The 107,155-nt window shown below is 46.3% G+C and carries 93 protein-coding genes, 1 other RNA gene and 1 pseudogene (1 of these 95 only partly in view); 39 read left to right on the forward strand and 56 right to left on the reverse strand.

What is annotated here, in order from left to right; all coding sequences use genetic code 11:
• The 11 genes from ACHKAR_RS04385 to ACHKAR_RS04435 form a co-directional block, all read right to left on the reverse strand.
• Positions 1-65, reverse strand: partial view of a DUF3307 domain-containing protein gene (locus ACHKAR_RS04385; RefSeq protein ID WP_395416339.1) — the beginning only. It extends 655 nt beyond the left edge of the window; 65 of the gene's 720 nt are visible here — the first part of the coding sequence; its start codon is at positions 63-65; the stop codon falls past the left edge of the window.
• A complete protein-coding gene (locus ACHKAR_RS04390) occupies positions 62-664 on the reverse strand; it encodes a SatD family protein (protein WP_395416340.1) in 603 nt (200 codons plus the stop codon). The genes ACHKAR_RS04385 and ACHKAR_RS04390 overlap by 4 nt, the downstream gene beginning before the upstream one ends.
• A gap of 112 nt (positions 665-776) precedes the next feature.
• Positions 777-1,253 carry a YehS family protein gene (locus ACHKAR_RS04395; protein ID WP_159578881.1) on the reverse strand — a complete coding sequence of 159 codons (477 nt, stop codon included), beginning with the start codon at positions 1,251-1,253 and terminating at the stop codon, positions 777-779.
• A 37-nt stretch (positions 1,254-1,290) separates the two neighbouring features.
• On the reverse strand, positions 1,291-2,292 hold the full coding sequence (locus ACHKAR_RS04400) for an LLM class flavin-dependent oxidoreductase (protein ID WP_159578882.1): 1,002 nt from the start codon (positions 2,290-2,292) through the stop codon (positions 1,291-1,293).
• Between the two features lie 77 nt (positions 2,293-2,369).
• Positions 2,370-3,206: an acyl-CoA thioester hydrolase/BAAT C-terminal domain-containing protein gene (locus tag ACHKAR_RS04405; protein ID WP_395416341.1), complete on the reverse strand. Its 837-nt coding sequence runs from the start codon at positions 3,204-3,206 to the stop codon at positions 2,370-2,372.
• Between the two features lie 81 nt (positions 3,207-3,287).
• Positions 3,288-4,442 carry a helix-turn-helix domain-containing protein gene (locus tag ACHKAR_RS04410; protein WP_395416342.1) on the reverse strand — a complete coding sequence of 385 codons (1,155 nt, stop codon included), beginning with the start codon at positions 4,440-4,442 and terminating at the stop codon, positions 3,288-3,290.
• 143 nt (positions 4,443-4,585) lie between these two features.
• Positions 4,586-6,172 carry a ribosomal protection-like ABC-F family protein gene (abc-f, locus tag ACHKAR_RS04415; RefSeq protein WP_395416343.1) on the reverse strand — a complete coding sequence of 529 codons (1,587 nt, stop codon included), beginning with the start codon at positions 6,170-6,172 and terminating at the stop codon, positions 4,586-4,588.
• A gap of 169 nt (positions 6,173-6,341) precedes the next feature.
• Positions 6,342-7,394: a hypothetical protein gene (locus ACHKAR_RS04420; RefSeq protein WP_395416344.1), complete on the reverse strand. Its 1,053-nt coding sequence runs from the start codon at positions 7,392-7,394 to the stop codon at positions 6,342-6,344.
• Positions 7,395-7,532: 138 nt separating this feature from the next.
• Complete coding sequence (locus ACHKAR_RS04425; protein WP_395416345.1) at positions 7,533-8,573, reverse strand: agmatine deiminase family protein; 1,041 nt, start codon at positions 8,571-8,573, stop codon at positions 7,533-7,535.
• A complete protein-coding gene (locus tag ACHKAR_RS04430; RefSeq protein WP_159578896.1) occupies positions 8,570-9,445 on the reverse strand; it encodes a carbon-nitrogen hydrolase in 876 nt (291 codons plus the stop codon). Before ACHKAR_RS04430 ends, ACHKAR_RS04425 begins: the two co-directional genes overlap by 4 nt.
• Before the next feature lie 72 nt (positions 9,446-9,517).
• Entirely contained in the window at positions 9,518-10,063 is a 546-nt protein-coding gene (locus ACHKAR_RS04435; RefSeq protein WP_395416346.1) for a hypothetical protein, read from the reverse strand.
• A 175-nt stretch (positions 10,064-10,238) separates the two neighbouring features.
• Here ACHKAR_RS04435 and ACHKAR_RS04440 point away from each other — a divergent pair, with 175 nt between their 5' ends.
• Complete coding sequence (locus ACHKAR_RS04440) at positions 10,239-11,339, forward strand: glycoside hydrolase family 43 protein (protein ID WP_395416347.1); 1,101 nt, start codon at positions 10,239-10,241, stop codon at positions 11,337-11,339.
• A 58-nt stretch (positions 11,340-11,397) separates the two neighbouring features.
• Here the strand turns inward: ACHKAR_RS04440 and ACHKAR_RS04445 are convergent, their stop codons facing one another.
• The 3 genes from ACHKAR_RS04445 to ACHKAR_RS04455 form a co-directional block, all read right to left on the reverse strand.
• Positions 11,398-12,132, reverse strand: a complete 735-nt coding sequence (locus ACHKAR_RS04445; RefSeq protein WP_395416348.1) for a class I SAM-dependent methyltransferase — start codon at positions 12,130-12,132, stop codon at positions 11,398-11,400.
• Complete coding sequence (locus tag ACHKAR_RS04450; protein WP_159578904.1) at positions 12,132-12,512, reverse strand: DUF3703 domain-containing protein; 381 nt, start codon at positions 12,510-12,512, stop codon at positions 12,132-12,134. Before ACHKAR_RS04450 ends, ACHKAR_RS04445 begins: the two co-directional genes overlap by 1 nt.
• An 84-nt stretch (positions 12,513-12,596) precedes the next feature.
• Positions 12,597-13,814 carry a DEAD/DEAH box helicase gene (locus ACHKAR_RS04455; protein WP_159578906.1) on the reverse strand — a complete coding sequence of 406 codons (1,218 nt, stop codon included), beginning with the start codon at positions 13,812-13,814 and terminating at the stop codon, positions 12,597-12,599.
• Between the two features lie 249 nt (positions 13,815-14,063).
• Here ACHKAR_RS04455 and ACHKAR_RS04460 point away from each other — a divergent pair, with 249 nt between their 5' ends.
• Positions 14,064-14,216 carry a T9SS type A sorting domain-containing protein gene (locus ACHKAR_RS04460; RefSeq protein WP_395416349.1) on the forward strand — a complete coding sequence of 51 codons (153 nt, stop codon included), beginning with the start codon at positions 14,064-14,066 and terminating at the stop codon, positions 14,214-14,216.
• Positions 14,217-14,301: 85 nt separating this feature from the next.
• On the opposite strand, the gene ACHKAR_RS04465 is transcribed toward ACHKAR_RS04460, so the two are convergent.
• The 3 genes from ACHKAR_RS04465 to ACHKAR_RS04475 form a co-directional block, all read right to left on the reverse strand.
• Positions 14,302-15,945: a dipeptidyl-peptidase 3 family protein gene (locus ACHKAR_RS04465; protein WP_395416350.1), complete on the reverse strand. Its 1,644-nt coding sequence runs from the start codon at positions 15,943-15,945 to the stop codon at positions 14,302-14,304.
• Positions 15,946-16,142: 197 nt separating this feature from the next.
• Positions 16,143-16,985 (reverse strand): hypothetical protein, encoded by an 843-nt coding sequence (locus ACHKAR_RS04470; RefSeq protein WP_395416351.1) that lies wholly within the window; start codon positions 16,983-16,985, stop codon positions 16,143-16,145.
• A 237-nt stretch (positions 16,986-17,222) separates the two neighbouring features.
• Positions 17,223-17,615, reverse strand: coding sequence for a DUF3592 domain-containing protein (locus ACHKAR_RS04475; protein WP_395416352.1), 393 nt, complete (start codon positions 17,613-17,615; stop codon positions 17,223-17,225).
• Positions 17,616-17,960: 345 nt separating this feature from the next.
• Here ACHKAR_RS04475 and ACHKAR_RS04480 point away from each other — a divergent pair, with 345 nt between their 5' ends.
• The 6 genes from ACHKAR_RS04480 to ACHKAR_RS04505 all read left to right on the forward strand — a co-directional run bounded on the left by ACHKAR_RS04480 (position 17,961) and on the right by ACHKAR_RS04505 (position 23,299).
• Positions 17,961-18,863, forward strand: coding sequence for a sterol desaturase family protein (locus ACHKAR_RS04480; RefSeq protein WP_395416353.1), 903 nt, complete (start codon positions 17,961-17,963; stop codon positions 18,861-18,863).
• A gap of 40 nt (positions 18,864-18,903) precedes the next feature.
• Positions 18,904-19,065, forward strand: a complete 162-nt coding sequence (locus ACHKAR_RS04485; protein WP_159578930.1) for a hypothetical protein — start codon at positions 18,904-18,906, stop codon at positions 19,063-19,065.
• Positions 19,066-19,076: 11 nt separating this feature from the next.
• Positions 19,077-19,718, forward strand: a complete 642-nt coding sequence (locus tag ACHKAR_RS04490) for a Crp/Fnr family transcriptional regulator (RefSeq protein ID WP_395416354.1) — start codon at positions 19,077-19,079, stop codon at positions 19,716-19,718.
• 72 nt (positions 19,719-19,790) lie between these two features.
• Positions 19,791-21,518, forward strand: coding sequence for a SulP family inorganic anion transporter (locus ACHKAR_RS04495; RefSeq protein ID WP_395416355.1), 1,728 nt, complete (start codon positions 19,791-19,793; stop codon positions 21,516-21,518).
• Positions 21,519-21,522: 4 nt separating this feature from the next.
• Complete coding sequence (locus tag ACHKAR_RS04500) at positions 21,523-21,786, forward strand: YidH family protein (protein ID WP_395416356.1); 264 nt, start codon at positions 21,523-21,525, stop codon at positions 21,784-21,786.
• A gap of 103 nt (positions 21,787-21,889) precedes the next feature.
• Positions 21,890-23,299: an MBL fold metallo-hydrolase gene (locus tag ACHKAR_RS04505; RefSeq protein WP_395416357.1), complete on the forward strand. Its 1,410-nt coding sequence runs from the start codon at positions 21,890-21,892 to the stop codon at positions 23,297-23,299.
• 140 nt (positions 23,300-23,439) lie between these two features.
• Here ACHKAR_RS04505 and cydB read toward each other — a convergent pair whose 3' ends face one another.
• Both cydB and ACHKAR_RS04515 read right to left on the reverse strand, forming a co-directional pair.
• The gene (cydB, locus tag ACHKAR_RS04510) at positions 23,440-24,474 is read right to left on the reverse strand and encodes a cytochrome d ubiquinol oxidase subunit II (protein ID WP_395416358.1); all 1,035 of its coding nucleotides are present in this window, start codon (positions 24,472-24,474) and stop codon (positions 23,440-23,442) included.
• 11 nt (positions 24,475-24,485) lie between these two features.
• Entirely contained in the window at positions 24,486-25,862 is a 1,377-nt protein-coding gene (locus ACHKAR_RS04515; RefSeq protein ID WP_395416359.1) for a cytochrome ubiquinol oxidase subunit I, read from the reverse strand.
• Positions 25,863-26,043: 181 nt separating this feature from the next.
• Between ACHKAR_RS04515 and ACHKAR_RS04520 the strand changes: the two genes are divergently transcribed.
• The 5 genes from ACHKAR_RS04520 (at position 26,044) to ACHKAR_RS04540 (ending at position 28,994) form a co-directional block, all read left to right on the forward strand.
• Positions 26,044-26,619 (forward strand): YeeE/YedE family protein, encoded by a 576-nt coding sequence (locus ACHKAR_RS04520; protein ID WP_159578943.1) that lies wholly within the window; start codon positions 26,044-26,046, stop codon positions 26,617-26,619.
• Between the two features lie 9 nt (positions 26,620-26,628).
• Positions 26,629-27,042 carry a DUF6691 family protein gene (locus ACHKAR_RS04525; RefSeq protein ID WP_159578944.1) on the forward strand — a complete coding sequence of 138 codons (414 nt, stop codon included), beginning with the start codon at positions 26,629-26,631 and terminating at the stop codon, positions 27,040-27,042.
• A gap of 269 nt (positions 27,043-27,311) precedes the next feature.
• Complete coding sequence (locus ACHKAR_RS04530) at positions 27,312-27,749, forward strand: rhodanese-like domain-containing protein (protein ID WP_395416360.1); 438 nt, start codon at positions 27,312-27,314, stop codon at positions 27,747-27,749.
• 169 nt (positions 27,750-27,918) lie between these two features.
• Positions 27,919-28,728: a hypothetical protein gene (locus tag ACHKAR_RS04535; protein WP_395416361.1), complete on the forward strand. Its 810-nt coding sequence runs from the start codon at positions 27,919-27,921 to the stop codon at positions 28,726-28,728.
• A gap of 11 nt (positions 28,729-28,739) precedes the next feature.
• Complete coding sequence (locus tag ACHKAR_RS04540) at positions 28,740-28,994, forward strand: hypothetical protein (protein ID WP_159578949.1); 255 nt, start codon at positions 28,740-28,742, stop codon at positions 28,992-28,994.
• On the opposite strand, the gene ACHKAR_RS04545 is transcribed toward ACHKAR_RS04540, so the two are convergent.
• Complete coding sequence (locus ACHKAR_RS04545; RefSeq protein WP_159578951.1) at positions 28,991-29,479, reverse strand: DUF4494 domain-containing protein; 489 nt, start codon at positions 29,477-29,479, stop codon at positions 28,991-28,993. The two genes, ACHKAR_RS04540 and ACHKAR_RS04545, sit on opposite strands and share 4 nt — an antisense overlap.
• Positions 29,480-29,694: 215 nt before the next feature.
• On the opposite strand from ACHKAR_RS04545, the gene ACHKAR_RS04550 reads away from it, so the two are divergent.
• Together ACHKAR_RS04550 and ACHKAR_RS04555 are read left to right on the forward strand one after the other, a co-directional pair.
• The gene (locus ACHKAR_RS04550; protein WP_395416362.1) at positions 29,695-31,662 is read left to right on the forward strand and encodes an acetoacetate--CoA ligase; all 1,968 of its coding nucleotides are present in this window, start codon (positions 29,695-29,697) and stop codon (positions 31,660-31,662) included.
• Positions 31,663-31,811: 149 nt separating this feature from the next.
• A complete protein-coding gene (locus ACHKAR_RS04555) occupies positions 31,812-34,589 on the forward strand; it encodes a response regulator (RefSeq protein ID WP_395416363.1) in 2,778 nt (925 codons plus the stop codon).
• Between the two features lie 360 nt (positions 34,590-34,949).
• Here the strand turns inward: ACHKAR_RS04555 and ACHKAR_RS04560 are convergent, their stop codons facing one another.
• The 6 genes from ACHKAR_RS04560 to ACHKAR_RS04585 all read right to left on the reverse strand — a co-directional run bounded on the left by ACHKAR_RS04560 (position 34,950) and on the right by ACHKAR_RS04585 (position 41,667).
• Positions 34,950-35,777, reverse strand: coding sequence for a DUF4249 domain-containing protein (locus ACHKAR_RS04560; RefSeq protein WP_395416364.1), 828 nt, complete (start codon positions 35,775-35,777; stop codon positions 34,950-34,952).
• On the reverse strand, positions 35,774-38,353 hold the full coding sequence (locus ACHKAR_RS04565) for a TonB-dependent receptor (protein WP_395416365.1): 2,580 nt from the start codon (positions 38,351-38,353) through the stop codon (positions 35,774-35,776). The genes ACHKAR_RS04560 and ACHKAR_RS04565 overlap by 4 nt, the downstream gene beginning before the upstream one ends.
• 89 nt (positions 38,354-38,442) lie before the next feature.
• A complete protein-coding gene (locus ACHKAR_RS04570) occupies positions 38,443-39,333 on the reverse strand; it encodes a FecR family protein (protein WP_395416366.1) in 891 nt (296 codons plus the stop codon).
• Between the two features lie 52 nt (positions 39,334-39,385).
• Entirely contained in the window at positions 39,386-39,949 is a 564-nt protein-coding gene (locus ACHKAR_RS04575; RefSeq protein WP_395416367.1) for an RNA polymerase sigma-70 factor, read from the reverse strand.
• On the reverse strand, positions 39,950-41,059 hold the full coding sequence (locus tag ACHKAR_RS04580) for a serine hydrolase domain-containing protein (RefSeq protein ID WP_395416368.1): 1,110 nt from the start codon (positions 41,057-41,059) through the stop codon (positions 39,950-39,952).
• The gene (locus ACHKAR_RS04585; protein ID WP_395416369.1) at positions 41,056-41,667 is read right to left on the reverse strand and encodes a hypothetical protein; all 612 of its coding nucleotides are present in this window, start codon (positions 41,665-41,667) and stop codon (positions 41,056-41,058) included. Before ACHKAR_RS04585 ends, ACHKAR_RS04580 begins: the two co-directional genes overlap by 4 nt.
• Before the next feature lie 110 nt (positions 41,668-41,777).
• Here ACHKAR_RS04585 and ACHKAR_RS04590 point away from each other — a divergent pair, with 110 nt between their 5' ends.
• The 3 genes from ACHKAR_RS04590 to ACHKAR_RS04600 are packed head-to-tail and all read left to right on the forward strand — an operon-like array spanning position 41,778 to position 43,885.
• Positions 41,778-42,341: an RNA polymerase sigma factor gene (locus ACHKAR_RS04590; protein ID WP_395416370.1), complete on the forward strand. Its 564-nt coding sequence runs from the start codon at positions 41,778-41,780 to the stop codon at positions 42,339-42,341.
• Positions 42,334-42,858, forward strand: a complete 525-nt coding sequence (locus tag ACHKAR_RS04595) for a hypothetical protein (protein WP_159578972.1) — start codon at positions 42,334-42,336, stop codon at positions 42,856-42,858. Before ACHKAR_RS04590 ends, ACHKAR_RS04595 begins: the two co-directional genes overlap by 8 nt.
• Before the next feature lie 4 nt (positions 42,859-42,862).
• A complete protein-coding gene (locus ACHKAR_RS04600) occupies positions 42,863-43,885 on the forward strand; it encodes a DUF4097 family beta strand repeat-containing protein (RefSeq protein ID WP_159578974.1) in 1,023 nt (340 codons plus the stop codon).
• Positions 43,886-43,890: 5 nt separating this feature from the next.
• Here the strand turns inward: ACHKAR_RS04600 and ACHKAR_RS04605 are convergent, their stop codons facing one another.
• The 5 genes from ACHKAR_RS04605 to ACHKAR_RS04625 form a co-directional block, all read right to left on the reverse strand.
• Positions 43,891-44,601 (reverse strand): cell division ATP-binding protein FtsE, encoded by a 711-nt coding sequence (locus ACHKAR_RS04605; RefSeq protein WP_159578976.1) that lies wholly within the window; start codon positions 44,599-44,601, stop codon positions 43,891-43,893.
• Positions 44,602-44,605: 4 nt separating this feature from the next.
• Positions 44,606-44,809 (reverse strand): fructose-6-phosphate aldolase, encoded by a 204-nt coding sequence (locus ACHKAR_RS04610; RefSeq protein ID WP_159583551.1) that lies wholly within the window; start codon positions 44,807-44,809, stop codon positions 44,606-44,608.
• 41 nt (positions 44,810-44,850) lie between these two features.
• Positions 44,851-45,507, reverse strand: a complete 657-nt coding sequence (gene fsa, locus ACHKAR_RS04615) for a fructose-6-phosphate aldolase (RefSeq protein WP_395416371.1) — start codon at positions 45,505-45,507, stop codon at positions 44,851-44,853.
• 65 nt (positions 45,508-45,572) lie between these two features.
• An RNA gene (gene ffs, locus ACHKAR_RS04620) (signal recognition particle sRNA small type) lies at positions 45,573-45,666 on the reverse strand.
• Between the two features lie 39 nt (positions 45,667-45,705).
• Positions 45,706-45,876, reverse strand: a complete 171-nt coding sequence (locus tag ACHKAR_RS04625; protein WP_159578980.1) for a hypothetical protein — start codon at positions 45,874-45,876, stop codon at positions 45,706-45,708.
• 212 nt (positions 45,877-46,088) lie between these two features.
• Between ACHKAR_RS04625 and ACHKAR_RS04630 the strand changes: the two genes are divergently transcribed.
• The 4 genes from ACHKAR_RS04630 (at position 46,089) to ACHKAR_RS04645 (ending at position 48,431) form a co-directional block, all read left to right on the forward strand.
• Positions 46,089-46,208, forward strand: coding sequence for a 30S ribosomal protein THX (locus ACHKAR_RS04630; protein WP_159578982.1), 120 nt, complete (start codon positions 46,089-46,091; stop codon positions 46,206-46,208).
• A 93-nt stretch (positions 46,209-46,301) separates the two neighbouring features.
• A complete protein-coding gene (locus ACHKAR_RS04635; RefSeq protein ID WP_395416372.1) occupies positions 46,302-46,997 on the forward strand; it encodes an outer membrane beta-barrel protein in 696 nt (231 codons plus the stop codon).
• A gap of 34 nt (positions 46,998-47,031) precedes the next feature.
• A complete protein-coding gene (locus tag ACHKAR_RS04640; protein ID WP_395416373.1) occupies positions 47,032-48,072 on the forward strand; it encodes an alkane 1-monooxygenase in 1,041 nt (346 codons plus the stop codon).
• A gap of 107 nt (positions 48,073-48,179) precedes the next feature.
• Complete coding sequence (locus ACHKAR_RS04645) at positions 48,180-48,431, forward strand: hypothetical protein (protein ID WP_159578988.1); 252 nt, start codon at positions 48,180-48,182, stop codon at positions 48,429-48,431.
• An 88-nt stretch (positions 48,432-48,519) separates the two neighbouring features.
• On the opposite strand, the gene ACHKAR_RS04650 is transcribed toward ACHKAR_RS04645, so the two are convergent.
• The gene (locus ACHKAR_RS04650; protein ID WP_159578990.1) at positions 48,520-48,927 is read right to left on the reverse strand and encodes a tellurite resistance TerB family protein; all 408 of its coding nucleotides are present in this window, start codon (positions 48,925-48,927) and stop codon (positions 48,520-48,522) included.
• Positions 48,928-48,956: 29 nt separating this feature from the next.
• On the reverse strand, positions 48,957-50,837 hold the full coding sequence (locus ACHKAR_RS04655) for a lamin tail domain-containing protein (protein WP_395416374.1): 1,881 nt from the start codon (positions 50,835-50,837) through the stop codon (positions 48,957-48,959).
• A gap of 280 nt (positions 50,838-51,117) precedes the next feature.
• Here ACHKAR_RS04655 and ACHKAR_RS04660 point away from each other — a divergent pair, with 280 nt between their 5' ends.
• The 8 genes from ACHKAR_RS04660 to aroF are packed head-to-tail and all read left to right on the forward strand — an operon-like array spanning position 51,118 to position 58,534.
• Entirely contained in the window at positions 51,118-52,536 is a 1,419-nt protein-coding gene (locus tag ACHKAR_RS04660) for an anthranilate synthase component I family protein (protein WP_395416375.1), read from the forward strand.
• Entirely contained in the window at positions 52,536-53,117 is a 582-nt protein-coding gene (locus ACHKAR_RS04665) for an anthranilate synthase component II (protein ID WP_159578996.1), read from the forward strand. Before ACHKAR_RS04660 ends, ACHKAR_RS04665 begins: the two co-directional genes overlap by 1 nt.
• Positions 53,114-54,109, forward strand: coding sequence for an anthranilate phosphoribosyltransferase (gene trpD, locus ACHKAR_RS04670; RefSeq protein WP_395416376.1), 996 nt, complete (start codon positions 53,114-53,116; stop codon positions 54,107-54,109). The genes ACHKAR_RS04665 and trpD overlap by 4 nt, the downstream gene beginning before the upstream one ends.
• Entirely contained in the window at positions 54,106-54,903 is a 798-nt protein-coding gene (gene trpC, locus ACHKAR_RS04675) for an indole-3-glycerol phosphate synthase TrpC (RefSeq protein ID WP_395416377.1), read from the forward strand. The genes trpD and trpC overlap by 4 nt, the downstream gene beginning before the upstream one ends.
• Positions 54,904-54,906: 3 nt before the next feature.
• A complete protein-coding gene (locus tag ACHKAR_RS04680) occupies positions 54,907-55,509 on the forward strand; it encodes a phosphoribosylanthranilate isomerase (protein ID WP_395416378.1) in 603 nt (200 codons plus the stop codon).
• The gene (gene trpB / locus ACHKAR_RS04685; RefSeq protein WP_159579004.1) at positions 55,506-56,702 is read left to right on the forward strand and encodes a tryptophan synthase subunit beta; all 1,197 of its coding nucleotides are present in this window, start codon (positions 55,506-55,508) and stop codon (positions 56,700-56,702) included. The genes ACHKAR_RS04680 and trpB overlap by 4 nt, the downstream gene beginning before the upstream one ends.
• A 54-nt stretch (positions 56,703-56,756) precedes the next feature.
• Positions 56,757-57,536, forward strand: coding sequence for a tryptophan synthase subunit alpha (gene trpA / locus ACHKAR_RS04690; RefSeq protein ID WP_395416403.1), 780 nt, complete (start codon positions 56,757-56,759; stop codon positions 57,534-57,536).
• Positions 57,533-58,534, forward strand: coding sequence for a 3-deoxy-7-phosphoheptulonate synthase (gene aroF, locus ACHKAR_RS04695; protein ID WP_395416379.1), 1,002 nt, complete (start codon positions 57,533-57,535; stop codon positions 58,532-58,534). The genes trpA and aroF overlap by 4 nt, the downstream gene beginning before the upstream one ends.
• Positions 58,535-58,580: 46 nt before the next feature.
• On the opposite strand, the gene ACHKAR_RS04700 is transcribed toward aroF, so the two are convergent.
• Positions 58,581-63,368, reverse strand: a complete 4,788-nt coding sequence (locus ACHKAR_RS04700) for a PAS domain S-box protein (RefSeq protein WP_395416380.1) — start codon at positions 63,366-63,368, stop codon at positions 58,581-58,583.
• Between the two features lie 281 nt (positions 63,369-63,649).
• Here ACHKAR_RS04700 and phhA point away from each other — a divergent pair, with 281 nt between their 5' ends.
• From phhA to ACHKAR_RS04730, 6 genes are all read left to right on the forward strand, one after another.
• Positions 63,650-64,393 carry a phenylalanine 4-monooxygenase gene (gene phhA, locus ACHKAR_RS04705; RefSeq protein WP_159579010.1) on the forward strand — a complete coding sequence of 248 codons (744 nt, stop codon included), beginning with the start codon at positions 63,650-63,652 and terminating at the stop codon, positions 64,391-64,393.
• Between the two features lie 85 nt (positions 64,394-64,478).
• Positions 64,479-65,063, forward strand: a complete 585-nt coding sequence (hisH, locus tag ACHKAR_RS04710; RefSeq protein ID WP_395416381.1) for an imidazole glycerol phosphate synthase subunit HisH — start codon at positions 64,479-64,481, stop codon at positions 65,061-65,063.
• A 2-nt stretch (positions 65,064-65,065) separates the two neighbouring features.
• Complete coding sequence (hisA, locus tag ACHKAR_RS04715; RefSeq protein WP_395416382.1) at positions 65,066-65,779, forward strand: 1-(5-phosphoribosyl)-5-[(5-phosphoribosylamino)methylideneamino]imidazole-4-carboxamide isomerase; 714 nt, start codon at positions 65,066-65,068, stop codon at positions 65,777-65,779.
• On the forward strand, positions 65,779-66,534 hold the full coding sequence (gene hisF, locus ACHKAR_RS04720) for an imidazole glycerol phosphate synthase subunit HisF (RefSeq protein WP_395416383.1): 756 nt from the start codon (positions 65,779-65,781) through the stop codon (positions 66,532-66,534). Before hisA ends, hisF begins: the two co-directional genes overlap by 1 nt.
• Complete coding sequence (gene hisIE / locus ACHKAR_RS04725) at positions 66,534-67,133, forward strand: bifunctional phosphoribosyl-AMP cyclohydrolase/phosphoribosyl-ATP diphosphatase HisIE (protein ID WP_159579018.1); 600 nt, start codon at positions 66,534-66,536, stop codon at positions 67,131-67,133. Before hisF ends, hisIE begins: the two co-directional genes overlap by 1 nt.
• Before the next feature lie 45 nt (positions 67,134-67,178).
• Entirely contained in the window at positions 67,179-68,663 is a 1,485-nt protein-coding gene (locus tag ACHKAR_RS04730) for a dihydrolipoyl dehydrogenase family protein (protein ID WP_395416384.1), read from the forward strand.
• A 15-nt stretch (positions 68,664-68,678) separates the two neighbouring features.
• On the opposite strand, the gene ACHKAR_RS04735 is transcribed toward ACHKAR_RS04730, so the two are convergent.
• The 4 genes from ACHKAR_RS04735 to ACHKAR_RS04750 form a co-directional block, all read right to left on the reverse strand.
• A complete protein-coding gene (locus tag ACHKAR_RS04735) occupies positions 68,679-69,293 on the reverse strand; it encodes a LolA-like protein (protein WP_395416385.1) in 615 nt (204 codons plus the stop codon).
• A gap of 241 nt (positions 69,294-69,534) precedes the next feature.
• Entirely contained in the window at positions 69,535-70,215 is a 681-nt protein-coding gene (locus ACHKAR_RS04740; protein ID WP_395416386.1) for a nitroreductase family protein, read from the reverse strand.
• Between the two features lie 10 nt (positions 70,216-70,225).
• Positions 70,226-71,038 (reverse strand): purine-nucleoside phosphorylase, encoded by an 813-nt coding sequence (locus ACHKAR_RS04745; protein WP_395416387.1) that lies wholly within the window; start codon positions 71,036-71,038, stop codon positions 70,226-70,228.
• Positions 71,039-74,338: a VCBS repeat-containing protein gene (locus tag ACHKAR_RS04750; protein ID WP_395416388.1), complete on the reverse strand. Its 3,300-nt coding sequence runs from the start codon at positions 74,336-74,338 to the stop codon at positions 71,039-71,041.
• A 96-nt stretch (positions 74,339-74,434) separates the two neighbouring features.
• On the opposite strand from ACHKAR_RS04750, the gene ACHKAR_RS04755 reads away from it, so the two are divergent.
• Positions 74,435-75,613, forward strand: a complete 1,179-nt coding sequence (locus ACHKAR_RS04755) for an aspartyl protease family protein (protein WP_395416389.1) — start codon at positions 74,435-74,437, stop codon at positions 75,611-75,613.
• Between the two features lie 16 nt (positions 75,614-75,629).
• Here ACHKAR_RS04755 and ACHKAR_RS04760 read toward each other — a convergent pair whose 3' ends face one another.
• From ACHKAR_RS04760 to ACHKAR_RS04795, 8 genes are all read right to left on the reverse strand, one after another.
• Positions 75,630-76,811: an aspartate aminotransferase family protein gene (locus ACHKAR_RS04760; protein ID WP_395416404.1), complete on the reverse strand. Its 1,182-nt coding sequence runs from the start codon at positions 76,809-76,811 to the stop codon at positions 75,630-75,632.
• Positions 76,812-76,866: 55 nt separating this feature from the next.
• A complete protein-coding gene (locus ACHKAR_RS04765) occupies positions 76,867-79,110 on the reverse strand; it encodes a hypothetical protein (RefSeq protein WP_395416390.1) in 2,244 nt (747 codons plus the stop codon).
• Positions 79,111-79,166: 56 nt separating this feature from the next.
• Positions 79,167-80,222: a DUF4249 family protein gene (locus tag ACHKAR_RS04770; protein WP_395416391.1), complete on the reverse strand. Its 1,056-nt coding sequence runs from the start codon at positions 80,220-80,222 to the stop codon at positions 79,167-79,169.
• On the reverse strand, positions 80,219-81,154 hold the full coding sequence (locus tag ACHKAR_RS04775) for a DUF4249 family protein (RefSeq protein WP_395416392.1): 936 nt from the start codon (positions 81,152-81,154) through the stop codon (positions 80,219-80,221). The genes ACHKAR_RS04770 and ACHKAR_RS04775 overlap by 4 nt, the downstream gene beginning before the upstream one ends.
• 108 nt (positions 81,155-81,262) lie before the next feature.
• Positions 81,263-89,356, reverse strand: coding sequence for a LamG-like jellyroll fold domain-containing protein (locus ACHKAR_RS04780; RefSeq protein ID WP_395416393.1), 8,094 nt, complete (start codon positions 89,354-89,356; stop codon positions 81,263-81,265).
• A gap of 119 nt (positions 89,357-89,475) precedes the next feature.
• Positions 89,476-92,160 carry a TonB-dependent receptor gene (locus ACHKAR_RS04785; RefSeq protein WP_395416394.1) on the reverse strand — a complete coding sequence of 895 codons (2,685 nt, stop codon included), beginning with the start codon at positions 92,158-92,160 and terminating at the stop codon, positions 89,476-89,478.
• A 147-nt stretch (positions 92,161-92,307) separates the two neighbouring features.
• A complete protein-coding gene (gene bcp / locus ACHKAR_RS04790) occupies positions 92,308-92,757 on the reverse strand; it encodes a thioredoxin-dependent thiol peroxidase (RefSeq protein ID WP_159579042.1) in 450 nt (149 codons plus the stop codon).
• A 4-nt stretch (positions 92,758-92,761) separates the two neighbouring features.
• Positions 92,762-94,624 (reverse strand): M23 family metallopeptidase, encoded by a 1,863-nt coding sequence (locus ACHKAR_RS04795; protein WP_395416395.1) that lies wholly within the window; start codon positions 94,622-94,624, stop codon positions 92,762-92,764.
• 158 nt (positions 94,625-94,782) lie between these two features.
• Between ACHKAR_RS04795 and ACHKAR_RS04800 the strand changes: the two genes are divergently transcribed.
• A complete protein-coding gene (locus ACHKAR_RS04800) occupies positions 94,783-96,207 on the forward strand; it encodes a hypothetical protein (RefSeq protein WP_395416396.1) in 1,425 nt (474 codons plus the stop codon).
• Between the two features lie 57 nt (positions 96,208-96,264).
• On the opposite strand, the gene ACHKAR_RS04805 is transcribed toward ACHKAR_RS04800, so the two are convergent.
• From ACHKAR_RS04805 to ACHKAR_RS04825, 5 genes are all read right to left on the reverse strand, one after another.
• Entirely contained in the window at positions 96,265-97,680 is a 1,416-nt protein-coding gene (locus tag ACHKAR_RS04805; RefSeq protein WP_395416397.1) for a hypothetical protein, read from the reverse strand.
• Between the two features lie 74 nt (positions 97,681-97,754).
• The gene (locus ACHKAR_RS04810; protein WP_395416398.1) at positions 97,755-98,363 is read right to left on the reverse strand and encodes a fumarylacetoacetate hydrolase family protein; all 609 of its coding nucleotides are present in this window, start codon (positions 98,361-98,363) and stop codon (positions 97,755-97,757) included.
• 2 nt (positions 98,364-98,365) lie between these two features.
• On the reverse strand, positions 98,366-99,682 hold the full coding sequence (gene mtaB / locus ACHKAR_RS04815; protein ID WP_395416399.1) for a tRNA (N(6)-L-threonylcarbamoyladenosine(37)-C(2))-methylthiotransferase MtaB: 1,317 nt from the start codon (positions 99,680-99,682) through the stop codon (positions 98,366-98,368).
• A gap of 120 nt (positions 99,683-99,802) precedes the next feature.
• Entirely contained in the window at positions 99,803-102,487 is a 2,685-nt protein-coding gene (locus ACHKAR_RS04820; protein WP_395416400.1) for a CHAT domain-containing protein, read from the reverse strand.
• Positions 102,488-103,432, reverse strand: a complete 945-nt coding sequence (locus tag ACHKAR_RS04825; protein WP_159579055.1) for a hypothetical protein — start codon at positions 103,430-103,432, stop codon at positions 102,488-102,490. It lies immediately after the preceding gene.
• Positions 103,433-103,622: 190 nt separating this feature from the next.
• Here ACHKAR_RS04825 and ACHKAR_RS04830 point away from each other — a divergent pair, with 190 nt between their 5' ends.
• Entirely contained in the window at positions 103,623-104,492 is an 870-nt protein-coding gene (locus ACHKAR_RS04830) for a hypothetical protein (RefSeq protein WP_159579057.1), read from the forward strand.
• 55 nt (positions 104,493-104,547) lie between these two features.
• Here the strand turns inward: ACHKAR_RS04830 and ACHKAR_RS04835 are convergent, their stop codons facing one another.
• The 5 genes and pseudogenes from ACHKAR_RS04835 to ACHKAR_RS04855 all read right to left on the reverse strand — a co-directional run.
• Positions 104,548-104,976, reverse strand: a complete 429-nt coding sequence (locus ACHKAR_RS04835; protein WP_159579059.1) for a VOC family protein — start codon at positions 104,974-104,976, stop codon at positions 104,548-104,550.
• A gap of 185 nt (positions 104,977-105,161) precedes the next feature.
• The gene (locus ACHKAR_RS04840; RefSeq protein ID WP_159579061.1) at positions 105,162-105,602 is read right to left on the reverse strand and encodes a DinB family protein; all 441 of its coding nucleotides are present in this window, start codon (positions 105,600-105,602) and stop codon (positions 105,162-105,164) included.
• A 24-nt stretch (positions 105,603-105,626) separates the two neighbouring features.
• Positions 105,627-106,007, reverse strand: coding sequence for a VOC family protein (locus ACHKAR_RS04845; protein WP_159579063.1), 381 nt, complete (start codon positions 106,005-106,007; stop codon positions 105,627-105,629).
• A 101-nt stretch (positions 106,008-106,108) separates the two neighbouring features.
• A complete protein-coding gene (locus ACHKAR_RS04850) occupies positions 106,109-106,789 on the reverse strand; it encodes a hypothetical protein (RefSeq protein WP_395416401.1) in 681 nt (226 codons plus the stop codon).
• Between the two features lie 240 nt (positions 106,790-107,029).
• Positions 107,030-107,155, reverse strand: a pseudogene (locus tag ACHKAR_RS04855) (IS110 family transposase); the annotation flags it as partial.

Consider the following 107,155-nt stretch of genomic DNA (forward strand, 5'->3'; position numbering starts at 1 on the left):
GCTGGTTGGAGTAGAAAGTCCCCAATGATATGGGCAAGCAGGAGTTGTAGACTGAGTGTAATCATCGGTTGGCGATCATGTTTCGGTATTGCTTTTCCATTTGCATGATTTCATCAAACCCCGCTCTTTTGAGGCTTTCACTGATGGTGCTTTGGCTCTTGCCTAGCTTTTTGGCAAGCGCTGTTTGAGTGAGTTGCGGATTTTCCATGGCTATTTTGATGATGGAGGAGGCGTTGGCAGGCCATCGTTCTACAGTGAGGAGGGCCAGACTAAGGTAGGCATTCACTTCCTGATCAAGTTCCGGCCATTCACTTCTGAGGGCCAGTGTGCTTTTCTTCAATGAGTCAAAACACTCCCCTGAGTGACGGAAGGCACTGCCATTGGACTCTGAGAGTCTGCTGGCCGAATGTGTTTTTTCACCTAATCCGATCGCCATGCGGGCATCCAGGTCCTTGTATTGTCTGAGACATGCTTTGATGTACAGTGCGGCAAAGAGTGCTTCTTCGGCTGGCACTTCCAGCTGAAAACTGTCTCCTCTGTAGATTTCCCATGCTTTTGGCGTGGTGCCATATCGATTCAGGGCGCTTTTGAGGACCGTGAGCCATTCGGTGCTTTCGGCTTTGCGTGAGTTGATGATGTCCCCTGTAATAACTCCAGTGATCATGGCTAATGTGTTGAAGATGTAATATCGCTTATAAACCCGATATTTACAAATATCATATAATAACCCGATAGTGTAGGTTATGCAATGATTCTCCGATCAGCAACACTGGTAATCAGGAAGCTTTGGTGTCCTGCGGTCTGTGCTTGATCTGAAGGCCATGAAGAAAATTTCTAAGAAACTGATCCTTGCAGAGGCGGTACTGACTTTGCGTAGGTTTTCTGAAAATGGCACTGATTTCGTGCTTACTGACTTTAAGTTCTGCCAGCGAGAAGACCTCCAGGATGTCTTCATCTTTCATGTTGAGAGCGATCTTCAGTTTCCTGAAGATCATGTTGTTGTTCAGACTTTTCTCAGGTTTTGGTTGCTCGCCTTCTTTTTTGCCACGCTTTTTATTGATGAACCCATTCAGGAAAATGGCCAGTTCTTTATCATAAAGCTGCTTAAAATCGGGATCGTCCTCTTTTTTCAACCAATCACTGATCTGAGCACGGGTCACTTCCGTATCTGCAGCTGCAAAAATGGAGATCATCTGCGAATCACTAAAATCGAAAGTAAACCGGATCCGTCTTAAAATGTCGTTGTTGTTCATATAGGCTGACAAATTTAACCCATTATCAGCGTTTTACTCAATTTGCGGCCAGATGTAATTCCTTTAGGATTTCATAAGACCGAAGCCTGGCTTCCAGGTCATAGATATGTGAGACTACCATCAGCTCATCCACTTGTGTGTCGTCCACAAACTTGCTGATGCCAGTACGAATTTCTTCCGGGCCACCCACAAATGAATAAGTCAGAAACTGTTTCATCACCTGGGCGATTTCCTGGCTGAGCACAAAAGATGCATCCGGTGGCTGAAGGGGCTTTCGGTCGTTGGTGAGGATACCCAAAAAGATTTTCTGCATGGAGGTGGCAATCAGTTGGGCTTCTTTCAGGGTATCTGCGGCAGTCACATTCACACAGGCCATGGTGTAGGGTGCGCTGAGCTGAGCCGAAGGGGTAAACTCCTGATGATAAATTCTAAAAGCATCATGAAGTTGCTGAGGTGCAAAATGACTGGCAAAAGCATAAGGTAATCCGAGGTTGGCCGCAAGGTGGGCACTGTCTGTACTCGAGCCGAGAATCCAGATGGGGATGTCAATGCCTTCGCCGGGAATGGCTCTGACAGCAGCGTTTTTGTTGTCCGCAGAAAGGTACTGCTGCAACTCCTGTACGGTATCAGGAAACCGATAGGCGGCTGTGGGGTCTCGCTGCAACGCCCGGGCAGTGGCCTGATCTGAGCCAGGTGCTCTCCCCAGGCCCAGGTCTATTCTACCGGGATAAAGAGATGCCAGGGTGCCAAACTGCTCGGCAATAACGAGCGGTGAGTGATTGGGCAGCATGATTCCTCCGGACCCTACACGAATGGTAGAGGTACCTCCGGCAATATGACCGATGAGTACGGAGGTGGCCGCACTGGCTATACTGGCCATGTTGTGATGCTCTGCAAACCAATACCTGAGGTAGCCAAGGGCCTCGGTCTTTTGCGCCAGGCGCATACTGTATCTAAAAGAATCTGCCGGGGTATTTCCTTCCAAAATCACCGCTAAATCGAGTACCGAAAGGGGAATATTGCCAAACGTTTTTTTCATATCAGTGAAAACTACAAATAGCAGGTGCAGATAGTTCATTCAGGACGAAATAGCTTTAATCTTAAAAGGGGAGGGCCCTACAAGTCGGCTGGAAAATTCTGATCCAGAAAATGATAGACGCTATCAAAATGGTCGAACACCTCGAAGTGTCCACCATCAATGGCTACGTGATGGTAGGGGTAGGGAAAGTTGTTTTTGGCCAGTCGCTCCATAGCGGCAAGGCTCATCGGAGTAGAGGGCCACTGTTCATCGTTTTTGGCGGAGAGTAAGAAAATGGAGCCTTTGATATCCTCTACCCTGATCGCGGCTTTTTCAACGGCCTCCGTATCCTTCAGCATAATGCTGAAAGCAGATAAAAGGTCATGTTGTATCGCCGCTGGGACCGCTCCCCAGGTCATAGGGACAAAAGGAACTTCCTCGCCCTGATAGGTCCATGAAGAAGTGGACGCCATAAATGTATGTGCCGGAAATACACAGTGACTGGGAGCCATAGCCACCACACATGAGATATCCTCGAAATGGCTGGCCAAAAGCAGCGCCAATTCTGCACCTTTGGATACACCCAGCAGGGCAATTTTATTGCGGTCTATTTTGCGGTGGTTAGCAACTGAGAGGATGGCGTCATGGATGGCATCCAGGGAGATCCGATCCAGTGTACCGGGTGACTGGGCGGTGCCAAAGTAACCAACAGCCAAAAAGGCGTATCCTTTAGCAATGAGCTGCTCACGTTTATCCTTTACCCGGTCGCTCGTCCACCCGTTACCCCCATCACCACCACCAAAGGCAACAATCAGCGGTTGATGATCGCCATCACCTAAATAGAGTTGGGTGTCTACCCCGGAGCGATCGGTTGTGCCATCATTGCAAGCCATCAGGAGCACCAGGGAAAAGAAGATACTTACTACTTTCATCATTGTCATTTTTGAGTGAAAAATGATGCAAGCATAAGGAGTGAAGGGGTCGTCAGCGCCCCAACCTATAGGTTCGAACCTCTTTTACCCTTTTTCCTGAAGGCTGGAAGTGAGGGATTTGTAAAAGGCCGAAGGAGTTTGGTGGGTCATTTTTTTGAATACCGTATTGAATGAGGTCTTGGAGTTGAATCCTGAATCCAATGCCATAGCCAGTAAGGTGAGATGGCTGTTTTTGGGGGCTTCCATCTTTTTGATGACCTCTTTTATTCTGTAGCCATTCACAAAGTCGAAAAAGTTTTGCTGCTGAATGTTATTGAGCACCTGAGAAAGGTGATTAACAGAGATGTCCAGCATTTGTGCGAGTTCGGAAGCTTTCAATTCCCCATTCAGATAGGGCATCTTTTCTTCCATCAGCGTGAGGAGTTGAGCGTGGTAGATGGCAGCCTGAGCGTCAGATAACCCCGATCGTTGGTAAGAGCCGTTTTTCATTTGACCCTCAGTTGTCAGATCCAATGCCGGATTAGCAAAAACAGTAGTTTGTCGGAAGCCATAGTACCCTACTATGAACAGGAATAGCACCGTGGCACCTTGCATCATGATTGGGAGCAGATCAGTAGAGATCCACCCACCTCCGAGCGAAAGCATGCTGGCGGGAATGAGAAAGAGTGAAATGATCAGACAAAGGTAGAATAGAAGGTATAGCCACCTCAACCGAATGCGGCTCAGATCGGACTCCGTTTGCAGAAGCCTTTGTTTGTATTTTTTCAGTAAGAAGTAAAACCAGACAAGGAACACAGGCTCGATGAGCAGGAAAAGAATGACAAAGAACAGCCATGATATGGCGAGCTGCCCGTCGACGAACAATAGCCCACTTTTGATGGACAAGTCAGCCTGATCAAACACGAGGAAATAGAAATACATGAAGTGAATCACGTAAGCCGCAAATGGCGAAAAGAGTATAGCACTTAGTTTCGGCGTTAACCTCCTGGAGGTGGTAAGCACGTACACATAAGCAAAAAACAATGGGGCATTGAGCAGGTAGAGTCCTTTGCCTAGTAGCATGAAAGGGCTGGCCTGGAGAAAGCTTAGGGTCTCCAGATAAAAATATACCTGCCAGAAAGTAGCAAAACCAAGATAGAGAATCAGGTGCTTGTCAGGTGCCTGTTTGTTTTTCTTGCTAAGGGTTACGGCCAGGAGAAGTACCGAGAGCACTATGCCTGCTACAATGAGATACTCCACTCGATTAGGGTTTTGTCACGGCATGCAAGTTATGACAAAAGTGACCATAAAGCCAATGCGAAAATGTCCTGAAACTGAGCTTCAGGCCTGGCTGTTGCTATCATGGTAACCTCAGGCTACTGATACCAAAACCTTGATTGTTATCATAGATGGATTGTTCTCTCCACATTGATTTGGGTTAAGAAACTTTCATCATGAGACACTACGATCAGTGTCCCTTGATACACATTGATGGCAGCCGTTAATATTTCTATGTTTTGAATGTCCAGGTTGTTGGTGGGCTCATCCAGGATGATGAGATCTGGTGACTGACTGTTGATGGTCATGCAGCAAAGCATCAGTCGCATGCGTTCTCCGCCGCTGAGCGCCATGCACGGCTTGTCCCAGTCTTCACGGGTGAACAGAAACCTGTTGAGCCTGATCTTAATTTCATGCTCCAGTAGGGCCGAGGTGTTTGATTGCTGAGCTTGTTCGTACACACTCAGCGTATTGTTTATCAGCGAGTAGTCCTGATCAATGTAAACAGAATGATTTCTGGCTATTCGGATCGTTCCCTGCTGAGGGGCCAGCCATCCTAAAATGAGTTTGATTAAAGTGGTTTTCCCTGAGCCATTGGCACCTTTCAGTGCTATTCGTTCACCGCTGGTGATCTGAATGCTCAGGTTTTCATTCCAAAGCCATTGAGCTTGGTAACTAAAATTGATGTTTTCAGCCGTGAGTAAGACTTTTCCGATGTGCAGGGCCGAATCATTCAACCCGAATTTCATCTGACCTATGTCAAACTGCTGCGATCGCAATTCATGGAGTTGCTCAGCTATTCCACCAATTTTTTCTGCGTGGATACTCTTTGCCTTGGAAGTACTTTTCTCCGCATTATTTTTCATGGTATTCATCATGATGCGGGCAACTCCTGCCTTTTCCTGTTTCTTTTTTCCTCTGGCATCAGATTTCTCCTTTCGTTCCAGGGTTTCGCGCTCTTTCTCTTTGGCTTTGCGCAAAGCCTTTTCTTTCCCGTGAATGTCCTGATCGAGGGCATCACGTTCTATCTGTTTTTGCTTGGCATAGAAGTCATAATTTCCACCATAGACCATTATTCCACGTGCGTTGAGCTCGTAGGTAGCATCCAAAAGGTTCAATAACGTCCGGTCGTGACTCACCACCACCAGCGTGCAGTTAGTGAATTCAATGAATTCATAGAGCAATTTCCGCCCGGACATGTCCAGGTGATTGCTGGGCTCATCCAGGAGCACGAGTTCTGGTTGATGAATGGAGATTCCGGCCAGCAGGACTTTAGTTTTTTGTCCACCACTTAAAGTCTCCATCTTTTGCCTCAAATCCAGGTGTGGAAGTTGCCAATGACTGAGGGCTTCCATACATCGGTCTTCCAGGGTCCAGTCGTCGGCAAGTTTTTCAAAATGGGAATCTGCGGTGTTGCCATTCAGAATTTCATGTAGGGCCTTGAGCTTTTCATCTACCTGCAAGGCTTCGGCAATGGTTAGATGATTGTACTGGCCAAAAATCTGTGGAACATAGTAAGGAGGTGCTTCTGTTTTGAGCTGCCCTTCCGATGGCTCCAGTTCATGTGCGATGAGTTTCAGAAGGGTTGATTTTCCGGCACCATTGTTACCGATTAAAGCTACTTTTTCCTGTCGGTTAACGGCAAGATGGATGCCATCAAATAGCAGATCATTGTTGGGGTGTAAATAGGAGATGTTTTGTAAGACAAGCATGATTTCTTTCGATAAAAAATGGAAAAATCAGCCCGGTGCCACTTGGTGGCAGGCTGTTTTACAGTTGAAAGAAATTAGTTAATCACACTATTAAGGTCCAGATTTAGGATTATGTGGGCAAAGATAAGAATGTTCTCTTGAATATTGATTTACAGAAATGAAATTAAGATTATTCTACCGCAATTTGGTTTAGCTCATTTCTTATTGATTCGATAAGGGTGACCGGATGTGAAGTGTAAAACGGTGCCCAATCAGGCTGCTCACTTAACTGTTGATAGAGCAGAGAAAGTGCCAGGCCTTCATCTTGTGACCACCAGGTTTTCTGCCTTCTGGTGGCTTTGATGGCTATTTTAAGATCCACACTCCCTCCTTTACAGCGGGGATGTGTGAGCCAGCTCACAATCATGTATTGTCCTGTACCTTCCATGGTGAGAAAAATATCATCCAGCTCCACCAATGTGGAATCTAACGAACTCATGAACTTCTGGCGTTGGTCGTACATGTCCAATGCCTGCCTTGATAATTTCAGTCTATCTGTGGTATTTCTGGCAATTGCCGCTTGATAGAAAAGCTCCACTTCCTTTTTGAAGGCACTCACATACCTGGAGTCACCAGAAAAATACTCCTGAATGAGATCATCGCTGACCTCATATCGGAAGTTGCCATTTTGCTCCAGAAAGGAGACCCGTTCACCTAATCCATTCATTTGCCTGGCGTGAGAAAATTCATGAAGAAATACACCTGTCAGCATTTTTTCTAACCCAACCTCCTCACTGTCTATACCTGCAGTTTTCCAGAAATCGGGTGCGGCCATCACGAAAAAGGGTGCCGAGCCGGGGGAAGAAGATGGGGCGGCAAAAGTCATGAGTTGGACAGGTACGTGCTGGCCATCGGGAATGGTCAGGGTGTCATGGTGTTCCTGCATCCACCAATCCAACTTCGTCCCAAAAAAAGAGGGTCCATTAAATGATACTCCATCTGGAGCGCTTACCTGAGAGGTGGTGTAAACATACTTTTGATCGTAGAAAAGCATGGCGGGGGCGGCAGCCTCTGGTAATTGGAGTACCTCTGTGGAGATGAGCTCCCACGCAGATAGCCAGTCTTCGAGCCAGCTAATCGCCGGAGCGGCGGTGTCTGCTTTAGAGGTTTGAGGTCCTGCTTTCTTGGGATTGCTGCAGGCCACCAGTGTGTGAATGGCTAGGAAAAGGATAATTACTCTCATGGTCTTCTCGTTGGTAAAAGCAATTCACCTCCAGGTTTGGATAATGAATTTTCTGTTATACGCCCATGAAGGGTTGAAGGTCAAAAAAGGTGAAATACCCACCTGAAAAACTGACAAGCGGGTATTTACAGTGATTAGTTAAACCAAAGGCTCCTGCTGACTGAGACAATGGAAGCTTCCTAAGCCCCAAACGATATCAGTGGAGTCTATGCCGATCACTTCCCGATCGGTAAAGACGGTCTTCAGAATTTCAAGCGCCAAAGGATCATTCTTCTGATCGCGATAGGTGGGCACCACTACACAACTATTGGCAATGTAGAAGTTGGCGTAAGAGGCCGGCAAACGCTGATCTTCATAAACCACCGGTTTAGGCATGGGCAGTTCCACCACGTTGAGAGGGGAGCCATCCGGCATTTTGAAAGTTTTGAGTAGCTCCAGGTTTTCCTGAAGTGGTGCATGGTTCTCATCTGCGGTGTTGGGCTCTACCACAGTTACCACAGTGTTGTCATTGACAAACCGTGTGATATCGTCCACATGGCCATCGGTATCATCACCTACTATGCCGTCACCAATCCACCAGATTTCATGAGCTCCGTAGTAATCCTTCAGATAAGTCTCTATTTGACCTTGATTCAGGTGGGGGTTTCTGTTTTTGTTGAGCAGACAAGCAGTAGTGGTGAGGATGATGCCCTGATTGTTAAAATCTACAGAGCCACCTTCCATGACAATGCCCGGGTTAAAAGTTTCAAGTCCCAGCTTTCCGGCCACCAATCCGGGAATTTGATTGTCCAGATCATAAGGAGGGTATTTTTCGCCCCAGGCGTTGTACCCCCAGTTGATCACCGCTTTTTCACCTTCTTTGATGACGAAAGCCGGCCCATGATCACGACACCAGGCGTCATTGGTCGGATGGTGATAGAAAGCGATGTTGCTCAGGTCAGCGCCCACCTCAGTGAGGTATGTACGCGCTTGTTTTTCCATTTTATCATTTGCCACATTGATGCACACCTGTTCGCCAGTGGCTACTGCTTTAATAAATTCACAGTAAGGCTGGTAGATCGTTTTGATCTTGCCGGGCCATGAGTTTTCGTTGTGCGGCCAGCTCAGCCAGGTAGCTCGGTGTGGGTACCACTCTGCAGGAAAGCGGAATCCCTGTTCGCGGGGAGTTGATGCCATCATTCGTCTATAAATCGCTTTTCAATAGGAGAGTAAGCATCGATACGGCGATCCCTCAGGAATGGCCAATGAATGCGATAGCTATCGGAGCGATTCATGTCTATGGGAACCACTTCTGTGACTTCTTCCAGATGTGGGGCTTTGTATTCCAGCCAGCCAAAGGCGTTGGTCACATAAGATCCACCCCAAAACTGCATGTCGCCCTCCACACCGGTGCGGTTTACCCCGATCACCGGGATGCCATTGGCCACCGCATGCGACTGCTGGATGGTCTGCCAGGCATTGTGCTGCTCCTGATTGGTGCGCTCATCCTGGCTGTTATGCCAGCCGATAGCCGTAGGGTAGAAGAGCATCTCGGCGCCCATGAGCGCCGTAATTCTGGCGGCTTCCGGGTACCACTGGTCCCAGCAGATCAGTACGCCTATTTTGGCAAATTTGGTTTCAAACACCTTGAATCCCAGGTCGCCGGGGGTGAAATAGAATTTCTCAAAATAACCCGGATCATCAGGAATGTGCATTTTCCTGTACTTGCCCAGATAAGTGCCATCTGCGTCTATGACGGCAGCTGTGTTGTGATAAAGGCCTTGTGCTCTTTTCTCAAAAAGAGAGGCTACAATGACCACCCCCAGGCGTTTGGCGAGTGCACAAAAGATATCCGTGGTGGGGCCAGGTATGGCTTCTGCCAGGTTGAAGTTATCATAGTCTTCCACATCGCAGAAATAGAGTGACCCGAAGAGCTCCTGCAGGCACACGATCTGTGCTCCTTTGGCAGCCGCATCTTCTATTCCTTTGATGGCTTTTTGGAGATTTTGATCCCGATCTCCGCTACAGGCGTTTTGTACGAGCCCAATATTGACGATTCTTTCTTTTGGCATATTGAATGAACTGGTTAACCCGGGACGAAGTTCGGAAAATTTGCTCGTGACAAAAAACGATCGCTTCCCTTTTCATTCATTGATAACCTCCAGTGTCCATTTTTTTTGCAAAGAAAATTTTCTTTTGAGACCACCCACCAGGTATCCTGTTACACCCATGCCCATGCCCACGGCCATCATGGCGTAGGCTGAGGAAGGGGAAAGGTATTCCTGATAAGTGACGGCAAAAGGAAGGTAGATTAATCCGGCGGTAGCAGGTAGGGCTCCAGCGCCTGATATGAGTATCCCGGCGGCTTTCACAGGCCAGGGCCTTTTCACCGAGGCGGTAATAAAAAGTATTTCATGAATTAATATCGTATCCTTTTCTATGATCAGACTGCTGTCGCTGAGAATAACCGGGGAAACCTCCCGATACTTTTTCCCGGAAGTGAGGCCTACTTTCATTGACTTTGGAATCAACACCAGTCGTTGCTGCTTTCCATCGGTTCTGATCACAGCAAGTGATCTTGGGGCTGGTTCTTTTTTCTGGGCCGTTACCCACCAGGGAAAACAAAGAGCAGTAAGAAAGAGCAGTACAGGCAATTGATGCCTTTGAAAAATCGACGATACACGAGTCATAATGCAGTCGCTTAAAATTGCTCTAAGATAACGTTTAATTCATCTGCAACCACGCTGAAGGGGTACGTTTTGTTCAGGATAGGGGCCCTTTTGGCTATGAATGACGGGCGATGATAACAGGTATCGGGTTGATTACCTAAACTTACCGTCAACGTTAACGAGTAATTAAAAAATCATGTTGAACAGTACTTTGAATTCTGCCATTTATATCCTCGGAGGAACCCTTTTGGTGATGGGCTGTCAGCCGGTAAAGGAAAAAAATACCACCAGTGATGCTGCGCTTTCCGACACAACTGCTTTGCCAGTAGGTATTTCTGAGCCATTGGTCACCGACCTTTATACCGCTGACCCTTCGGCGCATGTATTTGATGGCAAAATCTATATTTACCCGTCGCACGATATCGAATCCGGAATTCCGGAAGACGACTTGGGAAGTCACTTTGATATGAAAGATTATCATGTGTACTCCATGGAGTCTGTGGATGGCCCTGTAATAGATAATGGTGTGGCGCTGGATATCAAGGATGTGCCCTGGGCTGGCAGGCAAATGTGGGCGCCGGATGCTGCCTCTAAGGATGGTAAGTATTATCTGTACTTTCCCGTGAAAGATAAGAATGATGTATTCGGGATTGGTGTTGCTGTGAGCGATACTCCTACAGGGCCATTTCAGGCAGAGCCTGCTCCAATTGAGGGTAGCTTTAGCATAGATCCTGCGGTATTTCAGGATGAAGATGGGACCTTTTACATGTACTTTGGAGGAATCTGGGGTGGTCAGCTTCAAAAATGGCGCACAGGCACTTACGATCCTGAGGGGGAACTTCCCGGCAAGGATGAGCCTGCGCTATTGCCAAAGATTGCCAGGCTGGCTGATGATATGAAGAGCTTTGCGGAAGCCCCACGGGATGTGCAAATTCTGGATGCAGAGGGAAATCTGTTTTTAGAAGGCAATAATGAGCAAAGGTTTTTTGAAGCTGCCTGGGTACACAAGTATAACGGTAAGTATTACTTTTCCTACTCCACCGGAGATACCCACAATATTGCATATGCCATTGGAGATAATCCCTATGGGCCGTTCACCTATCAGGGTTTGGTGCTCAAGCCTGTGCTGGGCTGGACTAACCACCATTCTATCGTGGAGTTTCAGGGTAAGTGGTACCTTTTTTATCATGATAGTAGCCTTTCAGGTGGCCGTACTTTCCTGAGAAGCATCAAAATGACCGAGCTTACTTACAACGAAGATGGTACTATTCAAACCATCGATGCCTACGTGCAGTAATGACATCAAGTGCTTTCCCTGAAGGATGGATCTTTTCGGGGAAGCGCTGTATTGAAAATCAAACCATCTTCCGACCCAGCCGCAGGAATATAGGGAAGGTGATCTTTTGCTCTGTTCCCCAGAGAGGCTCAATGGCCCTGTCCAGATCATTTACCGGATCAGATCCATTTTGATCAATGAATTTTTTCACTGCAGACCAGGTTCTGAGGTAGCCCAGAAAATGGGCTCGGGACCAGGTGAAGACACACTCGAAGGCTGGTGTGGCTATTTCTTTAAATGGAAATGGAATGGTCTGGTACTTTTCGTCGAGGTATTTCCGTTCCGGATCCCAGTAAGGTCCAATCACTTCATAGTAGAACTGGCGAATGATCGGGTCAATGTCCGGCGAAACGGAGTGTAGGCCATACCCAATTACGGCAATGATACCGTTGGTTTTTAAAGTCCTGTTCGCCTCCAGATAGAAACGATCAAAGTCAAACCAGTGAATGGCCTGGCCTATGGTGACTAGGTCAAAATGCTGATCGGGAAAGGTCGTTTGCTCTGCAGGCTGGGCGGAGTAGTAAATATTTGGGTGCGGATACGCTTCGGACAGCTGAGCAGCGCTGATGTCGGTAGCCTGTACTTCACCAAAGTGCCTCGACAGGTGTCGGGCCACCTGACCATTGCCGGTAGCACAGTCCCATGCACAGTTATGATGTGCCGCCTGAGTGCTGATGAATTCATACAGACTATCAGGATAAGTCGGGCGAAACTTTGCATAGCGATCTGAACCGGATGAAAAAAGGTCTTTCATCAGGAGGGGGTAGGAAGGCCACACTGAGCGAAGATATCCTGAATTTCCGGCTCAATAGGAAGGGAGCGAAGCGGAGGGATATTTGATCCTCCGGTGTTACCTACGGGAATTTTTCCAACAAAAGATTTGACTCCACCTATCAGCAGGCGTGGAATTTGCCCGATGACCTCTTTGGTGCTTTTGATCTGGATACCAAATAACAGCATTTTCCAGTGAACCAGACTATGTGCATAGGGGTAGGCCTGCCCAATGACATGAGCCCGTTCGAGGTGTCTCCAGGCACTCTGAAGGTTATTCATCTGGTGTTGCTGGCGATAAGCCTCGAGTTCCGCGGCAAAATAAGGCCTCAACGGCGTGGGCATGGACGTATTAAAGATCATTTCGGAGCGCTGTTAAGTTCAATGGAATTTCCAATTAAAAATAACAAAGCTCCGTTAGAATCCGCAATAAAGTGAAGTTGGAAATTATCTCTTTTTCCCGCCACCTTTTCGGCCGCCGCCTCCACGTCCACCACCGCCCCGGTAAGGTTTTGGGCTATAGGATGGTCCTTCGCCAATGTGCGGCGGGATTTTGGCCTTAGGCACAGGTTTGCCCAATAGCTGTTCGATGGATTGGAATTTGGACTGCTCTTTTTCATTCACAAAAGTGAATGCTGCACCCGTGGATGCAGCCCTGGCTGTCCGTCCTATGCGGTGGATGTAGTCCTCACCGTCGTTGGGCACGTCATAGTTGATCACTATGTCTATGTCCTCTACATCGATACCCCTTGAAAGGATGTCCGTGGCGACCAGTATTTTGAGTTTTCGGCTTTTGAACTGGTTGAGTACCTGCTCACGGGATTTCTGCTCCAGATCCGAGTGGATTTCCTCTACTGAAAGGTTGGCCTTTTTGAGTTCTTTGGTGAGTCTCTTGGTGTTGTCTTTGGTAGAGCAAAATACGATTACACTTCTGAGCCAGTCTGGTTTTAAGATGTGCTTGACCAATTCGATTTTCTGACCATCGTACACGATGAATGCCGCCTGCACAATCTTCTCATTAGGCTTCGAGATGGCAATGCTTATTTCTTCAGGGTCTTTGAGGATGTTTTTGGCCAGCTGTCTGATCTTCGTAGGCATGGTAGCAGAAAACAGCAGGGTCTGCCTTTCTTTAGGCAGGTAACCGATGATCTTGGTGATGTCCTCGTTGAACCCCATATCCAGCATCCGGTCGGCCTCATCCAGGATGAGGTAGTCCAGCTGTGATACCTTCACATAGTTCATGTTCAGGTGCGCAATGAGCCTTCCCGGTGTACCAATGATGATATCGGCACCCTCCGAAAGTGCTTTCTTTTCCCGATCAAAAGACTGACCGTCACCACCACCATATACAGCGAGTGAACTCACAGAAGTGTAGTAGGAGAGTCCTTCCAGTTGCTGATCTATCTGCACGGCAAGCTCACGCGTAGGAACGATCACGAGTGCTTTGATGTGCCCATCGTCTTTGGCCTCTGTAAGGATCTTGTGAATGATAGGCAGGAGGAAGGCAGCGGTTTTTCCGGTCCCGGTCTGCGCTGCGGCAATGAGGTCTTTTCCTTCTAATATTTTGGGGATGGTAGCCTCCTGAACAGGAGTGGTGTTTTCAAATCCAATGGCCTCAATTCCTTCGAGGAGTTTTGGATCCAGATTTAATTCTGAAAATTTCAAAATGATGTATTATTTAATTATTCGACGAAGATAAAGCAATTAAATGGTATTAACAGACTCCTGTTTGGCTGCATTTCCATTGGTTGTTTCACAGTGGGTGACTGATGTATATGAAATGGCATCTAAGCGACCCTGACCCAGATTGTGATGATGAATGTGAAGTTTATTTCCTACCCGATTGATGTGGTGATGTAGTATTGATGTGGTGATAAAATTTTAATAAACAAGCTCACATTTTTCGAGGGGTTGGTGTCGGCTACCATCACCGATATGGCCGGGCGCCAATTGATTTATCAGGCTTCTTTTGAGCATTCGATAGATATAAGTCAGCTATCTGGGGGCATATATCTTTTGGAGCTGAAGGCGAATGGCTTTTGGGCGAAACAAAAGTTTATGAAGTAGAAATCTTTACTATTACCAAATAAAAAGGGGTTGAAAAATGGAGGATTACCTCATTTTTCAACCCCTCATTTTTTTTACTGAATTTTTAGAGCCCTAATACCTCTACGCCCTGTTCAAAAACAATGTCTACGGGAATGTCCTGAGCTTCCAGTTTGGAGAGGTCGGTCTGCAACGCAGCACCGATGGTTCCTTTTTCTTTCACAAGGGCATCTACTCCTGCATAGTCTCCATTACCCTGCAGGGTGAGAATAAGCTCAGAGAGTGCGTCCATGGCTTCTTTCATTTTGGCGAAATCCACTCGATAGGTGCCGTCCTCATTTTGAGCGAATGCACCATATTCATTGAAGAAATTGAAACGGATCATGTTGGCTTTGCCATGCGCACTGGCCGCTCCAAATCTCACCGAACGGAAAATCCCGGCCATGAAAGTGGTGTAGTAATCTTCTATCTGTCCTTCCAGCTCGCCTTTCTCGTGAAGCTGGGTGATCATGTAAAGGCCGAGTATATCTGCTTTACCCTCTTCCAGTGCTGATCCGTGCTCCTGCAAAGCCGCGCGGACTGTACCTTTTCCATTGATGGTGTTTTTGATGCCCAGCCCGTGTGCCACTTCATGAAACATGGTGTTGGCAAAGAAGGCATCGAACGTGATGTATTGCTGCTGATCTGGTGTGATCAACACTTTAGAAATGGGTAGCAGAATCTCGTCGAATTTGGCACGCATGGCGTTTTTGAGTTGGAGCCTTCTGGAGCCTTTGGCCAGTTGTACCTGCTCATCGTTGGGGAGGTTGATGGCGATGGTCTTAGAGCCGGAGTTACAGTCACCGGCGTAGTAGACCACATCATAAGCATTGAGGTCTGCATCACTGCCTGGTTCTTCAGCTTTGTATGCATCCGGTACCGGAAGTCCGCGCTGAAGCTCCGGCAGAAAAGCCGCATATTTTGAGAGTCGGTCGCTCCACGTCCTGTCTTTGATGAGTACGTAAGCCTCGTGTGCAGCTTTATAATTGTACAGGGCATCCTCATAGTTTTCGATGGGGCCAATCACTATATCAATGCCGTTTGTTTTCATGTCCATCCAGGCCATATCAGACGGCTGATAGTCATCAGTAAGCAACGCTTCTGCTCGATGTTTGAGGTAGGCTTTAAGGCCGGAATCCTCCGCCAGGTCAGCACATTCCAGCAGCAGAGCAGATACTCGCTGTACTTCCTCGCTAAACATTTCGTAGTACGGAATGGCAATAAGTTGCCCGTTTTCATCCCGCCTGATAAAGGTGTAAAGGCTGGCTTTGCCTTCCAGGTCTGCGGCTTCAAACTCCTCTTTGGTCATGTCAGTAGGGTAGAAGTTGGCTCCCGGAGGTTTGGTGCCCACCCCGTCGATGAATGGCTTGTTGTTGTCCAGTCGATCCCAGGGGCCGTAGTTGATCTTTACATAAGCTCTAGTGGCTTCATCCTCAATGGTGCTGAGGAGAGAATCCTTCTGACCATAGGCTTCATACCAAAAGAGGCCATCCATGATCTGGGCCGCTTCTATGAGTTTGGGGATCATCTTTTTTTCCTTTTCGCTCAGCGATGTGAGGTCAGCCGTGAGCCGGACTTTCTTATAGTCCTCTAGTTTAGCTTTCATGATTTCATTGGGTGCTTCGTCGGTGCTTTGCGCTTGTTTTTGGGGTCCACAGCCGAACAGGCTGATCACCAAGGCAACGACTAAAAATCGGGATACTTGTTTCATATTTCTTCCAGGTTGTTTATCTGAAATGGAAAGTTATAAAACCTTGATCAAATGAAGGGTGATAAAGGTCAGGCAGGTATTTAGAAGATTTCTTTTGCGAATGACTGGGGTAATTTAGGGCCGTCATTCACGCAGGCGCGAATCACATTTTGAGAAAAAGTGCTATTGGATTTTGATCCATTCGGAGGTGTCAAATTTTAATTGCCATACAAGTTGAAGAAGTATTCAGTATCCCTGATGTCTTGCAGCCCCAAAATCCAACAGACCTCAGAGAGGTCGGAGAAGTCCAATCCACCAGCAGCAACTGCCTCATTATTGTATCTCCCTTCCTTTCCATTGTATTGATTTGACAAGTCTGTGGAAAGCTGCCATATTTCAAACAGGTCAGGATCTTTGATTTCTTCCTTCCAATTGGTGAAATCAGGATCACGAAACCCGGATGTGCCATTACCTACAGCATTACCATCCGGTATTTTCTGATAATGAGCGTTTTCCTTGACAAATTGAAGACGCTCTGGACTGGTGGAGTTTTCATTCCAATCGCTATGCTGAACCACATGGATACGCTGTGTTGTGTTTATTTGAGGTAAATCCTTTTGAATGGCTTTGATAAGTAGCGCGGTGAAATCCGATTGACCTGCCTCTGCAATCCATATATCACCTTGTCGATTGAGTGTTGCTTGCACGATGAGCTTCACTTTTTCTACCGCAGCTTCACTTTTATCGTGTGCGTCTGTCCAATTGTTTCCAAACGCCAGCTGAAATAAGTCATTTGGTGGGACATACAACCCTTCCTGAATACCATATGTGCCTGCGATGGCATGATAATTTAAGGTGGAGAAATTACTGTCTGTTAGTAAAGTGGCAAGGGCCGCCACCGTGTGAAGGTCATCTACATCCGTTTTGCAATCAAATTGAACTAAAAGCAGGTCATTTTTTGGATTGAATTCTCCCGACTGTGAGTTCTTTTGACCAAAGCTGGTTGTGAAGGACAAAAATGTGGCCGCTAATGCCAGGAATATGAGTGTTTTTGAATTCATTTTTTCGTGCAAGTTTTGAGATAACCTCTCTAGGTTTTTCTGGATTTGACTTCTGATACAAGCAGTGCTTCAAGATGATCCCCCAAAATAGGGGAATAAAGATAGAAGTCAAACTTCATTGAAATTTCCTGTGAAGATCTTTAGGTGGGTTATCAGTTCTTTTGAAGGCGTCATCCTCCGGAGGTTTGGGTTCATGAATTTTTCTTCTCTACATAACAGGTCAACAAAACAGCCCAACTACTCCCGCTTGGGCCACCCAAAATAGAGGCTCAGCAAGCCAAGGGGTAAAAAAAGGACCACCAGGTAACGAGCATGATTGACGAGCGCAAAGTTAGCCGGATCGGCAGGGTCGTAATAAAGGCGGGCATGGTCTGCATCGCGACCTTCGGTGATCGTGTTTTCCACATCCACCTCTACATGGTAGACAGTGCCTAGCGAGTCGGTATAGTCCATGAGGTAATAATTAATCGGAGTGGATGTGGTATCCAGCCGATAGCCAGTGATGACCGCCTCTGTCTCCACCCAATAAAGCTGTTGATAAATATAGCTAGCGGGTAGGTAGTAGCCCAACCAGACCAGCCCCAGACCCGGCACCAGAAACCAAAGCTGATACAAATGAAATTGCCTCATGTGATGAATTTAGATCAACCTGAGTGAATTAGCAATAGGTTCATTTCTGAGATGGGTCTTTTCTCCGAAATCGGTCAGTCTTATGAATCTCATTTCGAAAATGATTGCTGGGATCTTGAGCCGCCATTCCTGGGTAGTGTGATCTCATCTGCTTTGTCTTACCCTTCGACGGAGCTCAGGCTGACAAAGCACCAGTTCCTCCGAAACAACTGATTTTATCATCAGCCATTCCGGATTTGCGAAAAATACCCCAAATAGGGTAGACCTTTCTTTTGTAACTTTTGTTACCATCCTCGGGTGGGTTTGCGTATCTTTATCGATCAGTCAAAGAAGTCATAAGCATCAATGGAATCAATCATTACAGAAATACGAAACGGCTATGCGGGCTATGCGGGCTACCTCTGGCAAGAAATCACACACCCCACCTGGCACAATTACTTCTACTGGTTGCTCGGGGTGTCTGCATTTTTCTTTGCACTGGAACTCTTGAAGCCCTGGCGTGTAGATCAGGCAAAGTTTCGGAAGGATTTCTGGTTGGACTTCTTCTACATGTTTTTCAATTTCTTTCTGTTTTCCCTCATCATCTACAATGCCGCCTCCAATGTGGTGGTACACCTCTTCAATGACCTGCTGGGACTGCTGGGTATTACCAATCTGGTGGCTTTTGAAGTGATGAGCTGGCCCGTATGGGGCCATCTGCTGCTCGGCTTTGTGGTGCGCGATTTTGTGCAGTGGTGGATTCACCGCCTGCTGCATGCGAGTCCGCGGCTGTGGGAGTTTCACAAGGTGCACCATAGTGTGGCTGAGATGGGTTTTGCTGCCCACCTGAGATACCACTGGATGGAAAACGTGGTGTATCGCACCATTGAGTACATCCCGCTGGCACTCATCGGGATTGGTTTGCGCGATTTTTTTATCATCCATATTTTCACCCTGGCCGTTGGTCATTTCAATCATTCCAATTTCAAACTGAACCTCGGACCTTTGAAGTATATTTTCAATAACCCACAGATGCACATCTGGCATCATGCCTATCACTTGCCTGCAGAACGTCGATTAGGCGTTAATTTTGGATTGACGCTGAGTGTTTGGGATTATCTCTTTGGTACCGACTACATTCCCCACGATGGGCGCGATATCCAGCTGGGCTTTCCTGGTGTGGAGGAGTTTCCTGCCGACTTTATAGGGCAAAATACCCATGGATTTTCTGGTAAGGTGACCAGTCCGGGCGATAAAAAGCCTGACTGATCCCCGGTAGATTTTTTACCTTTAGGCAAACACAAAGACCATGGAGAACGAACTGATTCCGAAGGAGGCCTACGCCGAAATAGAGCAAATGATCACCAGCGCTGAGAGCGTGGTGGGTATAGATGCTAAAAAGACCCATATTATTATCATACACAAGCTGATGGAAATAGAGAAGCGATTGAAAGCCCTCGAGAATAAATAAGTGAAATCACAATGAGCAACGAGACAGAAGATCTGGTACATCAGATTCTTGGCAGATCAGAGATAGAGCCTCAATTGGCCGAAGAGATCTTATCCATCGGTCGATTGAAGAAAGTGAAGGCAGGTGGGGTAGTCATAAGCCCTGATAGTACGGGCAATGAAATGCCCATCGTACTGGAAGGTTTGCTGAAGGTAATGCGTCAGGATCAGACGGGCGGCGAAGTTTTTCTCTACTTCCTGGAGGGTGGGGAGACATGCGCCATGTCCATTACCTGCTGTATAGAAGGCAAAAAGAAGGCCTTTCATGTGGTGGCAGAGGAGGATTCTGTGCTTTGGATGATCCCTATGGCGTACATAGACAGCTGGGTGGTGAAGTACAAATCATTCAGGAAGTTTGTCTTTGATGCATATCAAACCCGTTTCGATGAGATGCTGAACACCATCGATAGTGTGGTCTTTCTAAAAATGGATCAAAGACTTTATAAATACCTACTTGACAAGAAACAGGCTTCAGGAACCTTCGTGATCAACAAGACGCATGAGCAAATCGCCAATGAGCTGAATACCTCCCGGGTGGTGGTCTCGCGGCTCCTGAAGCAGCTGGAGCGCGAAGGGAAGATAGAGCAATACCGCAACCGTATAGAAATCATGTAACTTGGAGTGTGACAATTGTTACACCGGAGGGTCAGGGAGTTTGATACTTTTGGGGCTTCAAAAAGGTAAGCAATGAAATTGATACACCAGATACTGCCCATCACGGCCTGGCTGCCTCAGTACAAAAAGACTCAGCTGAATGGCGACTTGTTTGCCGGTCTCACGGTTGGGATTATGCTGATTCCACAGGGGATGGCTTATGCGCTGATTGCGGGACTGCCCCCTGTTTATGGCTTGTATGCCTCCATCGTTCCGCAGCTCATCTATGCTTTGTTTGGTACTTCGCGGCAGCTTTCCGTGGCTCCTGTGGCCATGGACTCACTACTGGTAGCGGCCGGGGTATCAGTGCTGGCCACCGAGGGTACCGATTCCTACATTGGGTTTGCCATTCTTTTGGCGTTTTTTATGGGGGCCTTCCAGTTATTGCTGGGTGTACTGCGCCTGGGATTCATCACCAACCTGCTTTCAAAGCCAGTGATCAGCGGATTTACCTCCGCTGCGGCGCTCATTATCGGCCTCAATCAGTTGAAATACCTCATGGGGGTAGATCTGGTGAAAAGTAATAAGGTACATGAAATCCTCTGGGATGCTGTGCAAAGTATCAACCAGACACATTTGATGACGCTGGCCATAGGGATTGTGGGGATTGTCATCATCAAAGGAGTGAAGCGGATTCATTCCAGCATTCCCGGAGCCTTGATTGCGGTGATATTCGGTACGGCCTTGGTCTATTTTATGCAGCTGGAGTCTGCCGGTGTGAGCATAGTAAAAACCATACCCGATGGTTTGCCCTCTTTCAAATTGCCAGACCTCTCTTTGGGTCAGCTGGGTGAACTCATTCCGCTGGCACTCACCATCTCCGTGGTAGCCTTTATGGAGGCCTTTTCTGTGGCCAAGGCCATAGAAGCCAAGAAACGAAATTATAAAGTACAACCCAATCAGGAACTGGTGGCGCTTGGTGCGGCTAACTTAATAGGGTCGCTGTTTCAGTCTTTTCCGGTGACTGGTGGTTTTTCCCGATCGGCAGTCAACTACCAGTCCGGGGCACATACACCACTTTCGTCTGTGATCAGTGCAGTAGTGGTTTCTCTTACCCTCATCTTTCTCACACCACTGTTTTATTTCCTGCCCAAAGCCATTCTTGCTTCGGTGATTATGGTGGCGGTAGCCGGATTGATCGATTGGGCCTATGCCCGGCGACTGTGGAAAGACAGTCGGGTAGAATTCGCCCTCCTGATTGCTACCTTTTTGATCACCCTCAATTTTAGTATGGTGCCTGGCATCGTCAGCGGTATCGTATTGTCTATCCTGGTGCTTCTGTACAGGTCGGCATATCCGCATATCGCCAGACTGGGCAGGGTGCGGGGACATCACGAGTTTAGGAATATCAAACGATTCAAGGACCTGGAGCAGTGGGAGCACGTCCTCATTTTGCGCTTAGATGCGCCGCTTACTTTCATCAATATTCAGTACTTTAAGGAATATATTGAGAATGCCGTAGATGATGCCCAGGGTCGGATAGAAACGCTTATATTAGATGCTGGCCCGCTCAGCTATCTGGACGCCACGGCCACCAGCGGGCTGAAGGATTTGTTGGACTTTTTGCATGAAAAAAAGATAGAGTTTCTGATCTGTGACCTGATTGGCCCTGTGAGGGATACCATGAAAAGGACAGGCTTGAATGAGGTTCTACATAAGGAAAATGTGTTTTTTGATCTGAACGAGGCAGTGAAATTTGCCACTACCCACAAGCAGGGGGACTACAAAGATTATGCGCTGCAGTCGGACTTAAAAGACTAAAGACATGGAGGAACGGGAAATGATACTAAGAGATCACCTGGCCCTGGATCGCACCAAGCTGGCCAATCAACGGACGTTATTGGCTTTCGTAAGGACCAGCCTTTATCTGGTGGTATCGGGGATTGCCGTGATCAAGGTTGATTTTTTGGACAAAATCCGCTTTTTGGGCTTTATCCTTGTAGGGATTAGCCTGATTGTATTGATCCTGGGGATTTGGAATTATTTCCATTTCAGGAAAAAGATGATGAATCAATATCGGCAGGAATGAGTTGTATACAGAGCTACTTTGGGTGTGTAACCATTGTTACATCAGGATCGTGGAGTAGTTCGTAAGTTTGTAAAAGAATTCGCATTAAAACCTAAAAATAACAATGAAGGTAGAACAGATTTATACAGGATGTCTCGCTCAGGGAGCTTATTATATAGAAAGTAATGGAGAAGCGGCGATCATCGATCCGTTGAGAGAGTCAGAGCCTTATATCCTGAAAGCCGAGAAGGAAGGAGCTAAGATCAAATATATTTTTGAGACCCACTTTCATGCTGACTTTGTGTCGGGACATGTGGATCTGGCTGCTAAGACCGGTGCCACCATTGTATATGGGCCCAATGCCAAAACGGAGTATGACATTCACGAAGCTACTGACGGTGAGCTGTTTCAGATTGGAAAAATCGAGATAAAAGTATTGCACACTCCAGGACATACCATGGAGAGTACCACCTATCTACTGATAGATGAGGCCGGGATGGAACATGCTATTTTCAGTGGAGATACACTTTTCATTGGCGATGTGGGACGGCCCGATCTGGCTCAGAAAGGCACATTGACTCAGGATGACCTGGCGGGTTATTTATATGATAGCCTACGAACCAAGATCATAACCTTACCTGATGAGGTGATCGTGTACCCGGCACATGGAGCAGGCTCGGCCTGTGGCAAAAACATGAGCAAGGAAACGACCGACCTGCTGGGCAACCAGAAGAAAACCAACTATGCACTCAGGGCGGATATGACCAAAGAGGAATTTATCAAAGAAGTGACCGATGGTTTGCTGCCGCCACCACAGTACTTTGCGCAAAACGTGGCCATGAATAAGTCTGGTGCCAAAGGAATGGATGAGATCCTTGAAAAAGGAAATGTGCCTTTGGATGTAGAAACGTTTGAGGCAGTAGCTAATCACGAAGGAGCTTTGGTCTTGGATACCCGCTCTCCCGGAGAGTTTGCTGCTGACCATGTACCCAACTCCATCTTTATTGGTATTGATGGCAGTTTTGCGCCGTGGGTAGGAGCGTTGATCCCTGATTTGGAACAACCCATTGTATTCATAGCGCCCGAAGGCCGTGAGGAGGAGATCGTAACACGACTTTCCAGAGTGGGGTATGACAATACCCTGGGTTATCTGAGCGGAGGGATAGCCGCATGGAAAGCTGCTGGAAAAGATACCGAGCAGGTCACTACTATTCCAGCGCATCAATTCGCAGGTGCTTACAAGGAAGGTGGCCTGAATGTGATGGATGTGCGAAAACCATCAGAATTTGAAGCTGAGCATGTGGAAGACGCGATGAACTTGCCACTGGATTTTATCAGTGAAAACATGGATCAGGTGGACAAGAAGAAGCAATACCACATTCATTGTGCGGGAGGTTATCGCTCTATGATTGCAGCTTCGATATTGAAATCCCGGGGATTTGACAATATTGTGGATGTGGCCGGAGGTTTCAAGGCCATCTCCGAAACGGATATACCTACTACCAATTATGTATGTCCTTCTACTTTGAAGTGATTGATTGTTCTAATAGATAGTTTGATTTAAGAGGTGCTGATTGTTAAAGTCAGCACCTTTTTGTTTTTCTATGAAGCAGGGTCTGAGAGAAAAGCCAACAGTTCATCAGATGAGAAAACTCCCGAACTTAAAATAATAGCCTAATAACTCAGCTCATCCATTTTTACTTTTCCCCGGAAGGTCCAAAAAACGAAGGTCGTGTAGGCCACAACCAATGGTGTGCCTATGGCCGCTATGATCAGAAGGGTTCCCAGTGATTTTTCGGAAGCACTGGCATTATGAATCGTCAGGCTATTGGCAGGATCCTCATTGGAAAGAATAATCACAGGAAACAGCTCAATGGCTACCACAATGAGCAGCGTAGCAATGGAGATGCAGGAAAAGGCGAATGCATTGCCGTAGCGTTTTTTGCTGATTAGTCTCGGAATATTGGCAATACTCAGGAAGGCAATCAAGGGCACGATGAATAGTGCTGGTTCGCCTTTGAACCGATCGGAAAGATGCGGAAAGTAGATGAGGGTATAGAGAGTAGTGATACCGAAGCTCACCAGAAAGAAAATAATAGCCTGCTTTACATGCAGGGTCATTTTGATAAATTGTTTGCCTTCCGTCTTCATGATGAGGTAGATCGCTCCATGCATCATGAAGAGCGCAAGGGTGCATATGCCCACCATTACTGCGTATGGGTTAAAAAAAGCAATCCAGTCGCCATCAAATTCAAGATCGGGACCTATTGGCATTCCCTGAAGCACATTGCCCAATACCACACCCAGAAGCACGGCCAGCATGATGCTGGAAAAACTGTAAGCACCGTCCCACATGCTTTGCCACCATTTCATCGGCTCTTTGCTTCGAAACTCTATGGAAATAGCCCTGAAAATAATCAGTACCAAAAAAAGCATAAAGGGAATGTACATGGCAGAAAGCAGGGTGGCATAAACGATCGGGAATCCGGCAAACAAGGCACCTCCACCAATCACCAGCCACACTTCGTTGCCATCCCATACCGGGCCGATGGCATTGAGCGCTGTTCTTCGGCTCTTGTCATCCTTAAAAAAGAGGTGCCAGGCACCGGCACCCAGGTCAAAGCCATCCAGAATGGCATATCCTGAGAAAACAGCTCCTACTACCAGAAACCACCACGTTGTATATTCTATGCCTATGAAAGTTGCCATATTGTGTGATTTTAAGATTGAATCGCATCTACAATTTCGCGCTGATGCGGCCTCTGATCGATCATTTCTCCATCCTGAGGGCCATGTTGAATCTTTTTATTGAGCAGGTAGATGAAAAGCGCAAAGAGCAGTGAATAGACCAATGAGAACAGCACCAGTGAAAAGATCACCTGGTTGGCCGTGACCACCTTCGAGAGCGCATCGGATGTACGAAGCAAGCCATAGACTACCCACGGTTGACGTCCCATCTCTGCAGCAAACCAGCCTGCCTGATTGGCAATCTGAGGCAGTAAAACGGCTACCACAAAGGCTTTGAGTACCCATCGGTGATCGAATAATTTTCCGCGCCACCAAAGAAAGCAACCCAGCAGGGAAAGCCCGATGAGCACCATTCCGATCCCCACCATGAGGTGATAAAACTGAAACACGGCGTTGATTTGTCCTGGTCTTTCATCTTCAGGAAAAGCATTTATCCCCTTTACTTTTGCTTCAAAATCCTGGTGAATCAAAAATGAAAGGCCATTGGGGATTTTGATTCCCGAAACTTTCTGTTTCTCCTTATCCACCCACCCGAGGAGGTACATATCAGCTGCGGCCAGACTATCAAAGTGGCCCTCCATGGCGGCCAATTTCACAGGTTGATTCACGGCCACTCCATCTGCAGATCTGTGCCCGGTGAAAAGCTGCGATAAGGATGCGACAACCCCCACTGCAAGTGCAATTTTGAAAGCTTTTTTGGACACTTCGATGTGCCTGTTTTTTAGAAGATAATAGGCATGTACGCTCATGATCAGAAATGCTCCCGCCAGGAATGAACCGATCCATACGTGAGATAGCCGGTCTACACTGGATGGATTGAAGGCCATGGCCCAAAAATCGGTGATCTCAGCTCTGGCTTCCATGCCTTCGCCTACGATGTGGTACCCTGCCGGCGTCTGCTGCCAGGAGTTGGCCACCACGATCCATACTGCCGAAAACATCGAGCCCAGCCATACGCCAAGTGTGGCTGTGAAGTGAATGACGGGACTTACCCTGTTCCATCCGAACAAGAGAATACCGAGAAATCCGCTTTCGAGCGCAAAAGCAAAGATGCCTTCAGCTGCCAGTGCGCTGCCAAAAATATCGCCCACATAGCGTGAGTAAGTAGCCCAGTTAGTGCCAAACTCAAACTCCATGACGATGCCTGTGGCTACTCCAATGCCAAAAGTAAGTGCGAAGATCTTGGTCCAAAACCTGGCCAGTTGTTCATAGGCGGGGTCCTTAGTGCGGAGGTAGAGGCCTTCCATGATGACCATGATCAGGCCCAGCCCGATGCTCACCGGGGGGTAGATGTAGTGAAAGGAAATGGTAAGCGCAAACTGAATGCGGGAGAGAATTTCTACATCCATTTTTTTGATTCAAAGGTAGTGACCAGCGAGATAAACCTCTATGGAAAGACCTTGAAATATTGAGGAGGTCGATGTGTTTACCATGAGGGCAAATCTCGGTGCCTATGTAACAAATGTTACCCTTGGGGGCAGCTGGTTAAGATAGTTTTGTGGGAATTTGAGTGATTGAAAATAGAATTTTATGAAAGAAATATTGGATTTCGTTAGTCAACCCTGGCCCTGGTATGTGGCCGGTCCTCTGATAGCGCTGGTTATGTTTACGTTGATCATTTTCGGAAACAACTTTGGGATTTCAGCCAACCTGAGAACAGTTTGCTCCATTGTGGGTGCAGGGAAGAACTGCGAATTTTTCGACTTTAACTGGAAAAGTCAGTTGTGGAATTTGGTTTTTGCTTTTGGGTTGGTGCTTGGCGGGCTGATCACACATCAGTATCTCACTACTCCGGATGAGGTTACCCTCTCCGCTGCCACACTTGCTGACCTGGCTGAGCTGGGTATAGAGGCACCCCGCGATCAACTGGTGCCCTTGAGTATTTTTAGCTGGGAGTCGCTGGCTACAGTGAGGGGTTTTATTATTCTGGTGGTTGGTGGATTCCTGATCGGCTTTGGTACCAGGTATGCAGGTGGCTGTACTTCGGGGCATGCCATTAGCGGCCTCAGCGATCTGCAACTTCCGTCTTTGATCGCTGTGGTAGGGTTTTTCATCGGAGGGCTTTTTATGACCTACCTGGTTCTCCCTTATCTATTCACTTTATAATCGTAGAAAATGAAAATATTCAGATACATCATAGTAGGCATCGTCTTTGGGATCACCCTGGCCAAATCAGAGGTAATCTCCTGGTACAGGATTTATGAGATGTTTAAATTCCAGTCATTTCACATGTATGGAGTGATTGGCTCAGCGGTTATTTTAGGAATTATCTCTGTCCAGATGATGAAGCGGTTCAACATCAAAACCATTGATGGATTGCCCATAGTAATCAACCCCAAGCAGATGAGTGTTTCCCGATATCTTTTTGGGGGCATCATATTTGGGTTGGGTTGGGCCATGACAGGAGCCTGCCCCGGGCCTATGTTTATTCTGTTGGGCAATGGAGTAGGCGTCATTCTGGTGGTCATCGCTTCTGCGCTTCTGGGCACTTACACGTATGGTTTGGTGAGAAATAAGTTGCCTCACTAATGAAATAAAGAGCCGAAAGAAATACTTTCGGCCCTTATTGAGGAGGAAAACTTGATTGATAACCATCCTTCACTTGGCAGAACACCGCTTAAAATGTTCGTGCCAGATGATTCAAGATTCGAGATCCAAACTTGGGGACAGAATCTGTATTTATTCTGTAGGAATGAGTGACGGTGAGATGATTTCTCCTTTTTTAAAGAAAAATGATCGTTAGGCTGCGTTTAATCCTTATTAACACATTACCTTTTTTTTAAAATAACCATACAACAATGAAAAATTTAACGATAACCCTAACAGCCCCGGGAAACGTCAAATTGGCGTTTTATTTGGGCACAACCCTGTTATTGATCGCCTTACTAAGCTCCTGTCAGAGCTCTGCTCAAAGCCCTGAGTACCGTACAGTAACCAATGATGAGCTTGTGACACTGCTAAAAGATGAGAGTGTACAGCTTTTGGATGTGCGTACGCCAGAGGAGGTTGCTCAGGGGGTGATTGCCGGTGCAGGCCATATTGATATCTACGATCCTGAGTTTGACAACAAACTAAGCCAACTGGATAAGACCAGGCCCGTAGCGGTCTATTGTGCGGCAGGTGGCAGAAGCGCCAAAGCCAGCATGAAACTCAAGGAATTGGGGTTTCAAAAAATATATGACCTAAAAGGTGGCTACAGGGGCTGGCAGCAAGCAGGTTTTCCTGTTTCCCAATAGCTTGGGACAGGCAGCCTGTATCAGTCATGCGGAAATTTCTTTTCGATCACTCTAAAAAAGTGTATTGGGTTAACTTATTGATTGCTAGAAGTTTAACTTTTATAAGATTTTATAGAATTAAACTTATTTAATTAACTTCAAGGCTGATTTCCAGACAAACAGATACAATATGATGAAGTTTCGGCTTTGCCTGATATTTATAGGTCTTTTCTTCTCTCTAAGCTCCATGGCCCAGCGATTTGGTCAGTCTCAGGATGTAATAGAAGTAGGGGAGTCTATGGAGGAATACATCAAGGAAAACCATGTAGATGACATTGAAGATATTGTCCATAAGTTCACTGAATCAAGGGTCTTTTTGAAATACCTGCTCGAGCAAGGGCATCACATCAATTCTGATTCGGTAAAGCTTCGGCGTAAGGATATCAGCATCGGGCATGACATTGATGTCTTTGTGAAGCACTTTTCAGATCATCAGAATTTCACCATGCTGATGGTCCCTGTGGATATTTATCCATTGATGATTTATGATACCTTGCTATTTTCTGTATTGGAAGTGAGCGATACCTGGCTCAAAGAGAAGTACTATTACCACGATATATCCGATGATTCCGTAAAAGCCAGTTTGTTGGCAACAGAAAATCATGACTTGCTAACAAGGCACATGTATGAGCAGGTGATGGCAGAACGAAAGCAGTCCAGTGCAGAGGTGGAAGTGAAACTTCATGAAAGCTATATCTCTACCAATAGCATTCTGCTCAATACGCACGAACTAGACAAAGAGGAACGTGAAAAAATCATGAAATCATGGGGTCTTTTCAAAAGACTGCTCACCCATAACCTGGAGCTCAGCGTGGAGATGAATATTTATATTTTTGGTCATGATGACATGAGCATCATCCATTATACAGATCGCGGTTCCACAGAGTACAGGATTACCCCAAGCAACGTTTTCACACGCCATCATTTTGAAGAAGAATAAATTATAGAGCCATGGGGTGTGTCACTGGAAAAAGACAATACGACACCCAAAGTCAGGCTGAAGAAGCACTGATAGAAACGCGCGGCAGATTCGTTTTTAGAGAAGGGAGCGGGCCAATAGACGTATATCAATGTGATGATTGTGGATATTGGCACTTTACCTCCAAAGGAACAGTGAGCGACTTGCTGAAAAAAGCAGATACCAAAAAGCAGATCAGCGATCAGCAAGAAGCTCAGTTTTGGGAAAGAAAATTCAGATCACGTTAGTCTTCGTCAGACTCCACCTCAGACAATGGCTTGAGGTTAGAAGGGATCTTCTCTTCGTCCGGATCGTATGGGTATACTTCCAATATGTTTGTTAAGGTAATAGAAGGAATATCATAGGGCACCAGCATGGAGTTGAGATGATCTTCTATACGCTCATACGCCTGCTTCACATGATCTGCGCTCACCAGCAGGTAGGTGTTGATTTTCACCTCTTTGTCACTATCTCCATCTACCGTGGCATAGACCACTTTGCTTTTGAACCATTTCTCAGAGTCCTCATGATGAATCACTTCGGCTATATTGGTTTTCGTGATTTGCGTCACTGTGAATTCTCCTGAAATATCCCGTTCACATATTTCGTACATACGACTTTCGGCATCAGTATAGGAAACCGCATCCATCAGATAAGCATCAGTTACCTGCTTGAGCATTCCATCATCCAATTCCTTATTGTGTTTCACTTTACACGAATACCAGATCTTCATTTCTTTTGAGTTATTTTTTTAAATAGGGCTGCAAATATATGCCGATGATCAGGATCAGAAAACCTAATCCGCGATCAATTGGAATTCTTTTTTCATAGACTAAATCCAACAGGAAAATTTCATAAAGCAACCATAGGTTAACCCTATATAAATTGGGCAAGACCTTTTTTAAAAGGTAAATTTGAGACTTCAGAAAACCCCAAATAACCCCAATTATGACCCCAAAACACCCCGAAATCCTCTGGAGTCCATCAGATAGCTTAAAAGCTGATAGTAATCTGGCTGCTTATATGAGCTGGCTACATGATGAGCGTGGATTAACCTTTTCAAACTACGATGCACTTTGGGAGTGGTCAGTGTCGGATACACACGCGTTTTGGCAATCGATCTATGAGTATTTTAAGGTGATCAGTCACCATCCTTACACAGCGGTACACTCGGATGACCTCATGCCAGATACCCGATGGTTTGATGGAGCCACGTTGAATTATGCCGAGCATATTTTTAGAAACCAAAATGAGCAGCATCCGGCCATCATTTTCAAAGCTGAAGGTCGGAATACGGTGGAGATTTCATGGAGAGAACTGCGTGATCAGGTGGCAGCAATGGCTAGATTCCTTAAGGCAAGGGGCGTTGAGAAAGGTGATCGGGTAGTGGCTTTTTTGCCTAATTGCCCGGAGGCAACAGTGGGCTTTTTAGCGGCTTGTTCCCTGGGGGTTATTTGGTCCAGCTGTTCACCGGACTTTGGTCCTAGCAGCGTGGTGGATCGGTTTCAGCAGATTACTCCGAAAGTACTGATTACCGTGGACGGCTACCGGTATGGCGGGAAGGAGTTTGATAAGAGCGCCGTGGTCCGCGAAATTGTAGATAGGTTACCCACCCTCGAAACCATTGTTGAGATTCCGTACCTGCAAAATGAAAAAATACTAACTAAGTCTGTCTCCTGGGCTGAGGTGGTACGCACGCCGTTTGAAGGACTTGATTTCACTCCTGTGGACTTTTCTGATCCTATTTGGGTGCTTTATTCTTCTGGAACCACTGGCCAGCCCAAGGCGATTACTCATTCTCATGGGGGCACCTTGCTGGAGCACCTGAAGTATGTGAGTTTTCACAATGATGTGAAGCCTGGTGAGCGTTATTTCTGGTTTACCACCACAGGTTGGATGATGTGGAATTTTGTGCAAGCTACGCTGCTTGTGGGGGCTACTATCGTACTTTACGATGGAAGTCCGGGATACCCCGATCTCGGCGTGTTGTGGCAGATGGCGCAAGATCATCAGATTCAGCATTTTGGCACCAGCGCACCCTATATTGTGGCCTGTATGAAAGCTGGCCTTGCTCCGGGGAGGGATTTTGACTTGAAAACACTTCGCTCAATCAGTAGCACGGGATCTCCACTGCCTCCCGAGGGTTTCGATTGGGTCTACGAAGCGGTAAAGAAGGATCTGTGGCTCTGTTCGATGAGCGGAGGCACGGATGTTTGCTCTGCTTTTGTGGGAGGGTGTCCGCTTGAGCCTGTGTACGAAGGTGAGATACAGCGTCGGGCATTGGGATGCGCGATGTATGCTTTTGATGACGAAGGCAAGCCCTTGGTGGGAGAGGTTGGCGAAATGGTAGTTACCAGCCCCATGCCTTCTATGCCTATTTACTTCTGGAATGATCCAGACAAGGTGCGCTATCGCGAAAGCTACTTCGAAATGTTTCCCGGTATTTGGCGACATGGGGATTGGCTGTCTATCACAGAGCGCAATACCCTGGTAATTCACGGAAGATCCGATGCCACACTCAACAGGCACGGCGTACGTATTGGTACCGCAGAGATTTATCAGTCAGTGAGCAAGATTGAAACAATCGTGGATAGCCTGGTTGTCAATCTGGAGTTGGATGGAGGCAAACATTTCATGCCCTTGTTTGTGGTGCTGAAAGAGGGACAAGCGCTGGATGATCAATTGATCAAACAGATCGGCCATCAACTAAAAACGGATTTCTCACCCAGACACATTCCTGACACAGTGGTTTTGGTGCGAGACCTGCCGTATACCATCAGTGGTAAAAAAATGGAGGCACCAGTCAAGAAGATACTTATGGGTAAACCGGTGGAGAAGGCGGCCAACCTTGGGGCCATGCGCAACCCGGAATCGTTGGATTTCTTTGTGACTTACGCAAAGCAAGTTCCGGTCTGATGTAGCACTTACCTATTGGATTCAAAAGGCGCTTCATCGAAAATGTACGGGAGATAAGGAAGCTATCACCTAGTTTACTTATTTTGGTGTAAATCTCCAGCCAGATGATAAAATACCGTTATTATTTATGCTTTTTACTGCTATCTTTTTTGACGCTGTTAAACGCTTTTTCTCAGGAAAGAGAGCAGGATAGTCTGAGGCACCTGCTCCATCAGCTAGACGAAACCGAACCAGAGAAACTAATAGAAGCTCATAATGCCCTGGCCTGGAGTTACAGAGATATCAGGCCGGATTCAGCACTCTATCATGCCAACAGTGCACTGAAGCTGGCTCGAAGAAATGGGTATGTGGATCAGGAGATACAGTCCATCAACTACGTGGGCGTGGCGTACCGAAACTTAAGTAACTTTTCAAAGGCCTTTGAGAAATACCTGGAGGCGCTCAAACTGTCGGAAGAGGCGGGGAACGGTGAGCAGCGGGGCTATTCACTGATTAATTTGGGTAATCTTTATCTGTATCAAACCAACTTTCATGGAGCTATCAAATATTTCATTCAGGCACTTGACCAGGCTCAGAGCCTCGCAGATAAGCGCATGGTGGCTTATTGTTTTCTGAACCTTGGCAGATCTTATAAAGGGATAGCGGAGTATGGACAGGCCGAGCTCTATTTTAAGCAGGCCATTGAAATCAGGAAGGAGCAGGGAGACCTTTATGGACAACTGGCGTCAGAAATAGACCTGGCGGAGGTTTATTTGCTGCAAGGCGACCTCCGCAAGTCTGAGCAGTACCATCTGAGCCTCATCCAGCGACTGGAGGAAATGGACAATCCACGGATGCTAGCAGTGGTCTATAATAACATTGCCAAGATTTATCTCTCGAGAAATGAATTAAAAAAAGCAGAAGGGTATGCTTACAAAGCTATTGAGAGTACACGAGATATCAACTCCAGGTTTGAAGAGAAGAATGTTTGGGAGAACCTCAGTAAGATTTATGCCAATGGGGATAATTTTGAAAGAGCCTTTGAAAGTCATGTGAAATATGCTGAGCTCAATCAGCAGCTGTTCAGTGAAGAGAATATTCGAAAGATCGAACAACTCAAGGGACAGTATGAAATGGAGCAGCAGGAGGTAGAAAATGAGTTTTTACGAAAACAAAGCGAACTCAACGAACAGGTGATCCGTACCCAGCGCATCATGATCACTGTTTCGGTGATCGGTATACTCTTATTTCTCACCATGACCATCATTTCCGTAAGGGGATACTTGGTGAAAAAGAAACTATCCAACGAAATCAGTAAGCAGCGGGACGAGATTAGCCGTGACAAGGAGCTCATACAGCAGCAATCAGATAAACTAATGGAACTGGACAAGGCTAAGTCACGATTTTTTGCGAACGTATCCCATGACTTGCGCTCACCATTGAGTTTGATCATTGGCAACCTGGAGATGCTGCGTGAAGACGAGGATGTCGTGCTCAGCTCCAGAGCCATCAAAAATCTTGAAACAGGCTATAAAAACTGTAAGAGACTTCTCTACCTCACCGATGAGATCAATGACCTGACCAAGCTGGAGGAGGGTAAAATCAACCTGAAGAAAGAAGTGGTTCGGTTTGGCTCTTACCTGGAGATGTTGGCCGAAATGTTTGTGGGGACAGCCGAGTACAAAGGCGTAAAGCTCACCTGTAAGAACAATATTCGAAAGGAAGAAACGGTCTTCATTGACCCACGACAGTTCGAGAAGATATTTTATAACCTGGTGTCCAATGCAGTGAGACATACTTCACGTGGTGATAAGATTACCATTGAGACCTTTATCGAGCAGGACAACATCCTGCTTCACATCACCGATACCGGTGAGGGGATCGCTCAGGAGAGTTTGCCTTATGTTTTTGATCGGTTTTATCAGTCAAAAAATAACGAATACAGGAGTAGGGAAGGGCTGGGGATAGGTCTGGCGCTGGTGAAAGAGCTGGTAGAGTTACACAATGGTAAAATCACTGTGGAGAGCACCCTTGGGCTGGGCACGTCCTTCAAGCTGAGTTTCCCCAAAGTGGTATCAGAGTCTGAGCACCTTACGGTTCCACATACATTTACTTATGTGTCTGAGCGCAAGCACCTCTATGACGATCTGGATAGAGAAGAACGAGCCGGAGCCAGTGTGCCCAAGACCGAGGAAATGGAAACCATACTTATTGTGGATGACCACCCGGAGATCAGGTACCACATCAGGCAAATTCTTGAAGACGATTACCACATCATAGAGGCGGCCCATGGTATAGAGGCACTTGAACTGCTCAAACATAATGAGGTAGACCTGATGATCTCAGACCTGATGATGCCCTGGATGGATGGCTTTGAGCTAATAGAGTCCATCAAATCCAACCCTGAGTTAAGCAAAATACCCATTCTGGTAGTCTCTGCGCGCATTTCGGACTCGGATCAGGAGAAGGTGCTCTATCAGGGCATTAATGATTACCTGCAAAAACCCTTTCAAAAGAAGGAGTTGATGCTCAGAATTGGTAATCTGTTGCAACAGAAGAAGAATTATGAGGACTCAGAAGGGGATGTTTTTGGCAGACTGGCCGACAAGCAAAACCTGGACACTGTAGAAAAAGATATCCTGTCTCGGCTGGAGCAGATCGTAATGGAGAAAATTGATGACGAGAACCTATCGGTCTATGACCTGGCAGATGCCATGGCTGCCAGTGAGCGTCAGGTGTACCGACTGGTGAAGAAGATTACAGGTCTTACGCCTTTCGAATATGTCTCAGAGGTAAGGCTTAAATACGCTGAATATTTGATCAGGAAAGGAAAAGTGAAGAATGCCTCCGAAGCAGCGAGAAGCATTGGACTGAAGAACGTAACCGCCTTTGGCAAGCAGTATGAGAAAAAATTTGGAGTAAAGCCTTCAGAAGCTATTAAAGGCTAGTCTTCAGTTTGAAGACTGGCCTGAATAAGCGATTTCGGTAAGTTGTGCCTGATAAAATGAGTCAAAATAACTGTTTCGCATGCTTGGATTCCCTACGAATACATCATCATTTTGAAAAAACTCATTGGTTTTTTTGCTATTAAGAAGCTTGTTTAATCCTCTGGAAATTTTATTTTTTCTATCACCCATGGTTTCTCAGTAATAAATAAATTGGTCATTGGAGGCTTCTTTGGCCTTATTGACAAGCGTAATGCCCATTATCATGAGTATTAGCGTAGCACAGAAAATGATCAATTTGTTGAACATATTACAGGAAAGGCAATGATTTGATAGACCACCCCTAAAGAATGTGGAAAAAAATTAATTAATTCTTAAGGAGTCCTGTCTCACCGAGGCCACACCATAGTAGCCAAGTACCTGAGTGGTACTACTCAGGTAGTGTAGATTGCCTTTCACGGGAGCTGGAGAGACAGAGGATACGGTGCCCAATGTGGTGGTCTGTGACTTGATAAGACTCAGGTATTCGTAAGCTTTTTGCGATATTTCCAGTTTTTCCACTGTGATTTTATCACCCAGCTGATATTCAAAATTGGTGAAGTCATTTTGGTAAGCATTACCATCAAAGAAACGGTCACTGAGGAGGACTAAATATTCGGGATCAGAGAAAAGTGTGTCATTTTTGTACAATTTCCATCGGTAGTAATTTCTCGCGCTTCCTTCATCTTTCGCAAACGCAATAGGATAGTACACTTTCTCATCTATTTGAGGATCTTCTTCAGACGGCCGCAGGTAAAAGTCGAAAGCGAGACTGTCGATCTGTGTGCTGGGCTGAATCATCTCCATATTTGATTCAACAATGCTGCCATTGGGCATACTGATCCGTATCCAGTAGGAGCTATTGGGCTGACCCGCAAAGGGGATGTCAGAGAGGTATAGCCCATTCGATTGATGGGAAAAGGTAAACTGTTCGTTGCGGCTGCTTCTGACCTGTATTTCGGCATCCGAAACAAAACGATTGGCTTCACTGCTTAGGAATTCCTGGGATCTGGAAAGCCTGACATATTGTTGGGTGTCCTGGTCTGTCAGCCAGCCCTCCACCACCAGAAAAGAAGACGAGGCGGTAGGGAGGTCATCTGTGCCACATGCCAGTAGAATAATCGCGAGCGATATGGTAAGAATGTGCTTCAAAACTTAAAGTTGTAAGTGATGGCCGGGATTACCGAATCGAAAATGGTGTAAGGCTCAATGGTGGTCACCCCCGACTGTTTATCTTCCTTGAAGAAATAGGAGTACACATTGTTCCTGCCATAAGCATTGTAAACCACCAGGGTCCAGTAATCTTCGAAACGTTTTGGGGTACCGTCTGCTTTGAATTGTTTTCCCTGCCATTTTACAGATAAGTCCAGTCGGTGATAGTCTGGTAGACGACTCTGGTTTCGATTACCGAAATGAGGAATCAGGTTGCCTTCATAAATGTATTTGCCCAATGGCAGGGTAAAAGGTCTGCCAGAATTGTATTTGAAGCTGAAAGATCCGCTGAGCCTGGGGAGAAACTTATAGATACCTACCAGCGATATATCGTGTTTTTTATCATAGTTGGAAGGAAAGTATCGACCGTTGTTAATGGTTTCCTCATCAAATTGCCCAGCCACTTTGATTTCACTTCGGGAGAGGGTGTAGCTCAGCCATCCGGTAAATTTGCCCTCATTCTTTTTAAGGAAAAATTCCAGACCATATGCTCTACCCATTCCGGTAAGCAGCTCGGTTTCAGGATTGGGATTGAAGAGGAGGTCTGCTCCATCCTTGTATTGCACCAGATTGACCAGCCGCTTGAAATAGCCATCCACATAGGTTTCCCACTTATTGTCTTTAAAGTTCTGATAGATACCTAGAGAATAGTGATGGGAAGTGGTAGGTGCGATGTGAGAGTCGCTTAGTTTCCATATATCCGTTGGGGCGGGAGTGATGGTGCTGGAGATCAGGTGGAGGTATTGCAGAGATTTGGTGTAGCTGGCCTTGACGCTGGCTTGCTCACTGAGGCGATAAGATACTGACGCCCGCGGCTCCCATCCGTAGTAGGACTTCATGATTTCCAGAGCGCCGAAGTTCAGTGTATCCGTAATGCTCTCATTGCTTCTGGGAAGCTCCGGGTCATATTGGTAGATGGTGCCAGCACCTAAATAATGGAGAGCGGAAATCCTGAAACCATAGAGGGCAGAAAACTTTTTCCCCAATGTGGCTTCGTGACTCAGGTAGATAGCACTTTCTACGCCATGTTCTGAATCCAGATAAAGGGGATTGGATGAAGAGGTTTGCTCATCAAAGGGAATTCGGTCCCCGGGTTTGAGTCTGTGAAATATGGTGCTGCCACCAAATTTGAGTTCATGCTTTGGGGTAATCACATACCCCCAATCGGACTTAGCGGTGTAGTCAATGATCCTGGACTTTCCTATAAAACTGGCAGCTTCTCTTGGCTGGGTGATTTTGTAATTGTATTCACTCAGAATGGCCGAAAAATTCGCAAATACCCTACGGCCAAAGAGATGATTCCACCTGAGAGAGAAATTGCGGTTGCCCCAGTTTCTCACCGTCTCAAAAGTGTTGGTATTCCGGTCATTGCCGAAATACCCCGAAAAGTAGAAGGTATTCTTTTTGTTGTACTTGAGATTGATCTTGGCATTCAGATCCTGAAAGCTGGTGCTTGTATTATTATCCAGGGATAAATCGAAAATGGATTGCCTGCCCGAAAGGATAAATGAGCTTTGCTTTTTCTTGATGGGCCCCTCAGCGATGAAGCGGGCAGATACTAAGCCGATACCTCCAGTGAAGTGATAATTTTGATCGTCTCCTTCTTTTTGATGAACTGAGATCACCGATGACGCCCTGCCTCCATAGCTCGGTGGGATGAACCCTTTCATGATCTCCACATTATTCACAGCTTCCGGATTGAAGACCGAGATCAAGCCATAAAGGTGGTTTGGGTTGTAGACAGTCGCTTCATCCAGGAGAATGAGGTTTTGATCCGTACTGCCCCCACGTATGTTCAGGCCGTTGGCATCTTCCCCCAGCGTTTTGATGCCGGGGAGCAGTGTGGCGCCCTGCAGCACGTCTACTTCGCCCAGGAAGTAGGGGATTTGCCCTTCTGTGCTCAGGTTGAGGGTATTGATGCCCGGGATCAGGCTGGATACATTAAAATCCGGCTCAATTGCAGAAATGGTTATTTCATTGAGCTCATTCACCTTTTGAGACAGCATGAAATTTCGGATGTGCCCTTTACTCAGATCAATGGTGTCCAGAATGTCTTCGTATCCGATAAAGCTGACTCTCACCACATGCTCACCTGCGGAAAGTGAAAGTGAGAAGTAGCCGTAGCTATTGGTAATCACACCATTCAGGCTACCGGGTTCGTATACAGCAGCGCCTATTAGTGCCTCGCCGCTCTCCAGGTCACGTACTGTTCCTCGTATGGTTTGGAGTTCCACTGTTGGCTTTTCGTAGCTAATAGCCACAATATTGCCGTTTACGGTATAATTAATTCCTGTTTGAGTTTTCAGTGCTTTCAGGAAGTCTTCAAAAAGAAGTTGGCTGCTTTTGAAATTGCATCGAGCATTTGGGAGCTTGCTACTACTATAGGCAATGGGAAATCCCTGGGCTTTGGCGGTTTGCAGTGCAGAATCGAGGGTATAGGTGTAGGTAGCCAATGTGATGGGCCTCTTCAGGATTTCCTGAGCCGTGCCTGTCGTGCAAAACAGGGAAAAAATCAAAACGAAAAAGGCTAGGAGAAATTTTGGCATTAATTCCTGAAACGAATCTTTACGAAGATCGATTGACTTTTTTGCCGCAAAAATAAAGCTTAATTACAACCCTTACCGGAAAATTTGATGTTATCTCCGGAGATGTGACTTTTAGCGTTGAGGATGGTGGAAATGATGTCCACCACATTTTCAAGGGGAGTTTCATCAAACTCGGCAGTTATTCTGCATTGTCTGATGGATTTGTTGGTACTTATTTTTACCTGATAGTAGCGTTCCAGCAGTGGGAGCACCTGGTCAAGTGGCTCGTTTTCAAACTTGAACTGACCGGTTTTCCAGCCTAAGTGATTCATGTTGGGGGCAGTAGCCACTCGTATACTTCCCTGATTGGTAGCGCTGGCCTGCTGACCTTTGTACACCATTCTCTTGTCTTGCTCGGTTTCTACTCTCACGGTGCCGGAGGTCACCAGTAGTTGCAGACCTCTTCGTGTGTTCAGATTAAATGAAGTGCCCAGTACGGTCACTTTGCCGGATGCTGAGGTGATGATAAAAGGAACGTTTCCTTTGGTGACTTCAAAATAGGCTTCACCTTTAAGGTTTACAGCTCTTTTTTCAGGAAAGCTGGTCTCTTCATATCGAATTTGACTGTTTTTGGCCAATGTGATAACCGATCCGTCTGGGAGCACTACTTCTTGTAGTTGGTCCGAGGAAATTACCTCCGAGAGAGTTGCCGGGGCCTTGGTGTCAATATTTTGAGTAACTGCATAGCCCAATCCGAACAGCACCACAAGAACCGCGGCGATTCTCAATAGCCATGGGGTAACGGACCTTTTGGGTACGAGTTGGGTATGAAGCTTGTTCCATGCCGCATCCACATCCACAGGTTGATCAAACTCACTCATTTCCATGAACAAATCGAAATCATCCTGCTCTTCCAAATTCTGAGCTTTGGAAGGGGTTCCCTGATTATATTTTTGGATCCAGTTGGACATTTGGTTGTAAGGCAATGAATAGGGGGGACACCCCTAAGGTTGCGAAATATATTTATTTTATTCGGTGATTTTTCAATTCGTCACTCAGTGTTTCCTTTAATTTTTTTAGTGCAATGCTCATTTGATTTTCCACGGTCTTTACTGAAATCTCCAGGTCTTCGGCTATTTCAGGATAGGTGAGTCCGCCATACCGACTCAGCACAAATATGTTTCTGCATTTCTCAGGAAGTTGATCTATTGCATACTGGATTTTCTTTTTCAGGAGTCGGGTGTCGTCCACAAACATTACTGACTCACTCGCTTCAGAAATTCCTGACAGATCTGTCATCGATTGTTGTCTTGGGAGCTCCAGTTTGATGTAATTCAAACACTTGTTCTTGACCGATGAGAACAGGTAAGACTTTAACTCCCCTCTGAGCTCTATTTGTTGGCGTTTTTCCCAGATGTACATAAAGACCTCCTGAGCCATTTCTTCACCAATGTCAGCGTTTCTGACCATGCTGGTTGCAAATCTGGCCAATGGGGCATAATACCTCCTGAAGATTACCTCGTATGATTTGAGGTTACCGCCCTTTATTTCCAGAAACAGCTGATGATCGTTTGGTTCAGTGCTCATTTAGTTGATAGAGGAGTGTTGGGCAGCCTCCAGGGACTTGAGTAAAACAATAAGGGATGGATTAAATATCGACCCGTAATAATAATTTTCGGCCATCACGCAGACCACCATTTGCTGGTCGGGTATGATGTACAGGTTTTGGCCTGCTTCGCCAGAGAGAAAGTAGGTATTTCGCACCTGAGACAGGTATCTGCTAAGGAAATCTTCTGTAAATATCCACCAGCCATATCCCACACTGTAGTCCAATGAGGTTTGGACTTTGGTGGTGGTGACCTCTAGTATCCATTCACGATCTATCAGCCGCTGCTTATTCACCCAGCGCCCCTCCTGTAGGACCAGGTAGCCGATCTTCGCAAAATCCAGAGTGGTCATTTTGAGTCCGTTGGCGCAGTTGAGGGTGCCGTCAGGGGAGGTTTCCCACTGGTAGCCGGTGATATTAAGTGGCTCTAACAGATGGGTATTAATGTACTCTTCCAGTTGGCCGGTGGGCAGTACATTTTGAATAATTCTAGCAATGACCAGTCCCATGCCCGTGTTGATAACAAATCTCAGACCAGGGTCTGCCTCCAGTGATTTACCAAGAATGTATGCGGGCCAGTCACTTGTACTACGCATTTTTTGAAAATCACTATCGCCTCTTTGGATGTTGACATGAGGCTCATTCCAGCTGATGCCTGATTTATGTGTCAGGAGGTGCCTGATCGTGATTTCACGCTTCTTGGGACTGTTAGAGAAGATCGCTTCATATTCTGGTAGGTATGAGTAGATCGGATCATCCAGACTTTGAATATATCCGTCTTTAAGGATTTGATCCAAAAGCAATACGATGATTGAGAACGCAGACTTACCTATCGGCTTGAGTTGATTACGGGCAGAGAAGTTGTAGTAATTTTCAAAAACCAGTTGATCATTTTTGAGGATGATCAGCCCGGTGACCAGGTTGTGGTCTCCTGCTATCAATGCTTCATTGAGGGCATACAAGGCATCAGCATCAAGGCCTACCTCAGCCGGCTGGCTATACTTCCAGATGTTTTGATCCTTAGGTAGGTCATCTCCCAGATAGCATCCAGAAAGTGCAAGAAAAATACCTAAGACGTAGAATTTATTCATTTGAAGTATCCTGCCTTTAAACCGAAACCAGCGGTGAACCCCGAAAATTCCCCTGAGTCTGTGCCAGTCAGAGAAAGATTGTAGATTTTCCGATAGCCAGAAGTTATAAAAAGTTTGAGATACCTGAAAGGTACCCCACTTATCTGGATTTCGGGTTTGATCAAATCAAACTCATCTCTGGAAAAATCAGCCCGGGAGTCTGTACGTTCCCAGATCATGTCTCCATGTCCATAGTTGAGTCTTATATCAAGTTCGAACTGATTTATACGTAAAACCTGCATGCCGAGATAGCCTCCGCCAAACATATATTCAAGTTTAAAGCTGTTGGGGAAAACAAGGGTCTTTTCATAATTCCCCTTGAAAGTACTGAGGAATACACCTCCGGAAACCCTGCGATAGGAGAGCCCAAATCCGATTTGATCACAGGCGTACGGCCCGCCGGGCCCCGGGGTAACTTCTATCAGCGGTTCCAAATAAAGGCCATATTGATAAAGTGCCTGATCATGGTATCTGGCAGTGTCCGCAGTATTCAGGGTGTCCAGACTTCTTTCCTGGGCAAATAGCCTGGCCATGGTACATGTAAGGAGGATGATAAAGACTATTCGCATATACTATGAAGCTGGCGGCTTAGCGTACCGTAAACTTACCTTTTTGAATATTTTTTTGTAGCGATGCAACCTTATTAATTTACTCAAGTCCTTTGTACGAAAATTGTTTAATGGGATTGGAAGCTTCAACCGTCAACCTACATTTTGAGATCATAGAGAGATGCCGTCATGGAGATGAGGCTGCGCAGTATGAACTGTACAGGCTCTACTCAAAGGCGATGTTTAATACTGCATTTAGAATATGTGGGGCCAGAGAGGAAGCGGAGGATGTGCTGCAGGAGTCCTTTTTGAGTGCATTTAAACACATTGCTTCTTACAGAGCCGAAGCTTCATTCGGAGCCTGGCTGAAGAGAATAGTGGTGAACAAGGCCCTCTCGGCCCTGAAGAAAAACGCCAGAGAGGCCCTGATGCTGGAAGAGGTAGTGGATGAGCACCAGTATGAAGTTCAGAACAACGATACACCCGCGACCATCGACGTGGATCGGGTAAGAATGGCAGTGATGGAGCTGCCCACAGGATTCAGAAGTGTGTTGTCGCTCTATTTATTCGAAGGGTACGACCACAAGGAGATTAGTGAGATATTGGGGATTTCCGAGTCTACATCCAAAACCCAATATAAAAGAGCGAAAGATAAATTGAGATCACTATTAGAAAAGGAGGTAAGCCATGGATGATCAGTTAGAAAGATTCATTTCAGAAAATAGGGCCGCTTTTGATCAGGAGGAACCCTCACCCCAGGTGTGGAGCGAAATCTCCAGAAAACAACGGCGCCCTGGTATCTGGGTGGGATGGTGGAAGGTGGCAGCGATCTGCTTTCTTATTTCCACAGTTTACCTGATTGTAGACCGGCATCAGTCTGATGGAGGTGCTATACTTGAGCCTGGGGATGAGCTTGCGGAATTTGCCTTGGTGGAGGACTATTATACCTCCATGATTGCCCAGCGAAAATCCCAGCTCGCTGAATTATCCGATTCCGAACTGCGTAGAAATTTCCTTCTGGAAATACAGCGGTTGGATGATCGGTATGCTGAGCTAAAAGAAACCTATACCGCTCAGAATGCCAGTGTGATGCTGTCAGATGCCATGATTAACAACCTGAAGCTGAGAATAGATATTCTGGATCAGCAACTAAGAATTTTGAAAGAACTAAAAGACCAAGAAAATGAGAATGTATCCCAAATTGAAATTTGAGCTAATGGCGTTGTTGTTACTGTGCACCTATTACGGGTATTCAGGTGTGCTGGAGGAGAAGAAGCAAGTGATAGAGAAGTCATATGACGTCACCGAAAAGACCGCTTTTGAAGCGACCAATCAATTCGGAGATGTGCATGTAAACACCTGGGACCAGAAGAAACTCAAAGTGGTGGTGGAGATCACTGCCAATGGGAAAAGTGAGGAACGTGCACAGAAGATGCTGGACAGGATCAGTATTCAGATTGTGACCAAGGGAAGTCTCATCTCATTTGTCACAGCCATGGATGGCAATATGAATGCAAAAGGAGATGAGTCATTCAGGATAGACTACACTGTAAACCTCCCGGCTGGCAATAAAGTGGCTGTGACCAACAAATTTGGAGATATCTATCTGGGTAACCGGACTGGTGATGTCGACCTGGACCTGAGCTATGGAAACCTGAAGGCGGAAGACATTCAGGGGTATCTGGAACTTGAGCTCTCGTTTGGGAAGGGATTTCTTGGTAACACGGGCAAGTCTCACATCGAGGTGAAATATTCTGAGCTGGATATGGGGAACGCCACTAGCATAGAGATGGAACAACAGTTTTCGGATGTGGAGATCGGTGATGTAGATGAATTGGAGATTGAGAGTAAGTATGGCGCTGTGACCCTGGGCACTGTAGGGGTAGTGGACTCTGATGTGCAGTTCTCCGGATTCAAAATAGAACGATTGCTCAAGAGTCTGTATATGGAAGCCAACTACGTGTCGGAGTTCGAAATCAAGAGTCTGAGTAAGGATTTCACAAAAGTGTCTTTTTTTGGAAAGTTCAGCACGATCAACATCCGCCTGGAAGAGGGATTGAAGGCTGACCTGGAGGCTGAGTTTAGTTTTTCCAATATGAATTCCAGTATTTCAAACATGGAAACCTATTACAGGGTAAAAGAAGATCACAGAAGTGAATACAAAGCGAGAATAGGTGGGGGTGATCCTAATAAAAAGATCATTGTGAAGTCGAGCTATGGTGATCTGCGGCTCAGGTGATTTCCTCAGAAAAGGCCCGTGAGCTCGAAGTTCTCTTTGGTAGAGTCTTTGATTTTGCCACCCTCACATTTAATCACACGCGCAGGAAATTTTTGAAGAAGGTGATGGTTGTGCGTGGCCATCACCACTGAGGTGCCGCTTTTGTTGATCTCGAGGAAGAGCTTCATGATGCCGTCAGAGACCTCTGGGTCGAGATTTCCTGTGGGCTCATCAGCAAATAGGATCTGGGGCTCATTGATCAGCGCACGGGCGATTACCACACGCTGCTGTTCACCACCACTCAACTGATGGGGCATTTTGGAAGATACAGAGCCCAGTCCTACACGCATTAGCACCTCGGCCAGCCGGCTCTTCATTTTCGACTTTTCTTTCCACCCGGTAGCTTTCATGACAAAGTACAGATTCTCTGCCACGCTCCGGTCATAAAAGAGCTCAAAGTCCTGAAAAATAATGCCGATTTTCCTTCGTAGATAGGGGACATCAGAGGATTTGATTCCTCTGATGTCATATCCCACTACTTTAATATCTCCCAATCTGAGTGGCAGATCGCCGTACAGCGTTTTCAGGAGTGAAGATTTACCACTGCCTGTTCTTCCTACCAGATATAAAAACTCACCCTTGCCAATATCAAACGTGATCTCACTCAGTACCGTGGCATGATCCTGAAAGATGTTGGCATTCCTGATGGAAACAATGGGTTCGTCTGAGAAGGACATAATGTTAGATTTCCAATTTTTGAAGCTTTCCGAAAGGGAGCTCATCGATTACCGCTTTGAGCTCCGCTTCTTTCCCCTCCAATCCAAATTTCTCCAGTTTCTGAAGGGGTCTGTCAGCCCTGAAATAGGCAATGAGTACAAATTTGTCATCTCGTAGTTGGATGTAGTCCGGAATCTTGGCCTTCCCCTTTACTTTAATGATATACATGGTAGCAGCACATACGTTCATCATCCAACTATCAGATGTGCTTACTTGTTGCCTTTTTTGTAATCGGCGAGGAATTTTTCCAGGCCACTGTCAGTCAAAGGATGCTTTAGCAAGCCAGTGATGACAGATAGGGGACAAGTGACTACATCCGCACCGATTTCGGCACATTGGATCAGGTGCATGTTATGTCTTACAGATGCAGCAAGCACCTCAGTTTCAAATTCGTAATTGTCAAAGATCTGAACGATCTGCTCAATCAATGTGAGGCCATCAAACCCAATATCGTCCAATCTGCCGATGAAAGGAGAGATGTAGCTGGCACCAGCTTTGGCTGCTAATATGGCCTGACCTGCGCTGAAAATCAAGGTGCAATTGGTTCGGACCCCCTCATCTGTAAGGGCCTTGATTGCTTTTACTCCGTCTTTGATCATCGGGATTTTCACCACGATCTTATCATCAATTTTGGCCAGCTCTTTACCTTCTTTGAGCATAGCTTCATACTCAGTAGAGATCACTTCAGCGCTTACATTGTCATCTACTATGTTGCAGATGTCTTTGTAGTGTTTCAATATATTGTCCTTACCTGTGATTCCTTCCTTGGCCATCAAAGATGGATTGGTGGTCACACCATCCAATACGCCCAGGTCATAGGCTTCCTGAATCTCATCAAGGTTTGCTGTGTCTATGAAAAATTTCATGTGTTCTTTTCTGTTTGTATGATTAAAAAATATGACTTAAAATTAGGACAATGTGGGGAAACAAAAAAGGCAAACGAAATGTCGCACCGCTACAACCGCCTACCCTTGCTACCTTCCGGTCCTGGGGGATTCAGCAGGAGCTGGTCGCATCCGTTTGCCAGGTTGCAAAGGTAACAAAGAAATGCCCTTAAGATGAAATTATAATTCAGAAATAGATCGATATTCTTCGCTATGATAGTCGCCACCTGCTCTATCTGGCTCAGCATCATTATCCAGGCTTTCATTATCCTCCTCCAAATCAGAGAAATAGCTATCCGGCACGTCATCGTACTCCATATAGTCCTGAGCATCTATGTCATTTTCTCTCATGTTAAATCTCATTTGATTCACTGGCTAAATTATCCACAAGCACGCTTAAAGAAATCACTGGGTAGGTTATCTCTTGTTTAGAAGATTGTTATGTTAAAACTTTCCGAATAGGATTTCAGATGTAACCTTCTCAAATGCGTGGATAATGTTTGTATTACTACGCGTAAGGGGTGTATTTTTGTGAAGTTTTATACTTCAAACTCAATAAGAATATGGGAAAAGGAGATAGAAAAACACGCAGAGGTAAAATAGCCAAAGGAACCTATGGTGTCAGAAGACCCAAGAACACAACCGGGAAAGCTGAAGCACCAAAAAAAGGCAAGAAAAAGTAACACAGGCCGTTTAAGTGTGATTGGGCATTAACCCCGGCATTTCCACGGATTATTCCAGAAACATTGTTGGGGCCCTGCGAGGTGGTATATTTTATGAGAAAAATTCTGATCATTCTGTTAATAGTAACTGCCGGACAGGGAGCGTATGCCCAGGTGAAGGGGTTTGTGGGGCTGAAAGGTGGAGGACATCTGAGTACCGCGTATATCGAACATACGATCTATAACACCTTTATGAATACCGGGTTCATTCCCGGTTATCAGGGTGGATTGATGCTTAAATTATTCACGAATAGGTCCAGTACCTCATTTCTCAATGCCGGACTGCAATCTGGCCTGGCTTATGAGCAGAAGGGGTGGAAGCAAACTTTTGCTACAGATGAACCCACTTACCATATCAAGATGTCTTACCTCAATTTTCCGGTGGAGGCCATGGCCTATGCGGGAAAAGGCAATACTAAGTTTTTCTTTACATTAGGGATGTTTACCGAGTGGCTCGTCAATGTGGAGAAAGATCCTGATCCCGATCCTGACAACATGGGGACTGGTGTGGAGTTTTATACCTATGAGGAAAACCGCGACCGAACCTTTGGGTATGGAGTGCGATTATCTCTGGGTGTGCAGCATGAATTTCCTTTTGGGGCCATTCACCTAGATGGGTTTATCTCCTATAGTGTGAGCAGTCTTATGAAAACGGAGGATTTAGATAACCGCCTCCCGGATCTCAGTAATCATTATCTGGCTGGTTTTACCGTTGCCTACATGATTCCTTTCGGGAAGATGGATTTTTAGGGTAACTTTCTGTACCCAAAAACCCATCATTATCATGAACCTCGGAGCCCTCAAGTACCTCAGTGTACTTTCCTTGCCTGTTCTGGCTTATTTCTCATTTCATAGTACGGGGTGGCTGACCTTTTTGCCCTTGCTGGAGGCTTTTATGATCATTCCGATCCTTGAGCTTTTTTTTAAGCCAGACCCTGATAATTTCTCGGAGGTAGAGGAACAGAAGCGATTGGAAAATCCTATTTATGATCTTTTAGTTTATCTGGTGGTGCCTATACAACTAGCCTGCGTGTGGTGGTTTCTTGAGTCCATGACTCAATCGGTAGAGCTATTGACCAGGATAGGAAGAATCACCGCCATGGGGATGCTCTGTGGGGTGATGGGGATCAATGTGGCCCATGAATTGGGACACAGGAAGCGAAAGTATGAGCAACAAATGTCTAAACTGTTGCTGCTGACCTCACTGTACATGCATTTTTTCATCGAACACAACAGAGGTCATCACAAGCATGTGTCTACCGCTGAAGACCCCTCGTCTGCGCGATTGGGAGAGTCTTTATATGCTTTTTGGATCCGATCGGTGGTGCTATCCTACCTCTCCGCATGGAAGTTGGAAGCTGGCAGGCTGAGAAAGAAAGGTCAGCGTACCTTTTCGATACATAACGAAATGCTCCAATTTCAGGTGCTCCAATTAACATTCCTACTTGTGGTTGGTTATGTATATGGGTGGGCAGTAATGCTGTATTATGTTCTTGCAGCGATCATGGGCTTTCTATTGCTGGAGACCGTCAATTACATTGAGCATTACGGACTGTCCAGGAATAAAACCGATCGAGGCTATGAACGTGTGATGCCGGCTCATTCATGGAATTCTGATCATCTGGTAGGTCGAATTATGCTTTTTGAGCTTTCACGACACTCTGATCATCATTACATAGCCAGCAGAAAATACCAGGTGCTGAGACATATGGATGAAAGCCCCCAAATGCCAACGGGGTATCCGGGTATGATGTTGATGGCCACAGTGCCTCCATTGTGGTTTTACGTGATGGATAGTAGAATAGGGGAGTATCGCAATGATTGATTGATAATATTATTAAATCATTAAAAATAGTGAATATTATTTGAATTTAGTTCAATAATATTTCTAATTTTGTATGAAATCATTAAAACCGTTTAAAAGTAATCAAAATGGCAGCAGAAAAAATTGAAAAAGCACTGGTAGAAGCTAAGGACAAGCTTTCTCAACTTGGTATTGAGGAGCAGCTGGTTTCAGAAATCGAATGGTGTTTGGGGAGCTACGCTCATGACCAAAATGCCGAAGGTCTTTATGTTAAAGGGGCAGAGGCGTACACAGCTCTTGAAAAGTTTAAGAAAACGAACGCCCGGAAGGTATCGAAGAAGTTATTGGATGATCTGGAGAAGGCGATCAAATCCAAGTAAAAGAAAAATTTAAGTTGTATTAAAAAAGGCTATCCCTGTCTCGAGAAGAGGAAGAGAAAGCCTTTTTTTATGCTCTAAAGAAGAAGTTCTATTTTTTGGGGATCAGGTGTTGATCAGCTATTGACCTCAGATAGCTTCTTTTAGTGCTAATACTTGGGTCTGAATAAATATATGCCGAAAGATCCGCAACCACACCGGGCTTGTAGCCTAGGGCCAAAGCAAGACGTTCACAAAACTGTATTTCACTCTGATAGATTTTTCCATCTACTTTCATGAGTTGAATGACATCAAACAGGTAAGTGAATTTTTCATCGGGCGGTAAATTCTTAAGGTTAGGAATGGGTCTGGGGTTGTCTATGATCAACTCCACCTCTTCCCTGGAAAGTCCACAACGCTCTCCTATTTTATGAATCAGTTTACTCTCTTCTTCGGCTAGAAATTTATCAGCCATCGAAAGGTGAACCAGAATGCTCAGTTGTTCTTCATTGGATAACATAGTGTGAAGATAATTCAAAAAATGAAAACCTATCTCAAAACTATTCTTGATTTATGCAGGAGGCCTGTAGGTGAACTGATACTGATAATGTGAGTGCCATTGATAATGTATTCCGGAATCATCAGATCGGCACCCGTGCTTTCGGGAATCAGGTGTGTCTGAAAGGCTAATTTACCTTCCGGGGTGTACATGATAATGTCTACAGAAACACCAGGAAGCAGGTTTTTAATGTTCATCGTCCGGTTTCCATTTTCCAGTAGTGTGGGGTAAATTTCTGTTTCACCAGTGTGACTAGGCACTATGTAGCGAACCTCAGAATGCTCCCATTTACCATCATAGTCTATTTGGCGAATGCGATAATAGCAACTTCTGATGAGCGGTAAATCTTCGTAAGTATACACGGATACTCCCTTGTAATTACCCTTTCCTTTCAGTTGCCCGATTACGCTCCAGTTTTCACCATTGTATGATTTTTCCACATGAAACCACTCGTTGTTAATTTCCTGAGCTGTTGACCAGGTGATTTTTGGTCGTTGATTATTGACCAGTGACACATCTACGGAAAGCCAGGTTACGGGTAGTGCACCTTCTCCGGCGTATGGAGATCCCACATCGCTGCCAGAGCCGCCGCCCTGTGCCGGGATGGTATGGGCATATCCTGTAGGCGTGCTAGTGGCGTCATTGCTTTGGGCCCAGCTGGAGCCGGTGTTGTTGTCTGATGCCAGTGATTGGAGATAGATGCTTTTACCGTCTGATGATCCCACGGCAGGCCAGCTGCCACTTCCGTTCTGATAGGTCACTTCATCCAGGGCATTGGTAAGGTTGCCATCATCATAATAGGCACTATTGCCCCACAAACCTAGTGACATTCCTGTATTGGAGAGGTCTGGCAGGTTAACGGAGAGTGTCGGTATGGTATTCCCCGTTGCCCACGCCGCTTGAAAATCTGCATCTGTAATGTTCTGATCTATGAGTATGACGCCTTCATTTGGAGCCAGGGTGTAGCTTTCTGTTATCGGGGTCTCGCCAGCACTTCCTGAGTTATCGTACAATATAAAACCTTCCAGATCTATTGGAACAATTGAGTTATTATAGACTTCCACCCACTCATAGTCAGGTTCCGCGCTGTTAGGGTCATACATGATCTCTGTGATCAAAATATCAGGATGACTATTGCCAACGTTTACCACGATATTGTCAATGGCAAATTCATCTCTGGCACCACTGCCAGACGCATCGTCAAATTGCCAGGAAAGATAAAAATTAGCTCCGCTGTCCCATGATAGACCATAGATCGTCTTACTGACGGAGTACTTTACCCATTCTGGGCTACCATCCGCAGTTGTTGTAGTTGTGACCTTTTTGGAGTCCACTGTTTCGTAGGTGGTATTGTCCGAGCTGAAAGCCAAATCAATCGCACTAGAAGCATTTTGATCATTATATACATATACATCATAAGAGACAGTGACTGTTCGGATGGTCGTAGCGACAATGTCGTTTTGGAGCTTCAGTCGCAAACTGCCAGGTGTCATATCTGTGTCATTGGCTTGGAATCCGAGCGCATAGTCAGGCGATAGAATGGTGGCCGTATTGAAGGCATAGAGCGCACTTAAGGCAACACCACCCTGCGAAATACCTCCGGTGAAGTCTCCCAGGAGGCCTGTTCCGTCGAAAGGGACATCACCATCACTCATACCATATATAGCCCATGCCCGTGAATCGAGCTGACCCAGAGTGACCGGAAGATTCACCAATCCAAGTCCTTGCAGGGGCCCCAGATTCACCCCGAGGAGGGTATTATCAAAGTCGATGGTGTGGTCTGTATCAAGTGAATTGATGCTTAATTGAGCACTGCTGGAATAGAATGCCAGCAGCATCAGTAGAATTGTTTTGGTTTTAAGTAGAGTCATTTTATGCGGTAATTTGATCTCAACACAATGATACCTAGGTGGATAGGACCTGATGGAGTAAAAACGTTCAGTGATACGTTTTTCTCGTTGGAATTTTTTTAAACGAAGTACTTGGAATTGATTTTATGCCTGTTGTACATTAGCGGCATGATTAGAACAAACACATACTACTGGTGGCACATACTCCTTTTAGGTTTATGAACAGAAGTGGTATGTAGAAGAATATATCTTGTAAAACCCGCTGTTCACAGCGGGTTTTTTTTTGGACAATAAAAATCAGATGGAAAAAAAGTACCAACTCAAGATCAGACAAAAAAACCTCCTGGCAGACATGGTCACGCCGGTGGGATTGTATTTAAAAATTCGTGATAAGTACGCCAAGTCCTTCTTATTGGAAAGTTCGGATTATCATGGTTCTGAAAATAGTTTTAGCTATATCTGCTGTGATCCCATTGCCTCATTCAAAGTAGAGAACGATCAGGTGGAAATGTCTTTTCCGGATGGGATCGTGGAGCATGGGTCGGCCTCTGAGAAGCGTGAAGTGCTTCCATTTTTGCGAGATTTTCTCGGACGGTTTGATATCCCCAACCAGGATGATAAATTCATTCGTACCGGACTATTTGGCTATATGTCTTATGATGCGGTTCAGTACTTTGAGGACATTTCATTATCAAATCCCAAGACTCCGTCTTCAGAAATACCACAAATCCATTACAGTGTATTTCGATATATTATTGCCCTTGATCACTTCAAAAATGAGTGTTATCTAATGGAGTGCTATCTGGATGAGCCTCAGGATTCAGGTTTTGAGGATTTGCTCAATGTGATTTCTCAAAAGAATATCCCGTCTTATTCGTTTGAAAAGTCATCTGAAACCAATTCAAATTTTGATGACAACACCTTCTTGGAGCGTGTGAATAAGGGGATCAAACATTGCGACCTGGGTGATGTTTTTCAGGTGGTATTCTCCCGTCAATTCAGCACTCATTTCAAGGGAGACGAGTTTCAGGTCTACAGGGCCTTGCGGTCTATCAATCCTTCTCCCTACCTCTTTTACTTTGATTACGGTGGGTACAAGATATTTGGCTCCTCACCAGAAGCCCAGATTGTGGTCAACAAAGAGGAGGCCGTTATTTATCCGATTGCAGGAACATTCAAGCGTACCGGAGATGATGCAGCGGATGCTGAATTGGCCAAAAAGCTCCTCGAAGATCCAAAAGAGAATTCGGAACACATCATGCTGGTGGATCTGGCCAGAAACGATCTGAGTAAAAGCTCCGATGAGGTGAAAGTGGAGACTTATAAAGAAGTACAATACTATTCGCATGTGATTCATTTGGTATCTAAGGTGACCGGAAAACTGCGAAAGGATGCTGATCCCCTCGATATTGTGGCCAGTACTTTCCCCGCAGGTACCCTGTCAGGGGCGCCCAAGTACCGGGCGATGGAGTTGATCGATGAAAATGAGAATATTGCTCGTGGGTTTTATGGTGGAGCAATCGGTTTTATGGACTTCAACGGAAACTTCAACCACGCCATTATGATCCGAACATTTTTGAGCAGAGGAAACCAACTCTACTTCCAGGCAGGAGCGGGTATTGTTTCCAAGTCTGATCCTCAAAGTGAGGTGCAGGAGGTATATAACAAACTGGCGGCGTTGGAGTCGGCAATGAAAATGGCTGAAACGATCAATAACTGATGAAGAAGATATTAGTAATCGATAATTACGACTCATTTACCTACAACTTGGTACACATTTTACGTGAGCTGGGAGCAGAGAACCGGATGGAGGTACATAGAAATGATAAGATCGCTGTAGACTATGCAGCCGGTTTTGATCACATCTTGCTTTCGCCGGGTCCTGGTCTACCCAAAGATGCAGGCGTGATGCCTGAAGTAATCAGCAAATATGGTTCCTCCAAAAATATACTCGGGGTTTGTCTCGGTCATCAAGGAATAGGAGAGGCCTTTGGTGCAGAGCTGTTTAATTTGCCTACCGTTTTTCATGGCGTGGCTACAGATGTGGAGCTCACGGACAAAAAGGACGTCCTTTTTAGCGACTTACCGAATGTATTTAAAGTGTGCCGGTATCACAGCTGGGCCATAAAGCCTGATTCTATACCGGATACACTGGAGGTGACTGCTGTGGATGAGTCTGGCAATGTCATGGCAATCAAACATAAGGAATTCAACGTGCGGGGTGTTCAGTTTCACCCTGAATCTATCATGACCGAGCACGGAAAGAAAATGATGCAAAACTGGTTATCTGTAGAACTATGAAGCAAGTACTGGACAAACTGTTTAAATATCAATCGCTTTCACGGGAGGAAGCATTTCAAATCCTCTCTAACCTGACCACAGGAAAGTATAACAACAGCCAGATGGCGGCCTTTATGACTGTCTATCTGATGCGCAGCATCACCGTGGAGGAGCTGGAGGGCTTTAGAGATGCCATGCTGGAGCTCTGTGTGAAAGTACCCGTGGCTGAGTATAATGGAATCGATCTGTGTGGAACAGGGGGAGATGGCAAAAACACCTTCAATATCTCTACCATCTCGTCTTTTGTGGTGGCGGGTGCCGGGCAGAATGTGGTGAAGCACGGCAACTATGGCGTGTCTTCCGTGAGTGGGTCTTCCAATGTGTTGGAAAGCATGGGGGCCAAATTCACCAACGACATTGGCACCATCAAAAAGAGTCTGGATGAGGCAGGTATTTGCTTTTTGCATGCGCCGCTGTTTCACCCGGCTATGAAAAATGTGGGCCCAGTTCGCCGGGAGTTAGGGATCAAGACATTCTTTAATATGCTTGGCCCCATGGTGAACCCTGCCATGCCTAAAAACCAACTGGTGGGTGTATTCAGTCTGGAGCTGGCCCGACTCTATGGCTATCTCTATCAGAAGACAGACAAACACTTTGTGATCCTTCATGCTTTAGATGGTTATGATGAGGTGTCTCTCACCGGTGGATTCAAGGCGATAATGAATGACCATGAAGAGGTTTTTCAGCCAGAAGATATCGGCCTCAAAAAATTAAGGGCAGAAGACCTTTATGGTGGAGAGACCGTGGAGGAAGCAGTGGCTATTTTCAAGAGCATCCTCAATAATGAGGGTACAGAGCCACAGGTAGAGGCTATACTGGCCAATGCCGGCCTGGCGATCTCCGTAGGAAAACAAATAAGTATAAGCGAAGGCATAGAGGCCGCTCGCGAATCAATTAAATCAGGGAAGGCTTTACAGTCCTTCAGGAAGTTTTTAGCAGTGAACAACTCATGAATATACTCGATCAGATCGTAGCAGATAAAAAGGAAGAAGTAGCACAGAAGAAAAGCCTTTATCCGGTGAAGCTCCTCGAGCAGAGCACTTACTTCGGCGCTCAGCCTGTTTCTTTGAAAAAATACATTCGGAGACCCGATAAGGTAGGAATTATCGCAGAGTTTAAGCGTAAGTCTCCGTCTAAAGGAGTCATCAATGACGGAGCTAAAGTGGAGCGAACATCCATTGGCTATATGCAGGCTGGTGCCTCGGGGTTATCTATTCTTACGGATACCAAGTATTTCGGTGGTAAAAATGAAGACCTCACCATCGCCAGAAGTTTCAACTTTTGTCCTATTCTGAGAAAAGACTTCATCATTGATGAGTACCAGATCATTGAAGCTAAGTCGATAGGTGCCGATGTGATCCTGCTTATCGCTGCATGTCTGAAACCGGAGGAAGTGAAGTCATTGGGGGCTTTCGCCAAATCCCTGGGGCTGGAGGTACTATTGGAAGTACACAACGAAAAAGAGCTCAATGATTCCATCAATGAACACGTAGACCTCCTGGGTGTCAACAACCGGAACCTGGGAACTTTTGTGACTGATGTGGATACCTCACGTGCCCTTGCAGCCAAGATCCCCAATGACTTTGTGAAGGTGTCAGAGAGCGGAATCAATGACCCTGCTGTTGTAGTGGACCTCATGAGTCACGGATATGAAGGATTTCTGATCGGGGAGTATTTTATGCAAAAAGGCAGCCCTGAGAAAGCGTGTAGTGATTTTATAAAGCGAATCAAAGAATTCAAACACTAGCAGATGAAACTGAAAGTCTGTGGCATGCGTGAGGCGGACAATATCCGGGATTTGTTGGAGCTGGAGCCGGATTATATGGGTATGATCTTTTACGAGAAAAGCCCCAGGTGTGTCCTGGAAATGCCAAAGGCCGACCTTTCAGGAGTTGAAAAAGTGGGAGTGTTTGTGAATGCTTCTGATGAAGAGATGATAGAAAAGGCTCAAACTTACGGGCTTGACTTGCTGCAGTTGCATGGTGAAGAACCGGTGGATCAAGTGAAGCGTCTTAGGGAGCGAGGGTTCAAATTGATCAAGGTTTTTAGTGTAGCGGATGAGTTGCCGATTGCGTTGATGCAGGCCTATTCACCCTATGTGGATTATTTTCTTTTCGACACTAAGACTCCTGCTTATGGTGGTAGCGGTCAAAAGTTTGACTGGGGTATTTTGAAGGATTATGATCTGGAGAAGCCTTTTTTCCTGAGTGGAGGGATTGAGCTGGATGACCTGGATGCGATCAGGCAACTGGGGGTGAAACAATTGTATGCCATAGATGTGAACAGCAGGTTTGAGTTGGCACCTGCGGTAAAGGATATCAAAAAGATTAAAGCGTTAAAAGACAAGTTATGAGCGAAGTGAAATCTAAATATTTAGTAGATGAGCGCGGGTATTTTGGCAAGTTTGGAGGAGCATATATTCCTGAGATGCTGTATCCAAATGTAGAGGAGCTCCGCATCAACTATCTGGAAATCATGAATTCCCCTTCTTTTCAGAAGGAATTTCAGCAGTTGCTAAGGGATTTTGTAGGGAGGCCTACTCCGCTTTATTATGCCTCACGATTGTCCGAACTGCTGAAGGCGAAGATTTATCTGAAACGTGAAGACCTTTGCCATACAGGTGCCCACAAGGTGAACAATACCGTGGGGCAGATCCTGCTGGCTAAAGCCCTGGGCAAAAAGCGAATCATCGCAGAGACAGGAGCTGGCCAACATGGCGTGGCTACGGCCACCGTATGTGCATTGATGGGCATTGGTTGCATCGTGTACATGGGGGAGGTCGATATGGCTCGTCAGCGGCCCAATGTGGAGCGCATGAAGATCCTGGGTGCCGAAGTGAGACCTGCGAAGAGTGGTAGTAAGACCCTGAAGGATGCGACCAATGAGGCGATGCGTCATTGGATCAACAATCCACAGGATACTCACTACATCATTGGTTCTGTGGTGGGGCCACACCCATACCCGGACTTGGTGGCTCGCTTCCAGAGTGTGATCAGTGAAGAAATCAAATGGCAACTATCTGAAAAGGAAGGCCGTGACCATCCCGACTATGTGGTGGCATGCGTAGGGGGTGGGAGCAATGCCGCCGGAGCATTTTATCACTACCTGGATACTCCAGAGGTGAAACTGGTAGCGGCTGAGGCTTCCGGACTGGGTGACCACACTGGTAAATCGGCGGCCACTACAGCACTGGGCAGAGAAGGCGTATTACATGGTAGCAAGACCATCCTCATGCAGACAGATGATGGTCAGGTGATAGAACCTTACAGCATTTCCGCTGGTCTGGATTATCCGGGGATTGGGCCATTCCACGCCCACTTATTTGATTCAGGGAGAGCTACGTTCTATGGTATTACCGATGAGGAAGCCATGACTGCAGGCGTACTCCTGAGCCGAATGGAAGGGATTATCCCAGCCGTAGAGAGTGCTCATGCACTGGGTGCACTACATAAAATGACCTTGGATCCACAAGATATAGTGGTGGTGAACCTCTCGGGTAGAGGCGACAAGGATTTAGAGACTTATATCAAATGGGGAAAGTATTGAGTCAGTTCAGGCTTCTTGTGCAATCACTAACCATTTACAAACACTAGTTCAATGATGAATCGAATAGATCAGGCATTTATAGATAAAAAGGATCACCTGCTGAATGTGTATTTCACTGCCGGGTATCCCGAACTTAATGATACACTTGAGATTGCCAGGCACCTCAATGATGGTGGGGCGGATCTCATAGAAATAGGTTTGCCCTTTTCTGATCCCATAGCGGACGGCCCGACCATACAGGAGAGTTCGCACGTGGCATTGGAGAATGGAATGACACTCGCTTTACTCTTTGAGCAGCTTAAAGACCTTCGGAAAACTGTACAGGTGCCGGTGTTACTCATGGGCTATATCAACCCAATTCTTCAGTTTGGTTTTGAGGCGTTTTGCAAAAAATGCCAGGAAGTGGGTGTGGATGGTTTGATCCTGCCGGATCTGCCTATGTATGAGTATGAAGAGACCTACAAAGAGGTGCTGGATCAATATGGCCTTTACAACGTTTTTCTGATTACCCCTCAAACATTGGGCGACAGGATCAGCAAAATAGATGAGCTAAGCAAAGGGTTTATTTACATGGTTTCATCTTCCAGTACCACAGGAGCCAAATCCGGTATTAGCGAAGAGCAGATCGCCTATTTTGAGCGAATCAAAGCCCTGAATTTGAAGAACAGGAAACTCATTGGTTTTGGGATTTCCGATTATGCTTCTTTCAGTAAGGCCTGTGCATATGCCGATGGGGCCATCGTAGGCAGTGCATTTATTAAATTGTTGGCAGAGGATAAATCTGCTGCATCTATTAGCAACTACATTCATCAACTCAAAAATCCCCAGTCATGATCATACAGCTAGAACCAAATATTACTGCCGAACAGAAGGAAGGGCTGAAAGCCCAGATAGCTTCGTTGAAATACAAAACAAATGATGTGAAAACCCAAATGAGGGAGTATATCATTGGTATTGGTAAGGAAAAGTTTGATGTGCGGAACATTGGACACCTGCCTGGCATCAAGGACATTCATATAGTATCTGATGACTACAAACTGGTCTCGCGCAAATGGAAGGTGAACCGAACGGCCATAGACCTGGGCGATGGCGTGCTGATAGGAGATGGGCACTTTGCCATGATGGCCGGACCCTGCAGTATTGAGGGTGAGGAGAACATCGAAAAGACCATCCAGCACCTGAAGGAGAATGACATTAAAATCATGCGAGGAGGGGTATATAAGCCCCGGAGTTCACCATACTCCTTCCGGGGTATGGGCATCGACGGGCTGAAACTTTGGTACAAAGCTGCCCGAGAGAATGGTATCAAAATCGTGACTGAGGTGATGCAGGTGTCGCAGATAGCTGAGATGTACGATTATGTAGATATCTATCAGGTGGGTGCCAGAAATACTCAAAACTTTAACCTGCTGGATGAGCTTGGCAAAGTGGATAAACCTGTGATGATCAAGAGAGGAATCTCGGGCACTATTGATGAACTGCTGTACAGTGCGGAATATGTTTTTGCGGGAGGTAATGAGCGACTCCTCTTGTGCGAAAGAGGCATCAGGACCTATGAGAAAGCCTCACGAAACACCTTTGATATCAACGCCATTCCTATCCTGAAGGAGAAAACCCATTTGCCGGTGATTGCAGATCCATCTCACGGGGTTGGCATCAGAGATTATGTGGAGCCGGTGGCCCTTGCTGCTACGGTGGCTGGTGCCGATGGGGTGATTTTTGAGATCCATGAGAAACCCGAAAAGGCTTTTTCTGATGGTCAGCAAACCCTCGACTTTGAAGAGTCTGCCAAGTTGATCAGGAAGATGCGAGCTTTGAAAGAGCTGGAATGAAACATCAGGGGGTGTTTAATCAAAACATCCCCTGATTACTTCATCACTAGTGGTCTGTCATCGGAATTTCAATGATGATTTGACATCCTTCTTCCGGCGCAGTATGGATTTCCATGTTTCCATTAAACATCTCTACCCTTCTTCTTATATTATTAAGGCCGATCCCTTCACCGTCATGTTTAGGATTGAATCCCTTTCCATCGTCCTGCAGGATCATTTGTAGTTTAAACTCGTTGACTTGAAACCAGAAGTCAAGTTTTGTGGCCTGTGAATGCTTAAGAATATTATTCAGTTGCTCTTGTAGAATTCTGTAAATATTCAGCTTGATTACAGCACTTAACTCCACCTCAGGGCAGATTTGAGTGTCAAAATTAATCTCATACTGATCATTCGTATTAATGCTTTGTAGGAGCTTATGCATGGCATCTTCCAGTGGAGTCTCTTCCATGTTGGAGGGAGCCAGACGGTGAGAGAGCTTTCGGATGTCATTGATCGCACTGTCCGTATAGGAGTGGGCTTTGGCTATACTCTGGTGATCATATCCAGGAATCGACTGAAGATGGTTAAGGTTCATGACGGATGCCACCAATAGCTGAATGATGTTGTCATGAAGTTCCCGTCCGAGTTCATAACGTTCTTCCTCTTGGGTATTGATAATGGCCTTGGCGATCTTCTGTTCAGCAGTGACTCTTTCTGTAATGTCTCTACACACCCCAATCATTGATAGGGGTTCCCCATCTTCATTCTTAGTTACTATTGCGTGAGCTTCGATGTGACGAATGTCACTGTTGGTCCAGACCACTCTGAATTTCTCATTGAAGTGGCCCGTTTTCATGGCTTCTTTCACCTTGGTTTCAAAGCTGGCCACATCTCTTGGATGTATGCACTTAGTCCAGTCTTCATATTTGTGATCAAAATCATCAAAGCCAACCTCATACATGCCAAACATGTATTCGTTCCAGACCATTTTGTTATCTGGGATGTCCCAATCGAAAATGCCCATGTGAGCAGAGGTAGTGGCTAAAATGAGTCGATTGGAAAGTTCTTGGAGCTCTTTTTCAGCCTTTTTCTGGTCCGTGACATCCTGCATGGCTCCCAGCATCCTCACTGGGATTCCATTGTCATCGAACATGACATATGATCTGTCCAGGATAGAGCGGTATGAACCATCGGGGTCTTTGAAGCGGTACTCTTCAATAATAGAAGTCTTTCCATGGCGCAACGCATCACTCATCGATTTTTTCAGTTTGTCTATATCATCTGGATGCACTCTGGAGAAGAATGATTCATCACTTAGAAAGTCCGTGGTTCTGTTCTTTCCATAGAAAGAATAGAGCTGATCATTCCCAATTAATGTGTTGTTTACAATGTCCCAATCCCAGACAGCATCATTTGTGGCTTTGGCTATCAGTTCATAGCGTTCGTTAGATTTCCGAATAGCTTCTTCGGCTTTTTTGCTCTCTGTGAGATCCAGGAATGAGCCCAGAATTTTGAGTTGCTCGTCGGGTGCAGCCATAAAGGCGAAACATCTGATCAGAAGCGTTCCGTACTTGTTTGAAGCAATTTCATAGCGAATTTCATCTGTCCAGCCTGTGGCTTTTCTGTTTTGAATTTGTTCTAATTTTTCCAGGATTTTCCCTTGATCTTCAGGGTGGATTTTCTCCAGCCATTCGTCAAAAGAGGGGAGGCCATTGGCACGATCGAAACCGAAAAGGAGATAGTGACTATCGCTCCACCAGGCTTTGTTGCTGGACGGACACCATTCAAACAGTGCATCGTTGGTGGCTTTGGCTATGAGGTCGAAGCGCTCATAGGATTGCTGCAACTTCAAATCTCTTTTTTTGGATTCTGTAATATCCTGTAGCGTTCCTTCTACACGAATCAATTTTCCGTTTTTATCAAAACTAATACTACTTACGGCTTGTATGTAGCACACGTCTCTATTACTTGTAATGAATCGGAATTCAGTTTCTCGCCCCATTCCGTCTTTGGCCATGGCTTGTCGGTCTGCCGATACTTTTTGTCGGTCATCAGGGTGGATCATCATTTTGAAGGTTTCCTCAGGTATAGGGCCATCCGATTTATTCGATCCGCAGATTTTGTACATTTCATCTGACCAGTAGGTCTCGTTGGTGTCCCAGTTCCATTCCCAGTATCCCAACTTGGCTATTTCCTGAGCAGTAGTGAGTTGTTTGTGAGACTTCTGGAGAGATTTCTCGGCATTCACTTTCTCACTAATGTCAATCCCAACACCCATCAGGCATGTTTCATCGTTATACTGTATGGCAATTCCTGTAAAGTAGTAGGGCACTCGTTGACCATTTTTCAGCAAAAAGTCTGCTTCCACATTATCCTCACCGGATACGAATACATTCCCAATTTTTTCTGCAAGTAACTCTTGCTGATCCTCTGGGAAAAACTGGATAGGATGCATCTTGATGATTTCATTACCGGTGTAGCCCGTTACGGATTCGAAATTGCGGTTCCATCTGAGAAATTTTCCTTCTTGATCATACAAGTAAAACACACCGGGGAGACTATTTATAATGTTGTCAGAGAGCTCTTTTTCGTCGATAATTTTTTTCTCGGAGAGCTTTTGAGCAGTGATGTCCTGTGTAGCTCCTTTGAGTTTGACCACTTTTCCACCCTCAACCACCGGCTGTCCGATCACCCTTAGCCATTTGTCAGAGTCCAGAAGCTGAACTTCCAGATCATAGGGCTTCTTGGTTTTGATGGCATCATAAATGGCATTTTGAATCTTCTTTTGTGAGTCTGATGAGTAGAGGTTGATCCAGGACTCTTGATCTGAAGGTATATTCTCTTTTAGGTTATGTATTTCAAGAAACTCTGGGCTCCATATCCCCTTGGCCGCTGAATTAATTTCAAACTCCCAGGCGCCGATCTTTGCAATGCGACCAACTTCCCGGAGGATTTGCTCCCCTTCCCGCAGCGCTTTTTCAGCTTCTTTTCTTTCAGTGATGTCTCTAACGATCGCCTGGATGTTTCCATCTTCTGTGAGCTTGGAGCTGATTTCTACCTGAAACTTCTCTCCATTCTTTCTCATCGCTACGCGCTCCACCATCCGATGGGTACCTGAGAGCAGGTCTTGCATCATCTCGGGTAAGTCATCTGCCTCTATCAAATCCAGGATACCGAGTTTCTTTACCTCCTCGGCAGAATATCCCGTCATCCTTAAGCCACTTTGGTTCACGTCGATAATCCATGCCTTGGTATCAGTAATGAAAATACCATCAGATGCGTGTTCAAATAGAGATCTAAACTTTTGTTCACTCTTTTCTATATTTTTCCGGGCGTCTCGCCTGGCGGTCACGTCATGCTGCACACCGAAATGTCCTATGATTCTTCCTTCCTCATCATAAAGTACAGTATAATCACCCTCTACCCAGAATTTAGAACCATCCATTCTCCGCTCATCGGTATCCACTCTCAGTTTACCCTTGTCAAAGAAGTCAATCCAAATCTTTTTGCTGTTTTCCAGGTCGTGCTCGAAAAAATCTCGGGGAGTTAGGCCAATGAAATCCTCCTTTTGGGCACCATACTGATCCAGCATGGCCTGATTGATGTTGGTGATCCGCTGGTGGTCAAAGACATATTCCATGACGGTACCCTTGTCAGTTTGATCATTCCATTCTATTGGCTCCTCCAGCATCATAAAGAAAAATCCGGATAGGGAGTTGTTGAAGAAGAGGTCAAGTTCCTTCTTGCTTTCTAGCAAGTCATTTTGCACCCTTTTGTTCTCCGTGATGTCTTGGACCAATGACATCACGGAGGTTACTTCTCCTCGTTCGTTTTTTACAGTAGAGTTATACCAAACACAGTCTATGATCTTGCCGGATTTGGTGTAATTTCGGTTGATGGAGACGTTTCCACTTACTTTTCCGGACATCAAATCAACTGCTACTTTGCTGGTTTTTTCCAGGTCCTCTTCATAGATGAGATTGAAAGCAGTGATGTCGTTGCTGAGAATTTCCTCACTTGACCATTCAAAGATCTCCTCACACCTGGAGGACCATTGGGTTACTGTTAGCGATTGATCATATTCTACTATACCCAGTGGGCTATTGCTGAGGTGGCCAGCCAGCTGTTCATAAGCACCCTTGAGCTCTTTCTCAGCAGTTTTGGTCTTGGTGATGTCATTCGCGGTGACCAGGTGATGAGGTGTGCCATTGAGGTCAAAGATTTCTATAGAAAGTAAAAAGGTAATATAAGATCCCGTTTTGCTTAGTACTCTTCTCTCCAAATCACGAATGCTGTTGCCTTTGGCCAGATGCCTGAGGATCTCTTCTCGGTTTTCCGCATTTTCTTCTGTCGCAAGTCCAATCTCGAGAGCGGTTTTCCCAATGAGCTCCAGCTTTTCGTAGCCTACGATCTGACAAAGGGATTCATTGATGTCAATGATTTTATGCTGATCGTCCAAAATAGCCATTCCTATCACGTTGGAGTGAAAGGTTTTATGAAATAAGGAATCTTCAGATAGTTGACCTATCAGATCAGGCATTTTTATAGCGATCAGGCATCCCACAAAAGTTTCTGTATAGGGTTCACCTTCGTGTGTAAAAGAATACTCACAAGGAACCATTTCTCCTTGTGCAGTGGATACGAAGGTTACCCCTTCGCTTTCCTTAGAGATATCCAGCGATGAAGTTCTGAGTATGGTTTGAATTGGAGTGTCACATAATGACTTAAAACCAGTTAACTGATGTGCCCTTTCATTGGCTTCAAGGATACTTCCATTGGAGTCAATCAGGAATACGGATAGAATCCCATTTTTTATCAATGGGTGGTTTCCTTTGGATTTGACAATATCATGCATAGGCGCTTGAATTAATCTCAAACAAATCAACCATTAAAAAAGGTCTTACTATTGAAAACTCGTTGAGTGAGGGGATTTGATCGTCAGAAATGGGTTATTCAAAGGGAGATCATTGCCATTAGTCGTAAGACAGTACTTTATCCAAACCCATCTTTCGACCGTCATTTGATATGATATATTTTCATATAACGAATTGGTGATATGAAGGTTCTTTTATCCGATCCCTGGCTTATTGTTATCTTTGCAGGGAACAATAACCCAAAACCCCAAGTTTGTATTGTATGAAACAGATTTATGGACATTACACTGACGAGGACTTCCAGGTATGGAAGATTTTATACGAGCGTCAGATCAAGAACCTTCCGGAGGCGGCTTGTGACGCCCACATGGAAGGTTTGGAAAAAGTAATTTTCGTGCCTTCAGAAATACCCCATTTTGACGGTACCAATGAAATTTTGGAAAAGCTCACTGGTTGGAGACTCGCTGTAGTACCGGGTATCGTCCCTGATTACACCTTCTTTGAACTGATGTCTAACAGACGGTTTCCGGCCACCACATGGCTCAGGAAGATGGAAGAGCTGGATTATTTGGAGGAGCCTGATATGTTTCATGACGTCTTTGCCCATGTTCCATTGCTTACTAATCAGGCCTTTGTGGACTTCTTGCAGGAGCTGAGTAAGATTGGTCTTGGCTATGTAGGAAATGACTATGCCATCGAAATCCTCTCCAGAATCTATTGGTTTACAGTGGAGTTTGGTTTGATTCAGGAGCAGCAGGGATTGAGGATTTATGGTGCGGGCATATTGTCCTCAGCAGGGGAGACTAAATTTTGCCTGTCGGACAAGCCTCCGAAGCATGATTTTGATGTGCGGACTATCGCACAGACAGATTACAGGAAGGATGTGTTTCAGGAACAATATTTTGTAATCAAATCCTTTGAGCAATTGTACCAGAGTCTACCGGAGATCAAAGAAGTTTTGGCTGAAATGGTGGAGAAAAGAAAGGAAGAAAGTGTGCTTGCTTAGCATTTAGGATATAAATTTGTTTTCATAAAAGACCGTCTCAATTGATCATGAAAATCTTTTGGGACGGTTTCTTTTTGTTCATAGCATGAAAGTAGCCATTGTAAAATACAACGCTGGAAACATCCAGTCCTTGACTTTTGCCCTGAACCGGCTGGGGACTACTCCGGTGCTGTCTGATGACCCGGAAATACTCCTGACTGCCGATAAGGTAATATTCCCTGGGCAGGGAGAGGCCAGTTCGGCCATGAGGAGCCTGAGGGCAGCCGGGTTGGATCAGGTACTCAGACAGCTCAAGCAACCCTTTTTGGGTGTATGTCTGGGGATGCAGCTCATGTGTACTTCCTCTGAAGAGAATGATACACAAGGATTAGGTATAATACCCGAGAAGGTTCTTCGTTTCGCGGATCCTTCGGTGAAGGTGCCTCATATGGGTTGGAATGACATTACCGACTTGAAGTCACCTTTGACGCAGGGGATAGATGAGCATAGTTATCTCTATTTTGTGCACAGTTATTACGTGCCACTGAGTGAGTATACCATTGCTACCTGTGCTTATCCACAGCCTTTTAGCGCTGCACTTCATAAAGATAATTATTATGCCATTCAGCCACACCCCGAAAAGAGCGCTGATGCCGGTATGAAACTATTGGATAACTTTTTGAAACTATAAGGATGGAAATTATTCCGGCTATTGACATCATTGACGGGCAGTGTGTCCGCCTTACCAAAGGGGATTATGATCAGGTCACCAGATATTCGGATGATCCGGCACAGGTAGCCCGCGATTTTGAACTGGCGGGAATTTCCAGACTTCATGTGGTGGACCTGGATGGAGCCAAAGCCCGGCATGTGGTGAATATTGATACCCTTAGAAACATCACTTCGGCCACTGGGCTTTCCGTCGATTTTGGCGGGGGAGTGAAGACCAGGGAAGATCTGGAACTGGTGCTGGCGGCAGGTGCGAAGCAGGTGACTGCCGGAAGCATTGCGGTGAGTGATAAGGAGGAAGTCAAAAAGTGGATTGAAGAATTTGGCCCTGATAAAATTATTCTTGGAGCGGATGTTCTGGATGGAAAGGTAATGGTTTCGGGCTGGCAGGAATCCTCAGGAGAGGAGCTGATGGACTTTCTGAACTATTATGTGCAGTTGGGTATTCAATATGTCATCTGTACCGATATCAGCAAAGATGGAGTCTTGGCCGGGCCGTCGTTTGAGCTGTATGAAGCCATACAACTGCGATTCCCAACGCTTCACCTGATTGCCAGTGGGGGTGTTTCCGGAAAGGATGACCTCATAAGATTGAAAAGACAAGGCCTCTATGGTGCTATTGTAGGGAAGGCTTTTTATGAAGGAAGATTAACTTTGGAAGAATTGACAACCATCTGATGCTCACAAAAAGAATCATACCTTGCCTCGATATAAAGGACGGACGCACCGTCAAAGGCGTGAACTTTGTAGACCTGAGGGATGCGGGTGACCCTGTGGAACTGGCAGAAAGATATACACGTGAGGGTGCCGATGAGTTGGTGTTTTTGGATATTTCTGCCACTTTGGAGAAGCGAAAGACGCTCTTGGAGCTGGTGCGAAAGGTGGCTGAAGCCATTCATATTCCTTTCACCGTAGGAGGTGGGATCAGTTCCGTTGCAGATGTGCGGGCGTTGCTCAATGAAGGTGCTGATAAGATATCCATCAACTCATCAGCGGTGAGGAACCCAGACCTGATAGATGAACTGGCCGCCGAGTTTGGTAGCCAGTGCATTGTAGTGGCCATAGATAGTCGCAATGTGGATGGCACTGATTGGGTACATACCCATGGAGGCACCCGGCCTACTGAGCTGGAGACGATCGCCTGGGCAAAGGAAGTGGCCAGAAGGGGAGCCGGGGAGCTACTACTGACTTCCATGGATCATGACGGTACCAAAGCCGGTTTTGCTGTGGATCTGACCCAGAGGGTGAGCCAGGCGGTGAACATCCCAGTGATTGCTTCCGGCGGAGGGGGGGACGAGTCCCATTTTGTGGAGATCTTTGGAGCAGGGGAGGCCGATGCTGCTTTGGCGGCCAGCATTTTTCACTATCAGGAAGTGGAAATCATGCATTTGAAGGACGAATTGATTAAAAATAACCTACCAATAAGAAAGTAATGGCATTGGATTTTCAAAAAGGAGACGGACTCATTCCGGCAGTGATTCAGGATGATCAGACGGGCAAAGTACTGATGCTTGGGTACATGAATGAAGAGGCGCTCGCACAAACCAGACAAACCGGACAGGTGACTTTTTTCAGCAGATCCAAAGGACGGTTATGGGTGAAAGGAGAAACTTCCGGAAATTTTCTGGAGGTAAGGGAAATCCTGGAAGACTGTGACGGAGACACACTGCTGATTAAGGCACTCCCCAAAGGACCAGTCTGCCACACGGGGAGCGACACTTGCTTCGATGAAGTGAACAGTAATCCAATCACTTTTCTTAATCACTTACGTGACATTATAGAAGACCGGAAGAAAAACCCTTCGGATAAGTCATACACTGCCAGCCTGTTCAAAGAAGGGATCAATAAAGTAGCGCAGAAAGTTGGAGAAGAAGCAGTAGAAGTTGTGATTGAAGCTAAGGATGATAATGCGGAGCTTTTTCTGAATGAATCAGCAGATTTGCTCTTTCATCTGATGGCTTTACTTTCGTATAAGGATTTTTCCTTAGACGATGTGGTGAAAATACTGAAAACAAGGCATCAGGCTTCGTGATTGCTTAATTTTTTCATAGATTAAGGTCAATCAAGCCGACCTGTAATGAAAAAATACGATGTTGTGATCATTGGTGCTGGCCCTGCAGGCTATGCAGCCGCCATGCGCGCAGTAGATTTCAAGAAGAAAGTAGCCCTCATAGAAAAAAAACAATTAGGTGGTGCAGGTATACACCACGGAGCCCTCTGGAGTAAAACATGGTGGGAGCTCAGCAGAGAAGCCTTTTCTCTGCGTAAACACGGCGAAGCCCTCAATACTGGTGGTGTACAGTTTAATTTTAAAAAGCTGAAGTCTGAAGTGCAGAAAGCTGTGCAGGAGCGCATGGATCAGCTGGAGCACCACATGCACAATATCAATGTATCGATAGAGGAAGGACTCTTTGAGTACATCCAGGGCAATGCCAAAGTGAAAGATCCTAACACAGTCGAAATTCAAAATTTTGAGGAGACCACTCAAATATCCGCAGACTATATCATTGTTGCTACTGGCAGCCGCCCGAGGTTATTACCCGAAATTCCCATTGACGAGGAGTGTATTTTTACCAGCGATGGTCTGGATAAGTTAGAGGAGTTTCCGAAAAGCATGGTGATCGTTGGGGCCGGGGTGATTGGTTGCGAGTTTGCAACCATCTTCTCCAATTTTGGCCATACCAAGGTGCACTTGATTGATAAAGGTGACCGGATACTGCCTTTCGAAGATGAAGATGTGGTGAAGGTAATTGAGAAAAATCTGGAGGCCAAGAATGTGCTGATTCACAGGAACTCCAGATTGATAGATATGCGTAAAGAAGGTCAGATGGTGGCCTATACCCTGGAGTATACAGATGGCTCCAAGGAGGTCTTTCGTGTGGAGAAAGCTTTGGTCTCCGTAGGCAGAGTGCCCCGATATGAGAACCTCTTTGAAAGTAATATGGACATCAAAATAGATGGCCGAGGGATTATAGATGATCTCACTCAGACGAGCATTCCAAATATCTATGCAGTAGGGGACATCACAGCGGATATTTCACTTGTAAATGTAGGAGAGCTGGAAGGAAGGTTTGCCATAGAGCGAATTTTCGGCAAACCGGAGCGGCCGCTGATTTATGAAAACATTTCTACCATTATGTTCCTGTCACCGGAAGTAGCAGGAGTGGGTATGAATGAAATTCAGGCTCAAAATAGTGGGTTGGGTTATAAGGTGGTGAGCATAGATTACTCCTGCATCCCCAGGGCCATTGCCATGCGTAACACCCAGGGCTTTATCAAAATCATGGTGACGGACGATGAGCATCAGAAAATTCTCGGGATGCGTGTGGTTGGTGAGCATGCTTCCAGCGCTATACAGGCGGTAGCATTACTGATTTCCATGGATCGGGGCATACGTGAGCTTGCCGAATTGATTCACCCTCACCCGTCGATCATAGAGGGCATTCAGGAATGTGGTCGTATGCTACTTGGGAAGTCTATGCTGAAGCCTGCGGTATTGAGACATGCCATGGTCTGCAAGACTTATGAAAAAGGTAAGTACAAGGATTTGATTGTTGTTTAAGAGGCTCCTCCCTTATTATTTCCAGGTAATCTCCTCAGGGAGTGTAAATGTCGCTTCCTCTATTTGCGGATTTTCAGTGAATGAAACGGCCGTCTGTTCATAGGACAGACCAGGTAGTTTTTTGATGACTTTCAAGGGGATGCCCTGCCATACCCAAAGATGAGAAACCGGCCCCTTGTCAAACGCCCATTTGTTGCATGGTTTTCCGAGTAAGGTATCCGTACCCACTTTACTTCCGCCTCTGCTCACCATGATGGCCTCAAACGCCTGAGCATTTGATTTGTAGGTCATCAGACCACTCCACCGTTCGTCTTTGGCTTTTTCGCCCGAGCCTGAGGTGAGGTTAATTTTGTAGATATAATCTCCATCTGTCAGTTCTTTTCTATCCTCAGTACTCACTGTGCTATAGCGATTGATTTGAATCGTGCGGTGTTCCAGGGCTCTCCATCCATTTCTGTCAAAGTATAGCGTGGCTGTGCCTGTGGCTCCACCACTGACAGTATAGGAGATGATGCCACTTTGAACAGGATATTTGGCAGGAGTTTTTTTGTTGATGCTTTCAGAGTTGCCGGGCAGTTGTGACCAGCAGACCATTGGGATGATAAATATCACGTACATGAGGGCTTTCATGACTAAGGGCGTTGGTTGCAGTAAAGGTGGGAAGATTTATTAAAAAAGAAAACCCTGGAAATTTAATCTCCAGGGTTCCAACCAGCTATAGACAAGATCCTGTATAACAGGAGTTGTTTCGTGAATTATAATATTGCTAAGTTGCAGCTTTTTTATGTCGAAATTCTGCCAAAAAGCTTTACGAGACTGCCAAATTGCCGTTTGATGGTGCTTTTAAAGGGCTCAAACGCTGTTTGTTAACTTATGAGTAGAAAGCCGCTACTTCATTCAGCGGTTTCCTTTTGAGGTCTGGTACATAGGCATCTGAGTCAGGATAACCCACAGGTAGCAGTAGAAAAGGGCGTTCATTGGCAGGTCTTTGCAGTACCTGTGTGAGAAAGTTCATGGGTGAAGGGGTATGGGTAAGGGTGACAAGCCCGGCTTGATGGATAGCAGTGATGAGCATTCCACAGGCGATGCCCACAGATTCATTGACATAATAGTAGTTGGATTTCTCTCCATCTACCTCCGCATAAGCTTTCTTAAATACAACGATGAGCCACGGGGCTTTTTCAAGAAAGGGCTTGTGCCAGTCTGTACCTATGGGCTCCAGGTCTTTCAGCCACCGCTCACTCATTCTGCCGTTGTAGCTTTCATACTCTTCGCGTTCTGCGGCTTTTCTGATTTCTGACTTCAGTTCGGGATTGGACACCACACAGAATGTCCACGGTTGCTTGTGGGCACCGGAAGGCGCAGTGGAGGCAGTCATAATGATGTGCTCGATCAGCTCCTGAGGGACGGGTTTGTTACTAATGTCCCTGACGCTCCTTCTAAGCTCCATGTATTGGTGAAATTCTTCTGCCCGCCGGAGCATTTCAGGTTCTTGCAGGCTGATGCTATGGTATTTGAGATGGGTATAGCCGTTTATTACTTTCGTTTCCATTTGGGGGTGTTTATAGGTTCTTAATTACTTCTTTGAATAGCGCCACCAGGTGTTTTTCAGCTTTCTGAGCGGTGCTAATGATGTCGTTGATGTCCACCGGATGAAGGTTGTCAGGATCACATTCATCTGTAAGCACTGATACGGCACTCACCGGAAGGCCCAGTTGATTGGCGGCAATCACCTCTGGTACGGTGGACATGCCCACCACATCAGCTCCAATATTTCTCAGGTATCGATACTCAGCCCTCGTTTCCAGATGCGGCCCTGATACTGCGACGTAGACCCCCTCATGAAGCGGGATGTTTTCTTTCGTGGCCAGATTCTTCATGAGCTTGTTCATTTCTGCATCATACGGTGTACTGAGGTCCGTAAAGATAGGGCCAAAATCAGCGGCCTGTTTCCCTCGCAGTGGGTTGTCGGGCTGCAGGTTGATGTGATCATCAATGAGCATGAGCTCGCCTTTTTTCCAGGAGAGGTTCATGCAGCCTGCTGCATTACTCACCAAAAGTTTCTGAATGCCGAGGAATTTCATCACACGAACCGGAAAAACCACTTCTATCATGCTGTATCCTTCATAGTAGTGGAACCTGCCGCTCATGGCGATCACCCATTTGCCTTCGAGCTTACCGTAGATCAGCTTTCCTTTATGAAACTCCACTGTGGCAATGGGGAAGTGCGGAATTTCGTCATAACCGATTTCTTTGATGACCTCTATGTGTGCGGTGAGTGCTCCGAGTCCGGTACCCAGGATGATCCCCAATTCCGGATGATCAAATCCATTTTCGCGAAGGAAAGCAACCGTTTCTTTTACTTTTTCAATCATTTACTTGACAAGGTTATAGCTTTTAAGTGGCCCATTGTTTTGAACCACCCAGAGCATTTGGGTTTCATTGACGTGCTGAATACTCATCTTACGAATATCGCCCGTCCAGTTCAGGAATTGAAAGTTGTTTGCATCAAATGTCAGAGCCCTTTCAGTACCCCACAAAATAAGCCCTCCTCCGGCATCATATGGTCCCTGTTCTACTTCCGAATAGCTCATATTACCACCAAGGAGCAGGTCTTTGACCTGATCCCCATTGAGGTCCAGAAAGACCATGTCGTAAATGGGAAAAGATTGTGCGATCGTGGGGAAGGCAGAGAAGATCATGGAGTCTTCCCTAAGGGTGAAGTATCCAGACCTTAGTTCATAGAGGTTATAAGTTGTGGCCTGTGCCAGCTGATCAGAGGAGAAAATATCTTCTAACCGGGCTTCTGCGTAGGTCTGGTTGTTGATGAACTTCTTTTTGAGATGGGGTAATACCCCGGTGATCGTTTCCTTCCTTGGGAGTGGCCATCTTTCACCATTCAGGTAATGAGTGATGATTGTTTCCTTCTGACCATTCTGATCAAAATCAGATTGATAGGCGGTGATGGGCTCCGATGAAGAAACTTCGAAAAGGTGGTTGAGCCCAAGATTTCCGGCCACGAGTTCATTTTTCCCATCGCCATCAAGATCCACCACGACCAGCGAATTCCATAATCCGTGTGATTTCGACAGTCCCATTTTTTCTGTTACGTTTTCAAAGGACTTGCCTGATTGGTTTTTGAGGATGGTTATGGGGATCCATTCTCCAGCCAGGATCAGGTCATCGTATCCATCTTCATTGTAATCCCACCAGAGGGCATCATTGACGATCCCCTCCACAGCAGGTAGCAGGGTACTTCGGACCAGTTGACCGTTTTTGTTTTCGAGAAGTATTGAAGGTTCACTGCTCGGGTATTGCCCAGGCAACGCACCACCCCCAATGAAGAGGTCAGGATCTCCGTCCTGATCAAAATCGGAAACCTTTACCACGGTGCCGGAGTGAGATATTTTGGGTAAGGTGCCTTTTTGAAAACGGCCTTTACCATCATTTAGGTATAAACGGTCCTGGTAGGTTGGATTGCCTTTGGGGAATGAGCTTCCTCCGGAAACCACGTACAGATCAAGATCTCCATCCAGGTCCAGATCCACCAGCGCTGCCCCCAGGTCTTCAGGTTCCAGATCCAGGGTCAAAGTTTTTTCTTCTATTCTCTGGAATGCTCCATCCTTTTTTTGAAGCAATATGGCTCCTGATTGGCCACTTCCGCCTCCCACGAAAACATCCTCCAGTTCATCCCCATTGAGGTCTCCAAGTGTCATATATGGCCCTTTGCGGGATTGTGGTTTGAATAGAAGCGGCTCTTGTTTGAAGTCGTTAAAAGTGCCGTCTTGATGGGTGAAAAGTGTTGTTTCAGATTCCTCAAAGAGCTTTTTGACTGATGTCTGAGGTATTTCTTTTGGTTGATACCCGATCTCCAGGGTTTGGTCAAGGGCAAAATCGGTTACGGTCTGAACGGTTTGATCTGGCCAGATGACTTCAATGGATTTCACTTTCGGTTCGGAGGATAGTCCAAAGTGTGCGACGGGCTCACTGCTGGAGAGATAACCCCTTGAGGATTGCAGAATGATCGTTTGCCGCACTTCGTCATATCGGAATATAACCTGAGCGCCCAGTCCAAAAGGATTGCCTTCAGGGCCATGCAATTTCACTCTTAGGAAGTGACTGCCAGGCTGTTGTTGGATGCTATTATTTTGGTAGATAGAAGCTGGCAGGTCCATATTATTGACCACCAAATCCAGATCTCCATCATTGTCCAGGTCCCCATAGGCCGCACCATGGCTAAAGGTGGCTTCCGAAAGTCCGGCTTGCTGAGCGATATTCGTAAATGTAAAATCGTGATTATTGAGGTAAAGGTAATTGGGGAGGGGAGTGGATGGAATCAGGTCTATCCAGTCGAGTACGGTTTCTCTGTTGAAAACATCGACGCCTTGTTGCCTGGCGCGCTGTATGGAGTCAGAATTGAAATCAATAAAGTCTTTGTTGGACATGTCACGCTTGATACCATTGGTAATGAAGAGGTCCTGATGACCGTCCAGGTTGAGGTCTGCAAAGAGTGCCGACCAACTCCAGTCTGTTTTTTCGATGCCCGAGAGACAACCAATTTCAGAGAATGCGTTGGGGCCAGTTTTAAGTTGTAAGACATTGCGCATGAGCTGTTTTCCGTAACCCATATCTGCTAGTCTTTCATATCGATTTTGGGTCATATTGGTGGCGAATATTTTCTGTCGCTCGTTGGTAGCAGCCAGCATGTCTAGCACGATGAGGTCCAGCTCTCCATCATTGTTCATGTCCCCAAGGTCTGAGCCCATGCTATTTTGACTCATATGATCAAAGCCTGAATATGATGGTGTAAAGGTCTGATCTCCGTTGTTGAGGAAGACTACATCCGGTTCTATGAAATCATTGGCCACAAACAGGTCGAGCCACCCGTCATCATTGAAATCAGCCGCCAGGGCACTGAGGCCGAATCCATGGTAGGCGAGGCCTGATTGTAAGGTGATGTCTTCAAAGTGCCCCTGGTTGTTTACATAGAGGTGATAGGATTGCTCTTTGCTTTCGGGAGTTGTGATGCGTCGGGAGTCTCCATTTTCATTAGATACCCGCATCTGTATGGCCTTGTCGAAATCAGCAGGGTGATTCACCAGGAAGAGATCCAGATCACCATCTCTGTCCATGTCAAAAAATACGCTTTGTGTACTGTAGGCCTTATCCTGAAGGCCAAGATTTTTACCTTGCTCAGTGAAGGTCAGGTCTTTGTTATTGATAAAAACCAGGTTGTTTCGAATGTTTTCATTGGGGTGCGCGTCCCTGCATACATATATATCCAGCCAACCATCTCCATTGATATCGACCATGGAAATACCTGTTTTGTAACCCTGTGCAGCTTTGGTTCCCGAACTGAGCGTAATGTCTTCAAATTTGAAGTTTCCTTTATTCAGGTAAAGCTTGTTGGCATTGGCATTTCCGGAGAAGTAGAGGTCAGCCAAACCATCATTGTTGATGTCACCAATGGCGACGCCTCCTCCGTTGTAGATATATTTCCAGGTGAACAGGTTAAAGTCTTTACGCTCGTTGAGGTCATTGATGAAATCCACTCCTGATTCGGCGGGACTTACTTTCGTAAAGAGGGTTTGCCTGGGGTCTTCCTGATTCGTACATCCAGAAAGGGCAATGACGAGTGTTACGACACAGAAGGCTCGTGTTTTGGTTGAGTTCATAGTCACCGGATTTGGGGTGAAAATTAAAGACTTTTTATAGCAAAGAAGGAAATCTGTTTTTAAATTGACCGACCAAATCAATCATTCCTACAAAACATGAAAAGGATTTTTCTGCTACTTACCATTTTTGGCTCTTTTGGGCTTTCTGCTCAGAAACTGATCACCTCTACACCCTTTGAGTTATTCGGAAATCATTTGTTTATTTCTCTGAGTGTGGATGACTCTGAGCCGGTGGATTTCATTTTTGATACGGGAGATGGACTGGCTGTGATTGATATCGATTTGGCCAAGAAGTTGAATCTAAAAACGGATCATCAAAAGTCCAAAACCAGTGCTCAGGGGACCATCAGCGGGGCACTGATTGCCCACAATAAGGTAGAGATAGGCGATGTGAAGGTGAATGATATTGAGCTCTACACCACCAATTTGCGTCATTTGGAACGTACGATCGGTAGAAACATCGATGGAATTATAGGCTATGACCTCCTTAAGAATTATGTGGTTGAGTTGAATTATGATGAGATGGTCATGAACCTGTATCAGCCAGAGGGATTTGCTTATCAGGGAGAGGGAGAAGCCTTCAAGTTTAAACTGGTGAATTATATCCCGACGATAGAGGCCAGTGTAACATTGAATAATGGAGAGTCATACAAGGATTACTTTTTCATCAATACCGGAGCCGGTACCAGCATGGATTTCAACACTTTTTTTGCGACCAAGCACGACGTGATTTCTAAGACCGGAAATCACTATTCGTATCCTGTGGCGGGTCTGGCAGATCAGGAGACCATGCACTACGAAGGGCGAGTAAAGAAATTTAGCGTTGGTAGTTTTGAGTTTGATGAAATGCCAGTGGGCATTAGTCAGGCCAAGCATGGCATCCAGCATAATAAAAAGGTGGCGGGCATTTTGGGCAACAATCTGCTTCAGCGTTTTAATATCACATTTAATTACAGCACCAGCACCGCCTATTTTGAAGCCAATGACTTCAATAAGCAGCCATTTTTAGTAAATGCAAGCGGGCTGAACCTTCAGTATGGAGAGGATCTCCAGAAGTTGCTGGTTCACCGGGTGTTTGAAGGGAGTCCGGCAGAAGCTGCAGGGATAAAAGAAAATGCTGAGATTATCTCGATTAACGGCACGGATATCAGCACTTATACGCTTCCAGAGATCAGGAAGATGCTCAAGGACATAGACAATAAAACAGTCACTTTGGAATATCTCCAGGAGGGGGTCACCTCAAAAGCATCGCTCAATCTTGAGCCGCTGCTTTAGAAAGTATAGATTTTAACTAAACCGAATCAAGGGCCTGCAAAATGATATTGCAGGCTTTTTTTATTTCATCAAAAGTGATGATAAGCGGAGGGGCTATTCTCATAGAATTGTCACAAAACAAGAACCAGTCCGTGACTACCCCCAATTCGATGGCCTTGTCTATAACCGGCTTCAGAAGTTCAAATGACTCCAGTTCTACGGCCATCATAAGTCCCTTGTTTCTGATGTTGATGATCTTGGGGTGCACCAGTAGCGACCTGAAATAGTCGGCCTTAGCCTCCACTTCGGCCAGTAGATTTTCACTCATTATGGTCTCAATGGTAGCCAAAGAGGCAGCAGCACTTACCGGGTGTCCTCCGAAAGTGGTGATGTGCCCCAGGATGGGATTGTCTTTGAGTACATCCATGATTTCCTTGCTACTGATGAAGGCACCGATGGGCATACCTCCGCCCATACCCTTGGCGCTGACGAGGATATCCGGTACTATGTTGTAATGTTCAAAAGCCCAGAATTTGCCCGTACGGCCAAAACCAACCTGAATTTCGTCGAGAATCAATAGGGCGCCTACCTCGGTACATCTAGCCCTCAGCGCTGCGAAGTACTCAGGAGAGGCTATGCGTACTCCCGCTTCACCCTGCACAGTCTCTACGAGCACGGCAGCAGTCTGATGATCTATCAGGTCCAGCGCTGGCAAGCTGTTGAACGGCATATGCAGGTGACCGGGAATCAGCGGACGGTAGTTTTGCTTGAAAAACTCATTGCCTCCAGCGGACAAGGCTCCTTGTGACGACCCGTGATAAGCATCTTTGCAGGAAATGATGTGAGGCCTCCCGGTGAATCGCTTGGCTAGCTTCATGGCGCCCTCTATGGCCTCACTGCCGGAGTTTACCAGATAGACTGATGTCAATGGTGCCGGGAGTGTTCGGACAAGGGCCTCAGCAAGTTTGACCTGCGGGGTCTGTACATACTCACCGTAGACCATCAGGTGCATGTATTTGTCTATCTGGTCCTTGGCAGCTTTCACCACGTGGGGGTGGCAGTGCCCTACGTTGCTCACACCTATGCCGGAGATCAGATCAATGTAGGCTTTGCCTTCGGGACTGTACATGTAAATGCCTTCGGCTCTTTCTATTTCTACGAGCAGTGGGAAATCCGTGGTTTGGGCCAGATGGCTAAGGAAGAGCTGTCGGTTGCTTATCATGCCGCAAAGGTAACAAAGGATTCAAAGCGCAGTATCGGAAGATATCTTTACCTCACTTTGGCGGGAGTATAACCACCGTTTTTTTCTCTGCGATGGACACTGCGCCATCCGTAGAGAGACATTGGATAAGGGCGCGATAAACTCCTGTTTCGTCGGAGGATTTCACGGTCCAATCATTCTGTTTACCAGCTGTATTGATGAGTTCGTGTCTGAAATCTGGTAGATCTGAAGCCGGGCTTTTTTGCGAGTGCAGAAAACCCGTCACTTCTATTTTTTGATCAATAATATTTTTGATTAACGCATCGGGTGCATCATCCTGAAGCTGAATGCCGAGTATACCTCCATGCACACCTAATCCCTCAAAAACACCAAGGTGCTCTTTGCTGCTGATCACTTTAATTTCATCAATGTAGATGGGCGGAATGGTCCAGATCATATCATCATTGGCCACCTGATGATCGTTAATGATAATGGTCGGTTTATAATCGAAAGTTTCACCTGAAACAGGATCATTGATTCTGAGCTCCTTCTCACCCTTAACAGACCGGATACCTATGCCCACCAGAATGTCTACCACCACCTCATGAAACGACTTCAGGATGACATAGTCAGTCATGTCATATACCCGATCGGATGTCAGTTGGTCGTATAAGCTTGGCCGGTTGAGCAGGGTTTCCGACTGGTATTGGGCCATTACCCGTTTCAGTCCGACTGCCTTGTTGATCAGTGAGTCTGTAGCTGACTCTTCGATGTATTCAATCTCCGGGAGGTCAATAATCAGGTTTTCAAACTTCACCTGCGTCTGAATGGGCCCTCCTGTAGAGTCCTTTACTCCATAAGTAAAGGTTTGCTGGTCGTAGAAATCCGTCAATGGCAGGTTGAACCGGCCGTCCATAATTTCAAGCGAATAGCTCATTTTGTTTTTCCATTGATGGAAATGAATCCATGAACCTTCTGGCAAAACGGTTTCGGTTTCGCCTCTGAGATCTATTCCCAATTCAGGGGGTGTGGTCATTGAAAAGGGCTTAGATCCCGAAAGGATGTTGTTCCACTTCTGATTGAACCAAGAAGTGGAATAAATCAGCAGATCGTCGATACTTAAGGTACCTGCCATGGCAGATACTCGGGCACTGATCGGGGCAAAGGCATAGTGCAGGGCCATGTCCGTGAGTAAATAAGTGTTGGAGCTGAACGCGTCAGGTATGCTCATGGAGAAAGTGGATGCAGTACCGGAGGCGGACGGAAACTCGAACGAAATTTGGGTATCAGTTTTCACCGTATCAGGCCCTGAAAGGGCCATTGTTTTTGGCAGGGTGTGGAAGGGACGGATCGCCAGCACATTCCATTGATCATCCAGGAGTGCGGCAGTATGAAAATGTCCTTGAAGCGCTGAGGAGGGTAATACAAAGGTAGCTGTGCCCTGGTCGTTGAAGGTGACCGGAAGGATAGACTGGAGGCGATTGCCAGACTCCAAAACCATCGACAGGAACTGGTTTGATGCCTCCGTGGTGAGGACATTGACGAAATACCGACTGCCAACTTTAGATACCTTGAACGTGGCTCCTGATCGCTCAATATCCATTGCCTGTCGGTGAGTTTTTCCCGACAATGTGGATACCTGAATGAAGTAGTCCTCTTTTCGGTCAGGAGTAAAAAAAGTCACTCCAAAGCCCTCATTGAATAGAAACTCGGAGATCACCTTTCCTGATTTGCTCATAACTTTACCGCTTGTGGCATCTGCCTGAGGCGCTGAGATAAGAACCTTTTGATTGTGTCCGGGGATCAGTTTACCACCTTCGGGATACACTGAAAAAGTCCTTTTGGCTTGTATGTTGGTAAACTTTTGGGTGGTTCCGGGATCCCAGATATTCTTAATATAGACAGGAGTGATGGCCCTCAGGTCTTCCTCAAAGTTTTGCATGTAAGCTGAATGAGCCACCAGAAAATAGCTTCCCGTGGGAGTGGTGTGAGGAATGTACCAGGATCCATAAAAAGTACCTGCCTGATTCTTGAAGTTCAGCGTCCTCAACGCGTGGCCTGTCGTATCTACCAGCGAAACCTTCATCACCTGGCTGATAGCATCTGTGGGCCTGAAAAACAGATCGGTAACCATCCCCGAAACTCTCAAGGTATCTCCCGTGAAAACTACACGGGAACCAACATGGAGAACGGGCGTTTCAATTGGATGATTTTCAATGAATCGCATGAATTTTCCCTCCAGATCCTCACTGATTGACTGAGCTTTTGCCTCACTCAGCACCAGCATCAGCAGTATGAAAATTAGATTTTTCATCATTCTGCAATAGTTGAGATGGGAAATGGAAATGGACTTGAATTTAACTTCTTGATTCATCATTTGACTCGATCCATTATATAAAAAAGCTCATATTCACGCATTTCAACATCTTCTGCAGAAAAATAACCCAATACAACTTCATTGGTGTTGGGCACGAAAAGATTCCCTTCAAACTCAGCGGGCAGTGCATCGAAAATGGTACCGGTATTTCTCTGCTGAGTGAGTATCTGATCCCAGTAGGTGTATGCTCTTTCGGATAGGGTGGATTGGATAACCCTCAAGGTGTAAGTATATTGCTTGGCAGGTGTGGTGTCATTAACAAGGGTGAGTGAATCCAGGATTTCCTGTTGGTTTTCGGGTGTGAGGGTTCCAATATAATCGTCTTCTTCCAGGTCTTCTACCTGAATGGCAAAATCCAGAGCCTCTGAGTAGGTATCGTTTTGATTAGGAAACCAGAGCACATCAAAGCCGGAGATTCCAGCGGCGTTGAGCTCAGATCCGGACATCAGATTGAACTGGGAGCCGGTCACTTCATGATAATCCACATAAGTGTAGGGGTGCTCCCAATCTCCTTCGTATTTCCATTTCAAGAAAGTGGTTTCTGGAATGGACCGCACGAATGAGGCAGTCACGTCATGTCCATATCTGATTTCAGCTTCGTTATTAGCCGTGAATACGGTTCGTTCCGCGTAAGTTGCGGTGAGGTCAAAGGGTAGGGCAGGCACCATTGTTTCCGGTCTTGAAAGAATGGTCTTATCACCCACCTGCACGGTAAGCAAGTAAGTTTCTCCTGCCACAGGGTCAAAGTCTTCTGGTGGGTTATAGACATTATTGAGAAGACTCTCAAAGACGTAGTACTGGCCGCTGAAACTCTCTACGATCACGGTGGCGTCAGTGATCGGTGTGAGAATGGTGCTGTCAGAATTATACCCACCCGAATAGCTCACGATCACACGAGATCCATTGGTGGTGACACGCCCATCTATGAGGATGAAGCGGGAATACTCTTTGTCAAACTGATATGGCTCTTCACAGCCGGGAGTGAGGAGGGTGATGGTTAACAAAACCAGGAGGAACGGGAAAGCTTTATGGTTGTTGACTGAGCGACTCATGGTACGAGAATCATTACGTCATCGAGTACGATTTCCTGCCTGATGGCGGTTCCAGCAGAGAAATATCCCAAAACCGGGAGATCCGCCCCATGAATAGATAGATTGCCACTGATGGTGCCGGGTACGGCATCAAAAATACCGCCTGTGTTTTTTAGCTGGGCGTGAATCTGTTGCCAGTACTGATAGGCCCGCTTAGAGAGCGTAGTTTGTGTGACAAAGATGTGGTACTGGAAGTTGGCAACAGGCTCTAGGCCCGCCACGCCTTCAGCGTAAAAATACCGCTGAACGTCCTCCCAAAAGAGCACCGAAAAGGAAGAAGAGCCACTGCTTTTCAAGTCAGCAGAGGACATCACTTTAAACTGGCTGGCTCCTGATTCGCGCATCAGCTGGCCAGTATAGGGATGCGTCCAAAGGACCATGTAATCCCATTTTACGTAAGTATTGTCCGGGATGGTACTGTCAATACGCGCGATGATATCAAGACCATTTATCGTTTTAGTCACCTTAGAGGGGCTAAAAACCTCGCGGGTTACTTCTTCTGCTTCCAGGTGAAAGGAAAACCCTGGATGGATGGTTTCCGGCTCTGAAATAATGCTTTGACCTGCCACCAGTACTTTCAGAGTATACGTTTCATCCACTTTTGGTGAAAACCCCTGAGGGGGTGTATACACATTGGTGTTTGCTATGAAAGTGTAGCTGCCTCCGGCATCATCTTCCAATAAAACCTCAGCCCCAGTGAGGGGTTTCAGGGTAGAATTGTTCGCATCAAACTTCCCTGAATAACTGAGGATTACTTCCGAACCTATATTGGTGACTTTCCCATCCACGATCAGGTATTCGGTGTACTCACTATCAAAATCATAGGGAGACTCACACCCGGCAGAGTGCATCAGTGTAACAATCAAAAAGACCTGTAAAATATGCCGGCTCAAATCAAGGTGTTTTGTAACACGTAATTTAGGATAAACAGGTAAATAAATGTCCTGTTTGGAGAAGAACACCCCTTGATGCGAATTCCACTATCAATGAACCTGAATATTCTATTCTTTGATCACCTTTTGTGTAAACTCCTGACCGTTATAAAACAACTTCATAGTATACACGCCATCTGGCAGCTGTAGATGGTTTATGTTGAGTCTGCCATTTACCATATTCAAATGATAAGAATCGATTTTCTTGCCAGCCAAATTATAGAAAATCAGCTCGGCCTCACCCTCCTGATCGCCTCCGAAAATGAAGGTGATGTCGTCCACAAAAGGATTTGGATAGACTGACCAGGATTTCGGTAGGGACTCATTATTGATGAGAATGGTACTGGAGTACTCATGTGCTCCATCAAAATCCACCTGCTTTAGTCGGTAATAATTATGTCCTGCGAAAGGATTTCTATCCATAAAGTCATACTCCAAAAGCAGGTCGCTGTCTCCGGCACCCTCTACTTTGTGGATGGGCTCAAACTCTCGGGAAGAGGAAGCCCTTTCCAGGATGAAGTAATCATTATTGCTTTCAGTAGCAGTTTTCCATTGGATCAATACATCAGTCTCCAGAACTTGCCCACTGAAGTGAACGAGTGAAACCGGTAGAGGTGAGCCATCACTGCCAGCACCTATCTGACTAAATGAAGTAACCCCGGAGGCAGAGGCAGTGTATGGGTTGGCACCTGCAGCGCTGAGGTTGTCAGCTATGATTCGCCAGTATCCGTCTGAACGATTTTTTGAGATAAACATATCCGCTCTGTTAAAGGAAGCATCCTCCTCTGACGCATTCCATTGTATGGTAATGGTGGTGTTGTAGCCACTGTCGCCCGAGTTGATATCCCATGTCCGGTTGATTTCCAGGTCAGTAACATGAGCGGTACCATAGGTACCTCTACTAAAGGTACCGTCAAATACCCGTACCTGAAAGTCTGCGGTGGCGCCCAGGTTGACCATGGTGAATGGGGTATAGGTGGATGTGCCGACAGGGAAAATGACAGGCCCGGATCCATTGGCTACTTCCAGTTGCAGTGCTCCGCCACCGGTGTTTTGGTTCAGTGTTTGCACATAGCTGGAGCTACTTCCGCCTGCGATCGACCCGCCACTATTGATGGTCAGGTTGTAGTCTCCAAGAGTGATGTTGCCACTGGTCAGGGTTAAAGTGCCTGATAATGTAGTGTTGGCTGTTAGTGTAGGGGACGCACCGTTCACAGTCAGGTTGCCAAAGGTACCTCCGAGCTTTGGAGTACCAGAGGAGAGCAGGATGGAGCCGTCTCCGGTGATTGTTCCATTGTCAATGATATTGCGGGAAATCGATAGGGTTTGCCCTGAGGCCAGGGTCAGGGTCACTCCATCGTTGATATTAATCATATCTGCACTCACACTGGCATCCAGTATGATGTCATGTTTGATGTTCAACACGGCAGTGGATGCATTGGGTACCGCTCCTGATTTCCAGGTTGAGGTACTGTTCCAGTTTCCGCCATTGAGGGTTTTGAAAGGCTCACGCGCAGCAGCCGTCACCCAATCAGTGGCGGCATCCATGCTGGTCAAGGTGCCGGTATTGCTATTGGTAGATTCATCCGGGAGGGTGGTGGAGCCAGTAGCTTCATCAAAACGGTAGTAGGCCACGAGACCCGTTTCTGATCCGGTCAATTCCTCAAACATATTGTTTTGGATTTGAGTAGCCGTTCGGGCGGTATTCCAGATACGAACTTCGTCTATAATTCCGTCAAAAAACCGAGTGGTTGAATACCTCGAATCCTTACCAATGTGCAATGCTGCGGATAGGTTTGAATTAATGGAAGGAACACCTCCTCCAGTTCCTTCAAGAATACCATCAACATAGATTTTGGTGGCTGCACCATCACTTACACAGGCTACATGATGCCAGCCGGTACCCAGAAAATTCGTAGTGGTGGTTACAACCCCCGGAAACCCTGACCCATCCGCCACATAAAAGGTGATGTCTCCTCCTGATCCATCATTTCCAATTAAGAAAACATTGGTTGCTGCGGCATTTACGTCGGAAGTGCTTTGACCCAATATAGAACCAGGGGGCATTGCAGTGGCGTTTACCCAAAACTCTACGGATAGAGCGTTAGTAAACCCTGTATATGGCGACGAGACCATTACATAGTCATCCGTACCATCAAAATCCAAAGCATTGCCCGGACCTACCAGTGCTGGAGCCGAAGCAGTGTCCACAACTGTTGCTGTTGATCCTACCCAGTTGGAGGTAGTAGATGATAGGGCGAAGTTGGTAAGATCCCCGGAGTTGTCATTTCCACTGTGATCTGTAAGGAGATTTATTCCTGTATTGGTACCATCGGCAATACCCTGATCGAATTTGTAGTAAGCGATCAGGTTTGATTCATTCGCCACATCCAGGGATCGGTACATGTTTTGCTGAATTTCTGACTGTGAGCGAGCATCATCCCAAATCCTTAATTCATCGATTTTCCCATTGAACGTAGTTCCATTTCCACCAGTATATTGTGCGCCAACACCCATACTCACACCACTAAAGTCCAAATTTGTAGTTTGGGTCAATTGCGGAACGCCATCCCAATAGGCAGTTGCTACTCCACCAGAATACACTACTGCAAAATGATGCCATGCTCCTGACCAGTCAGATCCAACGTCAACTAACTCCAGCCAGGCCGCTCCTGTCCAAGTAAAAATTCCGAAATCGTCAGTATTGTTTGGATCAATACCGATTGATCCCGCCTGACTAGTCGCTCCAGTTAGTTGACTGTAGATTCTTCTATTGTCAATTACATCATTGGCATAAATCCACATTTCAATGGTTCCGGATGTTAACCCCAAATTGTCAAGATCCACGTAATCATCAGTTCCATCAAAATCCAAAGCATTCCCTGCTCCAGAATCGGAACGTCCTAATGTGAAATAATTTCCATCAACTACCTGAGCTCCATCCACGGTGAATTCGATACTGTTGGCGCTAGGTACTGAGCTAATCACCTCCATGATGGAGAAATCCCCTGATGTCCCGGCTCGGGTGAGCAGGTAATAGGTATAATCAGGATTAGGCGCTGCGCCTAAGTCAAATGAAAAAGTGAGGTTTCCATTGGCGGTACCTACGGCATCATTTTTATCTAAATACCAGGTCTTGTCTATTCTATTAGAGAGCAGGGTTCCAGAGGGGAGGTCTGTGGCTACTTCTGAAAAATTGCCGCCATCATTTCCCCAAATGATCTGATCGCCAGAGTCTTGTAGAAAATCGCCGGCTGTTTGTGTGCTCGTCAAAGTCAACTCGTCTGATGAGGCCGTAAGCGCACCGCCGTTGACAATTAATGATGTGTTTTCAAATGTTGTTCTGGTCGATGTGAGGTAGTTTGAAGACGCTGTAGCGGCATTGAGGTTATCAAAATTGGTCAATGTACCACTGTTTCCGTTTCCGCTAAGATCTGGCAAGCTTGCATTGCCATCCCCGATGCCATCGTTCATTCTGTAGTAGGCGATTAGGTTTGCTTCGTCACCAGTGAGGTTGGTGTACATGGTGGAGATGATTTCCTGTTGACTCAGGGCAACGTTCCAAATCCCCACTTCATCCATTTGCCCATTCAAAAAACCTGTGGTACCATCGGCACCAGCCCCAATACTTAAAGAAGAGGTGGAATTGGAGGAAGTGGGTGTTCCTGAAAGTTTAGAAAACTCTCTGATTAACACCCCATCTATATAGTATTTTGCATTATTCGACCCCAGACTTTGATCATAAGATACCGCCAGATGGTGCCAATCGGTATCATTTGGAAACATGTCCGTCACGCCAGGATCATCAATAATGGCTGGGGCAGATCCGCCCACCACATAGAACCGTAAGTTCCGTTGTTTGCCCTGGCTGGATCGGTCATCATAAAGAATACCTGCTCCGATCTGGGCAGCTGCCAGAGTGGTTGTACTGATTAGATAGGCAAGATTGTCAAAGTTGGGATCTTCCATTTTTATCCAAAAAGAAAGAGTTAGTTGGAAGGCTGAGGCGTTGTTGGCTCCATGCATCCACTTAAAATCAGATTGATTCCCGATGGTCACAAAATCATCCACTCCATCAAAATCCAGTGCATTTCCTACGCCAGTATCTGACCTTCCAATGGTGTAATAGGAGTCATCGTTTATTTGTGAGGCGTTGATGGTAAACACGATACTCGTGCCACTTGGATTGGTGCCGTCTACAGGAACTATTGAAAAATCTCCTGAAGTGCCTGCACGCTCCAAGAGGTAATAAGTGTAGTCTGAATTAGGTGTAGACCCCAAATCAAACGAGAGGGTTACATCTCCACCTGCAGTGCCTACTACATCACTTTTTGCTATGTGCCAGTTTCGATCATATCGTGCTGACACTAATGTGCCAGAGGGAAGGTCACTGGTGACTTCACTGAAGTCACTGTTTTCATGGCCAAAAATGAGGTAGTCATTAAAGTTTTGCAAGAAATCAACATCGGTGATGGTAAGATTGGCGGATGTACCAGGAGATATATCAGAACCCCCGCCATCAAGGATGAGTCCCATATCCGAAAATGCATTCCATTCTGCCACTACCCAATCAGCGCTGGTCATATTATTTAAAGTACCATCGTTGTTATTGACAGTAATATCCGGGAGGGTAAGTCCGCTACCTTGATCAAATCTGTAATAAGCAACCAGGTTGGTTTCATTGCCATTCATGGTTTTATTCATGTTTTGACAGAGCTCTGATTGAGCCCTTACATCATTCCAGATTCTGACCTCATCAATTTTTCCGGCCACAAAATCACCAGTGGCCTGCTTTCCAATAAAGAAGTCGCCTTGTCCGGTTTTCATACTTCCTGCCCAGCTGGTGGAGTTTTCCATAACCCCATTGATGTGCAGATCGATCGAGCCACCATTAAAAATCCCAACAATATGATACCATTCATTTCTGATATCTGTGGTAGACCACCCGGAGGTGTATTGGGTGTCGTTGTCCCGCGTTACCCCAAATCGTATTTTTCCGGTGGCGTCCACTTCAAAGAAGTATTCATTACCAGTACCACCTGTCCCTTTGGCCAGTGGGAAAGCGCTGGTATTTGTAATAAATCCCCAAAACTCAACAGTAAATCCACTCTGATTAAAGTCTAGATCAGCATCATTGGCTATCAGCACGTAGTCCTCAATCCCGTCAAATAATAGTCCGTTGCCAATGACCGGGATGGGCGACGTAGAGTTAGCTCGTCCGAGTGTGGCTGAAATGGCCTGAAAATCAGCAACATCGTTTCCGGTATCTGTTCCGTTTGGTAGGCGGGAGATGGATTCATTAGAAAGGTCTGTAGCATCTCCGCCAACTGACGAACCATCGGGGGCTCCGTCTCCTGTGCCGTCACCGGCGGCATCATCTCCCAGTTCTACCTGATCCACTATGTTACCAGCAGCGTCTTTGAGTGTGATGAGAATGTCATCATTGGTGGCTCCCGTTCCGTCCACATTCCCCAGGATCAAATAATCCCCTTCGGCAGTATTGAGAAAGCTGCTTCCAACTGTATTAGAAATATAATTAGAGACATCAAAGGCACCTGACGAGGTGAGATCTCCGATTACGTCTGTGCCGTCCGTAAGTTCTATGGTCCACCCGGTGAGGTTGATTCCGGATGTTCCGATGTATAATTCTATCCATTGATCCACGTCGGAAACCAGGCCGCCTGCTATGGTGCCGTCAAACCCGTTGGTACTCCAATCCTGCTGGGGGTCCGTGACAATTTCATTGATCAATACCGTACCAGTAGGGGAGTTGGTTCTGCCTGGAGAGGCTATGGTACGTGCGAAATCCAGATCATCATCGCCCGTATCAACGGCGTTGGCGTATCTGGATACGGCTTCATCGTTTGCGGATGCAGCGTTGCCGGTAGGCGCTTCTCCGGCAGCTCCTCCCAGTTGCACGCTGTCCACAGCGGTACCGGTGGCATCTTTTAGGATTATCAGTACATCATTGTTCATAGCGCCGGTGGGGTTGCCCAGGATCAGGTAATCACCCACCTCCGTATCAATGAAGGAGCCGGATCCCGCAGTGATGTAATTGACCGTTGCGAAGACCCCATCTCCGGTAGTGGAAAGAGTTCCTGAGACGTCACTTCCATCCTTCATCTCGAGCGTCCATCGGGTGAGGTTAAGCCCGGCCGAAGCGATGTACAACTCGATGTACTCGTCATTATCCGCACCCGTTCCTCCGGGAGCAGTACCATTAAACCCTATGGAACTCCAGTCCTGCTGAGGGTCCGTTACTACTTCATTGATTTTGACCGTTCCCGACGGAGAGTTGGTCGTGCCCAGTGTTGCCCTGGTTTTCGAAAAGTCATCCTGGTCAATATTCGTGTCTCCTCCGTTAGGAATTCTTGAAATGGATTCGTCAGTTGTGCCTGTGGAGTTGGCATTGAAAAAGGTGCCTTCGGTCGTCGAGGTGGTCACCTGATCGATGATTTTGCCGCTGGCATCTCTCAGGTAAAAACGGGAGGTTCCTGTGGCATTGATGAGCTCTGATCCGATGGGATTACCAAGGATCAGAAAATCCCCGTTTTTGGTGTTTTTGAAGGATCCACCTTGTAGTGATAGGTAATTGGAAATAGTAAATGCTCCGCTTGAAGTGAGGTCACCAATGACCTCCCCTCCATCATCAAACTCAATGGTCCAGCCCGTGAGGTCCAGTCCATCTTCTGCAATGTAAAGCTCTATCCACTCATCATCTGACCCATTGGCGCCGCCCGGAGTGGGGTTATAAAAACTCCCCACGCTCCAGTCCTGTCGGGGAGTTGCCACTATCTCGTTGATCAACACCGCAGGGCTGGCATCCACGGACCCTGCCGCAAAAGAGAAATAAACCCCGCTACTCAGGTCAACTGTGACGCGATAGTAAGTCCCGTCATTTTCCATTTCAAAGATGTCCCGATTGGCGTCATTTGGAAAGGCAGGGTCTGAAGGGTGAATGAGCATGGAGATGGTGCCGGATGCGTGAGCCACCGGAAAAGCAACTTCTACTTCACCCACAGTACCAGTTTCCTGTACCCTCCATGCTCGGGCCATTCTGGAGGAGGTGCCGGAGGTCACGTTGTCCACAGTTTCGGAGAAGGTAAGGCTTCCATTGTCGGACCCCCACACCAGCCAGCTGTCATCGGCGCCCAAAGTAGAAGGGGAATAAATACCCCCATTGGCTATCGTTAAAATCGCGTTTGAGTTGACGCTTTTTGATTTTGGCTGATCCAACGCGGAGTTGTCATCTCTTCCAATACCTGCCAGGTCTGTGTTGTAGGCCGAGTTAGCGGTTCCATCCCAGATGGTGCCTCCGTCTGAGGCGAGATAATTGGTGGGGGAGGTTTGATCCAGCGTGAGACCATATTTGATGGCCAGATAGGATTCTATTTGTTGCCTTTCTGTAGCTGTCGGTGTACTGGTGTACACAATAATTTCGGCGATGTCTCCATCATGGTAAGCGTCAAAACTTGATCCTCCAAAAGCGTCGTTTCTAACCCCAATATCTATAGGAACAGATTGCGTGTCGTACGATCCGGCATCCGTAAAGCCATTGGAATTATTGGACACAGTAAGGCTTGCCCCATTTTGAAAAATATTGATGTTGGTCGGGGCATTTCCAGAACTCAACAGGAGTGTCGACATCAGATAAAAGGTATTATCTTGAATAGTGCCTGTTGGAGCTCCACTTGCGTGTCCACATCCTATATGAAGACCATAGTTTCTGGAAGAACCTCCAGCTGTATAGCCGAGTTGAATGTTTGTGTTGCAATTATTATTGTATCTCTGGTTGACTAAAAATCTTTGGCTAGAACCATTGTCTGTATCGAAGACGATAAAAAACGATGCAGGAGAACTACCAGAACTAAATAATGAAGTTGAGGCAGTTATAAATCTATCCGCACTCCCATCAAAAGCAATGGTTGGATTGAAATTTAAACCATCAGTAACCAATGCTGGACTACCTGAAGCTGTCGCATCAAGCGAGCTGGAACTCTGATCACCCCAAGCTGTAACAGGACTGGTACCAGTCACACCAGCGTCGGCTTTTAGCCAGAGTTTGAGGTTGGAGGAGACGTTGCCAGGAGATTGGGCATAGAGGGTAAAACATAGTACGGTCAGGATGTTTGTGATAAACACCCGAAGGGTAGCGGTCTTCATGTTGGAAAGGTTAGTGGCGGGCTAAAAATATGGTTTTCCTGTGTTGATAACCAGAAAAAAATCAACTATCAATCAGACCATTAACTGTTAAAAATAGGCAAGGAGTGGTGTTTGAATACTTAATTGAATTCAAACTTGTAAGTAAGGGAAGGGATCATCGCGCCCGCAATAGTCAATTTATATGGTTGGGCTGGAGCACCGGGACTATTCTTGAAAAAGATGGAATAAGCGTTTTTACGGGCATATAGATTATAGACCGAAATCACCCATTTACTTCGAAATTGCTGGTTCTTCTTCACTTTGTTTTCGTGGGTGAGTGAAATATCCGCCCTGTGGTAGTCAGGGATGCGTTCTCCGTTTCGTTCATTAAAATAAGCCACAGTCACATTATCCACCACAAATCTGGCTGCCGGGGCACTCACTGGTCTTCCGGATGCATATTTGAAGTTGACGCCCATAGACCATCTGTTGGTGATTTTGTGATCCAAAGACAATGAGATATTGTGCGGTCTGTCGGAATAATAGGGATACCAGGCCCCATCGTTGATGCGCTCTTCTATATGTCGGGATTGAGTTCTGATAAACGTGCGTGAGTAGGCATAGGAAAACCAGCCCTGGGTTTTTCCTTTGTTCTTGGCCAATAAGAACTCAAGTCCCCAGGCCTTTCCTTCGCCACTGATGAGGACTTGTTCCAGGGATTCATTAAGCACGATGTTAGCACCGTTTTTATACTCTATCAGGTTTTGATAGTGTTTCACATAGCCCTCCACAGAAGCTTCGAGAGTGTTATCCTGAAAATTTCTGAATACTCCGAGAGCCAGTTGATCTGAAATGACCGGCTTGATAAACTGGTCGCTCAGTTTCCACTGGTCCAGAGGCGTTACCGAGATGGAGTTGGAGATGAGGTGCTGAAACTGGTAAAGTCTGTTGTACCCAAGCTTCAAAGTGGCCCAGGGGAAGAGATAACTGATGCTAGCACGCGGCTCCATTCCGTGGTAGTTGGCTATTTTTTCATTTTGATCATAGGAGATTTCGCCGGTGGTGGTGGTTTCATTTCTGGGACTATCCGGAGCATAGGTGTAGGTCGTCAGTGGGCCCAGCAGTTGGTAGTTGGTATATCGCAGGCCGACTCGTGCCCGAAGGCTTTCGGTGAGCTTCACTTCATCTTCCAGGTACCCGGACACCGTGACGGCATGTTCTTCACTTAGTGTGGTAGGTACCACTAGTGAGTTCTGACTATTCGGCTCCATGGAGCCTGGGCTGGTGATGAACCTGTTGAGGTGTACACCGGCCTCCAGTGCGTGCATTCCTCTCGAAAAGGTAAGGTTGTTCTGGATTCCCGATTGTTGGATCCCATTTTTCAGTAAAAACTGATAATTCTGTGCGTCCCCTTCGGTTTCATACTGGTAATCACTGTGGCTTACCGTGAGGTTGTACAGCAGATCATTGGAGAAAAGATGGTTCCAGGCCAGACTAAATCCCACCTGGTCATAACTATAGGTGGTGTCTTCACTAAACTGAAAACTGTCTTTGGCTTTGTAGAAGGTGCCTTTTACTGAGTTTTTTGAATTGACCTGATATTCGATCACACTGTTGAAATCCCAAAAATTTGCCGCACTGGTTTTGGCATCCTTATCCGGTACGGCATTCAATACCCAATCAGAATAGGTGGCTCGGGAGCCTACCGTGTAGGTGAGTTTGTCGTCCAGTACTTTACCTTTTGCGCCAAGTGAGCTGGTAAGAATGCCGATGCCTCCATAAGCCATAAACGGGCTGGACGCCCGGGGTGAGAGCTTCACATCCAATACTGAGGACGCACGACTCTCATAGCGCGCGGGCACGCTGCCCTTGTAGAGGGATACTTTGCTCACCATGTCAGGATTGAACACAGAGAAAAAACCCAATAGATGCGAGGGGTTGTAAATGGGGATGTCATTCATCAGAATGAGGTTTTGGTCGTAGTTGCCACCACGGACGCTGATGTAGCTACTACTTTCGCCCGTCACACTCACACCGGGCAGGATGGTGATGCTTTTGATTACATCAGATTCTCCCATGAACGCGGGCATTTTGTTAATGGCATAGATACTGAGGTCACTTTTTCCCAGGCTGGTGTTGGTGAGCCTGTCTCTGGCTCCGCCTTCCTCTACGGTAATCTCCTCCAGTACCGAGGTTTCTTCATACAGGTTTATATTGAGTGTCCCCTGACTGTAAAGCTTGATTTTCTTCTGTTCAGACTCAAAACCCAGGTAATTGTAGGTGATGGCATGGTTTCCGGGGAGCAGCTCCAACTGATAGTAGCCCAAAGGGCTGGAGATGGTACCACTGCCGCCATCGTCCACGCTGATGGTCACCCCCGGGATCACTTCGCCCGTCGCATCACTCACATAGCCAGTGAGCTTTGTGGGTACTCCGGGTTGCATTTTTGCCTGGTCACCGATTTCCACCCAGGTTTCCTTTACCTGAGCTTCTTCAAAGGGATTGATGCCAAGACCTGTGATCAGCTCATCATCGGGATAGATGAATAGGTAATAGTCATCTTTGATGGTGATACGAAATCCCGAGTTGCTCAGGCTGGCCTGCAGAATACTGAGAAATTTATTGTCCGGCACTGAGACAGCCCGAATGCTATCAATCCAGGCTTTTTTGTAAAAGACCGTGACGGGAAAGTTGCTCTCGGCCTGATGGATAAGGGTAGGGAGGGATTGCCCCACAGGATCATAAGAAAACCTGAAATCTGCAATTTTCTGCGCATGCAGTCCCAGTGAGAAGAGAAGTAAGCCTGATAAAAGTATTCGTGGCATAGGTTGGCTGGTACTTACAGAAAACAGAGGTGGTATCCGTTTACCTTATGTGTTGCGTCAAAATAATTGCAACAATTTAGAATAAACGGATTTAAACTTCCCCTGCTTCTGGCAAGAGTTTGTCGACCATCGGCCCTTGATACAAATTTACTTCAGGATCTGCGCGGTATGATCTTTGGTTTTCACCTTTGCGATCACTTCTTCTATCATACCTTTTTCATCGATGACAAACGTGGTGCGGAGTGTGCCCATATAGGTCCTGCCATACATTTGTTTTTCTCCCCAGGTGCCATAGGCTTCATGTACAGATTTATCTTCATCTGCAATGAGGGGAAAAGGAAGGTCAAATTTTTCAATGAATTTTTTATGCGATTTGGCACTGTCGCCACTTACTCCGAGTACCACATAGCCCTGCTTTTGCAAGTTGGCGTAATTGTCGCGGAGGTTGCAGGATTCTGCTGTGCATCCCGGGGTGTTGTCTTTGGGGTAGAAGTAGAGCACAATTTTCTTACCCTTAAAGTCGGAGAGGCTGATTGGGTTACCATCCTGATCGATGCTGGTAAAATCGGGAGCTTGATCGCCGGCTTGTAGTTTCATTTTCTTAGAGGTTTCGTTGGTAAATTTGTTTGTTTCCAGTGTTGTCTTCCACTTCCAGTATAAACTCTCCTTTGAGCGGGATGTTTTCATCTTTTCTCACCGCCCAGATCAGGTCTTTTTTAGATTCATAATTCATCAGGAGAAAGGAGCCGTTCAGAGTAGCTCTGAAGCTTTTGATGCCGGAGCGTTCATCATTGATTTTGAAGTAAAGCTCACTGGAGTTGATGATGCGTGGCGTGATGACCGGCGGTATGGTGTCTTCAGCAATGGTGAAAGTGACCAGATCGCGGGTGTCAAAAGAGATATTGCCGTCTTCCCAGGTGCCTCCCTGATAACTCAGATTACTCCCATAAACGGCGTAGACGCGAGCCGTATTTTCAGGATAACTATATTCTGGCTTCAATCGGATATTGACCGTGGACCGCAGCGGGGTGTCATTGTGTGGAAACCGGAATAGCTCCAGGCCCAGCTGTGCGTCATAATCTTTTTCGAACCTTAGATAGAGGGTATCGAAGAGGGAATATTGCTTGAAAAACAGATCGGAGTGATGGTTGAAAAAACTGATTTCAGAACCAGAGGGAATTTCAGCATAAATGCCTGTATTCAGGATTTTACCAGCATAATCAATGGAATCAGGCAGGCCATCGTGTAGGTTCCACAGGTAGTAGGCGGCCCTTCTGTCGGTGCGGTAAGGTTCCAGGGGTCTACGGGTATTGCCAAAAAAGAGAGAGATTTTTCCAGGAGTCCCCTGATGTATGTTTTTGAAGTGAAGGTGATCACGATAAATCTCGAACTCGTTGATGTATGGGTCTGGGAGATTGACCACCTTTCGGTTGTTGACCTCCGTCTCGAAAGTGGAGATATTCCCATAGCTATCCTTCATATAGATCTGAATCAGGTGGGTAGAGTCTGAGAAATTGAATCCCTGAGAAGAGACATTGTAAAAGTCATTGGTGTTGCCATCTTCCACAAAGAGCTTGTTGTATTTCTTGCCGCCATTTCTGTAGGCTTCATAATCCATATGTACCAGAATGTTTCTTTGTTTGCCAAAGGAAAGACTCGATTTGGACTGACTAAAGACTGTATCTCCGTTGATGACCAAGGTAGTTTCTGGAATTCCGTTGCGGTTATACACCCCGTTCAACAGATCGTAAGCATATATCTCAATGCCTATTTTGCCTTTCAGACTGATGGGTACCCGGGTATGGTAGACGTCATGGGTCTTGATGGCATCAAATTCGAACCTGCCAAAGGTTTCGTTCACTCTCGCCGAACCATCCAGGGTCACAAAGGCTATGTTTTTCATCTGAGGTGTGATGTTGTCCTTGATCTCAGCGAAGTTGAATTTTAAAGGATCCAGTATTCGTTGGTTGGCATCCCGGATTTCGAAATGCAAATGCGGCCCACTGGAGGAGCCGGTATTTCCTGAGTAGGCAATGATCTCACCGCGCTTAAACACAAACTGATTTTTGTCAGGAAACAGCTGAACCTCAAAGCTTTCTGCTTTGTATTGCTCGTCCAGCAGGTACCTGGCTATGCGTCCTTCAAACTTACTGAGGTGGGCGTAGACCGAGGTGGTTCCGTTGGGATGGGTCATATACAGGCAGTAGCCGTAGCCCCCTGTGTTCACCCTTACCCGACTGATGTATCCATCTGCGGTAGCATGCACTGGCAGGCCAGACTGACCACCCGTTTTGATGTCTAACCCCGCATGGAAGTGACTGGAGCGGAGCTCGCCCATGGTGCCGGCCAGGAAATTTTGCTGACCGGGATTGATGGGGAAAAGGTAATAATTGTCTGAGGTGAAGGGTTGGGTGAATGCGTGAATACTTAAGAAAATGAATAAAACAGGAAGTCCAAACCTCATCTAAATAGCGCCGTTGAAATGTTCTTTTTTAATCTATCACAAAACTGATGAATTCTGTGAAATGTTGCGTGTTTTTGGCAATTAATTGCTCAGAGGAGATGGTTTCTTTTTTGTAAATATAAAATGTAACTTAACGGATCAACAACAAATCTACGCTAATGGAAAATTTACGCTCCGCCTTCATTGCTTTGCTTACCGGCATTGTGATTTTAGCTTTTGTTCACACGTCCTGCACCTCATCGGTGGGGCGGGGTATGGAAGCTGTCTTTATAACCGATAAACTCTATACAGATCCTCCCAATTTTGGATCGTATCCTGCTACTAAAGATCAGATTCAAAAAATGATTGATGAAGTGGACTTACCCAATATCCGAGCGCATGCCTGGGACGTGTGGGGATCCATAACCTCTCCAGGGCCGGAAGGGTTGCCGGTTTGGGAGACCTGGTATTCTGGTTATGAAGTGTTTGAGCTGGCTGGGAAGAAGGGGATAAAAACCCGCAACATCGTAAGAGATTTCCAATCACCCAAGCAGTTTCATCATTTTGAAAATGTAATTGGAGGAGCTATCCCGCAGGATTTGCCCGAGCAAATTACCTCTTTCAATCGCTACACTAAAAGTGTGGCGGATTTTATTGTTTCGTCTGGTTTGAATCGGACAGAGGTTCTTGATTCGATCAATGGATCATTTGATCAGGCAGGAACGCCGATTGCGCTTCGTCAGATTCAAACCACTCCAGATTCTATTGATGAGCGGGCCATAGTACTCAAGCCGGTTTTTCAGTTCATTGATGGTTCGGGCCCCACGGTCATTCCATTTTGGAACGGCATTTCGCCAAAAACCACTACAGATCTGAAAAACCCTGAACCACATACCTGGAGGCAGGGAGTGATTGTGGATCCTACTGGTGTATTGAAACCGGGAGATTCGGCCCTGATGTCGGTAAATAACGAACCTCCCAGGTGGCTGCAGGTGGTTGGTTTGGAAGATTTTTATGCCATTGAACTGACGGAGGAGGATGTGAAGGAATTTAGTGACTTTGCGGCCACTTCAGGTGATGACGTGGGGAAGGGAAATATGACGGACTCCACCAGCATCTATCAAAATGTAAAGGTGGGAAACTATGCTTTGCTGATGGCAATGCATGTTACTTCCAAGGAGATTAACAACTGGACATGGCAGACCTTCTGGTGGTCACCTTATAATGATCATCCTTTCTTCGGAGCAGACAGGCCGACATCTATATTGGCCCCCTGGGATCACTATAATATGCGAACGGCCTACTTCATGGTGACCCCTGCAGGAAGTGCAGCAGGTGAGCCGTTTGTGTCTTTTAATCCTTACCTGGAAACTAATCTTTTCGGTACTGTTCCCATAAAGACTAAAAATGGAGTTTTGGATAGTATCCCATGGACAGGTGTTAATAGTAATTGCATGACCTGTCATCGGCTGGCGGCCCGGGCTCCCGGAAACTTCAATACGCCTGCCTATCAACCCGATGGATTTATTGACATAGGGGACAGTGTATTTGCGGGGATGACTAAGGTGGATTTTTTATGGTCTGTCGCCATCAGACCCCAATAATAAAATGATAAGGTTTGGAAGCTTCATGCTTCCAAACCTTATCTTGTTTAGGTGATTTTATTGAATACCCAGAATATAGGCTTTGACTTTTGGACTTGGTTCTGTGGGAATCAAATCGATGACATCCGGATCCTTTACCGGCTTACCCGCAAAGTCAAGTAGGAAGCTAAAGTCTGTACCTTTCAGCTGAGTGGCTCCATGGCAGCCCATACATCCACCCATGTTATAGAAAGTTTTATTGTACAAGGTGTTATTTCCACCGTCAAATGGTTTGCCAATAGAGCTTCCATGGAAATTACCCAGCGTGGAGTCTGACTCGATCACGAAGTTGGCCATGTAGTAATTCGGATCTTCTTCTATGGAGTTGACAGGGCGGGACTGTACACCTATGAGTCGGTAGTATTGCCAGATACTTTCCATGTTGATCTTCTTCAGCAATGCATGCACATTGTTATTCACCGTGTCGATTACCGGAGGAACCCCATGTAGCCTTTTGACGGTTTGAGGTGCACCTGTGGGTTGGGCATTTCCGTTCAGTAAAATGAATTCCATTTTGGCCTCCGTGACATCCACTTGCTCCCACGAGGCGAAAATAAAGGTGGGGTAGTTTTCGGTTTTGTGTATGATGTGTATCCCGATCAGACCAAAAACACCGTTTTTATAGTAGATTTCTCCATCATTTCCTTTTTCATAGTAGATCACCGAGTCTTTGTAAAACCGGGTATGGTCATCTTGGTCTGTGAGCATGCGCCAGGCAGTTTTCACCTCTATGCTGCCTTCATTTTCGGCACCACCACAGGGAAGACAGATTACTCCAGCCTCCTGAGGGCAGTCGCAGTTGGTAGGACATTCGGGACAGTAGGCACTCAGAGTGTTGATGTTGTTCTGGGTACGGGCGGCCGCCTGGGCAAGAGATGCACTGTCACCGTAGTATTGCTGGATGTAGTCATACTCATAGCGGTTGACCTTGGCTTGATAGAGCACCATCTGGCTTGTGTCGTAGGCATACAGATTGCACGAACCAATCTCGTTAGATTCATCAAGGTTATTGAATAGGTCAAAGCGGGCATTGGTGCCTGGAATGGGGGCGGGCTGATTGCCAAAGCTGTAGTGTGGCGGATTGTCAAAGGGCTGAATTTGGCCATAGTACGGACGGAGTTCAGAGCGGTGCGCATAGGTTTCCCAGACGAGTAGGTCCGGATAAGCACCAGATTGGCTAAAGTTCCAGGTGGTGTCCGGTTTGCCACGCTTCTGTGAAAGGTCGTAAGATGATTTCCAGTTGAGCGCAATAAGTTCTTCCCAGGCAAACTTCGCCAAAAGCTCTGGAGAGGCATCGGATGACAGGTCTTTGGGGACGGTGTAGCTCACATTGATATAAGGAGGCAATGCTTCCTCTGTGGCAGACTTTGGCCCATTGCAGGCATAAGCCAGGGCAATTACAAATAGGGTAAGGTAGGTGAGTGAATTTTTCATAGTAAGACAGTTAGTTTTAGCGTTAACTGTTTTAAGCTATGAATAAATATTTTTAGAAACAACTGAAAGGTAACCTACCTCACCTCAAAATCGAACATCTGCCTGCCGGCAAGCTTGCCTACCAGCCGATCACCGATCTTCACAGGGCCTACGCCTTTTGGGGTTCCGGTGAAGAGAATATCACCTTTTTTCAGGGTGAAATACTTGGAGACATAGGCTATGAGCTCATCCACTGGCCAGAGCATCAGTGAGGTGTTGGCATCCTGCACCACCTGGCCGTTGAGCTCCAGCTGAAATTGGGTGTTGGTGAGGTCGAAGCCTTCTTTTGAAATAAATGGCGAGGTAGGTGCTGATCCATTGAATCCCTTGGCCATTTCCCAGGGTAGTCCATTTTCCTTGGCTTTTGCCTGTAGATCCCGCGCCGTGAAGTCTATGCCCAGGCCTATCTGATCATAGTATTTGTGCGCAAACCGGGGTTCTACGGATTTGCCTTCTTTGTTGATTCGGATCAGAAGTTCACACTCATAGTGAATGTCTTTGGAGAAATCCGGGTAGTAGAAAGCGTCATTGTTTCTAAGAATGGCCGTATCCGGCTTCATAAAGATCACAGGTGTCTCTGGTCTTTCGTTTCCCAGTTCGGTGATGTGGTCGGCATAGTTGCGACCGATGCAGATGATTTTCATAATTAATGAGCGAGGATTTCTTCCACTTCTTCTACTTCCATCAGACCGCTGGCATCTACCCGGGCCATCTTTACCACCTTCATTTCATTGATGAGTACCGGATCATATTTGGCCTTGATGCGAATGTAATTTTCGGTAAACCCATGCATATGTCCATCTTCCACATCATCCTCAAACAGGACCGTCTGCATCTGATCGACGTGCTGTTCGTAGAAGTATCTTTTCTTTTTCTCAGAAAGCGCTCTAAGCATTTTAGATCTTTTCTGCCGATCCTTTAGCGAAACCACTCCGTCCATCTCCAGGGCCTGGGTGTTGGCGCGCTCAGAGTAGGTAAACACATGGAGGTAGGATACATCCAGTTCGTTTAGAAACTGATAGGTTTCCAGAAAGTCTTCCTCTGTTTCGCCCGGAAATCCGGTGATCACATCCACACCGATCCCGCAGTGTGGCATCAGCGACTTGATGGTGTGCACCCGCTCTTGGTAAAGGTCGCTCAGGTAGCGCCGGTTCATTCTTTGGAGTATCTTATCACTGCCAGATTGCAAGGGCACATGGAAGTGAGGCACAAACCTTTTGGACTGGCTCACAAAAGTGATCACCTCTGTGGAAAGCAGGTTAGGCTCTATGGAGGAGATTCTGAATCGCTCTATCCCTTCCACTTCGTCCAATGCCTTGATCAGGTCAATAAATTTTTCCTTGCGCTTGCCATCCTGAATGCCAAAGTCACCAATATTCACACCCGTGAGTACCACTTCTTTCACTTCTGATGCGGCGATTTCTTTGGCCTGCTCCACGATCTCTGCGATGCTGGCACTTCTGCTTTTGCCCCGGGCCAGAGGGATGGTACAGAATGCACACCCATAGTTGCAGCCATCCTGTACTTTGAGAAAGGTACGCGTGCGGTCTCCGTAGGAGTAGGAGGCATTGTATCGCTTCGCTTCCTGTATTTCGGAGGCGTATACCTGGGGCTCATTGGTCGCAATGAATTCATCGAGGTATTCAAATAGCCTGAATTTCTCGGCAGCCCCCAGTACGGCATCCACACCTTTGATCTCACTGATCTCTTTAGGTTTCAGCTGTGCGTAGCACCCGATGATGGTCACAAAGCTTTTTGGAGAGATTTTCTTAGCCTCCTTGACGATCTTCTTACACTTTTTGTCGGCATTCTCTGTCACCGAGCAGGTGTTGATGATGAAAATATCCGGTTGGTCTGTGAAATCCACTTTCTTGAATCCCCGGTCCTCAAACATTCGGGAAATGGTGGAGGTCTCGGAAAAATTCAGCTTACATCCCAGTGTATAAAAGGCTACTCGCTTCATAGAGGCGCAAAGGTAATAAAATCCCGCTTTCAGTTCCCTGGAAAGGGGTGAAGGAGAAGGAAAGTTCTCTCATTAGGAATTTTTGAGAACCTCGTTTTGCTTTTAAAAGCACCTTTGGCTTTACAGCCCTATCAAAATGAAGGGAGCCCAATAATAGGGATCGCTATAGCTTGAAGACTTGAGCAGGCTAAGTTTGGCTTTTCGAAGGTCATCTGCAAAAATCATATTGCCAGAATGATTGAGGTGCTGTTTGTAAAACTCTATCATGAGCTGTGCGGTAGAGGCATCCGAAACCTGCCACAGCGACACGATGAGGTTTTTGGCTCCGGCATACATGAGTGAACGACTGAGCCCGATGATTCCTTCGCCTTTTTCCACTTTGCCAAGGCCGGTCTCACAAGCCGAGAGGGTCACCAGATCCGCGCCGATGTTCAGTCCATAGATCTCACCTGAGTACAGGCTACCATCTTCATTTTCCGTGGGGGAGAGAAAGATTCTTGAAAGCGCCGGCTTGGATTCGTTCACAATGCCATGGGTGGCAAAATGCAGATACTTGTATTCCGACAATTTTGAAGATTTGAGCATCGCCTCTGAAGCTTGATCTTTCAGTAGAATTTCGGGGGCGTCTGCCCCAGAGAGAAACAAGTACCTGATCTCCTTTACTTCCTGTTCGGACCCTGGCAAACTGGCCATGGTGAGTTCATTTTGCTCAAATGAAACCGGAGCGGTCAGCAGAATTCCCATGGCAGTTCCTGCGGGTGCGTCCAGTTTTTCCAGAAGGAGAGAGGCAGCATAGTCATAGGATATGGCATATTTTTCCAGCAGGTAGGTATTGTTTCCTCCATCCTTTGACTCACTGAGGAGAGACTCAAATGGAATGGTGCCCAGTAGCCCATCAGGTATGATGGTAAGGCTCTGTAGGCCATCTGGTAGATCAGGAATGAGCTGCTTGTACAGACTGATGCTTGAGGACTGGAAGGTGGATGGAATGTGATATTTGATGGCATTGCGAAGCCCTTTGGTTAGTTGCACCAGGTTGTCTGCTTTCGGCAGGCTGAATACCTCAAAGTCTTTTTTGGAAATGAGGAAGACAAAAATGGATTCCTCACCAATGAAGTAGGATAACACTCCCGCTGTAGGTGTCAGTTTTTCCTGAAGCGCCGCGACAGAGATATCCGCCTGTCGGTATTTCAGGTTGAAGTAGTTGGGGTATTCCTTCTCCAGGCTGGTGATGAATGTGCGGTAGGATTGCCGGGTTTCGAACAGCGCATTTTGCAGGGAGCCCAGTCTGGACTCATCCTTCGTGTTAGCCAGAAGCTGTTCCAGCAGGCTGATTTCCGTTTTCAGGCTGTCTTCCAGTGTGAGCAGGTGGTTGGGGATCCCGGCAAATGCTTTGGCTTTGGTTTCATTGATAGCTTCCAGCAGCACCGCTGATTTACTGCGCTCACAAAAGGTAAAGGCGATCTCCCGAAAGTACTTTTTCTGAAAGGTCTTATCACTCAAATACAGGGCCGTTCGGATGCCGTCATCATACACATCTGCCGCAATGCTCCCTATCCTGATCTTATCCCCTTCGGTGAGTCGCTTTTGCCTGATCTGGCTGATCAGGTCATCGCATTTCAGGTAGGTGCTTAGTGCGCTTTTGATATCCGAAGGTTTGAGCGTTTTTCCGAAATGAAGGGCTTCCAGGGCCTGTGCTTTGTACTGCAGGGATGAGAGGAGAATGTCGGCATTGAAGTAGTCCTGCAGCTCCGGCAAATCATACAGGGAGGTGTACTCCTGATTTTGCAGGTTGGCATAGATGGATTTCTGAAAACTCTCTACCGCTTCTTTGTAGTTTTCTTGTTTGAGCTGGACAGAACCAATCAGGTAGAAGGTGTTGGCTACCTCAGGATGCTTGACTCCATAGAGGCGAATGTACTGCTGCAGTGCTTCCTGCTGAGTCAGTAGTGCTTTATGATAATCCCCCTGGGCCTCCAATATGCGACCCCTGTTGGATAATGTAAAGGCCTTGTTGGGATGGTCACCGGAGTAATGACTGTCCCAGATATTCATGGTAAGGTCAAGGTAGGTGAGGGCCTCCCCGAAATTGTTTTGGGCACTGTTGGCAAAGGCCAGGTTCCCGTAACAAAGGGCTACGCTGGGATGATTTTTTCCGTATGCTGCCTGATAGATTTTCAGGGCATTATTAAAATTGATGACGGCTTGCAGGAAGTCATCTTCGAGGTAAATCAGTCCCAGATTCAGGTACGAATCAGCCAGAAGAGGATCTTCCCCCTTGAGGCGGGCTTTTCTGATCTTCAGTGCCCTTTCGTGGTAGCTTTTGGCGGTTTCCTTGTTCTTGTTGTTCCAGTAGACCACCCCGAGATCGTTGTAGCATTCTGCGGCGGAAAGGTCTGTAGGGTCTGGCAGAGACTGTTCTGCACTGGTCAGTGTTTCCATGGCCAGGTCATTGCGCCCAGCTTTGAGGTAGGCCTCGCCCAGCAGTAGTTGTGCCCGTAGCTGAAGCACCTTCTCCTGTGGCAATACGTCTGTGATATACTCTAGTGTGTTTCGGGCCTGACTCATGCATTGGTTGAGCGCGCCTGTTTCCAGGTGACATTCGGCCATCTTGAGGTTGCACAAGGCGTACTGGTCCAGGGTTTGCTGCTGCTGAAATCCAACACTTGCTGCCTGGTAGCTTTCAAAAGCCCGGATGTATTGCCCTTGTTGGAAATAGTTTTCTCCTGATAAAAAAAGGTCTTGCTGAGCTGCAGTGAGCAGTGTGGTCAGGAGGAAAGTGACGGTTAGGATTCTTTTCATCATTTAAAATCGATAGACGTAGCTGAAGCTGAATACATTGTGTCTGGTGAGCCCATCCGGGTTTACCTCGCGATCCATGAATTTCTGTCCGTAGATCAATTTTACGCTGTTATTGATATTGAACTGGTAACCAACATTGGCCAGCATATTGAAAGCCAAACCGGTGGTTCCGTTCAGTTTTTCGCGCTTATCTTCATTGAAGTTGTAGACCTCATCTTTGGTGATCCGGTAGATAGCCAATGCCCCGATCCCAAAATTGAAGTTGATAAACCTGAAGTTTCTTTCGGCTCTCAGCATCACATCGGTGCCTCTTTTGAGGTCGTTGGCGAGGTTGTATTTTCGGATATAGCTAGGATCCGGGTAGTCTGGCCATTTCCCCCACCTGAAGTCATTTTCGTTTTGATGAATGAGCGGACGCTGGATTCCGGTGGCGAACAGCCACTTTTCATTGATATAGGAAGCTCCGGCCACAGCGTCGTAAGATCCCAGACTGACCTGATAGTACATGGGCAGGTCACCGCTGCCAAATTCTGAATGATTGTTTTCGATATCTGATTTTCCCGAGGGGATTTTCCCGCCAAGGGTAATGCCTACAGTGCTGCCATTGGCCAGGCGGATGGACCTGGAGGCACTGATGGAGAGGTCGCCCAGTCCCTGAGTCTCTCCCAGGCTACCGGTCACCATCTGGTAGGGCACTTTCACCTGTATGGCGTAGTAGTCGTTGATCCCAAAGGTCATGTCTGAGGTAAAGACCGTGATGACAGGGGTGAGGAGGGAGGTACCTCGGTAGTAGTTCAGCTCCAGCGACCTCAGTTTGAAGTTGACCTTTTTGCTATAGGCCTGGTCTGGCTTCATGGCTCCCATGGTACAGAATCCCGCATCGCTGCATCCCTGGGCATGAGAGAGGTAGGCGCTAAAGATGATTAAGGCGGTGATGAAATGGCGCATAATTTATTTGTTTGTGGGAAAAACAACCTTCCGAAGCAAACCCTGTATGACGAATGTATCTAAAACAGGGCTTAAAAAAGTGCAAGCCAAAGTTAGAATTTTTTAATTTTTTTTCATAGCCCGTTAAACCATCCTTCCCATGTGCTGTCAAAGGGTACGAAATCAATTTAGAAATCAAAAGAATAGTATCATGAAGAAGTTATCATTTTTAGTGAGCGTTTTGTCAGCCTTGTTTTTTGCCCTGCTCTTTACTGCCTGCCAGGACGATTCAGGGGCAATGGAAAGTAGCACCCTTTCGGAGACTGCTTCGGTGAGTGTAACCTCAGAGGCTGCGGTGGCCTCCAGTATGGAGGATGTGGATCTACTGGCTGATGCCGGGATGGAGTTGTTTGCTACTTCTGGACGGGGACTTAGGGATCATTTGCTGGAGTGTGCTGAGATAGCACACGATACCGCCAGCCATGTGATCACCATAGATTTTGGAGATGGCTGTGAAGACCGGTTTGGAACCTGGAGAAGTGGTAAAATCGTGATTGAGTACAATGAGCGGAAGTATGTACCCGGCGCTTATCGAATTGTCACTTTTGAAGACTTCTTTCTGGACAGTGTGCAGGTGGAGGGTACACGTACCATTACCAACGTGACGGATACTTCCGGTACAGGGATTGCTTTTGAAACATCATTGGTGGGAGGTAAACTGACCTTTCCTGATGGGAGCACCATCACCCGCGAAGCGGAGCACCTGCGAACGCTATATGTAGGCGAAGAAAGAGAAGATAACTACGCTTCACTATCTGGCAGTGCCAGCGGTACCCTTCAAAATGGAAATACCTACAGCTCCACCATCATGGAGGACCTGATCTTCAAAAGAGGCTGCAAAGCAACTGGTGTACACATCCCGGTGGCGGGTGTGCTGGAGATCGTGTCAGGAGATAACACAGTGGTGATTGACTATGGTGATGGTGAATGTGATAACCTGGCGGAGGTGACCACCAATGGTGAAACCGAAACCATAGAGGTAGAACCCCGGGGCAGAAGACGACCTCACAAAAGAGGGTAATTGTTAGCGTTGAGTTTTTTATCAGGTAGGTGGGGTCGCGTCTGGGATGCGGCCCCTATTTTTTTTCCTCGAAGTTGACCATCCAGTTGATGCCAAATTTGTCCGTGAACATTCCAAAATATGCGCCCCAAAAGGAGTGATGGATTGGCGTAGTTACCTGCCCGCCTTTAGAGAGTGCATTAAATAGAGTATCAGCCTCCTGCTTACTTTCAGGGGTAATTGAGACAGAGAAATTATTTCCCTGAATAAACGTGGGTGCCCAGTCCCCACCTATGTCACTTCCCATGAGAATGGAAGTGCCTATAGGCAAGCTAACGTGCATGATCTTGTTTTTATCTCCCTCAGGAACGCTGTAATCATCGCTTTCGGGCATTTCCCCAAACCGGCCTATGTAGTTGAACTCTCCTCCAAAGACTGATTTATAAAAATTGAAAGCTTCTTCGCAAGTCCCGTTAAAGTTTAGGTAAGTGTTTGTGGTGGCCATCTTTTTTTATTTTAAAGGGAGCCATTTTTTCCACATTCTCCAAATTTTTAGACTTATGAACCAAGAACGGTGCGAATCAGTGTCCTCTTATCAGAGGTCATACAGAGAGACAGGTTTTTCATTTTTCTCTATTTACAGGTCACTGATTGTTTGGGTGCGGTTTTCCTGTTTCGATGATCATCCCATCATCGCTTGTAAAAGATGTAATCGGTAACGATGGGTTCTATGCCTTGCTGCCGGAGGTCGGAGATGATCTGACCCCTGTGATGGGTGGTGTGATTGCTCACGTGAAACAGTATTTCCTGAATGGTATTCTCAAATTCGCTGCCGCTGGAGTTGCGGTAGGAGATGGCTTTGCTTAGGTCAGCATCGGCAATGATTTGCAAAGTGCGCAGGTGGTTGGACTGGTCATAGGCCTTGCACGTTTCCAAAGAGTGGAGCTCATGTACTCCCAGAGGTTTTTCAGGCACTACTCTGGCATTCCATATCTGGTGGGCGTTGATCACATGCGAAAAGAGGGGGGTGGTTCGGGCACTGATTCGCTCCTGCTCCCTGATGAGTAGGTCCACCAGTTGCTGATTGAAATGGTGGTGGTACTCAAAGATGTCTTTGAAGAAAGCTTTCATGGCTCTTTGTACGACAAGCGGGGATCATGAGTTGGGGGCTTCCTTAAACTCTCCAAAGTGCCAGAGTACCCCTGAAGGGTCGTGCATAAAGAGCTCCCGACCCCAGACCTCATTTCTGATCTCAGAAAACCGCACCGAGTGAAACTTCGCAGGCAGGTTTTTCTTCAGGAGCGTCTCCCGGCACCGGTCCAGGTCGTCCACTTCCAGAAAGAGCATGGAGTTGTTGATCCACTCTTTGGCATAGTAGTCCTGCAGGTAAAATGCCAGCTTGTCGTTGACTTTGAACAGGCTCATGCTAGCATCAATCACCACCTCCTCAAAGCCCAGGAGGGAATAAAATTGTCTGGATTCTTCAAAGACCCGGGCCCCTATAAAAGCGCGGATGGATTTGGCCTGGTAGGTCATGTTATTGAATGGAGGTTACGGGGTGCGGTTCATGTGTGAGACTTGTCGTGTTTTTAAAGTTGTCTAAAATAGCTGAGTTTTTCAAATGCCGGACTTGGTTGTTATTCCATTCTTAACCTTACTGCTGTTGGATAACTTTCCCGGCAATCTTCTGCAATTATTGTGAAGAATAAGATTGGAATAGATTCTGAGATATAGTTGGACAAATCGAAGTGAAAATTGTCTTCATCAGTCTCAATGAGTTCATAGAAATCTCCAAAAAGATCTTCAACTAGTATATAGTATTTCTCTTGGTATTTCTCATCAGGATTTGTCCAGTTGACCTGTACTGATTTCCGTTCGTTTGTGTTAACAACGGAAAATGTATTGTTATACGTTTCACTAACTGTTGAATCCTTTTCAATTTCTATTCTGCCCGATAGTTTATGGGCATTATGACTTACTGGGACGATCTCATAGGGAAATTGGCAGTCCTCAAGTCCCAATGACTTTAATTGATTCAATATGCGATCATGTTCTTGATATCTTTCAAGATGTTTTTGATACTCCACACCTATCTCATACATTCCCTCATCGAGTTTCATTGGTTTTGAGGATGCCCCACTGACGGTGAGAAAGCCGTGCCGTTTAATTAAAACTTTATCAGAGTATCTAAGTACGTCTCCCTTTTTAATCCTTTTGTCATAAAGGAATGCCTTTTTTGACATTACAATATGAAGTTCCTGAGCATTGGCAAGCGCACATAGTGTAAACTGAAGGAGAACAATGAGCAGTATTCGCATATAAACTCGATCAGCAAAAGTGTGGATGTTCCGAGATCCGCTGATGGAAAACTAAACTAGCAAAGCTGCGCCACCCACACAACTGTTTCTTTGAAATACTGTGTTGTGAAAGTCAAGATCCAGAACCTCAGACGAGCGGTGAACTTCCAGAATGGGCAGAGTAGAGTTGCACTGAAATCGGCCAGAAGGCACTCCCGAGAGCTATCGGGAGACATATAACCGATCAGCGATTTCTACGCCTTATGCAAGTTGGCCCTTATAATTTTCTTCATATTTCTGATTTTTTCTAACGCAAGCAAAGACGCGATGGATAATTTTATTTCTAACTGCATTTATGACTGCCATTTTATTCTTTCCTTCATCAAC

Origin of the sequence: Marinoscillum luteum, from assembly GCF_044005705.1 — a bacterium.
Lineage (GTDB): Bacteria > Bacteroidota > Bacteroidia > Cytophagales > Cyclobacteriaceae > Marinoscillum > Marinoscillum luteum.

Coding starts and splice junctions, on each gene's coding strand:
- phhA (WP_159579010.1), top strand. CDS start 63,650: ATGAAACAGATTTATGGACATTACACTGACGAGGACTTCCAGGTATGG.
- ACHKAR_RS04465 (WP_395416350.1), bottom strand. CDS start 15,945: ATGAAACAAGTATCCCGATTTTTAGTCGTTGCCTTGGTGATCAGCCTG.
- ACHKAR_RS04590 (WP_395416370.1), top strand. CDS start 41,778: ATGGGATTGGAAGCTTCAACCGTCAACCTACATTTTGAGATCATAGAG.
- ACHKAR_RS04505 (WP_395416357.1), top strand. CDS start 21,890: ATGAAGGTAGAACAGATTTATACAGGATGTCTCGCTCAGGGAGCTTAT.
- ACHKAR_RS04395 (WP_159578881.1), bottom strand. CDS start 1,253: ATGAACAACAACGACATTTTAAGACGGATCCGGTTTACTTTCGATTTT.
- ACHKAR_RS04750 (WP_395416388.1), bottom strand. CDS start 74,338: ATGAACTCAACCAAAACACGAGCCTTCTGTGTCGTAACACTCGTCATT.
- trpD (WP_395416376.1), top strand. CDS start 53,114: ATGAAGCAAGTACTGGACAAACTGTTTAAATATCAATCGCTTTCACGG.
- bcp (WP_159579042.1), bottom strand. CDS start 92,757: ATGAAACTACAAGCCGGCGATCAAGCTCCCGATTTTACCAGCATCGAT.
- ACHKAR_RS04585 (WP_395416369.1), bottom strand. CDS start 41,667: ATGCGAATAGTCTTTATCATCCTCCTTACATGTACCATGGCCAGGCTA.
- ACHKAR_RS04445 (WP_395416348.1), bottom strand. CDS start 12,132: ATGAAAGACCTTTTTTCATCCGGTTCAGATCGCTATGCAAAGTTTCGC.
- ACHKAR_RS04405 (WP_395416341.1), bottom strand. CDS start 3,206: ATGATGAAAGTAGTAAGTATCTTCTTTTCCCTGGTGCTCCTGATGGCT.
- ACHKAR_RS04850 (WP_395416401.1), bottom strand. CDS start 106,789: ATGCGAATACTGCTCATTGTTCTCCTTCAGTTTACACTATGTGCGCTT.
- ACHKAR_RS04495 (WP_395416355.1), top strand. CDS start 19,791: ATGAAATTGATACACCAGATACTGCCCATCACGGCCTGGCTGCCTCAG.
- ACHKAR_RS04805 (WP_395416397.1), bottom strand. CDS start 97,680: ATGAAAAATTCACTCACCTACCTTACCCTATTTGTAATTGCCCTGGCT.
- ACHKAR_RS04650 (WP_159578990.1), bottom strand. CDS start 48,927: ATGTTATCCAATGAAGAACAACTGAGCATTCTGGTTCACCTTTCGATG.
- ACHKAR_RS04755 (WP_395416389.1), top strand. CDS start 74,435: ATGAAAAGGATTTTTCTGCTACTTACCATTTTTGGCTCTTTTGGGCTT.
- ACHKAR_RS04845 (WP_159579063.1), bottom strand. CDS start 106,007: ATGACCTACCAGGCCAAATCCATCCGCGCTTTTATAGGGGCCCGGGTC.
- ACHKAR_RS04440 (WP_395416347.1), top strand. CDS start 10,239: ATGTTGAACAGTACTTTGAATTCTGCCATTTATATCCTCGGAGGAACC.
- ACHKAR_RS04645 (WP_159578988.1), top strand. CDS start 48,180: ATGGCAGCAGAAAAAATTGAAAAAGCACTGGTAGAAGCTAAGGACAAG.
- ACHKAR_RS04660 (WP_395416375.1), top strand. CDS start 51,118: ATGGAAAAAAAGTACCAACTCAAGATCAGACAAAAAAACCTCCTGGCA.
- ACHKAR_RS04470 (WP_395416351.1), bottom strand. CDS start 16,985: ATGAATTCAAAAACACTCATATTCCTGGCATTAGCGGCCACATTTTTG.
- ACHKAR_RS04800 (WP_395416396.1), top strand. CDS start 94,783: ATGGAAAATTTACGCTCCGCCTTCATTGCTTTGCTTACCGGCATTGTG.
- ACHKAR_RS04435 (WP_395416346.1), bottom strand. CDS start 10,063: ATGACTCGTGTATCGTCGATTTTTCAAAGGCATCAATTGCCTGTACTG.
- fsa (WP_395416371.1), bottom strand. CDS start 45,507: ATGAAATTTTTCATAGACACAGCAAACCTTGATGAGATTCAGGAAGCC.
- ACHKAR_RS04600 (WP_159578974.1), top strand. CDS start 42,863: ATGGCGTTGTTGTTACTGTGCACCTATTACGGGTATTCAGGTGTGCTG.
- ACHKAR_RS04420 (WP_395416344.1), bottom strand. CDS start 7,394: ATGAGAGTAATTATCCTTTTCCTAGCCATTCACACACTGGTGGCCTGC.
- ACHKAR_RS04425 (WP_395416345.1), bottom strand. CDS start 8,573: ATGATGGCATCAACTCCCCGCGAACAGGGATTCCGCTTTCCTGCAGAG.
- ACHKAR_RS04770 (WP_395416391.1), bottom strand. CDS start 80,222: ATGAGTCGCTCAGTCAACAACCATAAAGCTTTCCCGTTCCTCCTGGTT.
- ACHKAR_RS04640 (WP_395416373.1), top strand. CDS start 47,032: ATGAACCTCGGAGCCCTCAAGTACCTCAGTGTACTTTCCTTGCCTGTT.
- cydB (WP_395416358.1), bottom strand. CDS start 24,474: ATGGCAACTTTCATAGGCATAGAATATACAACGTGGTGGTTTCTGGTA.
- ACHKAR_RS04740 (WP_395416386.1), bottom strand. CDS start 70,215: ATGGAAACGAAAGTAATAAACGGCTATACCCATCTCAAATACCATAGC.
- ACHKAR_RS04840 (WP_159579061.1), bottom strand. CDS start 105,602: ATGAAAGCTTTCTTCAAAGACATCTTTGAGTACCACCACCATTTCAAT.
- ACHKAR_RS04535 (WP_395416361.1), top strand. CDS start 27,919: ATGATGAAGTTTCGGCTTTGCCTGATATTTATAGGTCTTTTCTTCTCT.
- ACHKAR_RS04605 (WP_159578976.1), bottom strand. CDS start 44,601: ATGTCCTTCTCAGACGAACCCATTGTTTCCATCAGGAATGCCAACATC.
- ACHKAR_RS04825 (WP_159579055.1), bottom strand. CDS start 103,432: ATGCGCCATTTCATCACCGCCTTAATCATCTTTAGCGCCTACCTCTCT.
- ACHKAR_RS04810 (WP_395416398.1), bottom strand. CDS start 98,363: ATGAAAATCATCTGCATCGGTCGCAACTATGCCGACCACATCACCGAA.
- hisF (WP_395416383.1), top strand. CDS start 65,779: ATGCTCACAAAAAGAATCATACCTTGCCTCGATATAAAGGACGGACGC.
- trpB (WP_159579004.1), top strand. CDS start 55,506: ATGAGCGAAGTGAAATCTAAATATTTAGTAGATGAGCGCGGGTATTTT.
- ACHKAR_RS04655 (WP_395416374.1), bottom strand. CDS start 50,837: ATGACTCTACTTAAAACCAAAACAATTCTACTGATGCTGCTGGCATTC.
- ACHKAR_RS04780 (WP_395416393.1), bottom strand. CDS start 89,356: ATGAAGACCGCTACCCTTCGGGTGTTTATCACAAACATCCTGACCGTA.
- ACHKAR_RS04580 (WP_395416368.1), bottom strand. CDS start 41,059: ATGAATAAATTCTACGTCTTAGGTATTTTTCTTGCACTTTCTGGATGC.
- hisA (WP_395416382.1), top strand. CDS start 65,066: ATGGAAATTATTCCGGCTATTGACATCATTGACGGGCAGTGTGTCCGC.
- aroF (WP_395416379.1), top strand. CDS start 57,533: ATGATCATACAGCTAGAACCAAATATTACTGCCGAACAGAAGGAAGGG.
- mtaB (WP_395416399.1), bottom strand. CDS start 99,682: ATGAAGCGAGTAGCCTTTTATACACTGGGATGTAAGCTGAATTTTTCC.
- ACHKAR_RS04575 (WP_395416367.1), bottom strand. CDS start 39,949: ATGAGCACTGAACCAAACGATCATCAGCTGTTTCTGGAAATAAAGGGC.
- ACHKAR_RS04700 (WP_395416380.1), bottom strand. CDS start 63,368: ATGCATGATATTGTCAAATCCAAAGGAAACCACCCATTGATAAAAAAT.
- ACHKAR_RS04400 (WP_159578882.1), bottom strand. CDS start 2,292: ATGAAAAAAACGTTTGGCAATATTCCCCTTTCGGTACTCGATTTAGCG.
- trpA (WP_395416403.1), top strand. CDS start 56,757: ATGAATCGAATAGATCAGGCATTTATAGATAAAAAGGATCACCTGCTG.
- ACHKAR_RS04610 (WP_159583551.1), bottom strand. CDS start 44,809: ATGTATATCATTAAAGTAAAGGGGAAGGCCAAGATTCCGGACTACATC.
- hisH (WP_395416381.1), top strand. CDS start 64,479: ATGAAAGTAGCCATTGTAAAATACAACGCTGGAAACATCCAGTCCTTG.
- ACHKAR_RS04475 (WP_395416352.1), bottom strand. CDS start 17,615: ATGAGGCAATTTCATTTGTATCAGCTTTGGTTTCTGGTGCCGGGTCTG.
- ACHKAR_RS04795 (WP_395416395.1), bottom strand. CDS start 94,624: ATGAGGTTTGGACTTCCTGTTTTATTCATTTTCTTAAGTATTCACGCA.
- ACHKAR_RS04630 (WP_159578982.1), top strand. CDS start 46,089: ATGGGAAAAGGAGATAGAAAAACACGCAGAGGTAAAATAGCCAAAGGA.
- ACHKAR_RS04570 (WP_395416366.1), bottom strand. CDS start 39,333: ATGTCCAACTGGATCCAAAAATATAATCAGGGAACCCCTTCCAAAGCT.
- ACHKAR_RS04490 (WP_395416354.1), top strand. CDS start 19,077: ATGAGCAACGAGACAGAAGATCTGGTACATCAGATTCTTGGCAGATCA.
- ACHKAR_RS04665 (WP_159578996.1), top strand. CDS start 52,536: ATGAAGAAGATATTAGTAATCGATAATTACGACTCATTTACCTACAAC.
- ACHKAR_RS04550 (WP_395416362.1), top strand. CDS start 29,695: ATGACCCCAAAACACCCCGAAATCCTCTGGAGTCCATCAGATAGCTTA.
- ACHKAR_RS04625 (WP_159578980.1), bottom strand. CDS start 45,876: ATGAGAGAAAATGACATAGATGCTCAGGACTATATGGAGTACGATGAC.
- abc-f (WP_395416343.1), bottom strand. CDS start 6,172: ATGCTTGTCTTACAAAACATCTCCTATTTACACCCCAACAATGATCTG.
- ACHKAR_RS04485 (WP_159578930.1), top strand. CDS start 18,904: ATGGAGAACGAACTGATTCCGAAGGAGGCCTACGCCGAAATAGAGCAA.
- ACHKAR_RS04530 (WP_395416360.1), top strand. CDS start 27,312: ATGAAAAATTTAACGATAACCCTAACAGCCCCGGGAAACGTCAAATTG.
- ACHKAR_RS04765 (WP_395416390.1), bottom strand. CDS start 79,110: ATGATGAAAAATCTAATTTTCATACTGCTGATGCTGGTGCTGAGTGAG.
- ACHKAR_RS04430 (WP_159578896.1), bottom strand. CDS start 9,445: ATGCCAAAAGAAAGAATCGTCAATATTGGGCTCGTACAAAACGCCTGT.
- ACHKAR_RS04500 (WP_395416356.1), top strand. CDS start 21,523: ATGGAGGAACGGGAAATGATACTAAGAGATCACCTGGCCCTGGATCGC.
- ACHKAR_RS04635 (WP_395416372.1), top strand. CDS start 46,302: ATGAGAAAAATTCTGATCATTCTGTTAATAGTAACTGCCGGACAGGGA.
- ACHKAR_RS04390 (WP_395416340.1), bottom strand. CDS start 664: ATGATCACTGGAGTTATTACAGGGGACATCATCAACTCACGCAAAGCC.
- ACHKAR_RS04785 (WP_395416394.1), bottom strand. CDS start 92,160: ATGCCACGAATACTTTTATCAGGCTTACTTCTCTTCTCACTGGGACTG.
- ACHKAR_RS04540 (WP_159578949.1), top strand. CDS start 28,740: ATGGGGTGTGTCACTGGAAAAAGACAATACGACACCCAAAGTCAGGCT.
- hisIE (WP_159579018.1), top strand. CDS start 66,534: ATGGCATTGGATTTTCAAAAAGGAGACGGACTCATTCCGGCAGTGATT.
- ACHKAR_RS04735 (WP_395416385.1), bottom strand. CDS start 69,293: ATGAAAGCCCTCATGTACGTGATATTTATCATCCCAATGGTCTGCTGG.
- ACHKAR_RS04745 (WP_395416387.1), bottom strand. CDS start 71,038: ATGATTGAAAAAGTAAAAGAAACGGTTGCTTTCCTTCGCGAAAATGGA.
- ACHKAR_RS04830 (WP_159579057.1), top strand. CDS start 103,623: ATGAAGAAGTTATCATTTTTAGTGAGCGTTTTGTCAGCCTTGTTTTTT.
- ACHKAR_RS04820 (WP_395416400.1), bottom strand. CDS start 102,487: ATGATGAAAAGAATCCTAACCGTCACTTTCCTCCTGACCACACTGCTC.
- ACHKAR_RS04835 (WP_159579059.1), bottom strand. CDS start 104,976: ATGGCCACCACAAACACTTACCTAAACTTTAACGGGACTTGCGAAGAA.
- ACHKAR_RS04480 (WP_395416353.1), top strand. CDS start 17,961: ATGGAATCAATCATTACAGAAATACGAAACGGCTATGCGGGCTATGCG.
- ACHKAR_RS04450 (WP_159578904.1), bottom strand. CDS start 12,512: ATGATCTTTAATACGTCCATGCCCACGCCGTTGAGGCCTTATTTTGCC.
- ACHKAR_RS04545 (WP_159578951.1), bottom strand. CDS start 29,479: ATGAAGATCTGGTATTCGTGTAAAGTGAAACACAATAAGGAATTGGAT.
- ACHKAR_RS04525 (WP_159578944.1), top strand. CDS start 26,629: ATGAAAATATTCAGATACATCATAGTAGGCATCGTCTTTGGGATCACC.
- ACHKAR_RS04730 (WP_395416384.1), top strand. CDS start 67,179: ATGAAAAAATACGATGTTGTGATCATTGGTGCTGGCCCTGCAGGCTAT.
- ACHKAR_RS04680 (WP_395416378.1), top strand. CDS start 54,907: ATGAAACTGAAAGTCTGTGGCATGCGTGAGGCGGACAATATCCGGGAT.
- trpC (WP_395416377.1), top strand. CDS start 54,106: ATGAATATACTCGATCAGATCGTAGCAGATAAAAAGGAAGAAGTAGCA.
- ACHKAR_RS04520 (WP_159578943.1), top strand. CDS start 26,044: ATGAAAGAAATATTGGATTTCGTTAGTCAACCCTGGCCCTGGTATGTG.
- ACHKAR_RS04595 (WP_159578972.1), top strand. CDS start 42,334: ATGGATGATCAGTTAGAAAGATTCATTTCAGAAAATAGGGCCGCTTTT.
- ACHKAR_RS04515 (WP_395416359.1), bottom strand. CDS start 25,862: ATGGATGTAGAAATTCTCTCCCGCATTCAGTTTGCGCTTACCATTTCC.